Raw genomic sequence first — 115,343 nt, 5'->3', positions numbered from 1 at the left:
TTGCAGAGAAAGCAGAACTGTCCAAAACCCAGGCTAAAGCTGCTCTGGAGTCCACTCTGGCTGCAATTACTGAGTCTCTGAAAGAAGGCGATGCTGTACAACTGGTTGGTTTCGGTACCTTCAAAGTGAACCACCGCGCTGAGCGTACTGGCCGCAACCCGCAGACCGGTAAAGAAATCAAAATTGCCGCAGCTAACGTACCGGCATTTGTTTCTGGCAAGGCACTGAAAGACGCAGTTAAGTAAGATTGCGTGGCAGTGAACAGTTTTAACGAAGGGGTGGTTTCACCCCTTTTGTCTTTCTGGCGTCGATCATTGATGCTGGCAGGCGCTCTGTTTCTCACTGCCTGTAGTCACAACTCTTCACTTCCTCCCTTTACCGCCAGTGGATTTGCTGAAGACCAGGGCGCGGTACGCATCTGGCGAAAAGACAGCGGCGATAATGTGCATCTGCTTGCCGTGTTTAGCCCGTGGCGCAGTGGCGATACCACGACGCGAGAGTATCGCTGGCAGGGCGATAACCTCACGCTCATCAATATCAATGTTTACAGCAAACCGCCGGTGAACATTCGCGCGCGTTTTGACGATCGCGGTGATCTGAGCTTTATGCAACGTGAATCCGATGGGGAAAAGCAGCAGCTTTCTAACGACCAAATCGATTTATACCGTTATCGTGCTGATCAGATCCGCCAGATTAGCGATGCCTTACGTCAGGGGAGAGTCGTGCTGCGCCAGGGGCGCTGGCATGCGATGGAACAGACCGTGACCACCTGCGAAGGGCAAACCATTAAACCTGATTTAGATTCGCAGGCGATAGCGCATATCGAGCGCCGCCAGAGCCGCTCTTCTGTTGATGTCAGCGTGGCATGGCTGGAAGCGCCCGAAGGTTCGCAATTACTGTTAGTGGCAAACTCTGATTTCTGTCGCTGGCAACCCAACGAGAAAACGTTCTGATTTACCAGTGGCCCATACCCATATGACCGCCACCACCGCAGCCGCCGTAGCCCATGCCCATTCCGGCTCCGCGCGGAATACCCGCTTCAGCCATCGCAATATCTCGTTTCACCCGTAACTCATCTAACGACTGACGCAAATTCTCCATCTCTTTGGCGACCGCGTTAATTTTGCTGCTATCCGGTGGGTTCGCGGCTAACAGGGCATTGTATTCATAACGCTTCGTCACCAGTTGCTGTTGCAGTGCGCTGCTTTGAGCGTAAAAGTCATTATGGATTTTCTGCCACGCTGTCTGTTGTTCGCTGGTCAAAGGCGCGGCATTTTGCTGCCACATACCGTGTCCGCCGTGAGCAAATGCAGATGTCGATCCCATCGCCATTGCTGAAAGCGCCATCATTACCAGGGCAATTTTCGTGTTCCGTTTCATGGTTAATCCTCCAGTGGTTGTCTTACTTCGGGTATTGCATCTTCCGTGCCAACGATGAAACGCTGATATGACGGGTAATCTGGCATGATAAACGAGTAAAAATGACTCGCCTGCTGCGGGTAGCGAGTCATTTTTACTCATTGAAACTTAAGCCTTTGTGTTACAGCGCAGGGTAAGCGCTGATAAAAGATGGCATGATTTCTGCTGTCAGAAAGGGATGAGCAGGCAAAGAAGAAGATGCGTTTTATGCAACGTTCTAAAGACTCCTTAGCTAAATGGTTAAGCGCGATCCTCCCCGTGGTCATTGTTGGGCTGGTAGGGTTGTTTGCGGTGACGGTGATTCGCGATTATGGGCGCGAGACTGCCGCCGCCAGACAAACGCTGCTGGAAAAAGGCAGTGTACTTATTCGCGCTCTTGAATCCGGCTCGCGCGTCGGCATGGGGATGCGCATGCATCATGCGCAGCAGCAGGCCTTACTGGAAGAAATGGCCGGGCAGCCTGGAGTACGTTGGTTTGCGGTCACGGATGAACAAGGAACAATCGTGATGCATAGCAACTCCGGCATGGTGGGAAAACAGCTTTATTCCCCGCAGGAAATGCAGCAGTTACATCCTGGAGATGAAGAAGCGTGGCGGCGGATCGATAGCGCAGACGGCGAGCCTGTTCTGGAAATTTATCGCCAGTTTCAACCGATGTTTGCTGCTGGAATGCACCGGATGCGCCATATGCAGCAGTATGCCGCAACACCACAAGCAATTTTCATCGCTTTCGACGCCAGTAATATTGTGAGTGCCGAAGATCGTGAGCAGAGAAACACCCTGATTATCCTCTTCGCCCTGGCGACGGTCTTGCTGGCAAGCGTATTGTCATTCTTCTGGTATCGCCGCTATCTGCGCTCGCGCCAGCTTCTACAAGATGAAATGAAGCGCAAAGAGAAGCTGGTGGCGCTGGGGCATCTTGCGGCAGGCGTTGCCCACGAAATCCGTAATCCACTTTCCTCAATTAAAGGGCTGGCGAAATACTTTGCCGAACGCGCGCCAGCAGGGGGAGAAGCGCATCAATTGGCGCAGGTGATGGCGAAAGAAGCCGACCGTTTAAACCGCGTGGTAAGCGAGTTGCTGGAACTGGTTAAGCCAACGCATCTGGCTTTGCAGGCGGTGGATCTCAACACGCTGATTAACCACTCATTACAGCTGGTAAGCCAGGATGCAAACAGCCGGGAGATCCAGTTACGCTTTACCGCCAACGACACATTACCGGAAATTCAGGCCGATCCGGACAGGCTGACTCAGGTCCTGTTGAATCTCTATCTCAATGCTATTCAGGCGATTGGTCAGCATGGCGTGATTAGCGTGACGGTCAGCGAAAGCGGCGCGGGCGTGAAAATCAGCGTTACCGACAGCGGTAAGGGAATTGCGGCAGATCAGCTTGAAGCCATCTTCACTCCGTACTTCACCACCAAAGCCGAAGGCACCGGATTGGGGCTGGCGGTCGTGCATAATATTGTTGAACAACACGGTGGTACAATTCAGGTCGCAAGCCAGGAGGGAAAAGGCTCAACGTTCACCCTCTGGCTTCCGGTCAATATTACGCGTAAGGACCCACAAGGATGACGCACGATAATATCGATATTCTGGTGGTGGATGATGACATTAGCCACTGCACTATTTTGCAGGCTTTACTGCGCGGCTGGGGCTATAACGTCGCGCTGGCGAACAGCGGGCGACAGGCGCTGGAGCAGGTGCGGGAACAGGTTTTTGATCTTGTGCTTTGCGATGTGCGAATGGCGGAGATGGACGGCATCGCCACGCTGAAAGAGATCAAAGCGTTAAACCCGGCAATTCCGGTGCTGATTATGACTGCGTACTCCAGCGTCGAGACGGCGGTAGAGGCACTGAAAACTGGGGCGCTGGATTATCTCATCAAGCCGCTGGATTTCGATAACCTACAGGCGACGCTGGAAAAGGCGCTCGCGCATACGCACAGTATTGATGCTGAAACACCTGCGGTGACTGCCAGCCAGTTCGGTATGGTCGGTAAAAGCTCGGCGATGCAACACCTGCTCAGTGAAATCGCCCTCGTCGCGCCATCGGAAGCCACGGTACTGATCCACGGCGATTCCGGCACCGGTAAAGAGCTGGTCGCCAGGGCGATTCACGCCAGTAGCGCACGTAGCGAAAAACCGCTGGTAACGCTCAACTGTGCGGCACTCAACGAATCCTTGCTGGAATCTGAATTGTTCGGTCACGAAAAAGGGGCGTTTACTGGAGCCGATAAACGCCGGGAAGGGCGCTTTGTTGAGGCGGACGGCGGCACGCTGTTTCTCGATGAAATTGGCGATATCTCGCCGATGATGCAGGTGCGTCTGCTGCGTGCGATTCAGGAGCGCGAAGTTCAGCGTGTCGGTAGCAACCAGACTATCTCGGTTGATGTCCGGCTGATTGCGGCGACCCATCGCGATCTTGCCGCAGAGGTGAATGCCGGGCGTTTTCGCCAGGATCTCTACTATCGCCTGAATGTGGTGGCGATTGAAGTACCATCGCTGCGGCAACGGCGGGAAGATATCCCTCTGCTGGCTGGCCATTTTCTGCAGCGCTTTGCCGAGCGTAATCGCAAGGCGGTAAAAGGTTTTACGCCCCAGGCGATGGATCTGTTGATTCATTACGACTGGCCGGGAAATATTCGTGAGCTGGAAAACGCGGTGGAACGGGCAGTGGTGCTGCTGACCGGGGAATATATTTCCGAACGCGAGCTGCCGCTGGCGATTGCCAGTACGCCGATCCCGCTGGGGCAAAGTCAGGATATTCAGCCGCTGGTGGAAGTGGAAAAAGAGGTGATTCTGGCGGCACTGGAGAAAACGGGCGGCAACAAAACTGAAGCCGCCCGTCAGTTAGGGATCACGCGTAAAACGTTATTGGCAAAACTGTCGCGTTAGTTCTGCTCGCGTTCGATAGCACGCCAGCCGATATCTTTCCGGCAGAAGCAGTCGTCCCAGTGGATATCGGTCATTAAGGCATAGGCGCGTTTCTGCGCTTCTGCCACGGTATGACCCAGCGCGGTGACGCACAGTACGCGCCCGCCGCTGGTCACTACCTGCTCGTTATCCGCCAGTTTCGTGCCCGCGTGGAACACTTTGCCGCCTGCCACTTCTTCCAGCGGCAGGCCGTGGATCACGTCACCGGTGCGGTAATCACCCGGATATCCACCCGCAGCCATCACCACGCCGAGAGAAGCGCGTTCATCCCACTCTGACGTTTTCTCGTCCAGTTTGCCTTCACAGGCCGCCAGGCAGAGCTCAACCAGATCGGACTTCATGCGCAGCATAATCGGCTGGGTTTCTGGATCGCCAAAGCGGCAGTTAAATTCGATAACCTTCGGATTGCCCTGTTTGTCGATCATCAGGCCCGCGTAGAGAAAACCGGTGTAGGTGTTGCCTTCCGCCGCCATGCCTTTCACGGTTGGCCAGATGATACGTTCCATGGTGCGCTGATGAACTTCATCGGTTACTACCGGCGCGGGGGAGTAAGCGCCCATCCCGCCCGTGTTTGGTCCGGTATCTTTATCGCCTACGCGTTTGTGATCCTGGCTGGTGGCCATCGGCAGCACATGCTCGCCGTCTACCATCACGATAAAGCTCGCTTCTTCGCCATCGAGGAACTCTTCGATAACGATGCGATGACCCGCGTCGCCAAAAGCGTTGCCCGCCAGCATATCGTGAACAGCCGCTTCCGCTTCTTCCAGCGTCATCGCCACGATAACGCCTTTCCCGGCAGCCAGACCGTCCGCTTTAATGACGATTGGCGCGCCTTTCTCACGCAGATACGCCAGCGCAGGTTCTACCTCGGTGAAGTTCTGGTATTCCGCCGTAGGGATCTTATGGCGGGCCAGGAAATCTTTGGTAAACGCTTTTGAGCCTTCCAGTTGGGCCGCACCTGCGGTTGGGCCGAAGATTTTCAGCCCGGCGGCGCGGAAGGTATCGACCACGCCTTTCACCAGCGGCGCTTCCGGGCCGACGATGGTCAGATCAATCTTTTCGTTTTGTGCGAAATCCAACAGCGCCGGGATATCGGTCACGCCAATAGCAACGTTTTGCAGCGCGGGTTCCAGTGCAGTGCCTGCATTACCCGGAGCAACAAAAACAGTCTCAACCAGCGGCGACTGGGCCGCTTTCCAGGCCAGCGCGTGCTCGCGCCCGCCGTTACCAATCACTAATACTTTCATCTATTGCTCCATTAATGGCGGAAGTGGCGCATGTCGGTGAAGAGCATCGCAATACCGTGCTCGTCGGCGGCGGCAATCACTTCGTCATCACGGATGGAACCGCCAGGCTGGATTACGCAGGTCACGCCCGCAGCGGCGGCGGCATCAATACCGTCGCGGAACGGGAAGAACGCGTCAGAAGCCATCGAGGAACCTTTCACTTCCAGGCCTTCATCGGCAGCTTTAATACCGGCGATTTTCGCGGAGTACACGCGGCTCATCTGGCCCGCGCCAATACCGATGGTCATATTGTTTTTGGCATAGACGATAGCATTGGATTTCACGAACTTCGCCACTTTCCAGCAGAACAGCGCATCGCGCAGTTCCTGTTCGGTCGGCTGACGTTGGGTGACGACGCGCAGTTCTTCCGCACCGACCATCCCCAGGTCACGATCCTGAACCAGCAGACCGCCGTTCACGCGTTTGAAATCAAGACCCGGAACACGCTCGCCCCACTGACCGCAGGTCAGAACGCGTACGTTCTGCTTGGCGGCGGTGATTTTCAGGGCTTCTTCGCTGGCGGAAGGCGCAATAATCACTTCGACAAACTGACGAGAAATGATGGCCTGTGCGGTTTCCGCATCTAGCTCGCGGTTAAAGGCAATGATGCCGCCGAATGCGGAGGTTGGGTCGGTTTTGTACGCGCGATCGTAAGCATCAAGAATGGAATTGCCGATAGCTACACCGCAAGGGTTGGCGTGCTTCACAATCACACATGCCGGCTCGGCGAACTCTTTCACGCACTCCAGCGCCGCATCGGTATCGGCGATGTTGTTATAAGAGAGGGCTTTACCCTGAACCTGGGTTGCGGTAGCAACGGAGGCTTCTTTCACATTCTCTTCTATATAGAAGGCAGCCTGCTGGTGGCTGTTCTCGCCGTAACGCATATCCTGCTTCTTAATGAAGTTCAGGTTCAGCGTGCGTGGGAAGCGACCAGCGGCTTCTTTGCTTTCACCGTGGTACGCCGGAACCATGCTGCCGAAGTAGTTGGCAATCATGCTGTCGTAGGCGGCAGTGTGTTCGAAGGCTTTGATGGCGAGGTCGAAACGGGTTGCAAGCGTCAGCGATCCTTCGTTGTCATCCATCTCTTTAATAATGGCGTCGTAGTCGCTGCTCTTCACCACGATTGCGACATCTTTATGGTTCTTAGCGGCGGAGCGCACCATGGTCGGGCCGCCGATATCGATGTTCTCAACCGCATCTTCCAGCGAGCAACCTTCACGGGCCACGGTCTGGGCGAACGGATACAGGTTAACAACCACCATATCGATAGGCTGGATCTGATGTTCTTCCATAATGGCATCGTCCTGGCCGCGACGGCCCAGAATGCCACCATGTACTTTCGGATGCAGGGTCTTCACGCGTCCATCCATCATCTCCGGGAAACCGGTGTAATCGGAAACTTCGGTTACCGGCAGACCTTTTTCTGCTAACAGACGGGCAGTGCCCCCTGTAGACAGCAGCTCCACACCGCGTGCGGAAAGTGCCTGGGCGAATTCGACGATACCGGCTTTGTCAGAAACACTGAGCAGAGCGCGGCGGACTGGACGACGTTGTTGCATGGTAAATCCCCTGGATTTGACTATTACAGAGAGCGTTAGCTGAATTTTTCGCGAAAAACTCAGCTAACGCCCCTAACGGGGCATCCTTATTTTTCGCCCGCATTGTAACGAAAACGTTTGCGCAACGCTCGCGAATTTTTCTCTTTCAATGGTGATCACAATTTTGACAGTGGTTACCGTGGGAAAAATACAGAAATTACATTGATGATTGTGGATAACTCTGTGCGTAAAAAGGTATAAAGCGGGGTTTTGCTGGGGAATGCAGCAGTCAGTCATTTTTCTGCAATTTTTCTATTGCGGCCTGCGGAGAACTCCCTATAATGCGCCTCCATCGACACGGCGGATGTGAATCACTTCACACAAACAGCCGGTTCGGTTGAAGAGAAAAATCCTGAAATTCAGGGTTGACTCTGAAAGAGGAAAGCGTAATATACGCCACCTCGCGACAGTGCGCTAAAGCGCGTCGCAACTGCTCTTTAACAATTTATCAGACAATCTGTGTGGGCACTCGAAGATACGGATTCTTAACGTCGCAAGACGAAAAATGAATACCAAGTCTCAAGAGTGAACACGTAATTCATTACGAAGTTTAATTCTTTGAGCATCAAACTTTTAAATTGAAGAGTTTGATCATGGCTCAGATTGAACGCTGGCGGCAGGCCTAACACATGCAAGTCGAACGGTAACAGGAAGCAGCTTGCTGCTTCGCTGACGAGTGGCGGACGGGTGAGTAATGTCTGGGAAACTGCCTGATGGAGGGGGATAACTACTGGAAACGGTAGCTAATACCGCATAACGTCGCAAGACCAAAGAGGGGGACCTTCGGGCCTCTTGCCATCGGATGTGCCCAGATGGGATTAGCTTGTTGGTGGGGTAACGGCTCACCAAGGCGACGATCCCTAGCTGGTCTGAGAGGATGACCAGCCACACTGGAACTGAGACACGGTCCAGACTCCTACGGGAGGCAGCAGTGGGGAATATTGCACAATGGGCGCAAGCCTGATGCAGCCATGCCGCGTGTATGAAGAAGGCCTTCGGGTTGTAAAGTACTTTCAGCGGGGAGGAAGGGAGTAAAGTTAATACCTTTGCTCATTGACGTTACCCGCAGAAGAAGCACCGGCTAACTCCGTGCCAGCAGCCGCGGTAATACGGAGGGTGCAAGCGTTAATCGGAATTACTGGGCGTAAAGCGCACGCAGGCGGTTTGTTAAGTCAGATGTGAAATCCCCGGGCTCAACCTGGGAACTGCATCTGATACTGGCAAGCTTGAGTCTCGTAGAGGGGGGTAGAATTCCAGGTGTAGCGGTGAAATGCGTAGAGATCTGGAGGAATACCGGTGGCGAAGGCGGCCCCCTGGACGAAGACTGACGCTCAGGTGCGAAAGCGTGGGGAGCAAACAGGATTAGATACCCTGGTAGTCCACGCCGTAAACGATGTCGACTTGGAGGTTGTGCCCTTGAGGCGTGGCTTCCGGAGCTAACGCGTTAAGTCGACCGCCTGGGGAGTACGGCCGCAAGGTTAAAACTCAAATGAATTGACGGGGGCCCGCACAAGCGGTGGAGCATGTGGTTTAATTCGATGCAACGCGAAGAACCTTACCTGGTCTTGACATCCACGGAAGTTTTCAGAGATGAGAATGTGCCTTCGGGAACCGTGAGACAGGTGCTGCATGGCTGTCGTCAGCTCGTGTTGTGAAATGTTGGGTTAAGTCCCGCAACGAGCGCAACCCTTATCCTTTGTTGCCAGCGGTCCGGCCGGGAACTCAAAGGAGACTGCCAGTGATAAACTGGAGGAAGGTGGGGATGACGTCAAGTCATCATGGCCCTTACGACCAGGGCTACACACGTGCTACAATGGCGCATACAAAGAGAAGCGACCTCGCGAGAGCAAGCGGACCTCATAAAGTGCGTCGTAGTCCGGATTGGAGTCTGCAACTCGACTCCATGAAGTCGGAATCGCTAGTAATCGTGGATCAGAATGCCACGGTGAATACGTTCCCGGGCCTTGTACACACCGCCCGTCACACCATGGGAGTGGGTTGCAAAAGAAGTAGGTAGCTTAACCTTCGGGAGGGCGCTTACCACTTTGTGATTCATGACTGGGGTGAAGTCGTAACAAGGTAACCGTAGGGGAACCTGCGGTTGGATCACCTCCTTACCTTAAAGAAGCGTTCTTTGAAGTGCTCACACAGATTGTCTGATAGAAAGTGAAAAGCAAGGCGTCTTGCGAAGCAGACTGATACGTCCCCTTCGTCTAGAGGCCCAGGACACCGCCCTTTCACGGCGGTAACAGGGGTTCGAATCCCCTAGGGGACGCCACTTGCTGGTTTGTGAGTGAAAGTCACCTGCCTTAATATCTCAAAACTCATCTTCGGGTGATGTTTGAGATATTTGCTCTTTAAAAATCTGGATCAAGCTGAAAATTGAAACACTGAACAACGAAAGTTGTTCGTGAGTCTCTCAAATTTTCGCAACACGATGATGAATCGCAAGAAACATCTTCGGGTTGTGAGGTTAAGCGACTAAGCGTACACGGTGGATGCCCTGGCAGTCAGAGGCGATGAAGGACGTGCTAATCTGCGATAAGCGTCGGTAAGGTGATATGAACCGTTATAACCGGCGATTTCCGAATGGGGAAACCCAGTGTGATTCGTCACACTATCATTAACTGAATCCATAGGTTAATGAGGCGAACCGGGGGAACTGAAACATCTAAGTACCCCGAGGAAAAGAAATCAACCGAGATTCCCCCAGTAGCGGCGAGCGAACGGGGAGCAGCCCAGAGCCTGAATCAGTGTGTGTGTTAGTGGAAGCGTCTGGAAAGGCGCGCGATACAGGGTGACAGCCCCGTACACAAAAATGCACATGCTGTGAGCTCGATGAGTAGGGCGGGACACGTGGTATCCTGTCTGAATATGGGGGGACCATCCTCCAAGGCTAAATACTCCTGACTGACCGATAGTGAACCAGTACCGTGAGGGAAAGGCGAAAAGAACCCCGGCGAGGGGAGTGAAAAAGAACCTGAAACCGTGTACGTACAAGCAGTGGGAGCACAGAGCAATCTGTGTGACTGCGTACCTTTTGTATAATGGGTCAGCGACTTATATTCTGTAGCAAGGTTAACCGAATAGGGGAGCCGAAGGGAAACCGAGTCTTAACTGGGCGTTAAGTTGCAGGGTATAGACCCGAAACCCGGTGATCTAGCCATGGGCAGGTTGAAGGTTGGGTAACACTAACTGGAGGACCGAACCGACTAATGTTGAAAAATTAGCGGATGACTTGTGGCTGGGGGTGAAAGGCCAATCAAACCGGGAGATAGCTGGTTCTCCCCGAAAGCTATTTAGGTAGCGCCTCGTGAATTCATCTCCGGGGGTAGAGCACTGTTTCGGCAAGGGGGTCATCCCGACTTACCAACCCGATGCAAACTGCGAATACCGGAGAATGTTATCACGGGAGACACACGGCGGGTGCTAACGTCCGTCGTGAAGAGGGAAACAACCCAGACCGCCAGCTAAGGTCCCAAAGTCATGGTTAAGTGGGAAACGATGTGGGAAGGCCCAGACAGCCAGGATGTTGGCTTAGAAGCAGCCATCATTTAAAGAAAGCGTAATAGCTCACTGGTCGAGTCGGCCTGCGCGGAAGATGTAACGGGGCTAAACCATGCACCGAAGCTGCGGCAGCGACGCTTATGCGTTGTTGGGTAGGGGAGCGTTCTGTAAGCCTGTGAAGGTGTACTGTGAGGTATGCTGGAGGTATCAGAAGTGCGAATGCTGACATAAGTAACGATAAAGCGGGTGAAAAGCCCGCTCGCCGGAAGACCAAGGGTTCCTGTCCAACGTTAATCGGGGCAGGGTGAGTCGACCCCTAAGGCGAGGCCGAAAGGCGTAGTCGATGGGAAACAGGTTAATATTCCTGTACTTGGTGTTACTGCGAAGGGGGGACGGAGAAGGCTATGTTGGCCGGGCGACGGTTGTCCCGGTTTAAGCGTGTAGGCTGGTTTTCCAGGCAAATCCGGAAAATCAAGGCTGAGGCGTGATGACGAGGCACTACGGTGCTGAAGCAACAAATGCCCTGCTTCCAGGAAAAGCCTCTAAGCATCAGGTAACATCAAATCGTACCCCAAACCGACACAGGTGGTCAGGTAGAGAATACCAAGGCGCTTGAGAGAACTCGGGTGAAGGAACTAGGCAAAATGGTGCCGTAACTTCGGGAGAAGGCACGCTGATATGTAGGTGAAGTCCCTCGCGGATGGAGCTGAAATCAGTCGAAGATACCAGCTGGCTGCAACTGTTTATTAAAAACACAGCACTGTGCAAACACGAAAGTGGACGTATACGGTGTGACGCCTGCCCGGTGCCGGAAGGTTAATTGATGGGGTCAGCGCAAGCGAAGCTCTTGATCGAAGCCCCGGTAAACGGCGGCCGTAACTATAACGGTCCTAAGGTAGCGAAATTCCTTGTCGGGTAAGTTCCGACCTGCACGAATGGCGTAATGATGGCCAGGCTGTCTCCACCCGAGACTCAGTGAAATTGAACTCGCTGTGAAGATGCAGTGTACCCGCGGCAAGACGGAAAGACCCCGTGAACCTTTACTATAGCTTGACACTGAACATTGAGCCTTGATGTGTAGGATAGGTGGGAGGCTTTGAAGTGTGGACGCCAGTCTGCATGGAGCCGACCTTGAAATACCACCCTTTAATGTTTGATGTTCTAACGTGGACCCGTGATCCGGGTTGCGGACAGTGTCTGGTGGGTAGTTTGACTGGGGCGGTCTCCTCCTAAAGAGTAACGGAGGAGCACGAAGGTTGGCTAATCCTGGTCGGACATCAGGAGGTTAGTGCAATGGCATAAGCCAGCTTGACTGCGAGCGTGACGGCGCGAGCAGGTGCGAAAGCAGGTCATAGTGATCCGGTGGTTCTGAATGGAAGGGCCATCGCTCAACGGATAAAAGGTACTCCGGGGATAACAGGCTGATACCGCCCAAGAGTTCATATCGACGGCGGTGTTTGGCACCTCGATGTCGGCTCATCACATCCTGGGGCTGAAGTAGGTCCCAAGGGTATGGCTGTTCGCCATTTAAAGTGGTACGCGAGCTGGGTTTAGAACGTCGTGAGACAGTTCGGTCCCTATCTGCCGTGGGCGCTGGAGAACTGAGGGGGGCTGCTCCTAGTACGAGAGGACCGGAGTGGACGCATCACTGGTGTTCGGGTTGTCATGCCAATGGCACTGCCCGGTAGCTAAATGCGGAAGAGATAAGTGCTGAAAGCATCTAAGCACGAAACTTGCCCCGAGATGAGTTCTCCCTGACTCCTTGAGAGTCCTGAAGGAACGTTGAAGACGACGACGTTGATAGGCCGGGTGTGTAAGCGCAGCGATGCGTTGAGCTAACCGGTACTAATGAACCGTGAGGCTTAACCTTACAACGCCGAAGGTGTTTTGGCGGATGAGAGAAGATTTTCAGCCTGATACAGATTAAATCAGAACGCAGAAGCGGTCTGATAAAACAGAATTTGCCTGGCGGCCGTAGCGCGGTGGTCCCACCTGACCCCATGCCGAACTCAGAAGTGAAACGCCGTAGCGCCGATGGTAGTGTGGGGTCTCCCCATGCGAGAGTAGGGAACTGCCAGGCATCAAATTAAGCAGAAGGCCCAGTCGGAAGACTGGGCCTTTTTGCGCTGGTGCAGAAAAAGGTCGGATGCGACGCTGGCGCGTCTTCTCCAGCCTGGGCAGGCACGGCAGGGGCGGCTTATTCCCCCACATACGCCAGATTCAGCAACGGATACGGTTTCCCCAAATCGTCCACCTCAGAGCGTCCCGTAACCTTAAAACCCACCTTCTTATAGAACCCAACCGCCTGCTCATTTTGCTCATTAACGTTGGTTGTCAGTTCCGGTGCCATCGAGAGCGCATGCTCCACCAGCATCCGACCCACGCCGCAGCCGCGCACATCAGGATCGATAAACAGCGCATCCATATGCTGCCCACTTAACAACATAAACCCAACCGGCTGATCCCGTTCATTAACCGCGACCCACAACGGTGCTTCCGGCAGAAAGGAACGAACCAGCTCTTCCAGCTCGGCCCGATACTCTGCTGATAAAAAATCGTGGGTGGCATCGACAGATCGACACCAAATCGCAACGAGTTCCTCCCCTTCCTCATGCTGTGAGCGGCGAATACTAATAACCATTTTCTCTCCTTTTCGTCATTCTTATATTCTAACGTAGCCTTTTCCTTGAAACTTTCTCACCTTCAACATGCAGGCTCGACATTGGCAAATTTTCTGGTTATCTTCAGCTATCTGGATGTCTAAACGTATAAGCGTATGTAGTGAGGTAATCAGGTTATGCCTATTCGTGTGCCGGACGAGCTACCCGCCGTCAATTTCTTGCGTGAAGAAAACGTCTTTGTGATGACAACTTCTCGTGCGTCTGGTCAGGAAATTCGTCCACTTAAGGTTCTGATCCTTAACCTGATGCCGAAGAAGATTGAAACTGAAAATCAGTTTCTGCGCCTGCTTTCAAACTCACCTTTGCAGGTCGATATTCAGCTGTTGCGCATCGATTCCCGTGAATCGCGCAACACGCCCGCAGAGCATCTGAACAACTTCTACTGTAACTTTGAAGATATTCAGGAACAGAACTTTGACGGTCTGATTGTAACCGGTGCGCCGCTGGGCCTGGTGGAGTTTAATGATGTCGCTTACTGGCCGCAGATCAAACAGGTGCTGGAGTGGTCGAAAGATCACGTCACCTCGACGCTGTTTGTCTGCTGGGCGGTACAGGCCGCGCTCAATATCCTCTACGGCATTCCTAAGCAAACTCGCACCGACAAACTCTCTGGCGTTTACGAGCATCATATTCTCCATCCTCATGCGCTTCTGACGCGTGGCTTTGATGATTCATTCCTGGCACCACATTCGCGCTATGCTGACTTTCCGGCAGCGTTGATTCGTGATTACACCGATCTGGAAATTCTGGCAGAGACGGAAGAAGGGGATGCATATCTGTTTGCCAGCAAAGATAAGCGCATTGCCTTTGTGACGGGCCATCCCGAATATGATGCGCAAACGCTGGCGCAGGAATATTTCCGCGATGTGGAAGCCGGACTAGGCCCGGAAGTACCGTATAACTATTTCCCGCACAATGATCCGCAAAATACACCGCGAGCGAGCTGGCGTAGTCACGGTAATTTGCTGTTTACCAACTGGCTCAACTATTACGTCTATCAGATCACGCCATACGATCTACGGCACATGAATCCAACGCTGGATTAATCTTCTGTGATAGTCGATCGTTAAGCGATTCAGCACCTTACCTCAGGCACCTTCGGGTGCTTTTTTATTTCCGAAACGCACCTCAGGAGGTGAATAAATTTTATTCATATTGTTATCAATAAGTTATCAAGTATTTTTAATTAAAATGGAAATTGTTTTTGATTTTGCATTTTAAATGAGTAGTCTTAGTTGTGCTGAACGAAAAGCGCACAACGATCCTTCGTTCACAGTGGGGAAGTTTTCGGATCCATGACGAGGAGCTGCACGATGACTGAACAGGCAACAACAACCGATGAACTGGCTTTCATAAGGCCGTATGGCGAGCAGGAGAAGCAAATTCTTACTGCCGAAGCGGTAGAATTTCTGACTGAGCTGGTGACGCATTTTACGCCACAACGCAATAAACTTCTGGCAGCGCGCATTCAGCAGCAGCAAGATATTGATAACGGAACTTTGCCTGATTTTATTTCGGAAACAGCTTCCATTCGCGATACGGACTGGAAAATTCGTGGTATTCCCGCGGACTTACAAGATCGTCGAGTCGAGATAACTGGCCCGGTTGAGCGCAAGATGGTGATCAACGCACTGAACGCCAATGTGAAAGTCTTTATGGCCGATTTCGAAGATTCACTGGCACCAGACTGGAACAAAGTGATCGACGGGCAAATTAACCTGCGCGATGCGGTTAACGGCACCATCAGCTATACCAATGAAGCAGGCAAAATTTATCAGCTCAAGCCCAATCCAGCGGTTTTGATTTGTCGGGTACGCGGTCTGCACTTGCCGGAAAAACATGTCACCTGGCGTGGTGAGGCAATCCCCGGTAGCCTGTTTGATTTTGCGCTCTATTTCTTCCACAACTATCAGGCACTGTTGGCAAAGGGCAGCGGTCCCTATTTCTATCTGCCGAAAACCCAGTCCTGGCAGGAAGCGGCCTGGTGGAGCGAAGTCTTCAGCTATGCAGAAGATCGCTTTAATCTGCCGCGCGGCACCATCAAGGCGACGTTGCTGATTGAAACGCTGCCCGCCGTGTTCCAGATGGATGAAATCCTTCACGCGCTGCGTGACCATATTGTTGGTCTGAACTGCGGTCGTTGGGATTACATCTTCAGCTATATCAAAACGTTGAAAAACTATCCCGATCGCGTCCTGCCAGACAGACAGGCAGTGACGATGGATAAACCATTCCTGAATGCTTACTCACGCCTGTTGATTAAAACCTGCCATAAACGCGGTGCTTTTGCGATGGGCGGCATGGCAGCGTTTATTCCGAGCAAAGATGAAGAGCGCAATAACCAGGTGCTCAACAAAGTAAAAGCGGATAAAGCGTTGGAAGCCAATAACGGTCACGATGGCACATGGATTGCTCACCCAGGCCTTGCGGATACGGCAATGGCGGTATTCAACGACATTCTCGGCTCCCGTAAAAATCAGCTTGAAGTGATGCGCGAACAAGACGCGCCGATTACTGCCGATCAGCTGCTGACACCTTGTGATGGTGAACGCACCGAAGAAGGTATGCGCGCCAACATTCGCGTGGCAGTGCAGTACATCGAAGCATGGATCTCCGGCAACGGCTGCGTGCCGATTTATGGCCTGATAGAAGATGCGGCGACGGCTGAAATTTCCCGTACCTCAATCTGGCAGTGGATCCATCATCAAAAAACGTTGAGCAATGGCAAACCGGTGACCAAAGCCTTGTTCCGCCAGATGCTGGGTGAAGAGATGAAAGTCATTGCCAGCGAACTGGGCGAAGAACGTTTCTCCCAGGGGCGTTTTGACGATGCCGCACGCTTGATGGAACAGATCACCACTTCCGATGAGTTAATTGATTTCCTGACCCTGCCAGGCTACCGCCTGTTAGCGTAAACCACCACATAACTATGGAGCATCTGCACATGAAAACCCGTACACAACAAATTGAAGAATTACAGAAAGAGTGGACTCAACCGCGTTGGGAAGGCATTACTCGCCCATACAGCGCGGAAGATGTGGTGAAATTACGCGGTTCAGTCAATCCTGAATGCACCCTGGCGCAACTGGGCGCGGCGAAAATGTGGCGTCTGCTGCATGGCGAGTCGAAAAAAGGCTACATCAACAGCCTCGGTGCACTGACTGGCGGTCAGGCGCTGCAACAGGCGAAAGCGGGTATTGAAGCAGTCTATCTGTCGGGATGGCAGGTAGCGGCGGACGCTAACCTGGCGGCCAGCATGTATCCGGATCAGTCGCTCTATCCGGCAAACTCGGTGCCAGCTGTGGTGGAGCGGATCAACAACACCTTCCGTCGTGCCGATCAGATCCAATGGTCCGCAGGCATTGAGCCGGGCGATCCGCGCTATGTCGATTACTTCCTGCCGATCGTTGCCGATGCGGAAGCCGGTTTTGGCGGTGTCCTGAATGCCTTTGAACTGATGAAAGCGATGATTGAAGCCGGTGCAGCGGCAGTTCACTTCGAAGATCAGCTGGCGTCAGTGAAGAAATGCGGTCACATGGGCGGCAAAGTTTTGGTGCCAACTCAGGAAGCTATTCAGAAACTGGTCGCGGCGCGTCTTGCAGCTGACGTGACGGGCGTTCCAACCCTGCTGGTTGCTCGTACCGATGCCGATGCGGCGGATCTGATTACCTCCGATTGCGACCCGTATGACAGTGAATTTATTACTGGCGAGCGTACCAGTGAAGGCTTCTTCCGTACTCATGCGGGCATTGAGCAAGCGATCAGCCGTGGCCTGGCGTATGCGCCATATGCTGACCTGGTCTGGTGTGAAACCTCCACGCCGGATCTGGAACTGGCGCGTCGCTTTGCACAAGCTATCCACGCGAAATATCCGGGCAAACTGCTGGCTTATAACTGCTCGCCGTCGTTCAACTGGCAGAAAAACCTCGACGACAAAACTATTGCCAGCTTCCAGCAGCAGCTGTCGGATATGGGCTACAAGTTCCAGTTCATCACCCTGGCAGGTATCCACAGCATGTGGTTCAACATGTTTGACCTGGCAAACGCCTATGCCCAGGGCGAGGGTATGAAGCACTACGTTGAGAAAGTGCAGCAGCCGGAATTTGCCGCCGCGAAAGATGGCTATACCTTCGTATCTCACCAGCAGGAAGTGGGTACAGGTTACTTCGATAAAGTGACGACTATTATTCAGGGCGGCACGTCTTCAGTCACCGCGCTGACCGGCTCCACTGAAGAATCGCAGTTCTAAGCAACAACAACCGTTGCTGACTGTAGGCCGGATAAGGCGTTCACGCCGCATCCGGCAATCGGTGCACGATGCCTGATGCGACGCTTGCGCGTCTTATCATGCCTACAGCCGTTGCCGAACGTAGGCCGGATAAGGCATTTACGCCGCATCCGGCAATCGGTGCACGATGCCTGATGCGACGCTTGCGCGTCTTATCATGCCTACAACCGTTGCCGAACGTAGGCTGGATAAGGCGTTTACGCCGCATCCGGCAATTCTCTGCTCCTGATGAGGGCGCTAAATGCCGCGTGGCCTGGAATTACTGATTGCTCAAACCATTTTGCAAGGCTTCGACGCTCAGTATGGTCGATTCCTCGAAGTGACTTCCGGGGCGCAGCAGCGTTTCGAACAGGCCGACTGGCATGCTGTCCAGCAGGCGATGAAAAACCGTATCCATCTTTACGATCATCACGTTGGTCTGGTCGTGGAGCAACTGCGCTGCATTACTAACGGCCAAAGTACGGACGCGGCATTTTTACTGCGCGTTAAAGAGCATTACACGCGGCTGTTGCCGGATTACCCGCGCTTCGAGATTGCGGAGAGCTTTTTTAACTCCGTGTACTGTCGGTTATTTGACCACCGCTCGCTTACTCCCGAGCGGCTTTTTATCTTTAGCTCTCAGCCAGAGCGCCGCTTTCGTACCATTCCCCGCCCGCTGGCGAAAGACTTTCACCCCGATCACGGCTGGGAATCTCTACTGATGCGCGTTATCAGCGACCTGCCGCTGCGCCTGCGCTGGCAGAATAAAAGCCGTGACATTCATTACATCATTCGCCATCTGACGGAAACGCTGGGGACAGACAACCTCGCGGAAAGTCATTTACAGGTGGCGAACGAACTGTTTTACCGCAATAAAGCCGCCTGGCTGGTGGGCAAACTGATCACGCCTTCCGGCACGTTGCCCTTCTTACTGCCGATCCACCAGACGGACGACGGCGAGTTATTTATTGATACCTGCCTGACGACGACCGCCGAAGCGAGCATTGTTTTTGGCTTTGCGCGTTCTTATTTTATGGTTTATGCACCGCTGCCCGCAGCGCTGGTCGAGTGGCTACGGGAAATTCTGCCAGGTAAAACCACTGCTGAATTGTATATGGCTATCGGCTGCCAGAAGCACGCCAAAACCGAAAGCTACCGCGAATATCTCGTTTATCTACAGGGCTGTAATGAGCAGTTCATTGAAGCGCCGGGTATTCGTGGAATGGTGATGTTGGTGTTTACGCTGCCGGGCTTTGATCGGGTATTCAAAGTCATCAAAGACAAGTTCGCGCCGCAGAAAGAGATGTCTGCCGCTCACGTTCGTGCCTGCTATCAACTGGTGAAAGAGCACGATCGCGTGGGCCGAATGGCGGACACCCAGGAGTTTGAAAACTTTGTGCTGGAGAAGCGGCATATTTCCCCGGCATTAATGGAATTACTGCTCCAGGAAGCAGCGGAAAAAATCACCGATCTTGGTGAGCAGATTGTAATTCGCCATCTCTATATCGAGCGGCGGATGGTGCCGCTCAATATCTGGCTGGAACAAGTGGAAGGTCAGCAGTTGCGCGACGCCATTGAAGAATACGGTAACGCTATTCGCCAGCTTGCCGCTGCTAACATTTTTCCTGGCGACATGCTGTTTAAAAACTTCGGTGTCACCCGTCACGGGCGTGTGGTTTTTTATGATTACGATGAAATTTGCTACATGACGGAAGTGAATTTCCGCGACATCCCGCCGCCGCGCTATCCGGAAGACGAACTTGCCAGCGAACCGTGGTACAGCGTCTCGCCGGGCGATGTTTTCCCGGAAGAGTTTCGCCACTGGCTATGCGCCGACCCGCGTATTGGTCCGCTGTTTGAAGAGATGCACGCCGACCTGTTCCGCGCTGATTACTGGCGCGCACTACAAAACCGCATACGTGAAGGGCATGTGGAAGATGTTTATGCGTATCGGCGCAGGCAAAGATTTAGCGTACGGTATGGGGAGATGCTTTTTTGAGTAAAGCTTCCATATAATTTTTCTCCGCAATGTATCGAGGGTTATCCGTAAAGCCAAAGCTTTCAGCCATCTTATTTAATGTATTAAGGATTAATTCAGCAATAACCCGGTGACCAAATTCAAAAGCCAACTCAAAGGCAGAGTATTTTTGTGGCGCTTTGTGTTGCCAAAAATCCATAATATCTTCAGCGGTAAATCCAAACAGGCGTGCATGGTCAGATAAAGCAAGATAAACCGTCTCTACAACGTTTTGTTGTTTATGCTGTATCGCTGAAAACAAACCGGGATATTCATTAGAATTATTTGCCAGGAGGAGGGGCTTCATATTTTTTTATCGAATTTAAACGTATTAAAAAGAGTGGGTAATGCGTTAAAAATAGTATTAATAACGTTCATATGTCCACTATTATAGGCAGTCAACATTTCTGTTCTATGTAGTTCTGGCATTTTCTGGAGCTGAATCATCAGTTGCGTAAGTTGGTGATTCTGACCAATTGCCATTAGCAAATTCATCGTTGCTGGTGATAATGGAGGGGTTATTTCATCCACAGATCCTTTTAACATCAATAGCTGTTCTTTCGGAAGTGCTGGAATTATTGCAACAGATTGGTTAATAACATGATCATTTGACCATTTCAGGAGGCTATAATCTACATTCATAAAATCCATCAGAGAATAGTGTTTAATATCCTCTTTGCTTTCGCTCATAATTCTTATTTTATCGTTAGTTACATTAGGATCATAAACCGAAACCACGTAATGGGTACATCCTTCAGTTGTGTTCTTTATTCTTAGCCGGACCGTCAAAGCATGGTTATCCACCAGTAATATGGCTGCCATAACACTGATGCCATTTGATTCCATCTTGTCAAAATATGCTTTCATAACTAGCCCGAAATCACCGCAGGCAGCAACGCAACGCCCCTCAGGACGGCTGGAAACCAACGCCAAAGTCTGGTTTTTGCATTTTTTGTTGAAGTGCGTGAGAAATTTTTCAGCTGAAGAGTAATCATCTTGATGGGGTTTGTAATCAACATTCTGATAAATATCATTAATATATTGTGCAGCAATGTGTCGGCATACTATACGGTTTTGGGGTCGCCCCGGAAAATAACATTGACCATTAAGTTTAATTCTTGGGAATTCTTTTTCTTTTCTATCTGATTTTAGGTTTAATTCTTGTTTATCAAGAGTGTCTGAGCGTTGAGGTAAAATTTCCATTAGGTATTCTTCAAATATTGGGGCAATGGTTTGAGTAAGTGTCGTGTTTTCGTTTTTATTAATTATCGTAATTTCTTTCTTATCAGCTTGTAAGACGGACGTGGAAAATTTAATGACAAAATCCTTGTTACTAAAGATATGACGACCATTTTGTCTACAGTTCTCTGAGAAGCTTTTTAATAGAGGCGTCGCCAGCTCTTTGCCAGAAAATTTATCCTCGAGTTCTTTATAAAACAATTCACTCAGGGTTTGGTGTTCATTTGTCTGGGCTGTATTATTAATATTTGCAGAGAAAGAACTACGAGGGATACGAGTAATCATTTAAATATCTCATTGTTTATTGATGTCTTGAATTTTAACTATCAGAACAGTGAAAAAATTTAATATGATTACAACTAAAGAAATATCATAAATCGCTCAATCTCATAATGCAGCCGTAAAAGTTTCGGTGGAATGAGATCTTGCGATTTTGTTAATGATTAAGTGGTTTGATGTTTAAAAATAATGCTGAGTTAATAAAAGTGTGTGAAGTGTATGACATTAAGTTATTTTGGCGTCAATGCGATTAACAGACACCCTTATTCTATTGCCACTCAGGTATGATGGGCAGAATATTGCCTCTGCCCGCCAGAAAAAGTCAGCGCATTCCACCGTACGCCAGCGTCACTTCCTTCGCCGCTTTAATCACCATCGCGCCAAACTCGGTCACGCTGTCATCGGTAATGCGTGAAATCGGTCCGGAAATTGAAATTGCGGCAAACGGTTCGCGGTGCTCATCGAAAATACACGCTGCAAGGCAACGTAGCCCCAGTGCATGTTCCTCATCGTCAAATGAATAACCCCGTTTGCGCGTTTGGGCGAGATCTTCTTTTAAATGTACAGGAGACACCAGCGTTGCGTGGGTATAGGCATGTAACCCTTTGCGGTGCAGCAGCTTCGTCACCTGTTCTTCGCTCAGTTGGGCTAAAAAGGCTTTACCCGCACCGGAAGCGTGCATCGGCAATTTACCGCCGATAGGCGCGGACATTCGCATCAGATGCGTACACTGTACCTGGTCGATAATAATCGCTTCGTGATCGCTTTGATCAAGCACCGCCATATTGACCGTTTCGCCAGACTCTTCCATTAAATTGCGCAGGATAGGGTGAACAATCGCTAACAAATTACGGCTCTGGAGAAAGCTGCTGCCGACCATAAAGGCATGTGCGCCGATTGCCCAATGTCCCAGTTCGCCGACCTGACGCACGAAACCCTGCTGTTGCATCGTGGTTAGCAGGCGGTGGGTCGTGGAATTGGGTAACCCGGCTTGTTGCGCCAGCTCTGTGAGTGCCACACTGCCATTGGATTCGGCAATCCACTCCAGTAATTTCAGGCCACGCGTTAAAGACTGAACCTGTCCAGTCGCTGGTGCGGTGGCAACGGCGGGTTTTCTGCCGCGTTTCGCGGGAATGGGTGCGACCATGACAGCCTCCTTTTTCTGTATCGTGGAAATCATTTTCATTTTTATTGTTAGCTAATGCAATAGTTGCTGAACTGATCCGATGAGTTAATGTTGAACAAATCTCATGTTGCGTGGTGGTCGCTTTTACCACAGATGCGTTTATGCCAGTATGGTTTGTTGAATTTTTATTAAATCTGGGTTGAGCGTGTCGGGAGCAAGTGTGAGCAGCAAAGTGGAACAACTGCGTGCGCAGTTAAATGAACGTATTCTGGTGCTGGACGGCGGTATGGGCACCATGATCCAGAGCTATCGACTGAACGAAGCCGATTTTCGTGGTGAACGCTTTGCCGACTGGCCATGCGATCTCAAAGGCAACAACGACCTGCTGGTGCTCAGCAAACCGGAAGTGATCGCCGCTATCCACAACGCCTACTTTGAAGCGGGCGCGGATATCATCGAAACCAACACCTTCAACTCCACGACCATTGCGATGGCGGATTACCAGATGGAATCCCTGTCGGCGGAAATCAACTTTGCGGCGGCGAAACTGGCGCGAGCTTGTGCTGATGAGTGGACCGCGCGCACGCCGGAGAAACCGCGCTACGTTGCCGGTGTTCTCGGCCCGACCAACCGCACGGCGTCTATTTCTCCGGACGTAAATGATCCGGCATTTCGTAATATCACTTTTGACGGGCTGGTGGCGGCTTATCGAGAGTCCACCAAAGCGCTGGTGGAAGGTGGCGCGGATCTGATCCTGATTGAAACCGTTTTCGACACCCTTAACGCCAAAGCGGCGGTTTTTGCGGTGAAAACGGAGTTTGAAGCGCTGGGCGTTGAGCTGCCGATTATGATCTCCGGCACCATCACCGACGCCTCCGGGCGCACGCTCTCCGGGCAGACCACCGAAGCATTTTACAACTCATTGCGCCACGCCGAAGCTCTGACCTTTGGCCTGAACTGTGCGCTGGGGCCCGATGAACTGCGCCAGTACGTGCAGGAGCTGTCACGGATTGCGGAATGCTACGTCACCGCGCACCCGAACGCCGGGCTACCCAACGCCTTTGGTGAGTACGATCTCGACGCCGACACGATGGCAAAACAGATACGTGAATGGGCGCAAGCGGGTTTTCTCAATATCGTCGGCGGCTGCTGTGGCACCACGCCACAACATATTGCAGCGATGAGTCGTGCAGTAGAAGGATTAGCGCCGCGCAAACTGCCGGAAATCCCCGTAGCCTGCCGTTTGTCCGGCCTGGAGCCGCTGAACATTGGCGAAGATAGCCTGTTTGTGAACGTGGGTGAACGCACCAACGTCACCGGTTCCGCTAAGTTCAAGCGCCTGATCAAAGAAGAGAAATACAGCGAGGCACTGGATGTGGCCCGCCAGCAGGTGGAAAACGGTGCGCAGATTATCGATATCAACATGGATGAAGGGATGCTCGACGCCGAAGCGGCGATGGTGCGTTTTCTCAATCTGATTGCCGGTGAACCGGATATCGCTCGCGTGCCGATTATGATCGACTCCTCAAAATGGGATGTCATTGAAAAAGGTCTGAAGTGTATCCAGGGCAAAGGCATTGTTAACTCTATCTCGATGAAAGAGGGCGTCGACGCCTTTATCCATCACGCGAAGCTCTTGCGTCGTTACGGTGCGGCAGTGGTGGTAATGGCCTTTGACGAACAGGGACAGGCCGATACCCGCGCACGGAAAATCGAGATTTGCCGTCGGGCGTACAAAATCCTCACCGAAGAGGTTGGCTTCCCGCCAGAAGATATCATCTTCGACCCGAACATCTTCGCGGTCGCAACCGGCATTGAAGAGCACAACAACTACGCGCAGGACTTTATCGGCGCGTGTGAAGATATCAAACGCGAACTGCCGCACGCGCTGATTTCCGGCGGTGTATCTAACGTTTCTTTCTCATTCCGTGGCAACGATCCGGTGCGCGAAGCCATTCACGCGGTGTTCCTCTACTACGCTATTCGCAATGGCATGGATATGGGGATCGTCAACGCCGGGCAACTGGCGATTTACGACGACCTACCCGCTGAACTGCGCGACGCGGTGGAAGATGTGATTCTTAACCGTCGCGACGATGGCACTGAGCGTTTACTGGAGCTTGCCGAGAAATATCGCGGCAGCAAAACCGACGACACCGCTAACGCCCAGCAGGCGGAGTGGCGCTCGTGGGAAGTGAATAAACGTCTGGAATACTCGCTGGTTAAAGGCATTACCGAGTTTATCGAGCAGGATACCGAAGAAGCCCGCCAGCAGGCTACGCGCCCGATTGAAGTGATTGAAGGCCCGCTGATGGACGGTATGAACGTGGTCGGCGATCTGTTTGGCGAAGGGAAAATGTTCCTGCCACAGGTGGTCAAATCGGCGCGCGTCATGAAACAGGCAGTGGCGTATCTCGAACCGTTTATTGAAGCCAGCAAAGAGCAGGGTAAAACCAACGGCAAGATGGTGATCGCCACCGTGAAAGGCGATGTCCACGACATCGGTAAAAATATCGTTGGCGTGGTGCTGCAATGTAACAACTACGAAATTGTCGATCTCGGCGTTATGGTGCCTGCGGAAAAAATTCTCCGTACCGCTAAAGAAGTGAATGCTGATCTGATTGGACTTTCGGGGCTTATCACGCCGTCGCTGGACGAGATGGTTAACGTGGCGAAAGAGATGGAGCGTCAGGGCTTCACCATCCCGCTATTGATTGGCGGCGCGACGACCTCAAAAGCGCACACGGCGGTGAAAATTGAGCAGAACTACAGCGGCCCGACGGTGTATGTACAGAACGCATCGCGCACCGTTGGTGTGGTGGCGGCGCTGCTTTCCGATACTCAGCGTGATGATTTTGTCGCTCGTACCCGCAAGGAGTACGAAACCGTACGTATTCAGCACGGGCGTAAGAAACCGCGCACACCACCGGTCACGCTGGAAGCGGCGCGCGATAACGATTTCGCTTTTGACTGGCAGGCTTACACGCCGCCGGTGGCGCACCGTCTCGGCGTGCAGGAAGTTGAAGCCAGCATCGAAACTCTGCGTAATTACATCGACTGGACACCGTTCTTTATGACCTGGTCGCTGGCCGGGAAGTATCCGCGCATTCTGGAAGATGAAGTGGTGGGCGTTGAGGCGCAGCGGCTGTTTAAAGACGCCAACGACATGCTGGATAAATTAAGCGCCGAGAAAACGCTGAATCCGCGTGGCGTGGTGGGCCTGTTCCCGGCAAACCGTGTGGGCGATGACATTGAAATCTACCGTGACGAAACGCGCACCCATGTGATCAACGTCAGCCACCATCTGCGTCAACAGACCGAAAAAACGGGATTCGCTAACTACTGTCTCGCTGACTTCGTTGCGCCGAAGCTTTCTGGTAAAGCAGATTACATCGGCGCATTTGCCGTGACTGGCGGGCTGGAAGAGGACGCACTGGCTGATGCCTTTGAAGCGCAGCACGATGATTACAACAAAATCATGGTGAAAGCGCTTGCCGACCGTTTAGCCGAAGCCTTTGCGGAGTATCTCCATGAGCGTGTGCGTAAAGTCTACTGGGGCTATGCGCCGAACGAGAACCTCAGCAACGAAGAACTGATCCGCGAAAACTACCAGGGCATCCGTCCGGCACCGGGCTATCCGGCCTGCCCGGAACATACGGAAAAAGCCACCATCTGGGAGCTGCTGGAAGTGGAAAAACACACTGGCATGAAACTCACAGAATCTTTCGCCATGTGGCCCGGTGCATCGGTTTCGGGTTGGTACTTCAGCCACCCGGACAGCAAGTACTACGCTGTAGCACAAATTCAGCGCGATCAGGTTGAAGATTATGCCCGCCGTAAAGGTATGAGCGTTACCGAAGTTGAGCGCTGGCTGGCACCGAATCTGGGGTATGACGCGGACTGATTCACAAATCTGTCACTTTTCCTTACAACAAACAGGGCGCTCAATGAGTGCCCTGTCTCTTTATTAATATGAAACACTTATACTGGAATCAGGCTGGAATAATCTTAGCCGGAAAAACGAAGGTCAAAAGGCACAGTAAAGATGCCAGTCAGCGTGTTTCCGGTCCTTTGGTCATTCAATTGCTTCAGGAACATATAACGATAAGGAGAACCTGAACTCGTGTTAACGCTGCTTCACCTGCTTTCTGCCGTCGCCCTGCTGGTCTGGGGGACTCATATTGTTCGAACCGGCGTAATGCGCGTCTTCGGCGCGCGTTTGCGTACTGTCCTTAGCCGGAGCGTCGAAAAAAAGCCGCTCGCCTTTTGCGCGGGGATCGGCGTTACCGCACTGGTACAGAGCAGTAATGCCACCACCATGCTGGTGACCTCGTTTGTCGCTCAGGATCTGGTAGCCCTCGCACCGGCTCTGGTCATTGTGCTGGGTGCAGATGTCGGGACGGCGCTAATGGCGCGTATTCTCACCTTCGACTTATCCTGGCTGTCACCGTTACTTATTTTTATCGGCGTGATTTTTTTCCTCGGACGCAAACAGTCACGCGCCGGGCAACTGGGCCGCGTCGGTATTGGTCTTGGGCTGATTTTGCTGGCGCTGGAGTTGATTGTGCAGGCCGTAACGCCGATCACCCAGGCAAACGGCGTTCAGGTGATCTTTGCCTCGCTGACCGGCGATATTCTGCTGGATGCGCTGATTGGCGCGATGTTCGCCATTATCAGCTACTCCAGCCTTGCTGCTGTACTGCTGACCGCGACTCTGACCGCCGCAGGCATTATCTCCTTCCCCGTGGCGCTCTGTCTGGTGATTGGTGCTAACCTCGGTTCCGGTCTGCTGGCGATGCTCAACAACAGTGCCGCCAATGCCGCAGCCCGCCGTGTCGCGCTGGGTAGTCTGCTGTTTAAGCTGGTGGGTAGCCTGATTATCCTGCCGTTTGTCCATTTGCTGGCAGAGACAATGGGGAAGTTGTCATTGCCAAAAGCGGAACTGGTGATCTATTTCCACGTCTTCTACAACCTTGTACGTTGCCTGGTCATGCTGCCATTTGTTGACCCGATGGCACGGTTTTGCAAAACGATTATTCGCGATGAACCGGAACTGGATACCCAGCTACGGCCCAAACATCTGGATGTCAGCGCGCTGGATACGCCCACGCTTGCTCTGGCGAACGCCGCGCGCGAAACCCTGCGCATTGGCGACGCCATGGAACAGATGATGGAAGGGCTAAATAAAGTGATGCACGGCGAGCCACGGCAGGAGAAAGAGCTGCGTAAGCTGGCAGATGATATCAACGTTCTCTACACCGCCATTAAGCTGTATCTGGCGCGGATGCCAAAAGAAGAGTTGGCGGAGGAAGAGTCGCGCCGCTGGGCGGAGATCATCGAAATGTCGCTCAACCTTGAACAGGCCTCCGATATCGTCGAGCGCATGGGCAGCGAAATTGCCGATAAATCGCTGGCAGCACGGCGGGCATTTTCGCTTGATGGCTTGAAGGAACTGGATGCGCTCTATGAGCAATTGCTCAGTAATTTAAAACTGGCAATGTCGGTGTTCTTCTCTGGCGATGTCACCAGCGCTCGTCGTTTGCGCCGTAGTAAGCATCGCTTTCGCATTCTTAATCGCCGCTATTCCCACGCCCACGTCGATCGCCTGCATCAGCAAAACGTGCAGAGCATTGAAACCAGTTCGCTACATTTAGGCTTACTGGGAGATATGCAGCGCCTGAACTCGCTGTTTTGTTCGGTGGCTTACAGTGTGCTGGAACAGCCGGATGAAGATGAAGGACGGGACGAGTATTAATATTGTGAATCCTGTAGGCCTGATAAGACGCGTCAAGCGTCGCATCAGGCACTATGAACAAGATGCCGGATCATGCATCCGGCAATTTACTTAAAAACGGTGACCAGCTTCTAGCGGCACCGCTTCTTCACCAGCCTTAAACACATAAGTGGTGTTCGGGCCACCCAGCGTAGCGTGACCTTTACTCACTGTGATCCAGTTACCTTCCGGTAGACCAATAATCGTCAGTTCTGGCGCGACGACCAGCAGTTCGCGAATACGCTGCTCACGGGTTTCACCTTTATGGCCTTCCGGCAGCGCGTTGGTGAAGTGCGGGTTGATTTGCAACGGGAACAGATTTAGCGCATCGAAACCTTGCGGATCGACAATCGGCATATCGTTGGTGGTACGAATGGTTGGGCAAGCAAGGTTAGCGCCTGCGCTCCAGCCAATATACAGAGCGCCACGTTTAACCACGTCAGTAATTGGTGCCAGCAGCCCGCGCTCGCGGCACTGTTTCAGCAACTGGAAAGTATTCCCGCCGCCGACAATCACGATCTCAGCATTTTCAATCGCGGCAACGGGATCGACAACGCTATGAATACCGGTGACAGAAACACCCAGCGGAGCGAGAACCGCAGCCGTTTTCGCTGTGTAATCATCCCAGGTCTGCGTTACGCCAGCGAAAGGGATAAACACCGCTGAGCGGCGACCCTGCAACTGTTCAGCAATTAGCGGCAGTGCATGTTCCAGCCAGGCTTTACCCGGCAGCGTCGAGTTACTCAATAAAAGCAGTTCCATTACTTCTCCGGTTAGTAAGAAATCACGGGAGGCATGCTACCACTGCGAATTTAACCACTTACTGACATGGCTCACGATGTCGCACATTGCTTCTGGAAAGTGATTTGAGCAGGTAACGAATTCAAGCCAATGGAAATAACAAATAGTTCGCTCATGACTATTTTTTATCAACCCAAAGGTACGGTATATTCCGTTTTTTACAGGAGAATTTATGCTGCCCGACTCATCAGTCCGTTTAAATAAATACATCAGCGAAAGCGGAATTTGCTCACGCCGCGAAGCGGATCGCTATATCGAGCAAGGCAATGTGTTCCTTAATGGCAAGCGAGCCACCATTGGCGATCAGGTGAAACCCGGCGACGTTGTGAAAGTAAACGGTCAGTTGATTGAGCCTCGGGAAGCCGAAGATTTGGTACTTATCGCCCTGAACAAGCCCGTCGGTATTGTCAGCACCACCGAAGATGGCGAGCGCGATAACATTGTCGATTTCGTTAACCACAGCAAACGCGTGTTCCCGATTGGCCGCCTGGATAAAGACTCCCAGGGGCTGATTTTCCTCACCAATCACGGCGATCTGGTGAATAAGATCCTCCGTGCGGGTAACGATCATGAGAAAGAGTATCTGGTGACGGTCGATAAACCGATTACCGATGAATTTATTCGTGGTATGGGGGCGGGGGTGCCGATCCTCGGGACGGTGACGAAAAAGTGCAAAGTCAAAAAAGAAGCGCCGTTTGTCTTCCGCATTACCCTGGTGCAGGGGCTGAACCGTCAGATCCGGCGCATGTGCGAGCATTTCGGCTATGAAGTGAAAAAGCTGGAACGTACGCGCATTATGAACGTCAGCTTAAGCGGCATTCCGCTGGGTGAGTGGCGCGATTTAACTGACGATGAGTTAATCGACCTGTTTAAGCTCATCGAAAATTCCTCTTCCGAGGCAAAACCTAAAGTGAAGGCCAAACCGAAAACGGCGGGCATCAAACGCCCGTTGGTGAAGATGGAAAAAACATCAGAAAAAGGTGGCCGCCCGGCGTCAAATGGTAAACGTTTCACATCGCCGGGGCGTAAAAAGAAGGGGCGTTAATCAGCGCCTGCCGTGCGTTGGTGTATTAGCCGACCAGTTAAACGATGCTTCAGTATCTGGTTTATAAGCCTGCTTTTTCTTCAACTGGCGGGCTTTTTTTGCAGCTGCTTCACGCTCAACCATCAGCTTATCGATGTACTCTTTTTTAATGCTGTTGGTTTCGGAGTTGGTCAGTACGCGACCATGCGCAATCCGCGCGTGGTCCAGCAGCGTTTTTAGCTCGCGTTGCTCGCGCTCTGTCATCTCTTTTTGGGTAATACGCGGGAGTGCCATGATGTTGCCCTCAGTTAGCCGATGGATTCAGTGTACGGGAATTCATTTGCAAGCAGAACTGATAATATTCCTTTGTTCTCTTCTTAAATATTTATCTTTCTTGATAATTGACGATAAATACAGATACACATTTAGCGAAAAGTTTTCCCCCTACAAACAAAAGTAATTCACTAACTCTTTATTTTTCATTTGGTTAAGAATTTTTCTCAATTCTGGCACGCTTCTCGCAATAACACTTTTGCGTTGATACTGAATTTCAAAGGGGGTTAAACCCCGTCGGCACACCAGGAACGGTCAGGCTGTTTTCCGGGCGTGTTCCGTCAGCCTTTGACGCCAATTATGGGTTCGATTCCCACATTCATTCCTGAAATGAATACTGGTTGTAACTTATTAAATAAAAAATGAGGGATTGCGCAGTCAGCGATCCCCGATAACGTCGCCGATAAAGACGCCGGGTAACAGGCAAAAGGGAATTCCCCTGTCGCTTCGTGTCCGCTTCCGCGACGGCTGTTAAGCAAGGAATAGATAATGATTAAGAAAATAAGCGTAAGAAAAGATCAGCTGGCATTACTCTCCAGAAACGGCGATTACTACAAAGTGCTACATGCAGGCGAGCATATTTTACCCTGGTTTACTACCCCGGAAGTGTTGCTGATTACGCTGGATGGTAGCGAAGTGCCCGACGTGCTGGCGGATTATTTGCGCCGCTTTCAGCCTGATTGGGTGGAAAGATATTGCGTGGTGGCCGACTTGTCGGAGACTGAAGCCGGGGCGTTGTATATGGACGGTATTTTGCAGGAGATCCTGCCGCCATCAACGCGCCGTTTGTACTGGCGTGTAGAGGATGATTTGACACTGGTGCGGATGAATACGCAGCAAGTCCAGGTACAAACGGAGGTGATGAATGCGGTATTGCAACCACGGCGCAAAGGGGCAGTTAAAGGCCGCGATGCAATACTAACGGTGCAGGTTCCGGCCTGGCATGTAGGCGTGCTGAAAATCGATGGTGAAACGCAGGCGCTGTTACCGCCGGGGCTGACCGCATACTGGAAAATTAACCATCTGGTTGACGCTGAAGTGGTTGACACCCGCTTGCAGGTACTGGAAGTCAGCGGGCAAGAAATCTTAACGAAAGATAAGGTCAATCTGCGGATTAACCTCGCCGCTAACTGGCGCTACAGCGACGTGTTATTGGCATTTAGCCAGTTAACGAAGCCGATTGATCATTTGTATCGGGAATTACAATTTGCCCTGCGTGAAGCGGTAGGTACGCGTACGTTGGATGAATTGCTGGAAGATAAACAGGTCATTGATGACGTTGTCAGCGAACAGGTGAAATCGCGCATGTTGCCATTTGGTATGGAGATTGCCTCGTTAGGGGTGAAAGATATCGTCCTGCCTGGCGATATGAAAAATATCCTTGCGCAGCTGGTTGAGGCGGAGAAATCCGCGCAGGCCAATGTGATTCGCCGACGTGAAGAAACGGCAGCGACGCGTTCGTTACTCAATACCGCTAAAGTCATGGAAAACAACCCGGTAGCGTTACGCTTAAAAGAACTGGAAACGCTGGAGAGAGTGGCTGAACGGATCGATAACATCTCTGTATTTGGCGGTCTGGATCAGGTTCTGCATGGGTTGGTTAATATCAAAGGGTGAGTAACATGCCATTAAATGGAGTCAGTGCTGCGATGCGAGAAAGGGTATCGCAGCAGTTAAGAGAAATTGAACGGCGGTATGATGTGAAAGTACTGTACGCCTGTGAATCAGGGAGCCGCGGCTGGGGATTTGCCTCGCCCGACAGCGACTACGATGTACGGTTTTTGTATGTTCACCCGCTGGAATGGTATCTGCGAGTAGAGGCGCCGCGCGATGTTATTGAGTTGCCTATTGACGACGAGTTAGATGTTTCAGGCTGGGAGTGGCGCAAGGCGCTGGGATTATTGAAAGGTGCGAATCCGACGCTGATAGAATGGCTGGATTCTCCTGTGGTCTATCAACAAGATGAAGAAACGATAACGGCGCTTAAGGCAATGGTGCCGAAGTGGTTTTCTCCGCTGCGTGCGCGTTGGCATTATTATTCGATGGCGCGGAAAAACTTTCGCGGTTATTTACAAGGCGACGAAGTGCGGCTGAAAAAATACTTTTACGTGCTGCGTCCGCTGCTGGCCGTGCGTTGGGTTGAAGCGGGAAAAGGCGTACCGCCAATGCGCTTTGCTGAGCTACTGGCGGGAAGCGAACTTGATGCGCCGTTACGTGCAGAAATAGACGAATTACTGGAACGTAAACAGCGCGCAGGAGAAGCGGAATATGGTCCGCGCCGTCCATTGTTACATGCGTTTATTCGTGCGGAACTGGCGCGTGGGGAAATTCCACCGCTGTTACCGGATAGCAGAGAAGGGGACGTTAAGGAACTGGATAGCTTAATGTACCAGACGGTAATGCGCCGGGCGTGATGCCCGGCGTTATTTCACGCCATCAGCTCTTATTATTATTGTGTATTCCCGCTGATTTCATTCTGTATAAGCGTTGCAATATCGTCATTCGTTGCCGCTTGTGAACTAAATATCATCTTCTCACGCGAATACACCGCAAACTTATCTGCCAGGTTTGAAGCAAACACCTTGCGGGCATTTTCTGCCAGCAAACCGGTGACGATATCATGGTGGTTTTTATCCACTTTTCGGGCAATATTTCCCGCCTCTTTGTCCTTATTATACCGTTCATTGGTGCTTTCCCAGCTTAATGCCGCTGAGGTTGTTTTTATCATGACTTCTGTTTGGTAGCCTGCATCTTTGAGTTTTTTTAATGTTTGTAACGGCGTAGCGGCATTACGAAATGTTCCTTCGACAACAATGTTGAGTTTACTGACTATCGCTCTCTCAATTGCACGTTCGACCGTTTCGCCGGAAAATTTCGCTGTATGGGTAACAAAATCATCCCCATAATTTTGGTAGATATGATTAAAATCAGGGTGTAGAAATCGAAAATCATCACCGTTAATAATCATTATATTATCTTTTGTCTCTCTTTTGGCTAATTCAATCAGAGATGATTTACCTGCTCCGGGTTGCCCACCTAAAACAAAACCAATGGGATGCTGTTGCGGTGTGACTTCATGATTTGTCAGACGCTGCCAAATAGAATCAAAAGATGCTTTATTTTCTGAATGCGTAGTATTGTTGAATTCATGCTGATATTGAGTTCTTACCTGCTGAAGGAGAATCTTACCTTGTGTAAAATCAACAAGTTCAGCGGGGGTAGAATAAAGATAATCGCGATAGCTGACTAATCGCTTGAGAGCATCGCCTGAATCCTGATGCGACGAAACTGAGCAATTATCAATGATATTTGATAAAAACGCGATGCACTGACTGGCTCCGTTTAAAAGTGCATCTTTTTCCATTAAAGTAGCCATTAACACTCCTGTTAAATGATATTTTTCGGTGATTATAATACTGTTCTACAGGAGTGATTTTGCTTTTCAGATATTATTTAATCTATGTTTTCAGTGAGGATGGCGTATAACAATCGGTGAGCGTTATACGCCAGTAGGGAAATATTACTCAAACAAATTAAAATGCAGCTTCTGCACCACCTGCTCGGCATCTTCGCCGGGCACCAGGAAGCACAGGTTATGGCTGGATGCGCCGTAACAAATCATGCGAATGTTGAACGGTTCCAGTACGCCGAATACCTCTTTGCCAACGCCGCAGGCTTTTGACAGGTCATTGCCAATCAACGCGACCAGCGCCAGACCTTCTTCCACCTCCACCCGGCACAGTGCGGAAAGCTCCATCAGCAGAGATTGCGTCAGCAACGTATCGCCAGTGGAGGTTGAACCGGTGGTATCAAGGGTTAATGCCACGCTCACTTCTGACGTGGTGATTAAGTCTACCGAAATATTATGCCGCGCGAGGATGCCGAAAACTTCCGCGAGGAAGCCGCGAGAATGCAGCATATTCAGGCTGTGCAAAGTGAGCAGAGTCTGATTGCGACGAAGCGCCAGCGCGCGGAACAGCGGCGGATTTTCAGTTTTATTGCACACCAGCGTACCACCTGCGCGTGGGTCTTTGCTGGAGCCGACAAAGACCGGGATATCGCTGCGTACTGCGGGTAGCAACGTTGCCGGATGCAGTACTTTTGCACCAAAAGTTGCCATCTCTGCCGCTTCGGCAAACGCGATTTCATCAATGCGTTTTGCTGCGGAAACTACGCGTGGATCGGTGGTGTAGATGCCCGGGACGTCGGTCCAGATATCAACACGAGATGCGTGTAAAGCCTCCGCCAGCAAGGCTGCCGTATAATCGCTGCCTCCACGGCCAAGCGTCGTTGTACGACCTTTATTTTCGCTACCGATAAATCCCTGGGTGATCACTAAGCCGTCATTGAGGCGTGGGAGCAGCTGCAGCGCGGCCAGTTCCGCCAGCGCGGCTACATCTGGCTCTGCACGACCAAATCGGTCGTTGGTACGCATCACTTTACGTACATCAAACCACTGTGCCTGAACATCGCGTTCGCGCAGGATTTCGACAAACAGCAGGGTCGACATCAGCTCGCCGTGGCTGACCAGCTCATCTGTCAGCGCCGGAGACGTTGCCAGCGCCGCCGCTTCTGCCAGAACAGTAATGTTCTCCAGCAGACGTTCAATCTCTTCACGGATAACGTTCGGGTAACGCAGACGTTCCAGAATGGCAAACTGGATGTTGCGAATAGCGTCGAGTTTTTCGAATCGCTCGCCAGGTTCCAGCCCTTCCGCTAAAGCGACCAGCAGATTAGTGATACCAGCAGAAGCCGAGAGGACTACTAAACGCACGTTGGCATCAGAAAGCACAATATCAGCGCTGCGGTTCATGGCGTCAAAATCAGCTACGCTGGTACCGCCAAATTTGGAGACAACAATTTCAGACATAACTACCTCGTGTCAGGGGATCCATTTTCAGCCTTGGCACAAGGGAAGAGCGGAAGACGGGTGGGCGCAGAGCGATACTTCGCTACTATTTTCACCCAGAAGTGCTCCACCACTTGCGAAACGCCCGACTGCGAACGCTTCTGGTGACAACCCAGGGGATTCAGCCCCTGTAGCCGATGATGAACGTGGCCAGCCGTTCAATCACCTCGGCGATGCACCCCCTCAGGTGTTATCACAGGACTGGCTCCTCCAACACCGTTACTTGGGCAACGCGCCTCTTCTGGCCTGCGCTAGCGCAGGTAGTACATTTATAAATAAAGGGTGAGCGGGGCGGTTGTCAACGACGGGGTCATGCGGATTTTTCATCCACTCCTGGCGGTCAGTAGTTCAGCTAATAAATGCTTCACTGCGCTAAGGGTTTACACTCAACATTACGCTAACGGCACTAAAACCATCACATTTTTCTGTGACTGGCGCTACAATCTTCCAAAGTCACAATTCTCAAAATCAGAAGAGTATTGCTAATGAAAAACATCAATCCAACGCAGACCGCTGCCTGGCAGGCACTACAGAAACACTTCGATGAAATGAAAGACGTTACGATCGCCGATCTTTTTGCTAAAGACGGCGATCGTTTTTCTAAGTTCTCCGCAACATTCGACGATCAGATGCTGGTGGATTACTCCAAAAACCGCATCACTGAAGAGACGCTGGCGAAATTACAGGATCTGGCGAAAGAGTGCGATCTGGCGGGCGCGATTAAGTCGATGTTCTCTGGCGAGAAGATCAACCGCACTGAAAACCGCGCCGTGCTGCACGTAGCGCTGCGTAACCGTAGCAATACCCCGATTCTGGTTGATGGCAAAGACGTAATGCCGGAAGTCAACGCGGTGCTGGAGAAGATGAAAACCTTCTCGGAAGCGATTATCTCCGGTGAGTGGAAGGGGTATACCGGCAAAGCAATCACTGACGTAGTGAACATCGGGATCGGCGGTTCTGACCTCGGCCCGTACATGGTGACCGAAGCACTGCGTCCGTACAAAAACCACCTGAACATGCACTTTGTTTCTAACGTCGATGGGACTCACATCGCGGAAGTGCTGAAAAAAGTAAACCCGGAAACCACGCTGTTCCTGGTAGCATCTAAAACCTTCACCACTCAGGAAACCATGACCAACGCCCATAGCGCGCGTGACTGGTTCCTGAAAGCGGCAGGTGATGAAAAACACGTTGCGAAACACTTTGCGGCGCTCTCAACCAATGCCAAAGCCGTTGGCGAGTTTGGTATTGATACTGCCAACATGTTCGAGTTCTGGGACTGGGTCGGCGGCCGTTACTCTTTGTGGTCAGCGATTGGCCTGTCGATTGTTCTCTCCATCGGCTTTGATAACTTCGTTGAACTGCTTTCTGGCGCACACGCGATGGACAAGCATTTCTCCACCACGCCTGCCGAGAAAAACCTGCCTGTACTGCTGGCGCTGATTGGCATCTGGTACAACAATTTCTTTGGTGCGGAAACTGAGGCGATTCTGCCGTATGACCAGTATATGCACCGTTTCGCGGCGTACTTCCAGCAGGGCAATATGGAGTCCAACGGTAAGTATGTTGACCGTAACGGTAACGTTGTGGATTACCAGACTGGCCCGATTATCTGGGGTGAACCAGGCACTAACGGTCAGCACGCGTTCTACCAGCTGATCCACCAGGGAACCAAAATGGTACCGTGCGATTTCATCGCTCCGGCTATCACCCATAACCCGCTCTCTGATCATCACCAGAAACTGCTGTCTAACTTCTTCGCCCAGACCGAAGCGCTGGCGTTTGGTAAATCCCGCGAAGTGGTTGAGCAGGAATATCGCGATCAGGGTAAAGATCCGGCAACGCTTGACTACGTGGTGCCGTTCAAAGTGTTCGAAGGTAACCGCCCGACCAACTCCATCCTGCTGCGCGAAATCACTCCGTTCAGCCTGGGGGCGTTGATTGCGCTGTATGAGCACAAAATCTTTACTCAGGGCGTGATTCTGAACATCTTCACCTTCGACCAGTGGGGCGTGGAGCTGGGTAAACAGCTGGCGAACCGTATTCTGCCAGAGCTGAAAGATGGCAAAGAAATCAGCAGCCACGATAGCTCGACCAATGGTCTGATTAACCGCTATAAAGCGTGGCGCGGTTAATTTAAAAACCTTAATAACAATGCCGACGTTATGTCGGCATTGTTTTATCAGATAAATCCCCTTGTCTGTGATTTAACGGAAATCATACCGTGAGGTTAATCCTAAAATAGATTTTTAATCGTGATTGATTTCGGAAAATACTCAGATTAATTACTTTTACTTTTATTTTAACATTATGATTTTTAATGTTATTTATATATAAGTTGTAGCTTATATTTGATATTCATTCCAATTATCCTAAAACCCCATCTCTAATTCCCCGCGCCGTAATTCGCATGCTTTAGTTGTGTATACTCGATCCCGCCCGAAATGTTTTTGGGTAAATCTCCATTCATTCAATGAAGGGAAATTGTTATGAAAAAAGTTCTGTATGGCATTTTTGCCATATCTGCGCTTGCGGCGACTTCTGCGGGGGCTGCACCTGTACAGGTGGGCGAAGCGGCAGGGTCGGCAGCAACGTCGGTTTCGGCGGGGAGTTCCTCCGCGACCAGCGTCAGCACCGTAAGCTCGGCGGTGGGTGTCGCGCTCGCGGCAACCGGTGGCGGTGATGGTTCTAATACCGGGACCACCACAACCACGACCACCAGTACCCAGTAATAAAGTATGTATCCCCAAAATAATTTGAGTCATTGCATCTGTGGCTTGAAGTATGAAGGGATTTACCATAACCACACTCCGGTGTGGTTATTCTGCCCCTCTGGAGAAGAGTCGTGAAGCGACCTGCACTCATTCTTATCTGCCTGCTATTACAGGCCTGTTCAGCCACGACTAAAGAGCTGGGCAATTCACTGTGGGACAGTCTGTTCGGCACGCCAGGCGTACAGCTGACGGACGATGATATTCAAAATATGCCCTACGCCAGCCAGTACATGCAGCTTAATGGCGGGCCGCAATTGTTTGTGGTGCTGGCCTTCGCTGAAGACGGACAACAAAAATGGGTCACTCAGGATCAAGCCACTCTTGTCACACAACATGGTCGTCTGGTGAAGACTTTGCTTGGCGGCGACAACCTGATTGAAGTGAATAACCTTGCCGCCGACCCGCTGATTAAACCCGCACAAATTGTTGATGGTGCAACATGGACGCGCACGATGGGCTGGACCGAGTACCAGCAGGTACGCTACGCCACCGCACGCTCAGTCTTCAAATGGGATGGCACCGATACCGTCAAGGTCGGCAGCGATGAAACCCCGGTTCGCGTGCTGGACGAAGAAGTCTCCACCGACCAGGCGCGCTGGCATAACCGCTACTGGATCGACAGCGAAGGGCAAATTCGCCAGTCGGAACAGTATCTCGGCGCGGATTATTTCCCGGTGAAAACCACTCTCATCAAGGCGGCAAAACAATGATTAAACAAACTATTGTCGCATTGATTTTGAGTGTGGGGGCGTCATCGGTCTTCGCGGCGGGAACCGTCAAGGTATTCAGCAATGGCAGCAGTGAGGCCAAAACGCTGACGGGCGCAGAGTATTTAATCGATCTGGTAGGCCAGCCGCGGCTGGCAAACAGTTGGTGGCCTGGTGCGGTGATTAGCGAAGAGCTGGCAACGGCGGCAGCATCGCGGCAGCAGCAGGCGTTGCTGACACGGCTGGCAGAACTGGCTGCAGATTCCAGCGCCGACGATGCCGCCGCGATTAACGCCTTACGCCAGCAAATTCAGGCGTTGAAAGTGACGGGCAGGCAAAAAATCAATCTTGATCCTGATATCGTCCGCGTTGCCGAACGCGGTAACCCACCGTTGCAGGGCAACTACACGCTGTGGGTCGGGCCACCACCGTCCACGGTCACGCTGTTCGGGCTTATCAGCCGTCCTGGCAAGCAGCCATTCACTCCAGGTCGCGACGTGGCGAGCTATCTCTCCGGGCAGAACCTGCTTAGCGGTGCGGATCGCAGCTACGCGTGGGTGGTTTACCCGGACGGACGCACGCAAAAAGCGCCGGTGGCTTACTGGAACAAGCGTCACGTAGAGCCGATGCCCGGCAGCATTATTTATGTTGGCCTCGCGGACTCCGTCTGGAGTGAGACGCCTGATGCCCTTAACGCCGACATTCTTCAGACTCTGACGCAGCGGATACCCCAATAATGAAAAAAAGACATCTGCTTAGCTTACTGGCGCTGGGCATTAGCACAGCTTGCTACGGCGAAACATATCCTGCGCCCATTGGTCCGTCGCAGTCGGATTTCGGTGGCGTAGGATTATTACAAACGCCCACCGCGCGCATGGCGCGGGAAGGGGAGTTGAGCCTGAACTATCGAGATAACGATCAGTACCGTTATTACTCAGCTTCAGTGCAACTCTTCCCGTGGCTGGAAACAACGCTGCGCTACACCGACGTGCGCACCCGGCAGTACAGCAGCGTCGAAGCGTTCTCTGGCGATCAAACGTATAAAGATAAAGCCTTCGATCTCAAACTGCGTTTGTGGGAAGAGAGTTACTGGCTGCCGCAAGTGGCGGTTGGTGCGCGGGATATCGGCGGTACGGGGCTGTTTGATGCGGAATATCTTGTTGCCAGCAAAGCCTGGGGGCCGTTCGATTTTACGCTCGGCCTGGGCTGGGGATATCTGGGCACCAGCGGTAATGTGAAAAATCCGCTCTGTTCAGCCAGTGATAAATATTGCTATCGCGATAACAGCTACAAACAGGCGGGATCTATCGACGGTAGCCAGATGTTCCACGGTCCTGCCTCACTGTTTGGCGGCGTGGAATACCAGACGCCCTGGCAACCGCTGCGCCTGAAACTGGAGTATGAAGGCAATAATTATCAGCAGGATTTTGCCGGGAAGCTGGAGCAAAAAAGTAAGTTTAACGTCGGTGCGATTTATCGCGTTACCGATTGGGCCGACGTTAACCTTAGCTATGAACGTGGCAACACCTTTATGTTTGGCGTCACGCTGCGCACCAACTTTAACGATCTGCGCCCGTCCTACATCGATAACGCCCGCCCGCAATATCAACCGCAGCCGCAGGATGCCATTTTGCAGCATTCGGTGGTGGCGAATCAGTTAACGCTGTTGAAATACAATGCCGGACTTGCCGATCCGCAGATCCAGGCGAAAGGCGATACGCTGTATGTTACCGGCGAGCAGGTGAAATATCGTGATTCGCGCGAAGGGATCATCCGTGCTAATCGGATCGTGATGAATGATCTGCCGGATGGGATCAAAACGATCCGCGTTACGGAAAATCGCCTTAACATGCCGCAGGTGACGACGGAAACCGATGTCGCCAGCCTGAAAAATCATCTCGCCGGAGAGCCGTTGGGCCACGAAACGACGCTGGCGCAAAAACGCGTCGAGCCAGTGGTTCCGCAGTCCACCGAGCAGGGCTGGTATATCGACAAATCACGCTTTGATTTCCATATCGATCCGGTGCTGAACCAGTCGGTCGGTGGCCCGGAAAACTTTTACATGTATCAGCTGGGCGTGATGGGAACGGCAGATTTGTGGCTGACGGACCATCTACTGACCACCGGCAGCCTGTTTGCAAATCTTGCCAACAACTACGACAAGTTTAACTACACCAATCCACCGCAGGACTCGCACTTACCGCGCGTTCGTACCCATGTGCGCGAGTATGTGCAGAACGATGTCTATGTGAATAACCTGCAAGCCAACTACTTCCAGCATCTGGGCAACGGCTTCTACGGTCAGGTCTACGGTGGTTATCTCGAAACCATGTTTGGCGGTGCGGGGGCAGAAGTGTTGTATCGCCCGCTGGACAGCAACTGGGCGTTTGGTCTGGATGCCAACTACGTTAAACAGCGCGACTGGCGTAGTGCAAAAGATATGATGAAATTCACCGACTACAGCGTGAAAACCGGACATCTGACCGCCTACTGGACGCCATCTTTCGCTCAGGATGTGTTAGTTAAAGCCAGCGTCGGGCAGTATCTGGCAGGGGATAAAGGCGGCACGCTGGAGATCGCCAAACGCTTTGATAGCGGCGTGGTGGTGGGTGGCTATGCCACGATCACTAATGTTTCAAAAGAGGAGTACGGCGAAGGGGACTTCACCAAAGGCGTGTATGTCTCGGTACCGTTGGATCTCTTCTCGTCTGGCCCGACACGCAGCCGTGCGGCGATTGGCTGGACGCCGCTGACGCGTGACGGTGGTCAGCAACTTGGGCGTAAGTTCCAGTTGTATGACATGACCAGCGACCGTAGCGTCAATTTCCGCTAAGTCATGGGAAAGGTGCCAGTTTTCGCAATCACTGGCACCCTCATTCTTAATGGCCTGTTGAGCCATCAGGAACGCAGTTCACCCCCGGTTTGCGATCTGGTGTGTAAAGGCGAAAACATTCTGTCTTCCTGTCCGTCGATATCGGTTGCAGATCTGGTTGCCTGAGCGACTGGGCCATCATTGGGCTGGAGACATTGCTTTGCGGTAGGTCGGCTTTATCAGCAGTACCGAGCGGACCAGCATAAGCAGGAAGAACAGAGACTGATAACATCAAAGCAGCAAAATAAGGCTTCATTTTTACCACCTTTATCAGGTTACGTTTCATTTGTTCCAGAGGAACATGGTCGATTTTTCGCGCATTGCTGGTGGCTGGGAATCACCTGAATGGGTGATTTTTGAATTACCGGCTTTGGTGCGGTTTGTCTTGCCGGATGCGCCGCCAGGCGCGGCTTATCCGGCCTACGGGTAGGTATATCCGGCTTTGGTGGAGGCGCGCTCCAAATCCAGGTTGAACAAAACATACACAAAAAATATAGATCTCCGTCACATTTTTGCGTTATACAGGAAGCTCGCCACTGTGAAGGAGGTACTGCTATGACGTCACTCTCTCGTCCGCGCGTGGAGTTTATCTCCACCATTTTGCAGACCGTACTCAATCTTGGCCTGTTGTGCCTCGGCCTGATTTTGGTTGTCTTCCTCGGCAAAGAAACGGTGCATCTGGCAGATGTGCTGTTCGCGCCAGAACAAACCAGCAAATATGAGCTGGTAGAAGGACTGGTGGTTTACTTTCTCTATTTCGAATTTATCGCGCTGATTGTGAAATACTTTCAGTCCGGTTTTCACTTCCCGCTACGTTACTTTGTCTATATTGGGATCACCGCCATTGTGCGCTTGATCATCGTCGATCATAAATCGCCACTGGATGTGTTGATCTACTCGGCTGCGATCCTGTTACTGGTGATCACTCTGTGGTTGTGTAATTCGAAACGGCTGAAGCGGGAGTAAAAAGACAGCACGCCGAACTGGCGCGGCGTGCTGGACAGGAAGATTACAGCGTAGCAGTTTGTTGTGTTTTCTTCGTTTCCGGTTCCCAGAGGGCTTCCAGCTCCTCAAGGGTTTTACCTTTGGTTTCCGGGACAAATTTCCACATAAATAGTGCTGCCAGAACGCCCATACACCCGTAAATCCAGTAGGAGAAACCGTTGTGGAAATGGGCCACCAGCCAGGAGTTTTTGTCCATCATCGGGAAGGTCCAGGAGACGAAGTAGTTCGCCAGCCACTGGGCCGCCACCGCGATTGCCAGCGCTTTACCACGAATGGCATTCGGGAAGATTTCCGACAGCAGAACCCAGCATACCGGACCCCAGGACATGGCAAAGGCGGCAACATAGAACAGCATCGACAGTAGCGCCACAATACCCGGTGCCTGAGTGTAAAACGCGGTACCGAGGCTAAACATACCGATTGCCATTCCGAGCGCGCCGATAATTTGCAGTGGCTTACGACCAAATTTATCCACCGTCATAATTGCCAGAACGGTGAAGGTGAGGTTGATAACTCCGACAATAATGGTCTGCAACAGCGCGATATCCGTGCTGGCCCCCAGCGTTTTGAACACTTCCGGCGCGTAGTACAACACCACATTGATGCCGACAAATTGCTGGAAGATGGAGAGCATAACGCCGATTACAATCACGCCCACGCCAAACATCAGCAGACGACCACCGGTTTTGCGGCCATGATCCAGGGAGTGTTTAATTTCCTGTACTGCCTGAGTTGCAAGCGTGTTGCCCATAATTTTGCGCAGGATACTTTCCGCCTGTTCTTGCTTGCCGCGTGACATCAGCCAGCGAGGACTTTCTGGCACGGTATACAGCAGCATTAAGAACAGCAGTGCAGGGATACATTCCGAGGCAAACATATAACGCCAGCCGTCAGTATTCAGCCAGCTGGCATCACCGGAACGGGCAATAAAATAGTTTACGCAGTAAACTAAAAGTTGCCCGAAAATAATCGCAAACTGGTTAAATGAAACCAGTTTCCCGCGAATATGAGCTGGAGCCAGTTCCGCAATATACATTGGTGAAAGCATTGAGGCTAAACCAACGCCAATACCGCCAATAATGCGATAAATAACAAATTCCGGGACATAACCTGCCAGATAAACAGGCACTGTGTTGTCCGGGTTTATAGAGGTAAAACCAAGTTCTGGCCAGGCAGAACCTACACCAGAAATAAAAAACAGGACAGCAGCAATCTTAAGTGAATCACGACGACCGAAGCGGTTACTGCAATAACCACCGAGGGCACCGCCGATGATGCAACCAATCAGAGCGCTGGCTACGCAAAACCCTAACAGGGAGTTGGCAGCGGATTCATTTAAGTTTTGTGGAGCAACAAAGACGGTATTGAGTGACTCAACAGTACCGGAAATAACGGCGGTGTCGTAGCCAAATAATAAACCACCTAATGTAGCGACTAAGGTAATCGAAAATATATAACTGGAATTATACTGGGTATTCATTCAGACCTGCCTTAGATCATTCTGATCTTTTATCAGTGCATTGATGTTGGAATTGTCAGGCAGTTAAGGCAATTATCATTTTTTACAATGCGTTTACGTAATGTCTTTTCTGTGATCTTAATTGTGATAATTATCCAAAATTGATAAAAACAATACTATTGCCGTGATTCAGAGCACGAAAGAGAATTATCGTAAGTGGGAAAACAAATAACGTAAAAATAATAAGTTCTATGATGGGAATATTAACCGGCGAACGATTCAGATTGCAGACGAAAGAAAAAAAGGCGCTCCGTGGAGCGCCGAATAATAGTCACAAGTTGGGATAACGTAAGTTGAGGGTGCAGCGGCATAACATTGGCAGAACAACATCTTTAACCTTTCACACCACCTGCCGTCAGGCCGTTGACCAGCCAGCGTTGAGCCAGCAAGAAGACGATGGTGATCGGTAATGCAGACATCACGGCAGCGGCGGCAAAGTCACCCCACAGGTAGTTTTGCGGGTTGAGGTATTGCTGCATCCCCACGGCCAGGGTGTAGCTATTTACGTCACGCAGTAACAGCGACGCGACCGGAACTTCAGTAATGGCAGCGATAAACGACAGGATGAACACCACCGCCAGAATCGGTACTGACAGCGGCAACAGGACAAGGCGGAAGGCCTGCCACGGTGTCGCACCATCCAGCGCCGCCGCTTCTTCCAGCGAACTGTCGATGGTTTCGAAATAGCCTTTGATGGTCCAGACATGCAGCGCAATCCCACCCAGATACGCGAAAATTACGCCGCCATGAGTATTCAGACCAATGAATGGAATGTACTCACCCAGACGATCAAACAACGCATACAACGCGACCAGTGAAAGTACTGCCGGGAACATCTGGAAAATCAGCATTCCTTTCAGCAGCGTCGCTTTGCCTGGAAAGCGCATACGGGCGAAAGCGTAGGCGCAGGTGGTGGAGAGCGCCACAATGCCAATCGCGGAAATCCCGGCGACCTTTACCGAGTTCCACAGCCACAGCAGTACCGGGAATGGCGGTGGCGTAATGCGACCATCAGCCTGTTCAACGCTAAAACCTAACGCCAGTTTCCAGTGATCCCAGGAGATTTGCTCCGGGATCAGGCTACCGGTCGCGAAGTTTCCCTGACGCAGCGAGATAGCGACGACCATCAGCAGCGGGAACATAATCGCCGCGATAAAAAGTAGCAGTAGCAGGTGAGTAATAAACAAACGTGCTTTTTGCGATTTCGGTTGGACCATTGCCATTTTTGTTATCTCCCTTAATCAAACTTCATTCGCGTGGCTTTCAGGTTCACTATCGCCAGCGCACCCACCAGCAGGAAGATCAGCGTGGCAATTGCTGCCGCCAGACCGAAGTCCTGACCCCCGCCGCCTTCAAAAGCGATACGGTAGGTGTAGTTAACAAGCAGGTCGGTATAACCGGCTGGCGTGGTCGTGCCAAGACGATCCGGGCCGCCGTTGGTTAACAGCTGAATCAGCACGAAGTTGTTAAAGTTAAAGGCGAAGCTGGCGATCATCAGCGGCGTCAGCGGTTTAATCAGCAGCGGCAGCGTAATCTTAAAGAAGTTCTGGAACGGACCTGCGCCATCCATTGCTGAGGCTTCATACAAATCGTCCGGAATCGCTTTCAGCAAGCCCATGCAGAGGATCATCATGTACGGATAACCCAGCCAGGTATTGACGATAATCAGCATCGTGCGGGCGGTGGTCGGATCGCTGAACCAGGCGGGCTTCACGCCAAACAGCGCGCTCAACATCATGTTGATTTCACCGAAGCTCTGGTTAAACAATCCTTTGAAAATCAAGATTGAAATGAACGATGGCACCGCGTAGGGCAGAATCAGCAGGACGCGATAGACCGCTTTGCCGCGCAACGCTTCCCACTGCACCAGACATGCCAGAACCATGCCGACCGCCACCGTTAAAAAGACAGTGATCAGCGAGAACACCACGGTCCAGACGAAAATGGCGAGGAACGGTTTCTGAATGCCTTCGTCGGTAAAGACGCGGGTAAAGTTTTTCCAGCCGGTGGTCACGGTGTAACCGGGGCTTAGCTTTTCATCACCCCAGTTGCCGTCGGCGGTAATGGACTGGTAAAAGCCAATTTGGTTATTCGGACGATATTTCACGCCGCTCTGATTATTCGTCAACGTGCCGTCACCGTCGAGTGTGTAGAGCGGCTGCGTGCCAGAAAACTGGCGCAGGGAGCTCATCATCACTTTGTTGCCATCCGGCAGAATGGCGGTAATGTCACTCAGCGCCTGACGATTCTGGGTAATCACGCGCAGATTCGCGCGTTCGCCTTCGGGCTGGGCGGTCGTTTCTTTCAGTTGCAGTTTTTGCTCGCCGCCAAATTTAAACGCGTCGGAGAGGTAATTTTTGCCGGTTTCGCCGTCGCTGAGCGCCAGTTGCCACTCATCGCCCGCCGGGTAAAGACCAAAGTTATAGGTTTTGCCTGCTTGCCAGGAGCGATCTAACAACACTTCCTGCGCACGTTCAAAAGTCAGCTGGTTAGTGCTGCTGTAGTTGGTGAAGGCAATGGCGATGGTGCAGACCAGAGGGAAGAGGACGAATAATCCCATTCCAGCCATTCCCGGGTAAACATAGCGCCAGGCGTAGGCTTTACGATTGGCGAAAATATACAGCCCCGCTGAACTCAATATCAGCGTGGTAATGGCGAACAGGTATTCCCCTTGTGCGTACATTAAAACAACAAGGTAACCCACCAGCAGGCCGAGCAGACCTAGCACTGACCATTTCAGCGCGTCGCTTTGCCACCAATGTTTCTTTTTAATGACATCCATGGGGTTCTTCCTCATTCCAGGACGGATAAGGCTTTCACGCCTTATCCGACAACAACTGCCTGATGCGACACTGATGCGTCTTATCAGGCCTACATGCGTTTCAGTTTTGTAGGCCGGACAAGGCGTTCACGCCGCATCCGGCATTTCACAGCATTACTTGGTGATACGAGTCTGCGCGTCTTTCAGGGCTTCATCGACAGTCTGACGACCGCTGGCGGCGTTGATCACCGCAGTACGCACGGCATACCAGAAAGCGGACATCTGCGGGATGTTCGGCATGATTTCACCTTTCTGGGCGTTTTCCATGGTGGCGGCAATACGTGGATCTTTCGCCAACTCTTCCTCGTAAGACTTCAGCGCCACTGCACCCAGCGGTTTGTCTTTATTGACCGCTTCCAGACCTTCGTCAGTCAGCAGATAGTTTTCGAGGAACTCTTTCGCCAGCTCTTTGTTCGGACTGGCGGCGTTAATACCGGCGCTCAGCACGCCAACGAACGGTTTAGATGGTTGACCCTTGAAGGTCGGCAGTACCGTTACACCATAATTCACTTTGCTGGTGTCGATGTTGGACCATGCCCACGGGCCGTTGATGGTCATCGCTGTTTCGCCTTTATTAAAGGCAGCTTCTGCGATGGAGTAATCGGTGTCTGCATTCATGTGTTTGTTTTTAATAAGGTCAACCAGGAAGGTCAGACCCGCTTTCGCGCCAGCGTTATCCACGCCCACGTCTTTAATATCGTACTTGCCGTTTTCATACTTGAACGCATAACCCCCGTCAGCAGCAATCAGCGGCCAGGTGAAGTACGGTTCTTGCAGGTTGAACATCAGCGCGCTCTTACCTTTCGCTTTCAGTTCTTTATCCAGCGCCGGGATCTCTTCCCAGGTTTTTGGTGGGTTCGGCAGCAGATCTTTGTTATAAATCAGCGATAACGCTTCAACAGCGATCGGGTAAGCAATCAGCTTGCCGTTGTAACGTACGGCATCCCAGGTAAACGGATACAGCTTGTCCTGGAACGCTTTGTCCGGGGTGATTTCAGCCAACAGGCCAGATTGAGCGTAGCCACCAAAGCGGTCGTGTGCCCAGAAGATAATGTCAGGGCCATCGCCAGTTGCCGCAACCTGAGGGAATTTCTCTTCCAGTTTATCCGGATGCTCAACGGTGACTTTAATTCCGGTATCTTTCTCGAATTTCTTACCGACTTCAGCGAGACCGTTATAGCCTTTATCGCCGTTAATCCAGATTACCAGTTTACCTTCTTCGATTTTGGCGAGAGCCGAGGCGGAAAACATCATCGTCGTTAATGCGGATAATGCGAGGATGCGTGCACCTGTTTTTATTTTCATAATCTATGGTCCTTGTTGGTGAAGTGCTCGTGAAAACACCTAAACGGACTCTAGTTTCTTTATACGGCAACCTCTTTCCATCCTCCTTGCCCCTACGCCCCACCGTTGCTTTGTGTGATCTCTGTTACAGAATTGGCGGTAATGTGGAGATGCGCACATAAAATCGCCACGATTTTTGCAAGCAACATCACGAAATTCCTTACATGACCTCGGTTCAGTTCACAGAAGCCGTGTTCTCATCCTCCCGCCTCCTCCCCCATAAAAAAGCCAGGGGGTGGAGGATTTAAGCCATCTCCTGATGACGCATAGTCAGCCCATCATGAATGTTGCTGTCGATGACAGGTTGTTACAAAGGGAGAAGGGCATGGCGAGCGTACAGCTGCAAAATGTAACGAAAGCCTGGGGCGAGGTCGTGGTATCGAAAGATATCAATCTCGATATCCATGAAGGTGAATTCGTGGTGTTTGTCGGACCGTCTGGCTGCGGTAAATCGACTTTACTGCGCATGATTGCCGGGCTTGAGACGATCACCAGCGGCGACCTGTTCATCGGTGAGAAACGGATGAATGACACTCCGCCAGCAGAACGCGGCGTTGGTATGGTGTTTCAGTCTTACGCGCTCTATCCCCACCTGTCAGTAGCAGAAAACATGTCATTTGGCCTGAAACTGGCTGGCGCAAAAAAAGAGGTGATTAACCAACGCGTTAACCAGGTGGCGGAAGTGCTGCAACTGGCGCATTTGCTGGATCGCAAACCGAAAGCGCTCTCTGGCGGTCAGCGTCAGCGTGTGGCGATTGGCCGTACGCTGGTGGCCGAGCCAAGCGTATTTTTGCTCGATGAACCGCTCTCCAACCTCGATGCTGCACTGCGTGTGCAAATGCGTATCGAAATCTCCCGTCTGCATAAACGCCTGGGCCGCACAATGATTTACGTCACCCACGATCAGGTCGAAGCGATGACGCTGGCCGACAAAATCGTGGTGCTGGACGCCGGTCGCGTGGCGCAGGTTGGGAAACCGCTGGAGCTGTACCACTATCCGGCAGACCGTTTTGTCGCCGGATTTATCGGTTCGCCAAAGATGAACTTCCTGCCGGTAAAAGTGACCGCCACCGCAATCGATCAAGTGCAGGTGGAGCTGCCGATGCCAAATCGTCAGCAAGTCTGGCTGCCAGTTGAAAGCCGTGATGTCCAGGTTGGAGCCAATATGTCGCTGGGTATTCGCCCGGAACATCTACTGCCGAGTGATATCGCTGACGTCATCCTTGAGGGTGAAGTTCAGGTCGTCGAGCAACTCGGCAACGAAACCCAAATCCATATCCAGATCCCTTCCATTCGTCAAAACCTGGTGTACCGCCAGAACGACGTGGTGTTGGTAGAAGAAGGTGCCACATTCGCTATCGGCCTGCCGCCAGAGCGTTGCCATCTGTTCCGTGAGGATGGCACTGCATGTCGTCGACTGCATAAGGAGCCGGGCGTTTAAGCACCCCACAAAACACACAAAGCCTGTCACAGGTGATGTGAAAAAAGAAAAGCAATGACTCAGGAGATAGAATGATGATTACTCTGCGCAAACTTCCTCTGGCGGTTGCCGTCGCAGCGGGCGTAATGTCTGCTCAGGCAATGGCTGTTGATTTCCACGGCTATGCACGTTCCGGTATTGGCTGGACAGGTAGCGGCGGTGAACAACAGTGTTTCCAGACTACCGGTGCTCAAAGTAAATACCGTCTTGGCAACGAATGTGAAACTTATGCTGAATTAAAATTGGGTCAGGAAGTGTGGAAAGAGGGCGATAAGAGCTTCTATTTCGACACTAACGTGGCCTATTCCGTCGCGCAACAGAATGACTGGGAAGCTACCGATCCGGCCTTCCGTGAAGCAAACGTGCAGGGTAAAAACCTGATCGAATGGCTGCCAGGTTCCACCATCTGGGCAGGTAAGCGCTTCTACCAACGTCATGACGTTCATATGATCGACTTCTACTACTGGGATATTTCTGGTCCTGGTGCCGGTCTGGAAAACATCGATGTTGGCTTCGGTAAACTCTCTCTGGCAGCAACCCGCTCCTCTGAAGCTGGTGGTTCTTCCTCTTTTGCCAGCAACAATATTTATGACTATACCAACGAAACCGCGAACGACGTTTTCGATGTGCGTTTAGCGCAGATGGAAATCAACCCGGGCGGCACATTAGAACTGGGTGTCGACTACGGTCGTGCCAACCTGCGTGATAACTATCGTCTGGTTGATGGCGCATCGAAAGACGGCTGGTTATTCACTGCTGAACATACTCAGAGTGTCCTGAAGGGCTTTAACAAGTTTGTTGTTCAGTACGCTACTGACTCGATGACCTCGCAGGGTAAAGGTCTGTCGCAGGGTTCTGGCGTCGCGTTTGATAACGAAAAATTTGCCTACAATATCAACAACAACGGTCACATGCTGCGTATCCTCGACCACGGTGCGATCTCCATGGGCGACAACTGGGACATGATGTACGTGGGTATGTACCAGGATATCAACTGGGATAACGACAACGGCACCAAGTGGTGGACCGTTGGTATTCGCCCGATGTACAAGTGGACGCCAATCATGAGCACCGTGATGGAAATCGGCTACGACAACGTCGAATCCCAGCGCACCGGCGACAAGAACAATCAGTACAAAATTACCCTCGCACAACAATGGCAGGCTGGCGACAGCATCTGGTCACGCCCGGCTATTCGTGTCTTCGCAACCTACGCCAAGTGGGATGAGAAATGGGGTTATGACTACAACGGCGATAGCAAGGTTAACCCGAACTACGGCAAAGCCGTTCCTGCTGATTTCAACGGCGGCAGCTTCGGTCGTGGCGACAGCGACGAGTGGACCTTCGGTGCCCAGATGGAAATCTGGTGGTAATAGCAAAACCTGGGCCGGATAAGGCGTTTACGCCGCATTCGGCAACCAACGCCTGATGCGACGCTTGCGCGTCTTATCAGGCCTACAACGGCTGTCAAATGTAGGCCGGATAAGGCGTTTACGCCGCATCCGGCATAAAAACAGGTTGTCATTATCTGAAAGGGGCGAAAGCCCCTCTGATTATCGGGTTTAGCGCGCTATTGCCTGGCTACCGCTGAGCTCCAGATTTTGAGGTGAAAACAATGAAAATGAATAAAAGTCTCATCGCCCTCTGTTTATCAGCAGGGTTACTGGCAAGCGCGCCTGGAATCAGCCTTGCCGATGTTAACTACGTACCGCAAAACACCAGCGACGCGCCAGCCATTCCATCTGCTGCGCTGCAACAACTCACCTGGACACCGGTCGATCAATCTAAAACCCAGACCACCCAACTGGCGACCGGCGGCCAACAACTGAACGTTCCCGGCATCAGTGGTCCGGTTGCTGCGTACAGCGTCCCGGCAAACATTGGCGAACTGACCCTGACGCTGACCAGCGAAGTGAACAAACAAACCAGCGTTTTTGCGCCGAACGTGCTGATTCTTGATCAGAACATGACCCCATCAGCCTTCTTCCCCAGCAGTTATTTCACCTACCAGGAACCAGGCGTGATGAGTGCAGATCGGCTGGAAGGCGTTATGCGCCTGACACCGGCGTTGGGGCAGCAAAAACTTTATGTTCTGGTCTTTACCACGGAAAAAGATCTCCAGCAGACGACCCAACTGCTCGACCCGGCTAAAGCCTATGCCAAGGGCGTCGGTAACTCGATCCCGGATATCCCCGATCCGGTTGCTCGTCATACCACCGATGGCTTACTGAAACTGAAAGTGAAAACGAACTCCAGCTCCAGCGTGTTGGTAGGACCTTTATTTGGTTCTTCCGCTCCAGCTCCGGTTACGGTAGGTAACACGGCGGCACCAGCTGTGGCTGCACCCGCTCCGGCACCGGTGAAGAAAAGCGAGCCGATGCTCAACGACACGGAAAGTTATTTTAATACCGCGATCAAAAACGCTGTCGCGAAAGGTGATGTTGATAAGGCGTTAAAACTGCTTGATGAAGCTGAACGCCTGGGATCGACATCTGCCCGTTCCACCTTTATCAGCAGTGTAAAAGGCAAGGGGTAATTACGCCCCACAGTGCTGATTTTGCAACAACTGGTGCGTCTCCTGGCGCACCTTTTTTTATGCTTCCTTCCTGGGATATGAGCGATTTTTTATAGTAACTCACTTCTTCTTCACTAAGAATATCCATTATCTCAATGCCTTATCAGAGATTCTTTTCCTTTCGCCGGTAGTGTCTGGACATTCAGGCTACTTTTCCAGGTTATTTTATTTCTGTTATGCAGAGGTTTTATGATAAGTCATATCCTAAATTCTGGCGGCAATAACTCTTTGATGAAACATGATGTGGTGCAAGGAAATAATATAGTAGATCTTGATTTACTACGTAATTTCAATGGGGTGCCAGGTTTAAACAGAGATAACTTTATTTATATCAGCAATATTTTTTCAAATATAAAACAACGGAACGAAAAAATCATGCAATAAATATGTTTCGTGAAGTCTCAATCAGTAATGATACTATAAGTGTAAAATTCTACAGAAATGAAAAAAATTGAATGCGCTTGCAATTTTCTGATGGATAAAGATGCGCAGGGGTATATCGACCTGTCTGATTTGGATTTAACAAGTTGTCATTTTAAAGGTGACGTTATATCGAAGGTGTCTTTTTTATCATCAAATCTACAACATGTAACATTCGAATGTAAAGAAATTGGGGATTGCAATTTTACTACTGCAATAGTTGATAATGTCATATTTAGATGTCGACGTTTACACAATGTGATTTTTATCAAAGCGAGTGGTGAATGTGTCGATTTCAGCAAAAATATTCTTGATACAGTTGACTTCTCGCAGAGTCAACTTACTCAGAGTAATTTTCGCGAATATCAGATTAGAAATTCAAACTTCGATAATTGTTATCTTTACGCTTCGCACTTCACCAGAGCAGAGTTTCTGTCTGCCAAAGAAATATCATTTATTAAATCGAATATGACAGCTGTTATGTTTGATCATGTGCGAATATCGACAGGGAATTTTAAAGATTGCATTACAGAACAATTGGAATTAACTATTGATTATTCAGATATATTTGGGAATGAAGATCTCGATGGTTATATCAATAACATTATAAAAATGATTGATACATTGCCAGATAATGCAATGATATTGAAATCCGTTCTGGCAGTAAAACTGGTTATGCAATTAAAAATTCTTAATATTGTTAATAAAAACTTTATTGAGAATATGAAGAAAACATTTAGCCATTGTCCTTATATAAAAGATCCAATTATACGCAGTTATATCCATTCTGGTGAAGATAACAAGTTCGATGATTTTATGCGTCAACATCGATTCAGCAAGGTGGATTTCGATACCCAACAGATGATCCATTTTATTAACAGGTTTAATATGAATAAAGGGCTGATTGATAAAAATAACAATTTTTTTATCCAACTTATCGATCAGGCCTTACGATCAACGGATGATATGATCAAAGCAAATGCCTGGTATCTTTATAAAGAGTGGATTCGTAGTGATGATGTTTCACCTATATTTATAGAAACTGAAGAAAAGTTAAGAACCTTTAACACTAATAAATTAACACGAAACGATAATATATTTATCCTGTTCTCCTCTGTCGATGATGGGCCTGTTATGGTGGTAAGCTCCCAGCGCTTACATGATATGTTGAATCCTACAAAAGATACCAATTGGAATTCCACGTATATCTACAAATCCAGACATGAGATGTTGCCTGTTAATCTTACTCAGGAAACACTTTTCAGCTCCAAATCTCAGGATAAACATGCGCTTTTCCCCATTTTTACTGCGAGTTGGCGAGCTCATCGTATAATGAATAAGGGTGTTTAAGTAAAGGAAAACATCACCGTTCCTGGCATCCTGGGCGGTGATGCCCCTATGGTTGCCCTCTCCAGCGCGGGCATCGGCAAAGCGTAAGGTTCAACAGCGTTTTACCACTTCATGCGATTGTTGCGTTTTTGTTGCGTATTAGATCACTTAATTTGCTTTACATCTCCCGTAAACACTTTTCTGCGATACAATGCCTTTACGTTATGTAACGGAGAGTTCGGCATGTCACACCCCGCGTTAACGCAACTGCGTGCGCTGCGCTATTTTAAAGAGATCCCTGCCCTGGAACCGCAACTGCTCGACTGGCTGTTGCTGGAGGATTCCATGACAAAACGTTTTGAACAGCAGGGAAAAACGGTAAGCATGACGATGATCCGCGAAGGGTTTGTCGAGCAGAATGAAATCCCCGAAGAACTGCCGCTGCTGCCGAAAGAGTCTCGTTACTGGTTACGTGAAATTTTGTTATGTGCCGATGGTGAACCGTGGCTTGCCGGTCGTACCGTCGTTCCTGTGTCAACGTTAAGCGGGCCGGAGCTGGCGTTACAAAAATTGGGTAAAACGCCGTTAGGACGCTATCTGTTCACATCATCGACATTAACCCGGGACTTTATTGAGATAGGCCGTGATGCCGGACTGTGGGGGCGACGTTCCCGCCTGCGATTAAGCGGTAAACCGCTGTTGCTAACAGAACTGTTTTTACCGGCGTCACCGTTGTACTAAGAGGAAAAAAATATGGAGTGGAGTCTGACGCAGAATAAGCTGCTGGCGTTTCATCGCTTAATGCGTACGGATAAGCCAATTGGCGCGTTACTGCTGCTCTGGCCAACATTATGGGCGTTGTGGGTGGCGACACCGGGCGTTCCTCAGCTCTGGATCCTGGCGGTATTTGTCGCGGGTGTCTGGCTGATGCGCGCTGCTGGATGTGTGGTGAATGATTATGCTGACCGAAAGTTTGATGGTCATGTTAAGCGCACGGCGAACCGACCACTTCCCAGCGGCGCGGTAACAGAGAAAGAGGCGCGCGCGCTGTTTGTAGTGCTGGTACTGATTTCGTTTTTACTGGTACTGACGCTGAATACGATGACCATTCTGTTGTCGATTGCCGCTCTGGCGTTGGCGTGGGTGTACCCGTTTATGAAGCGGTATACCCATCTCCCGCAAGTGGTGCTGGGCGCGGCGTTTGGCTGGTCGATTCCAATGGCTTTTGCCGCTGTGAGTGAGTCGGTGCCATTGAGTTGCTGGTTAATGTTCCTCGCCAATATTCTCTGGGCGGTGGCTTACGACACGCAGTATGCGATGGTTGACCGCGATGATGATGTGAAGATTGGCATTAAATCCACGGCAATCCTGTTCGGCCAATACGATAAATTGATTATTGGTATTTTGCAGATTGGCGTACTGGCACTGATGGCGATCATCGGTGAGTTAAATGGCTTAGGCTGGGGATATTACTGGTCAATTGTGGTGGCTGGCGCGCTGTTTGTTTATCAACAAAAACTGATTGCCAACCGCGAGCGTGAAGCCTGCTTTAAAGCATTTATGAATAATAACTATGTTGGTCTGGTACTGTTTTTAGGACTGGCAATGAGTTACTGGCATTTCTGATGATGTAAAAAAGCCGGATGATCATCCGGCTTTCTTCTGGGTTGCCTTATGCGCGGCGCTTCTCAGGCCTACACAACACATCGCAATTTATTGAATTTGCAGATTATGGAAGGCCGGATAAGGCGTTTTCGCCGCATCCGGCAATTCTCTCTGATTACCCTTCGCCCTGCGTCGCACTCTCAATCGTCAAACGCACGTCTGATGTAATCAACTCCGCCAGCAACTGATAAACCTTCATCGTTTCTGCCGGTTCGGCGTCGCCGCTATCGCTGATATACCCTTCATCACGCAGCGTCAGCACCAGAGAACTGAACACCGCCTTGTCGAAGAACTCCGGCGCGTTGATGCCGTGCAGCACGGAGAGACGTTGCGCGACGGTGCGGCTCTCTTTCTCCAGCGTACCGCGGTTGATCGACGGGTTGGCACTCAACAACCAGAAGGTGATGGCATAACGTTGCAGCGTTTCGCGCGCGCCTGCGGCCAGCAGCTGTAGGGTGCGAGAATGCGCCGGGTTGATATGCAACTCATCATCTTGCAGGGTAATCAGCCCCTGACGTTGCATCTCATTTGCCAGCGCATCAATAACGTCCGGCAACTCGTCGCGATCCCAGCGCAGGAACAGCTCCGCTTTCAGCATTGGGTAAAGCACATTGACGTGCTCCATCAATACGTCGCGGGAGATGTGGCGATGCTGGGTGACAATTGCCGCCATCAGCGAAGGCAGCACCAACATATGCGCAATGTTGTTGCGATAGTAGGTCATCAGCACCGCTTGCTCGCGTGGCAGAATGATGATGTCGCCGATAGTGTCTTTCTCGACTTCAAACTTGTTCATTTGCAGCGCGTGATCGATAAGCTCGCTGGCGCTGGCTGAAGGAACGGTAGAGTCCGTGGAGTAAGGTACGTTGCGCATCAGATCCAGGTAGCAGTTGAGTTGCTCGGTTAACTGCTCGCGGGTGAGTGAGCGCTGACGTGATGCCAGAAGCGCAGTACAACACAGGTTCATGGCGTTTGCCGCGCCTGCGTTGTTAATGCGTACCATCAGATCGGCAGCAATATTATTGACCGTCGGCGTTAACCAGGCCGGACGCACCGCTTCGATGGGATCGATAGATTCACGCCAGTCTGGTACGTGCTGGTTAAGGTAGGTCATCAACGGCATTGGTTCACCGAAGTTGACGTAACCCTGACCGAGATTACGCAGCTTGCTTAAACCGCGCAGCATCTGCGGCAGGCTCTCTTTCTCTTTCGTCGCGCCGCGCAGTTCTTTGGCGTAAGTACCCACTTCCATGACGTGCTCATAACCGATATAGATCGGAATCAGCGTAATCGGACGCGTGCCGCCACGCAGCATCGCCTGAATGGTCATCGACAGCGTACCGGTTTTCGGATCCAGCAAACGCCCCGTGCGGGAACGACCGCCTTCCACGAAGTACTCGACGGAATAACCACGGCTGAACAGTTCGCCGAGATACTCACGGAAAACGGTGGAATAAAGTTTATTGCCTTTAAAAGTACGGCGAATAAAGAACGCCCCCAGACGGCGGAAAATCGGCCCGGCCGGCCAGAAGTTCAGGTTGATCCCGGCGGCGATATGCGGCGGCACCAGCCCCTGGTGGTACAGCACGTAAGAAAGTAGCAGGTAGTCCATGTGACTGCGGTGGCAAGGCACATACACCAGCTCATGACCGTCGTGGGCCAGCTGGCGAACGCGCTCGGCGTTATGGACGTTGATGCCCTGATAAAGTCGGTTCCAGGTGAAGCCCAGAATGCGGTCAGTCAGGCGGATCATCTCGTAAGAGAAATTCGCCGCAATCTCTTCCATCAGCGCAATCGCGTTCTGCTGCGCTTTTTCATGGGAGATTTTTTTGCTGCGCGCTTCATCTTCTACCGCTTTGGCAATGGCGCGGGAGGCGAGCAGCTTATTAAACAGATCCTGACGAGCAGGCAGACGTGGGCCCACAGCAGCCAGACGTTGACGGGCAAAGTGCATACGCGCCACGCGCGCCAGTTTCTGTGCGATAGTTTTATCCGTGCCGTGTTCATCCGCCATACGGCGCAGCGAAACTGACGGCGAGAAACGCACAAAACTGTCGCGACCGAGCCACAGTACGGCGAAAAATTTCTGTACGCCGTTAAGCATACGCAGCGGCGGGTTTACTTCGCCTTTTTCACGCCCCGGCGCGCGACCAAACATCACCGATACTGGCACCATCTGCACATCCAGATTTGGGTTGCTGCGGTGCAAATCAAGATAGTCGTGGAACAGCTTAATAGACTCTTCTTTCGGCGTGTAATAGGTGAACACACGCGGCCCGCCGTGAATGAACACATAGCGCGGCAGTAGCGTGCCGTCGATTTCCAGCGGCTCTAACGGGTCAGGCAAGTCATGAGCCAGACACTGGGCGCGCAACGTCAGCAAATCTGCTTTCGAGTTGTACGGTAAAACGTACATAATTGGACGAGAGGTATCCAGCCCCAGTTCCGGGGCAGGATCTGCCGGAATAGACTTGCTTTTTACCAGGATGCTTAATGGTAAATTCAGTAATTTGTAGTAAATTCGTGGCCAGCCGGACATAAACGATGTAAAGCCTCTGGTTAATAATGCAAATGCGCGGCAAGGATAGCAGAAAGTCATGGGAAATTCTGTGGTATCCGCTCATGTTTCGCGCGGCGTTACGCAAACCCGAATCATCGGATTTAACGGTACACTGATATTGACGCTCATAATGTAAAAAGGTTCTTTCAATGGCCAATAATACCACTGGATTCACCCGAATTATCAAAGCTGCTGGCTATTCCTGGAAAGGTTTACGCGCTGCATGGATCAACGAAGCGGCATTCCGTCAGGAAGGCGTAGCGGTATTGTTGGCGGTGGTCATCGCCTGCTGGCTGGATGTGGACGCAATTACCCGCGTGCTGCTTATCAGCTCCGTGATGCTGGTGATGATTGTGGAAATCCTCAATAGCGCCATCGAAGCAGTGGTTGACCGAATTGGCTCTGAATACCATGAGCTTTCCGGACGCGCAAAAGATATGGGATCCGCCGCGGTGCTGATTGCCATTATCGTCGCCGTGATTACCTGGTGCATCCTGTTATGGTCGCATTTTGGATAACCCTTCCAGATTTCGATAAATCTCTGGTTTATTGTGCAGTTTATGGTTCCAAAATCGCCTTTTGCTGTATATACTCACAGCATAACTGTATATACACCCAGGGGGCGGAATGAAAGCGTTAACGGCCAGGCAACAAGAGGTGTTTGATCTCATCCGTGATCACATCAGCCAGACAGGTATGCCGCCGACGCGTGCGGAAATCGCGCAGCGTTTGGGGTTCCGTTCCCCAAACGCGGCTGAAGAACATCTGAAGGCGCTGGCACGCAAAGGCGTTATTGAAATTGTTTCCGGCGCATCACGCGGGATTCGTCTGTTGCAGGAAGAGGAAGAAGGGTTGCCGCTGGTAGGTCGTGTGGCTGCCGGTGAACCGCTTCTGGCGCAACAGCATATTGAAGGTCATTATCAGGTCGATCCTTCCTTGTTCAAGCCGAATGCTGATTTCCTGCTGCGCGTCAGCGGGATGTCGATGAAAGATATCGGCATTATGGATGGTGACTTGCTGGCAGTGCATAAAACTCAGGATGTACGTAACGGTCAGGTCGTTGTCGCACGTATTGATGACGAAGTTACCGTTAAGCGCCTGAAAAAACAGGGCAATAAAGTCGAACTGTTGCCAGAAAATAGCGAGTTTAAACCAATTGTCGTTGACCTTCGTCAGCAGAGCTTCACCATTGAAGGGCTGGCGGTTGGGGTTATTCGCAACGGCGACTGGCTGTAACATATCTCTGAGACCGCGATGCCGCCAGGCGTCGCGGTTTGTTTTTCATCTCTCTTCATCAGGCTTGTCTGCATGGCATTCCTCACTTCATCTGATAAAGCACTCTGGCATCTCGCCTTACCCATGATTTTCTCCAATATCACCGTTCCGTTGCTGGGACTGGTCGATACGGCGGTAATTGGTCATCTTGATAGCCCGGTTTATTTGGGCGGCGTGGCGGTTGGTGCAACGGCGACCAGCTTTCTCTTTATGCTGTTGCTGTTTTTACGCATGAGCACCACCGGGCTGACTGCGCAGGCTTATGGTGCCAAAAATCCTCAGGCATTAGCCCGTGCGCTGGTGCAACCGTTGCTGTTGGCGTTGGGGGCTGGGGCGTTAATTGCGCTGCTGCGTACACCGATTATCGATCTGGCGCTGCATATTGTTGGCGGTAGTGAAGCGGTCCTGGAACAGGCGCGGCGCTTTCTTGAAATCCGCTGGTTAAGCGCTCCGGCGTCGCTGGCGAATCTGGTATTACTCGGTTGGTTACTCGGCGTGCAATATGCCCGTGCGCCAGTAATTTTGTTAGTGGTCGGCAATATCCTCAACATTGTGCTGGATGTCTGGCTGGTGATGGGGCTGCATATGAACGTGCAGGGCGCGGCGCTGGCGACGGTTATTGCGGAATATGCAACATTGCTGATTGGTCTGCTAATGGTGCGTAAAATCCTCAAACTACGCGGAATTTCCGGCGAAATGCTGAAAACTGCCTGGCGAGGAAACTTCCGTCGCTTGCTGGCGCTTAACCGCGATATCATGCTGCGTTCGCTGTTGTTGCAACTCTGTTTCGGCGCGATCACCGTACTTGGTGCGCGACTGGGGAGTGACATTATCGCTGTTAACGCGGTTCTGATGACGCTACTCACCTTTACCGCCTATGCGCTGGATGGTTTTGCCTACGCGGTTGAAGCACATTCCGGTCAGGCATACGGTGCGCGCGACGGTAGCCAGTTGCTGGATGTCTGGCGGGCAGCGTGCCGCCAGTCGGGGATCGTAGCGCTACTGTTTTCGGTGGTTTATTTGCTGGCAGGGGAACACATCATTGCGTTACTGACGTCGTTAACCCAGATTCAGGAGCTGGCCGACCGCTATCTTATCTGGCAGGTGATTTTGCCGTTGGTTGGCGTCTGGTGTTATCTGCTGGACGGCATGTTTATAGGCGCAACGCGTGCCGCCGAAATGCGTAACAGTATGGCGGTGGCCGCCGCAGGTTTTGCGCTGACGCTCCTTACGCTGCCGTGGCTGGGTAATCATGGTTTGTGGCTGGCATTAACCGTCTTTCTGGCGTTGCGCGGGCTTTCTCTGGCGGCTATCTGGCGGCGTCACTGGCGCAACGGTACCTGGTTTGCCGCAACGTGACGGTTAAAAATTCTGAATAAATAATCCTAAGCCAAATTGCTGACTACACTTAATCTCACGTTCAGAAGAAAAGTGAACGTACTCTCATTCACAACCTAACGATGAGGTCTTGATTATGAATAAAGATGAAGCCGGCGGTAACTGGAAACAGTTTAAAGGTAAAGTGAAAGAGCAATGGGGCAAACTGACCGATGATGATATGACGATCATTGAAGGTAAACGTGATCAACTGGTCGGTAAAATCCAGGAACGTTATGGTTATCAGAAAGATCAGGCAGAAAAAGAGGTCGTGGATTGGGAAACCCGCAATGAATATCGCTGGTAATTAATCCCTCCTGCCCGACGTGTACAAGGATGTACGCCCTCTTAACGCGGTTTCTTTTTCACCTGCACAGAGTGATCATGCTGGCACTGTTCAGGATGACGACACGCTTCCACTTCCACGCATGCCGCACAGAGCCCATGTGCTTCAATCACATTATGCCGCAGGGCAAACCCCATTTTTGCCGCCAGCGTATGCATAATGTCTTCCACGCCTTCTGCACACTCTTCTTTCACCGCGCCGCAGCGATCGCAAATAAACATGGCTGACGTATGCGTGGGCTGGTCGAACAGATGACAGAGCACATAACTGTTGGTGGATTCCACCTTATGCACAAAACCTTGCTCAAGCAGAAAATCCAGCGCGCGATAAACCGTTGGCGGCTTGGCTTGCGGTTCAGCTTCGCGCAGCAAATCAAGCAGATCATAAGCGCTGATAGCGCCATCCTGCAGACTCATCAGGCGCAACACTTCCAGGCGCTGTGGGGTCAGGCGCACATTACGCTGCGCGCAGATTTTTTCAGCCTGCGCTAATAACTCCTGCGTTGTGGTCTTTTCCATCGGGCACCTCAAAGTGGGGGTTAAGAATGTCCTTACTTTACCATGTTCCAGGAAAAACACCGAGAACCCTTATTGTTGCCGTAATGTTGATTTTCTGTTTTGTACGTAAGGTGTTGTGTTGCTTGGTCGTACCATTATCAACACGATAATAATTAATAATTCATTTTTAAATAAATTGCTTCAAGTTAACTCGCTATTTATTTAACTGGGTTTGATCGCATACCTGTAGTTCAGAAATTATGAGCGATTTTTGATAGTGACCAGATGGCAAAACACTTATAAGGAGGACACGGTACGACAAAAAAGGTAGATGAATCATGTTGAAGATAATACCCGGTGCAACTGGATACTTTAATAAAACACTCAATTCAAATCAATTCGATAATAAAGATGCAAACAAAGATAAATTAGATAATATAGATGCAACCAAAGATAAATTAGATAATAGAGGTACAATCAAAGGTAAATTAAATAATATATATGGTAAGTCTATTGATTATTCAGCGCTGCGTCATCGGGATATAATTATTGCAAAAATAGATTTGTTTATTCAAAGAATCACTCATAATTTATGGCATGCACGTAAAAAAATGTGTTTTTAATTGAGCAAATAACTAATCTCAAAGTGTGGGTCAATAAGTATATTGACGATTGCACTGATGAGGATTTAAACGATCGTGACTTTATTGCATCAGTTGTTGACCGGGCTATTTTTCATTTCGCGATTAATAGTATATGTAATCCTGGGGATAATAAAGATGCGACTCCCATTGAACGATGTACTTTTGATGTAGAAACTAAGAATGGCCTTCCCTCCACGGTTCAGCTATTTTATGAGGAATCTAAGGATAATGAACCTTTAGCGAATATACATTTTCAAGCAATAGGTTCTGGTTTTTTAACGTTTGTTAATGCCTGCCAGGAACATGATGACAACAGCTTAAAATTATTTGCTTCGCTGTTAATTTCACTTTCATATTCTAGTGCCTACACAGATTTAGCCGGAGCAGAAAAAGTGAATATTAATGAATATAATGAGAACTATCTGACAGCTCAGTTTGAAGAATTATCTCAACGTGATATGAAGAAGTACCTGGGAGAGATGAAGCATCTGGCGGACCGGGGGGGGGATGAAATTTGATGACTATCTGGATAAAATGTCACTTCTGGTGAATGAAGGAAAGCTCGAACCTGATATTTTAAGCAAAATGCGAGATTCTGCACCGAAATTAATTGACTTTGCTAAGTCGTTTGACCCAAACTCAAAGGAAAAGATTAAAATACTTACAGATACTTCTAATTTAATTTATGATTTATTCGGGGTTAAATCGGCGAAATAATATGTGAAGTTCTTCGATGGTATGGAAGGCATTACATAAAAGAACCTAATACTTATTGGGTTCTTTTTTCTTCTATCAGTGCCATTAGCAGGAAGAGATATCACCGGAGTTTAATGTGTGATTTTTTATTTATCGTCGAACCTGGATTGTTTATCATTGTCCTTAACAAGGCTAACGGCTAATAAGATTATTTCCATCACTTCGTGAGAGCTTCATGCCTTGATTTGATCTCAATTTTCTTTTGCAATGAGACAGGCGCTTCCTGTTGTTATGGTATAGTACCCCGCTATTGAGCCTCCTGAACAGTGATGCTGAATAACATAACCCAATGATATATCGATAAAATAATCTCTACATTTGAAAATGCACGGTAATTCTGAAATGCAAAAAATCAACCAAACCAGCGCAATGCCTGAAAAAACTGACGTTCACTGGAGTGGTCGGTTTAGCGTTGCACCAATGCTCGATAGGATGTACCGTTGTTGAAAAACAAGTAGTTATACACTCTGTGGGAGCCTATTGGGAACCTGTTATTTTTAGAAAGCATCATTTGCTCATCACTTCAATTGACCATGGTTAAAGCCAGCTATAAACTTGACAAACGAGGTAACTGGTTGCTTAGGCCCAAGTGGGCACACCATAAGAAGCTCGTGTTGGTGATGAAGCAACCCATGAAGTATCGAGAATAATTATAAAGTTCACTATCTTTGAGGTTTCTTATATGTTTTGCGAAGAAAAAGTAGCTCAAATGGCTGCATACCTACTTCTTAAGCGAGGTGGGCGCATGGCATATCTGAAATTGATGAAGTTGCTCTATCTGTCTAACCGCCAGTCGATTTTGAAGCATGGCAGGATGATCGGCGAAGATAGCCTTTACTCTATGAAATTTGGACCAGTCATGTCGAATACGCTGAACTTGATTCGCGGTAAGGCTGAAGGCATTGGTGACTACTGGTACAACTTGATAGAGACGAACGGGCATAATGTATCGTTGCGTTCAGATCCGAGGGAAATGGATGCAGACGAGGTCTTTGATGAATTGAGTCGTGCAGATATCCGGATTTTAGATGAAATCTATTCTCGGTATGGGCATATGAACCGATTTGATCTCGCAAATATGACGCATTTAGAAAGCGTTTGTCCAGAGTGGCACGATCCTGGCAATTCTCGTAAGCCTATAGACCTGAAAGAAATGCTGATCAGTGAGGGTAAAAGCGAGGATGAGGCTAATCGCATAATTGGCAAAATGGAAGAATCTCAGAAACTTAAGGAATTTTCTTTGCAATTATCATGACGGATTATCAGCCATACAGGAAAGGAACTGTGCTTGCCCCAACTGGGCCATGCAATCATCTTCATGTGATTTGTAATGATCCTGTTTATTACCCCGTTAACGATTGTTATTGTGTTTTAGTTGTTAATATTTCTAGTATCAAGGATGGTGTCCCCCACGATCCGTCTTGCGTCTTGAATTCTGGTGATCATCGCTTTATCAAGCATCCAAGTTATGTTGTTTACGCTGAAGCTATAATTTGGCGAGTGGATAACATGGTTAGAAAGCAGCGATCGGGTGAGATTTCTGTTCATGATGATATGCCAGAAGCTACATTCAATAGAATTCTGGACGGTTTTGATATCTCTGATGAAGTTACGCCAAAGAACCTTAAATTTAAAAATAAATATTGCGTATCATCTATTGATGATGAGTAAACAACAGGAATTGTTTCGGTATAACTTCAGGAGTTTTCTATGGAAGATCAAAAAGCAACCAAGCCACAGGTTAAGTTCGACACAATGAAAGCATTCGCAGGTATGGGTGCTGCTGTTGAAGTTCTGATGAAGGCTGCTCCTAATGCGTTCACTCACGCTACTGTCTCTGGTAAAGAGCAGCAGGGTAAGCTTCGTCGTCGCAAAGCAGCATGATCATAGCTGGTGCTTTTTGAAAACCCGCCTTTAGGCGGGTTTTTTATTTAGTGATGTTCTTTGCCCTTCTGTTTGCTTGTTCTGACCTGTTCCCACTCGATACGTCCTTCTTCTCGTCTTTTGTCTATGTATTCCGCAAGATCCTGAATATTGATGCAACGTTTTGCTTTTTGTGATGTGCCGATGCGATATGTTGGAACGGGCAACTTACAAGCGTTTGCTTTTGCTTCTGCCGTGGCTGGACTCATGCCAAAGTACTTTTGGCTAACTGCTGAGAGTTCAATGTTAGGGGTATTGAATTCAGCCATCAGTAAAAACAAGGTGTTCATAATTTTCTCCATCAAAACCGGCTGCACCCGGGAAAATCATAATTCTGTGCTGGTGGCAGGAATTAATTTCTGCCAGATAGCGGAAACATATTTTGCCTGATGACGGGCATCAGCCATGGCGTTGTGCCGTTCGCCATCGAAAGGCATGTCCATTTTGGGGTCGAATCCGATGGAACGCCCAAGCGTAACGATCGTGCGTACATCGTGGTCATTCCAGTATGCCCACGGACAGATTTGTCCTGCTCGCTCATAAGCTCCACGTAAAATTACGTTGTCGAAGGTGGCTCCGTTACCCCAGACTTTTAAATATTTCGTATTGTCTGCGTGCCGGTTAATGAAATGATTTAGTTCTGAGAGAGCATCGCTGATCGACAAAGTATCATCAATACAGATTGCAGCTCGTGCTTCAGGGCTTTGTTTCAACCACCACAGGATGGTATCGCCGTCAGGTGTAGCTCCTTGCCCCATAGCACTTTCCAGGCTAACAACCGTATAGAATTCTTGTCCGATGTCTCCGGTTTCTGGAGTGAAGAACACCGCGCCAATGGAAACGATCGGTGCATCCTTATTTTTCCCCATCGTCTCAAGGTCGATCATTAAGTTGTTCATCACTTCACCTCCTGCGGCGGTTCTGGTAGCGGAATCCAGTGGGTTACCTCTTTGAGATACAGGTCTTCGCCATCACCGTCAACCCAAGTGGGATCGCCATCATTAAACCAGTCGCCATATACGCCGACCTGAGTGTTGGGGATGTGTGGCGGGTAGTTGTTTTTAAAGTCAGCCGCTAACGCATAGCATTGTCGCTCTCCCATTTCTGGCATTCGATCACTACAGCTTATCCAACTATCCGGAGTTACCGGATAGTTGCGCATTGCGACCTTTAATGCCTCATAGAAGCAACCTTTCAGATTGTTGAACTGACGCCCATTAAGAGGACCGTGTTCAGTAAGCATGTTGCGTAATTTCCATGCCGCGTCGTTTACTTCGTTGGATGACAGGGGAGGCAACTTGTAAGTTTGGCTTACAGGTTCGGCACCATGAAGCATGGCGCCGCTCCGCTCTATGCCATCCAGCGCGATTCGCAGTGCCTGAATTGTGGTAGAGCTATCGTTTGGGGCTATTCCATATCGCTCGAATACAGCTAAATGGTTGCGCATAATCTCAGGCGTAAGCTCTTTGTAAGCATAAGCAAGAGGCTCTGATGCATTATCCGGCACAACCGACGCAGGCGCGGCAGCATAAACAGGAATAACGTCAGCTTGCTCTTTATTGCTTTCATCAGTTAAAGCCCAGAATAATTTCCCGGCCGGATGTTTGAAAATATAAGCAACTGGATCTGCTTCCAGCGATGCCAGTGCAATTTTAAATGCGGTAAGTATGTTGTTAACCACACCTATTTCGAATGCTATTTCACTACATACAAACGATTTATCGTCTATTATCGACTCAATTCCGGTAATCGTGTTCTGTAACCATTCTTTGGTAAGAGTATTCATAACTATTTCACTTTAATCTCAATATTTCGCAGCTTTAGCTCTACTGGCAGGTCTGACTTTCCTGTTAACGCTAATGCGAGATTTTCAGGAGTAATGAGAGCAGTTATTGTTTTCCCTATTGCCAGACGAATAATCATTCGTATCTCGCGATCGTCACATGCTCCCGGTCGAACAATTGATATTTGTCCGATCATCTCACTCTCCTTTGATGCGAATGCCAGCAAGCCAGTTTCTTATGCCGATATATTCAGCGTTCCTGAAACCGCTTTTTACATATATAAATGGCAAGCGAAGATTGTGACCATTGGCTGCCAGGTAGTCTTTACAACCCTGTTCGGTGAAACAGCAGGTAACGAATTCATCAATATCTTTCACAGCAACGCGCCGCCATTTTTCTGGTGGTTCCCGAAAGTTTTCATGAAGTAGTTCGAGACGACGACTTTGGAGTTTATTGGCTTCATTGCTATCTTCATCAACCCAGACAATCCGGTCATAGTCATAATCAGCATCAACAACAATTTCGCGCTTTTGATACACACAAAACATAGGGTCTGACGTTATTCGATTATCCTGTGTTCGAATGTTTTCACCGATGATGCCAAACGAATCTGGCGTAGGTTTTGTCTGTAACTCTTCGATACGTTCAGCCAGCGCCGCGCACTTGGCCTCAGCTTCAGCAAATTTACGCACCAGGTACTCAGCGTTTGTTTCGTTCACTTTCAGATCTCGCGGTACACATTTCCCGCGAAGAAACCCTTCCATTTCGAAAACATTCATGCGCATTTGCGTAACCCCGATAACTCGTTAAAACGTTCCATAAACATCCCGTAGGCATGGCCTGGTGACAGTGGAATAACTTTGAACATCTCTGTCGCCGGGATACCTTCCAGTACAGGCCAGAAAGAACCATCATCAAGCCCGAGATCGCGGCGTTCGGTTGCCAGCATAATGAGATCGGCATATTTCACTGGCGTGCTCATAACAGGAGGTAACCCGTATTTCTCACGGATTACGGCGTCTATTTTTTCTTCCATCCGTTTATAGTCAGGAAGAAGGCGTTTCAGTGGTGCGGGGATGTCCTGACAATATGCTTCTGTTGCATCATGCATTAACGCTTCAAAAGCAAATTCCTGCGGTACCAGCTGGCTGCAAAGCACCGCATGTTGGGCGACGCTGTAGAAGTGTGAAAGATGTCCTGCAAAGCGACAGATATTTGAAAGGGAAACCGCGATATCGTTAATAACGATGTCGTCTTTATTTATCTTGTCATAATAAAAATGCTTCCCGGAAAAAGTTTTAATAAATGACATTTTGTTCTCCACGTATATGCACTGCACCGCGCTGAATTCTGGTAAAAGGAAGCCCTCACCATTCGGTGATTATTGAGTTAATTACGTTTCCATAAATGCCCCCGCAGGGGCATTTGCAGTAATGAAATCAGGCGGTGAAAGTACCAATAAAGGTTTCTACTTTGCTGTCTTTGAATTTCTCAACAAGCAGATCACGAAATTCGTTAGCCATTTCTTCCTGCACCGCTTCCAGCTGAATAATGCGCAGAACCAGTACAGGACGATCGCCAGTGATAATGCTGAGGCGTAATTTAAATGGACGTTCTTTCAGGCCTTCAAACGGAACGCATTTAAATTCAAATGCCACTGGCATAATGTCTTTGGTCTTCGCTTCGACAGACTCCATCAGGGAGCGTTTGCCGCTGAAGTCATTATCTTCAAAATCAGCGGTCTGGTTTGCTTCAATCGTGATTTTACGGACCGCCGCAGCCGCTTTTGTTGCCTGAATGGTGTCACCATTAGCATCAAAGCCCACAAGGTAGTCGGCCCAGTCTTCAATCCATTCTGCCAGTGACTTCTGGGAGTTACGCTCGCCGTTAACAGACAACAGAGCAGAGAACGGTGCTGTCTTTTTCAGTTTGAGTGTGGCGGTGTTATCTGCGTGACCTGGTTCATCAATAGTACCCAGGTTAAGCACACTGACGGCACGCATATTATCAGCATCGATAAAGCAGCGGGTGCCTTCATCTGCAAGATCTTTAGAATAACGGGTAAAGTCATCGATGCTGGCAGTGGAAAGCGCACCACGGAAACGGAAGCGATTTAAATTAAATTTTTCCAGATCATGAATGCGGAAATTTTCAGGTAATGCCACTGCGTCGGCACCAATCTTACTGATAATTTCATTAACACCCTGAGCGGAAATAAGGGCATGGATTTGATTAATTGCGGTTGCGTCTAAGTTCTGAGACATAATAAGTCCTCACTATATAAAGATATTCAGTGATGAGATAAATAATCAGTTAATTAAGAACGATATTAATGACCTGCTGCGCGGAGTTTTCCGTCAGGTTCACCGGCAAGAGTCAGTAATTGTCCCTGGTCTTCCTGCAGAATAGTCAGGCGACCACCGCGATTGACATACATCGGCGTTTCGGTGGTGTCTTCTTCGGAAATTTTCCCGCGGTTAGTCGGGCGAACATATAAGAGTTTGTGTTTGATTTTCACACGGTTCTCATCAAATGGTTCGATTTCCAGGTTGAGTGAGACCTTACCTTTGGTTTTCGTGTTCATCACACCGGAAGCGACTTCACTGAGAACTGCGCCGATTTTGGTTCAAATACGCCGCCGTCCAGCTCCCCGATAAATGCCTGTACATCAGTACTGCGTTCGCTAGCCATTTTGCTGCTCCTCATCATATCGACCCTGCAAGGTCGGTTGGTTTCTCCACAAAACAGAGAAGAACACCTGCGGTGGCAGCCGCCCGGATGGATTGGGTTATGGGCCCGTCGTCCGGTGATGCTCTTCTCTGTTTTGTAAAAAGAGCGGTACCAGCCGGAAGCAAGTGTACAAACTGGTACCGCCAAAGCAGTGGCTGTTGTGGTGACCGGTGCTGATCTCCGGTTTGCGGTTATTTCAGACTCTCACGGGCGTTTAATTGCCCCGCCGAACAGCTCTTTTCCGCAATAGCTGCAATGTCTTTCGCGCATCAGCCTGCGCATTCACCACAACTCTAAAAACAAATGTAGGATATCCAACATGTAAGTGTCAAGAGTTTATGTTGGTTATCCTACATAAAAAGATAGGCTCATAAAAAAACCGGGGATACCCCGGTTTTGCGATAGTGAGGAAGATGTGTCAAAAATCCATTATTACTTGTTTGACAAGACCAACTATTCTGCAGTTTTCACCGCATTCAATAGTTTTATAGTTAGGATTTAGTGGGACGAGATACCTGTTCGGCCAGTCCTCAACAAATTTTTTGAGTGTCGCTTCTTGCCCACCATTGATATGGGCAACAACGATTTTTCCGTTAATACACTCTGTATCAATAATATCTGGCTCTACGATAACGATAGAACCTTCTGGTATCGATGGTGAGCCGAGGGGATTGGTCATTGAATCACTACGGACCCGTAGTGCAAATGCCATTTCTGATACAAGGGCGGTAGTATAAACCCACTCTTCAGCATCTTCTTTCCTGACACCAGGCTCCGTCATTGTCCATGAACCCGCCTGAACCCACGAGATGAGGGGGACTTTTTTAACTGCGAATATTTCAGGTTTTAGATTTATCTTTGGTTCAGGCGAGCCTTTTCCGCTAACAAGCCACAGAGGATCGCATTTAAGTGCGTTGGCTAGGGCTTGAAGGTTGGCTCCATTTGGTTGGTAGTCGTCCTTTTCCCATCCAGTAACCGTGACACGGTTCACACCAGTCAAATCAGCCAGTGCTTGTTGTGTCAGGTTCAGTTCTTTTCGCCTTTGGCGAATACGATCACTCATGTTCATCATGTAGGCAATCCTACCACATGCCCATGTAGGATTCTTGACATTGGCATGTTTGATATCCTACATTTCTGCTTAACGTAATTTAACGGGAGACAGAAATGCGGAAATCCGACGTGATTAATTATTTCGGCGGAGTTTGTAAAACCGCCGAAGCCCTAGGTATTAAGCATCCGTCTGTTTCAGAGTGGCCTGAGATTATTCCTGAAGGCCGAGCGTACCAGTTAGAAAAAATTACTAACGGGAAACTGAAAGTTGACGTGTCTTTATATCAAAAGACTAACAGTGCTGCGGCATAAAAACACCACAGAAATGAGGAATTAACCGTGGGTAAAGAACCTGAATGGAAAGTTGATAAACAACCAGCATGGCTGGTGGCAGCAATACGAAGAACGATTGCTGATTTACCTCATGGCTATGAGGAAGCAGCAGAAATTCTTGGTTTGTATAAATCTGATGATATCACCCCAGCAAAAGATCAATTGCATAACAGACTGCGTAGCGGTGGGGATCAAATTTTTCCACTTGAGTGGGCCATGGTTTTACAGGATGCCAGTGGTACCAGGCATGTAACAGATGCAATAGCCCGTCGTAGTAATGGGGTGTTTGTGCCGCTGGTGGTCATTGATGACATTGACAATGGTGACATTAATCAGCGGCTGATGGAGTCAATAGAATGGATTGGCAAGCATTCCCAGTACTTACGCAAGGCAACTGCTGATGGAGTTATTGACCAGGCTGAGCGTGAGCAAATCGAAGAGAACAGCTACCAAGTAATGGCGAAGTGGCAGGAGCATTTAACACTGTTATTTCGTGTTTTTTGTGCGCCGGAAAAGAGTAACGCCCGCGAGTGTGCAGCTCCGGGCGTCGTGGCGTCGATTGCTTCTGGTTGTGGAGAAACTAACGCATGAACAGTTTAACAACACACTACCGTCGCTCGCAACTGATTGCGCTTCCTGTACCGGGTGGAAAAGCGAAGGTGGAGTATTGCTATGCAGTGAATGTACCAGGTGACAGGGAAATTGTAACCCACAGATTTGCAGAGTGGGCTGTGGGTGATTTCAACCGGCAGAAGGAGACAGTCCTTTGCAACAAGTTAACCGCTGGTTCAAAGATCACTACGGAGTGCCCGTCAGAGTCATTCGTTGGGAACCGGAAACACAACGGGTTATCTACCTCCGCGAAGGCTATGAGCATGAGTGCTTCAGCCCGCTCGAACAGTTTCGTCGTAAATTCAGGGAAATAGAGGTCGGTCATGAGCACTAAATTAACCGGCTATGTATGGGATGGTTGCGCTGCGTCAGGCATGAAGTTATCCAGCGTGGCAATTATGGCCCGCCTGGCTGATTTCAGTAATGACGAAGGTGTGTGCTGGCCATCAATTGAAACCATTGCCCGCCAGATTGGCGCGGGGATGAGTACCGTCAGAACGGCTATCGCACGGCTGGAAGCAGAAGGCTGGTTAACGCGTAAGGCGCGTCGCCAGGGTAACCGCAATGCGTCGAATGTTTATCAGCTTAACGTTGCGAAGCTTCAGGCAGCGGCATTTTCTCAACTGTCAGATTCTGACCCGTCAAAATCTGACGCATCAAAATCTGACCCGTCAAAATTTGATGCGTCGAAATCTGGCAAAAAAGCGGGTTTTCACCCGTCAGAATCTGGCGGGGATCCGTCAGTAAAATCAAAACATGATCCGTCAGATAAAAAACCTTCTCGTCCGGACGCTTCGCAACCGGACACGCAGACGGATGAACAGGATTTTTTAACTCGCCATCCTGATGCGGTTGTATTCAGCCCTAAAAAGCGCCAGTGGGGAACGCAGGATGATTTGACCTGCGCACAGTGGCTCTGGAAAAAAATCATCGCCCTGTACGAGCAGGCCGCCGAATGTGACGGCGAGGTGGTTCGTCCCAAAGAACCGAACTGGACAGCCTGGGCAAATGAAATTCGCCTGATGTGTGTGCAGGATGGTCGTACTCACAAACAAATCTGCGAGATGTACAGCCGCGTCAGCCGCGATCCGTTCTGGTGCCGTAACGTGCTCAGCCCGTCGAAGTTGCGGGAAAAATGGGATGAGCTTTCCCTGCGCTTATCGCCGTCCGTCAGCACGCACACAGAAAAACGCGAAGACCCGTACTTCAAAGCCAGTTACGACAATGTGGACTACAGCCAGATCCCGGCAGGATTCAGGGGGTGATCATGAGTCTTTTGAATGAAGTTCAGAAATTCATTGAAGCCCATCCGGGGTGTACTTCCGGAGACATTGCGGATGCTTTTGCAGGTTACTCACGGCAGCGCGTTCTGCAGTCAGCAAGCAAGTTACGTCAGGGTGGGCGTGTGGCTCACCGTTGTGAAGGAGATACACGCAGACATTTCCCGCGCCTGACTGAGAGAGCACAGGAGCCGGAACCACAACCAGTTCGTGAAACCAGACCTGTGCGCAATTTCTATGTTGGCACTAACGACCCGCAGGTGATTTTGTGCCTGACTCGCCAGGCGGAAGAACTGGAGTCCAGGGGCTTATACCGTCGAGCTGCAACGGTGTGGATGGAGGCATTCCGTGAAAGCCACTCCCAGCCAGAACGAAACAATTTTCTGGCGCATCGTGAGCGGTGCTTACGGAAAAGCAGCAAGCGCGCTGCATCGGGTGAAGAGTGGTATCTGTCAGGGAATTACGTGGGGGCTTAATGAGTAATAAATATTGCCAGGCGCTGGTGGAGCTGCGGAACAAACCAGCCCATGAACTGAAGGAAGTGGGCGATCAGTGGCGCACGCCGGACAACATTTTCTGGGGAATTAACACCCTGTTTGGCCCGTTTGTTCTGGATCTGTTTACTGATGGTGATAACGCCAAATGTGCCGCTTATTACACTGCGGAAGACAACGCGCTGGCGCATGACTGGTCAGAACGTCTTGCGGAGCTTAAAGGTGCTGCCTTTGGTAATCCCCCGTACAGCCGCGCCAGTCAGCATGAGGGGCAATACATCACCGGCATGCGTTACATCATGAAACATGCCAGTGCTATGCGTGATAAAGGCGGGCGCTATGTTTTCCTGATCAAAGCTGCCACCAGCGAAGTGTGGTGGCCGGAAGATGCAGACCATATTGCTTTTATTCGCGGGCGTATTGGTTTTGAACTGCCTGCCTGGTTTATCCCGAAGGATGAGAAGCAGGTGCCGACAGGCGCTTTCTTCGCTGGTGCTATTGCTGTTTTCGACAAGACCTGGAAGGGACCAGCAATCAGCTACATCGGGCGCGATGAACTTGAGGCATGTGGTGAGGCGTTTTTGGCGCAGGTTCGCCAGCAGGCAGAAAAACTTGTCAGGGAGATGGCGGCATGACGACGTTAACTCAATGCCAGCAGCAGGTGCTGGATATGCTGATTTCTTACCAGCAAGAGCGTGGCTTTCCGCCAACCAATCAGGAGGTGGCAACCATGCTGGGATACCGTTCAGTGAATGCAGCGGTGGAGCATCTTCGCGCACTGGAGAAAAAAGGCGTCATCACGATAAAGCGTGGCGTGGCCCGGGGGATCACGCTTCATACCGCAGTGAAGGACGACGACAGCGAAGCGGTCGGTATCATCCGCGCACTGCTTGCCGGTGAGGAGAACGCTAGGTTGCGTGCAGCCCACTGGTTACATGAGAGGGGCCTGAAAGTATGAAGTTGATCCTTCCTTTCCCGCCCAGTGTGAACACGTACTGGCGACACCCCAACAAAGGGGCATTTGCTGGTAAGAGCCTGATAAGCGAGGCGGGGCGAAAATTTCAGAGCGCGGCGTGCGCAGCAATAGTTGAGCAGTTACGTTGTCTGCCGAAACCAACGTCGGCACCTGCTTCAGTGGAGATCGTGTTGTTTCCTCCGGATAACCGGATCCGCGATCTGGACAACTATAACAAGGCTCTGTTTGACGCCCTGACCCACGCGGGTGTGTGGGAAGACGACAGACAGGTGAAAAGAATGCTGGTGGAGTGGGGACCGGTTATCCCGAAAGGGAAGGTCGAGATCACTATCAGTAAGTATGAGAAACCGGCGGGTGCAGCCGCCTGATTAAGAGGAGAAACGAAGTATGAATAATCTGATGGTCATTGATGGTATTGAAGTTCGTCGTGATGCTTATGGGCGTTACAGCCTGAACGATCTGCATCGCGCAGCAGTAGCATATGGTGCAAATGCCAGAACCAAGGAGCCAGGAAAGTTTCTTTCCAGCCAACAAACTGTTGAGCTTGTTCATGAATTGACCAACACCCAGAATTTGGGTGTTGACCCGGTGAGTGTGATTCATGGGGGAAATGAACGGGGAACGTATGTCTGCAAGGAACTGGTGTATGCCTATGCAATGTGGATCAGCCCGTCATTCCATCTGAAGGTGATCCGTACTTTCGACATGGTAACCAGCGCACCGGAAAAATTATCCGGACAGGCTGCTGACAAGATGCAGGCTGGCGTGATCCTGCTGGACTTTATGCGCCGGGAGTTAAACCTGTCTAACTCTTCAGTGCTTGGTGCCTGTCAGAAACTCCAGGAGGCTGTTGGCTTACCGAATCTGGCACCGCGCTATGCCATTGATGCTCCTGCTGATGCACACGATGGCTCAAGTCGCCCGACACTGTCACTGAGTGCACTGCTGAAACAGTATGGTATACGCCTGACGGCTAATCAGGCATATCACCAGATGGTGAAACTGGGGATCGTCGAGCAGCGCGAACGATACAGCCGTACCGCGATTAACAACATCAAAAAATTCTGGTCGCTGACAGCGAAAGGTTGCATGTTCGGCAAGAACATCACCAGTCCCGCAAATCCGCGCGAGACGCAGCCGCATTTCTTCGAATCCCGATTCCCTGAGCTGTTAAAGCTGCTCGATACCGTTCATTGAGGTGACCGTGAGAGCACTACTGACCCCTGAAATTGCCCCGCGTATGGGGATCGTATTGTTCAGGCCAGGTTCAGAGCTGATGCCCCTGTTTATGCAGGGGCGTGTCCTGCTGGAGCCTGAGCCGGAACGTTATTCATCTTTCGCCAGTGGTGCCGTTCCGGCGGCATCACAACCGCTGGCGGATGATCCTGCCGTTCGGGCCGTGTTCCGCAATGAGGCAGTGATCCGTCGTGCTGGTGGCGTGGAATGTCTTGAAAGCTGGTTACTTCGTGAAAAAGGCTGCCAGTGGCCTCATTCCGACTGGCACAGCGAGAACATGACCACAATGCGACACGCGCCGGGCGCAATCCGTCTGTGCTGGCACTGCGATAACCAGCTGCGCGATCAGTTCACGGAACGGCTGGAATCAATGGCAACGGATAACTGTGCCCGCTGGGTGTTGTCTGTTGTGCGTCGGGATCTCGGTTTTGATGATAGTCACGTTGTGACAATGCCGGAACTGTGCTGGTGGCTGATTCGTAATGACCTGGCGGATGTCTTACCGGAAAGTGCAGCCCGTAAGGCACTGAGATTACCAAAGCCTGTTGTGCCGTCTGTCACCCGGGAAAGTGACCTTGTGCCTTCGGTTCCTGCCACCAGCATCATCCAGGATAAGGCAAAAAAGGTGCTGGCGCTGAAAGTGGATCCGGAGTCGCCGGAGTCTTTTATGTTACGCCCAAAACGTCGCCGCTGGGTTAATGAAAAGTACACGCGCTGGGTTAAGACGCAGCCGTGCGCATGTTGTGGAAAGCCTGCTGATGATCCCCACCACCTGATAGGTCACGGTCAGGGTGGAATGGCTACAAAAGCGCATGACCTCTTTGTGTTGCCTTTGTGCAGAAAGCATCACGACGAGCTGCATGCGGATACCGTGGCATTTGAAGAGAAGTATGGCTCCCAGCTGGAGCTGATATTTCGTTTTATCGATCGTGCGCTGGCAATAGGCGTGCTGGCCTGATTTTGTGGAGAAAGTTGATGCGTGATATTCAAATGGTTCTTGAACGTTGGGGGGCATGGGTGGCAAATAATCACGAGGATGTGGAATGGTCATCTGTTGCTGCAGGTTTTAAGGGATTAATTCCTTCGAAAGTAAAATCCCGCCCGCAATGTAGCGATGACGATGGCCTGATCATTAGCTCTGCGATGACAGTTCTTAAGAAAAAGGAACCGTATCAATACGAATTACTGGAAATGTATTATGTGTATGGGGTTACATTACGGGCGTTGGGGGTAAAACTGGGGATATCACTTAATCAGGTTGTTATCAGACTGCAGAAAGCTGAAGGGTTTATTGACGGTTGTCTGGCAATGTTGGGGGTATCTTTAGAAATTGATTGTTACATATAGTAATAAATTCAATCAAAGTAAATAATCATATTTTATTATAACCTCCTGATGATACCTGTTCATCGGGAGGTTATTATGGATAAAAATGTAGAGCATGTATTAGTTGATGCAATTGAAAATAAGCAATCTTTAACAGTCGTTTACTTAGGAGGGAGCCAGCCCGGAACATTAAGGAATATTTCTCCGATTAGTATAAATGGGGATAAATTGCGGGCAAGATGCCATAGTTCTGGAGCAGTAAAGGTTTTCAATCTTGGGAAAATACAGTTACCCAGTGACTCCTGCGCGGTATCTATGCACTATGGAGATTTAGAAGTTAAAGCTTATGAGACGATGCAGAGCGTAAATGACAACTTTCATGCCCTTTATCCTGAAGGACGATGGGGTGTTGATTTTAATGAGCATCGCTTTGCTTTATTTGATTTTTTTAAAAACGGGAAACGAAAAAAAACGGCATTTATGGCAATTGAGTTCAGGGAAAGAGATGAAGAGAAAATAATAACAGGTGTAACAATTGATATTGGTATATCTGGAACAGTGATTTCTGAGAAGTCCCGAATCCCAAAAAGACGACCATGGGTAGTGGTTGGTCCCGAACACGGAGAATACAGTACTTATTCAACTTTGGACAAGGCTGCTACAGCGTTTTTTGAGAGGCTTTCGTTGATAGCATCCGGCCTGGAAGATAATTGATTTTATGTTTGGTATTCAGAGTTCGCCGTGCTTAAGAAAGTCAAGATTCTAAAAATACTGAATGAGCTACTTGTGTTATAACAAAAATGCTATTAGTGTGTTAAGAGTGGTTACTTCGCCACACAACTTAAACCCGCCACTGAGCGGGTTTTTTGTACCTGTAAACTTGGTGCAGTACAGTAAACACGCTGGTGGTCGTGAATACTGACTTTTTATCTTGCTGGCTTTTTAGACAAGAGTTATTGGTATGTCATGTTAACCAGAAGGGAAAAAGACATGCTAAAACAGCAAGATATGACAGAAACCGCCGCCGCAGTCCTTCATTTCTTACCTGCTGACAAGTGGGTAACGCCACGCATGATGACGAGAACTACCGGAGTAAGCGAAGCCCGGTGCCAGTTAATACTGACTCAGTTAGTTCTGGCGGGTCTGGCGAAGGATAACGGCGGGTACGGGAATAAATTCAGACGCTGCCAGTAATGGCGGTTTCCTGCTGTGAAAATGGGCGGCTGGTGGGTGTTGGTAGCACCTGCCAGCCATTCGCTCATGCTTACTGGTCACAAGCGAACCTCGGCCCACTGCTTTAGCGCAAAAGCAGAGTGAGCCTACCAGAGTTACGCTTACTGATCCATGAAAAATACTGTAAAAATAAACAGTGCTGATTTAATCAACGCTGATTGCCTGCATTTTATTCAGTCCCTGCCTGATGATTCCATTGACCTGATTGTTACCGATCCGCCGTACTTCAAGGTGAAACCCAACGGCTGGGACAATCAGTGGAAAGGGGACGAAGATTACCTTAAGTGGCTGGACCACTGTCTGGCCCAGTTCTGGCGGGTGTTAAAACCTGCCGGAAGCCTTTACCTGTTCTGTGGGCATCGCCTGGCATCTGATATTGAGATCATGATGCGTGAACGTTTCAACGTGCTTAACCATATCATCTGGGCGAAGCCGTCCGGACGTTGGAATGGGTGTAATAAAGAAAGTTTGCGCGCATATTTTCCTGCCACAGAGCGCGTTCTGTTTGCTGAACATTACCAGGGGCCATATCGCGGCAAAAGTGACGGCTATGCAGCAAAAGAAAGGGAACTCAAACAGCACATAATGGCACCGCTGATATCGTATTTCAGGGATGCTCGTGCCGAACTGGGTATAACGGCAAAACAAATTGCCGAAGCCACAGGTAAGAAAAATATGGTTTCCCACTGGTTTGGTGCCAGTCAGTGGCAGTTGCCGAATGAGGCTGACTATCGGAAGTTACAGGCACTGTTTTCCCGTATAGCGGCAGAGAAGTTTCAGGAACAACAACTGGAACAACCACACCACCAGCTGGTGGCATCTTATGATTCACTGAATCGCAAATATTCTGAATTGCTGGATGAGTTTAAATCTCTCCGGCGCTATTTCTCCGTATCAGTCTCCGTGCCTTATACCGATGTCTGGATGCATAAACCCGTTCAGTTCTACCCGGGGAAACATCCGTGTGAGAAACCGGCGGATATGCTCAGGCAAATAATCAATGCCAGTAGTCGACCAGGTGATCTGGTTGCTGATTTTTTTATGGGATCCGGTTCCACAATAAAAGCAGCAATGGCGCTGGGGCGTCGGGCCTTAGGTGTTGAGCTTGAGTCAGAGCGGTTTAACCAGACAGTGAAAGAGATAAACGAGCTGGTGGGGAAATAATCTGGTGGCCACGTCAGGTGGCCTTTTTATTTCCATTACACAGCACCCGCATCTGCGAGGTGGGGTTATGAAATCCATGGATAAGTTAACAACGGGTGTCGCCTATGGCACCTCAGCAGGTAGTGCCGGGTACTGGTTTTTACAGTTGCTCGATAAAGTCACGCCCTCACAGTGGGCGGCAATAGGTGTGCTGGGTAGTCTGGTATTTGGCCTGCTGACGTACCTGACAAACCTTTATTTCAAGATTAAAGAAGATAAGCGCAAGGCTGCGAGAGGTGAATAATGCCTCCATCATTACGAAAAGCAGTTGCTGCTGCTATTGGTGGCGGAGCAATTGCTATAGCATCAGTGTTAATCACTGGCCCAAGTGGTGACGATGGCCTGGAAGGTGTCAGCTACATACCATACAAAGATATCGTTGGCGTATGGACTGTATGTCACGGACACACCGGAAAAGACATCATGCTCGGTAAAACGTATACCGAAGCAGAATGCAAAGCCCTCCTGAATAAAGACCTTGCCACGGTTGCCAGACAAATTAACCCGTACATCAAAGTCGATATACCGGAAACAACGCGCGGCGCTCTGTACTCGTTCGTCTACAACGTGGGTGCTGGCAATTTCAGAACATCGACGCTTCTTCGCAAAATAAACCAGGGCGATATCAAAGGCGCATGTGACCAGCTACGTCGCTGGATATACGCTGGCGGTAAGCAATGGAAAGGCCTGATGACTCGTCGTGAGATTGAGCGTGAAGTCTGTTTGTGGGGGCAACAATGAGCAGAGTAACCGCGATTATCTCCGCTCTGGTTATCTGCATCATCGTCTGCCTGTCGTGGGCGGTCAATCATTACCGTGATAACGCCATCGCCTACAAAGAACAGCGAGATAAAAAAGTCAGTGAGCTGAAGCAGGCGACCGCCACCATTACTGACATGCAGCAGCGCCAGCGTTCTGCTGATGCACTCGATGCTAAATACACGAAGGAGTTAGCTGATGCGAAAGCTGAAAATGATGCTCTTCGGCGCAAGCTTGATAATGGTGGTCGGGTGTTCGTCAAAGGAAAATGCCCTGTGCCATCCTCAGCCGAAACCTCCAGCGCCTCCGGCATGGGCAATGATGCCACCGTCGAACTCTCTCCAGTTGCTGGACGAAACGTTCTCGGTATCCGGGACGGAATTATCCGCGACCAAACAGCACTGAGAACGCTTCAGGAATACATCAGGACGCAATGCCTTCGATGATAGCGATAATTTTACTCATCATCCTTCACATCTGGCTCTGTAGACAGGATGGTGATCACTTCTGGAGTGAATCCAGATTAAACATCTCATTGCTGATGCTTGATATTGAGCATCTTGCGCGCGGTAAGGGGCTGCGTTGAGATAAGAGCCAGTCATTACAAATACCAGGATTTAGCCTCGCATTCGCGGGGCTTTTTATTGCCATTACAAAAGCCACTCCCTACAGAGTGGCTTTGATAATGGCTTATACCCTACACGGGATAGCTTAACTGATATCCCTTTTAACGGATAAAGGTATTCAAGCCTGACACATCATGCGCTGTATCGTCGCCGTATTCCCGTATTAACAGAGACCGTAGCCCGACGGGGAACTCCTTCTGCGCGAGTGTGCGGGAATAATCAAAAACGATGCACACCGGGTTTTTACCGCGTTTATGGTTCGCGGGTTTGTCCCTCATGCTCGCCAGTCCTGTGCGGGGGTGGAAGAAACAGGACACTTACACAGATTCTTGTGGGCACGATGCTATGCCTTTCTGGATTATCCCGATGCCATTCATGCAAGGCGTTGTATCAGACATTCGTCAGAGCTGTCAGGCTGACGGGTCCTCCCGGTGGGGGGGCCTGCCACGGGGCGGGAGCGTCGCGGAAAAAGGCTAGTTTTTGCATTTCCATGGCGGCGGCAGCATGTTTGGTAATTTATTGATAATTAAAAGTTATTTCTCTTTTCACCTGTACAATATTTTTTTCTCCCTGTCATTAGACCAGTTTGCAATTAATTGAAATATATAAATAAACCTGATTTTCACCTGCCAGATGGAGTTGCTTATGTCAAATGTGAGCGGGATCGGTGATGCTTATTACTGGAGTGTTTTTAAAATCGCCGAGGCCTTTGGGCTTCACCGGGACACAGTAAAAAAACGGCTCCTCGCGGCCAACACTCCTGTGGCTGCGACTGTCAGGGGGAACCCCGTTTACGCCCTGCAGCATGTCGGGCCTGCCCTGTTTAGTGTGAAGCATGAGGCAGCAGACTCTGTTCATGATCCATCCCGTATGGAGCCGAAAGAGAGAAAGGACTGGTACCAGTCTGAAAATGAAAGGATCAAGCTGGAAAAGGAGCAGCGAAAACTCATCCCCGTTGATGAAGTAGTCATCGTCTATTCGTCCATGAGAAAGGCTGTCGTCCAGGTTCTGGAGACAATTCCGGATGTTCTTGAACGCGATTGCGCCCTGACTCCTCAGGCCGTCGGCGTTGTACAGCAGGCCATTGATGACCTGCGATACACTCTTCAGGAAAAATCCTACGAGGCTTGTGCTGCTGAAATAATTCTTGATGAGGAAGGAGAGAGTCTCTAGGAGGAATAATGGGTTTTTCATCAGCCCGAAATTTGGGAAGGGACATATCGGCAGGATTTTCCCCACCACGTCGCATGCCGATTTCGGAGGCTGTTAAAAAATTCATGCGTGTTCCCAAGGGGGCTGGTAACTCGGTGCCATGGGATCCTGAACTGACACCCTACATCATTGAGCCCATGAACTGCCTGGCATCGCGTGAATACGATGCGGTGATTTTTGTTGGTCCTGCGCGAACAGGGAAGACCATTGGTCTGATCGATGGATGGATTGTCTATACCATCGTTTGCGATCCTTCGGACATGCTCGTTGTGCAGATGACCGAAGATAAGGCCCGCGAGCATTCTAAAAAGCGCCTCGACAGAACGTTCAGAAGCAGTGCGGCGGTAAAGAAAAGAATGAGTCCACGTCGTAACGACAATAATGTCCATGATAAGACGTTCAGGGATGGCTCGTTCCTTAAAATTGGTTGGCCCTCGGTCAACATTATGTCGTCGTCGGATTACCGGTTTGTCGCCTTAACCGATTACGACCGTTTTCCGGAGAATATCGACAGCGAGGGTGATGGTTTCTCCCTGGCCTCAAAACGTACCACCACATTTATGTCCGCCGGGATGACTCTGGTGGAGAGCTCGCCGGGACGTGACATCTGCGACAGCAAATGGCGACGTAAGTCGCCTCATGAAGCGCCACCGACGACTGGTATTCTTTCCCTTTACAATCGTGGTGACCGCCGCCGCTGGTACTGGCCATGTCCGCACTGCGGTGAATATTTTCAGCCAGCTATGGATGCCATGACCGGCTACCGTAATGAACCGGATCCCTTTAAAGCCAGTGAGGCGGCGTATCTACTTTGCCCGCACTGCAGCGGCATTATCACTGCGGAGAAAAAGCGTGAGCTCAATAGTGCAGGAGTCTGGTTGCGTGAAGGTCAGGTCATTGATCGTAACGGCAACGTTTCCGGTGAACCGCGCCGCTCCCGTATCGCCAGTTTCTGGATGGAAGGGCCAGCTGCTGCGTATCAGACCTGGGCGCAACTGGTTTACAAATTACTGACTGCAGAACAGGAGTATGAAGCGACAGGAAGCGAAGAAACACTCAGGGCGGTTATCAACACCGACTGGGGATTGCCTTATCTTCCTCGTGCCAGCATGGAGCAACGAAAAAGTGAATTGCTTGAGCAGCGGGCAGAGCCAGTTCCTTCCCGCAGTGTGCCGGATGGCGTTAATTTCCTTGTGGCGACAGTGGATGTGCAGGCGGGACGTCATCGCCGTTTTGTGGTTCAGGTAACGGGCTATGGCAGCCGTGGCGAACGCTGGATTATTGATCGTTACAACATCACGCAGTCATTGCGCGGTGACAGCGACGGGGAGAGCCAGCGAATTGATCCAGCCAGCTATCCGGAAGACTGGGATGTCCTGCTGACGGATGTTTTTCATAAAAGCTGGCCGCTGGCCTCCGACCCTTCTCAACAAATGCGACTGATGGCAATGGCGGTGGACTCCGGCGGTGAAGACGGGGTCACTGATAATGCCTATAAATTCTGGCGTCGTTGCCGTCGTGATGGCCTTGGTAAACGTATTTACCTGTTTAAGGGCGACAGCATCCGGCGCGCAAAACTGATCACCCGTACATTCCCTGATAACACCGGACGAACGGGCCGACGGGCGCAGGCCGCAGGTGATGTGCCGCTCTGGCTTCTTCAGACGGATGCCCTGAAAGACCGGGTGAATAACGCGTTATGGCGTGACTCGCCAGGTCCCGGCTATGTGCATTTCCCTGACTGGCTGGGGAGCTGGTTTTACGACGAACTGACGTATGAAGAGCGGAGCAGTGACGGGAAATGGAGTAAGCCGGGTCGCGGTGCCAACGAAGCTTTTGACCTGATGGTGTATGCCGAGGCTCTGGTCATTCTGCATGGATACGAAAAGATCCGCTGGCCGGATGCACCGGAGTGGGCGAGCCGGGAAACCTGGCTGGAGTGTGTCCCGGACAGTACCGAACCGTCACCCACACCGGAACCGGTATCCACGCCTGTTAAAAAACAAAAACGGAAGAAAACAGTAACTGACGATGTTAACCCCTGGCTGACTTCCGGAGGATGGTTATGAATCAGAATGATATTGAAGCCATGATTCAGCGTTATACGGAAGCTGAAATGGCGGTGCTGGACGGAAAATCCGTCACTTTTAATGGTCAGCAGATGACCATGGAAAACTTATCTGAGATCCGGCAGGGGCGGCAGGAGTGGGAGCGCCGCCTTGCGGCTCTGATTACACGACGACGTGGGCATCCCGGGTACCGGCTGGCGAGGTTCTGATGGCAATTCTTGATGATGTGATTGGCGTTTTTTCACCAGGATGGAAAGCGGCAAGGCTGCGTTCCCGTGCGGTGATCCAGGCTTATGAGGCCGTAAAAACGACGCGGACACACAAAGCCCGACGGGAGAACCGAACTGCCGACCAGTTAAGCCAGTACGGGGCCGTGTCGTTACGTGAGCAGGCCCGTTACCTTGATAACAACCACGATCTGGTCATTGGTGTATTTGACAAGCTGGAAGAACGGGTGGTGGGGAAAAACGGGATTATTGTCGAGCCACATCCGGTATTACGCAATGGGGCCATTGCCCGTGATCTGGCAGCGGAGATACGTACCCGATGGAGTGAATGGTCTGTCAGTCCGGAGGTCACCGGGCAGTTTACCCGTCCGATGCTGGAACGTCTGATGCTGCGTACCTGGCTGCGCGATGGTGAGGTGTTTGCCCAGATGGTTTCCGGGCGCATAAACAGCCTGACGCCTTCTGCCGGTGTTCATTTCTGGCTGGAGGCGCTCGAGCCGGACTTTATTCCCATGACCAGTGATGAGAGCAACAGGCTGAATCAGGGCGTGTTTGTTGATGACTGGGGGCGTCCCGAAAAATATCTGGTGTATAAAAGCCGTCCCGTATCCGGGCGGCAGATGGAAACCAAAGAAGTGGATGCAGAGCGAATGCTGCATCTTAAATTTGTTCGCCGTCTGCACCAGATGCGCGGGACGTCTTTGTTGTCCGGTGTGCTGATCCGCCTCAGTGCCCTGAAAGAGTATGAAGATTCTGAGCTGACTGCAGCAAGGATCGCCGCTGCTCTGGGGATGTACATCCGGAAAGGCGACGGGCAGAGCTATGAACCGGATGGTAATGGCAGCAAGGAGAATGAACGCGAGCTTACCATTCAGCCAGGCATTATTTACGACGATCTGAAACCCGGCGAAGAAATCGGAATGGTGAAGTCGGATCGTCCCAATCCTAACCTTGAAACTTTTCGTAATGGTCAGTTGCGTGCCGTGGCGGCGGGCAGTCGTCTGAGTTTTTCCAGTACGGCACGCAACTATAACGGCACTTACAGCGCCCAGCGTCAGGAACTGGTTGAGTCTACTGATGGCTACCTGATCCTGCAGGACTGGTTTATTGGTGCCGTCACCCGCCCGATGTATCGTGCCTGGCTGAAACAGGCTGTGGCATCCGGTGTTATCAGGCTACCCCGCGATCTTGACCGTTCTTCACTGTATACCGCGGTGTATTCCGGACCAGTGATGCCGTGGATTGACCCTGTTAAGGAGGCTGAGGCCTGGAAAATCCAGATTCGTGGTGGAGCGGCGACAGAATCAGACTGGGTACGTGCTGGTGGTCGTAATCCGGATGATGTCAAACGTCGGCGCAAGGCCGAAATTGATGAAAACCGCAAGCTGGATCTGGTATTTGATACCGATCCGGCCAGTGATAAAGGAGGCAGCAGTGCCGCAACGAAACGACAGGAGCCGCAGCACACCGACGACCAGTCCGAAGAATAATTCCTGGTTCAGGATGCAGGCTGGTCACCAGAGTGACGCGGATATTTATATTTATGACGAGATTGGTTTCTGGGGTGTTACAGCGAAGCAGTTTATCAGTGATCTGAATGCACTGGGCGATATCACCCACATTAATCTCCATATTAATTCACCGGGTGGCGATGTCTTTGAAGGCATCGCCATTTTTAATGCGCTGAAAACACATGGTGCGTCCATTACCGTTTATGTCGACGGTGTGGCGGCGTCAATGGCGTCGGTCATTGCGATGGTGGGAAACCCGGTCATTATGCCGGAAAACACCTTCATGATGATTCATAAACCATTTGGCTTTACGGGCGGTGATGCGGAGGACATGCGCACCTATGCCGACCTGCTCGATAAGGTTGAGGCGGTTCTGTTACCCGCTTATGCACAGAAAACCGGGAAAACCACCGATGAAATTGCTGCCATGCTGGCGGATGAGACCTGGATGTCCGGTGCCGAATGTCTGGCACATGGATTTGCTGATCAGGTAACGCCAGCCGTTAAGGCAATGGCATGTATTCAGTCAAAACGTACAGAGGAATTTAAAAAGATGCCGGAATCCATTCGAAACATGATTACTCCGCCACGCAACAGTGCTCCACGCGTACAGGATGATGAACCTGCAGCCTCCCGGACGCCAGTGCAGGCAGCAGCACCCGTGGTGGATGAAAACAGTATCCGTGCGCAGGTACTGGCAGAGCAAAAAGCGCGTGTAAACGGTATTAATGATCTGTTTGCCATGTTTGGCGGGCGTTATCAGACGCTGCAGGCTCAGTGTCTTGCCGATCCTGAATGTTCGCTGGAGCAGGCCCGCGAAAAGTTGTTGAACGAGATGGGGCGCGAGTCCACGCCATCCAATAAAAATACCCCGGCTCATATTTATGCCGGTAACGGTAATTTTGTGGGGGACGGGATCCGCCAGGCGCTGATGGCGCGTGCCGGATTTGAAAAAACCGAACGTGATAATGTCTACAACGGGATGACCCTGCGTGAATATGCCCGTATGTCACTGACTGAACGGGGTATTGGGGTTTCCAGTTATAACCCGATGCAGATGGTCGGTGCGGCGTTCACACACAGTACGTCTGACTTCGGTAATATTCTGCTGGATGTTGCGAACAAAGCCATTCTGCAGGGCTGGGAAGATGCCCCTGAAACCTATGAACAGTGGACGCGGAAAGGTCAGTTGTCTGATTTTAAAATTGCCCATCGTGTGGGTATGGGGGGCTTCAGTGCTCTGCGTCAGGTGCGTGAAGGGGCGGAATATAAATACGTCACCACCGGAGATAAACAGGCCACTATTGCACTGGCGACCTATGGCGAGCTGTTCAGTATCACCCGTCAGGCCATTATCAATGATGATCTGAATATGCTGACCGATGTCCCGATGAAACTGGGCCGTGCGGCGAAATCCACTATTGCCGATCTGGTTTATGCCATTCTGACGTCTAACCCGAAAATCTCCACAGATAATGTAAGTCTGTTCGATAAAGCAAAACATGCAAACGTACTGGAGAGCGCTGCAATGGACGTGGCATCGCTGGATAAAGCCCGCCAGTTGATGCGCGTTCAGAAAGAGGGGGAGCGTCATCTGAATATTCGTCCTGCGTTCGTACTGGTACCGACGGCGATGGAGTCTGTTGCTAACCAGGTCATTCGCTCCTCAAGTGTCAAGGGGGCTGACATTAACGCCGGTATTATTAACCCGGTGAAAGATTTTGCGACCGTTATTGCAGAGCCTCGTCTTGATGATAACAGCCAGACCACCTTCTACCTGGCTGCGTCAAAAGGCTCCGATACGATTGAAGTGGCTTATCTCAACGGTGTGGATACGCCATATATTGATCAGATGGAGGGCTTCAGTGTGGATGGCGTGACAACGAAAGTGCGTATTGACGCCGGTGTCGCGCCAGTTGATCACCGCGGTCTGGTGAAATGTACGGCGTAAACGTCGCAGACAACAACTCTGATGGCCCGTAAGGGCTTTTTTTGTACCTGAAATCAGCCCCTGAATGGGGCTGTGCGGAGACAGTTATGGCAAAGAATTTTGTAGAAGAAGGAAAAACGGTGGCGATTGTTGCCAGTGCAGCCATCAGCAGCGGAGATCTGGTGCAGGTGGGTGATGTTTTTGCGGTGGCACTGACCGATATTCCACAGGGTGAAACAGGCGACGGCCTGACCGAAGGTGTGTTTATGCTGCCTAAGCTGAAAACGGATGACATGAAAACGGGTAAGAAGGTTTATCTGAAGTCCGGAAAAGTTCAGCTGACTAACAGCGGCTCTGATCCGCTGGTCGGGGTTGTCTGGGCAGATGCCGGAACCAGTGCAGAAGAAGTGCCGGTAAAACTCAATGTCTGATCCCTTTTCCCGGCTGGCAGCGCGTATGGATGCGATCACGGTCAGAAAGATGGGAAAGACAGCCTCGATTAATGATGTCGATATGACTGTGATCCCGGGAGAAACACTGGCAGAGCTGAATGCTCTGTCCGGACCTGCGGTATCTCTGGTGGTGTTTTCTTCGGGATACCGCCCACGGCGCGGGGATCGCGTTGTTTATGACGGACAACAATGGACGGTCACACGGCATGAACGCTTTAACGGTAAGCCAATGATCTTTATTGAGTAAAGAGGTGTGGGATGAAGGGGCTTGAGAATGCCATCCGCAATCTGAACAGCCTTGATACCCGTATGGTGCCACAGGCCAGCGCATGGGCGATAAACCGTGTGGCACAGAAAGCGGTCTCGGTTGCCACCCGGCAGGTTGCCGGGAATACCGTTGCGGGAGATAACCAGGTGAAAGGGATCCCCCTGAAACTGGTACGTCAGCGTGTCCGGGTGTTTAAAGCCAGTCCGTCAGGAAAAATGACGGCCAGGATCCGCGTTAACCGGGGCAATCTGCCCGCCATTAAGCTGGGGACAGCCCGGGTCAGACTGGCCCGGCGTGGTGGAAAACTGCAGTACCGTGGCAGTGTGCTGAAGGTGGGTAAATATCTTTTCCGGGATGCGTTTATTCAGCAACTGGCGAATGGTCGCTGGCATGTGATGCGGCGTATTGATGGCAAAAATCGTTACCCCATTGATGTGGTGAAAATCCCGCTGTCCGGACCGCTGACACAGGCATTTGAAGATGCCCGCGACCGCATCATTGCTGCGGAAATGCCGAAACAGCTGGGGTATGCACTGAAACAACAACTGAGGTTATGGCTGACCCGATGAACCGACATACACAAATCCGCCAGGCCGTACTGGCACGCCTTCGGGAACAGTGTGGAGACAGCGCCACGTTTTTTGACGGGCTTCCGGCATTTGTTGATGCGCAGGAACTGCCTGCCGTGGCGGTGTGGCTGAGTGATGCTCAGTACACCGGAAAAATGACGGATGAAGATGACTGGCAGGCTGTTCTGCATATTGCTGTCTTCATCCGGGCACAGGCACCGGATTCAGAGCTGGATATGTGGATGGAGAGCACCATTTTCCCGGCCCTGAATGATGTACCGGCACTTTCCGGACTCATCGACACCCTGATCCCACTCGGTTTTAACTATCAACGTGATAATGAGATGGCCACCTGGGCGATGGCGGAAATCACGTACCAGATCACGTACACGAATTAAGGAGGTGGCAATGACCACACCAAATCCACTGGCAAAGACGAAAGGTGCGGGGACGACGTTCTGGATGTATACCGGCAACGGCGACGCATTTGCGAACCCTTTGTCGGACACTGACTGGCTGCGTCTTGCGATGGTGAAGGATCTGCAACCTGGCGAAATGACCGCTGATGCAGAAGATGACACTTATCTCGATGATGAAGATGCAGACTGGAAAACGACAACCCAGGGGCAGAAATCCGTTGGTGATACTTCGGCGACGCTGGCCTGGCGTCCGGGTGACAGCGGGCAGAAAAAACTGGTTCAGTTGTTCGACTCCGGTGAAGTCTGCGCGTTTCGTATCAAATATCCCAACGGCACTGTTGATGTTTTCCGTGGCTGGCTGAGCTCACTGGGTAAAACCATTGCCTCAAAAGACGTGATGACCCGCACTGTGAAAATCAGCGGTGTGGGGCGTCCGTATCTGGCAGAGGAAGGCACTGAAACCGTGAGCGTTACCGGGCTGACAGTATCACCGGCATCTGCCAGTGTAAAAGTGGGAGCAACCACCACGCTGACCTTTACAGTAAAACCTGACGGAGCCAGTGACAAAGCGATCAGTGTGCATTCGTCAGATCCACAGACTGCCACGGTTACCCTGAACGGACTTGTGGCCACGGTAAAAGGCGTGAAGCAGGGCAGTGTCAGCATTGTGGGCATGACCGCTGACGGGAATTTTGTGGCTGTGGCTGCGGTGACTGTCAGCGCAGCAGGTTAACAGGACGATACTCATCATTTGCCCCGGTTATTCGGGGCTTTTTTGCAGGTGGAGAACATGATGTTTCTGAAACAGGACACGTTTAATTATGAAAAACAGTCCGTGGTGCTCAGTGAGCTGTCCGGGCTGCAGAGAATTGAATATCTGACGTTTGTTCAGCAGCGAACGGCAAAGTTTGATGCCGGGGAGGGAGAACTGCCGGAGGCTGAACGACAGATTGCTTTTCTGCGGATGGGGATGGATATCAATGCCTGGCTGGTTTCCCGCTCACTGTGGAATGCGGAACAGTCTCAGGATGTTGAGACGCTTTACGCATCCGTTATTACAACATGGTCGTATGATGCCCTGGGTGCGGGGGCGGAGATGGTTCTGTCGCTGAGCGGTATGGGGGCCATTGATAATGCCGGGGATTTGGAGCATGAGGTGCTGACGCCGGAAAAGTCCTGACGCGGGAAATGCAGTTTGTCATGCGGCTTGCCCGGGAGTTCCGGCGGGCAGACTGGCGGCGGATGCTGTCGGAAATGTCGGCCACTGAGCTTGGTGAGTGGGGCGATTATTTCCGGATGCAGAGCTTCAGTGATGTGTGGATGGATGCGCAGTTTGCCTCGCTGAAGGCATTGATCGTGAGAATGGTGTCCGGCAGCAGTGATGCTGCGGTGGCTGATTTCAGCCTTTTACCGGAAGAGAACGGGATACCGGAGCGAACGGACGAAGAACTGATGCATCTTGGGGAAGGTATTTCCGGAGGTGTGCGTTATGGACCAGATAGCCAACCTGGTCATTGATTTGGGGATTGATGCGGCAGAGTTTAAAAATGAAATTCCCCGTATCAAAAACCTTCTGAATGGTGCAGCCAGCGATGCAGAACGGTCTTCTGCCCGTATGCAGCGTTTTATGGAGCGTCAGACTCAGGCCGCCCGGCAGACAACGCAGGCAGCTTCTTCGGCTGCAACAGCCGCATCCGTCCATGCGCAGACGGTGGAGAAGAACGCACAGGCTCATGAACGCATGGCCCGCGAGGTGGAGAAAACCCGCCAGCGCATGGAGGCACTGAGCCAGAAAATGCGCGAGGAACAGGCGCAGGCCATGGCTCTGGCGGAGGCTCAGGATAAAGCGGCTGCTGCGTTTTATCGTCAGATTGACAGTGTGAAACAGGCCAGTGCGGGGCTGCAGGAATTACAGCGTATTCAGCAGCAGATCCGACAGGCCAGAAACAGTGGCGGGATTGGTCAGCAGGATTATCTGGCGCTGATTTCTGAGGTTACTGCGAAAACCCGTGTTCTTACACAGGCTGAGGAAGAGGCTACCCGACAGAAAGTGGCGTTTATCCGTCAGCTTAAAGAGCAGGCAACCCGCCTGAATCTTTCATCTTCTGAGTTGCTTCGTGCTAAGGCAGCCCAGCTGGGGGTAAGCAGTGCTGCAGAAGTGTATATCCGCAAAATGGAGCAGGCAGGAAAAGCCACGCATTCGCTGGGTCTGAAAAGTGCAGCAGCCCGCCAGGAGATAGGCGTTCTGATAGGTGAACTGGCCCGCGGCAATTTAGGGGCGCTGAGGGGATCCGGGATAACGCTGGCTAACCGTGCCGGATGGATAGACACACTGATGTCACCGAAAGGCATGATGCTTGGCGGGGTTATTGGCGGTATTGCCGCGGCCGTCTATGGTCTGGGTAAAGCCTGGTATGACGGTCAGAAGGAGGGAGAAGAATTTAACCGCCAGTTGTCGCTGACGGGGCATTATGCCGGAGTCACTGCCGGGCAGCTGTGGACGCTCAGTCGTGCTATTTCCGGGAATGGTATCACGCAACATACTGCAGCCGGTGCGCTGGCTCAGGTGGTGGGGAGTGGTGCATTTCGTGGAAACGATATCGGTATGGTGGCGAGAGCTGCCGCACAGATGGAGCGATCGGTTGGCCAGTCGGTCAGCGATACCATAAATCAGTTTAAGCGGCTGAAGGATGATCCTGTAAATGCCGCGAAGGCTCTGGACAATGAGCTGCATTTTCTTACTGCCACTCAGCTTGAGCAGATACGCGTCCTTGGGGAGCAGGGGCGGTCCAGTGATGCTGCACGGATAGCCATGTCTGCACTGGCAGAGGAAACCGGTCGGCGTACTGCGGATATTGATAATAACCTCAATGCGCTTGGCAGTACGCTGAAGTATCTGTCTGATTTGTGGAGTCGTTTCTGGGATGCGGCCATGAATATTGGTCGTGAAGACTCGCTGGATGAACAGATTGCCGCTTTACAGGAGAAAGTGTCGCGGGCGAAAAGACTCCCCTGGACGGCATCATCTTCTCAGGTTGAATACGATCAGCAGCGTCTTAACGATCTTCAGGAGAAAAAACGCCAGAAGGATTTGCAGGATGCAAAAGAGCAGGCAGAGCGGAATTATCAGGAGCAACAGAAACGCCGTAATGCTGAAAATGCTGCACTGAACCGGATGAATGAAACGGAAGCAGCACGACATCAGCGTGAAATTGCGCGTATTAATGCCATGCAGTACGCCGATCAGGCTGTCAGGGATGCGGCGATACAACGTGAAAATGAACGTTACGAGAAAGCCCTGGCATCCGGTAAGAAAAAAACACGCGAAACCCGTAATGATGAGGCCACCCGGTTATTGCTGCAGTACAGTCAGCAACAGGCACAGGTGGAAGGACAGATTGCTGCTGCCAGACAGTCAGCAGGCATTGCCACGGAAAGGATGACAGAAGCGCATAAACAGCTTCTGGCTCTGCAGCAGCGCATCAGCGACCTGGACGGGAAAAAACTTACGGCAGATGAAAAGAGTGTGCTGGCCCGTAAAGATGAACTGATTCAGGCACTGACGCTGCTGGATGTAAAACAGCAGGAGCTTCAGAAACAGACGGCACTCAACGAGCTGAAGAAAAAAACAATTCAGCTGACCAGTCAACTGGCTGAAGAAGAGCGCGCTCAGCGTCAGCAACATGACCTGGATATCGCCACGGTGGGTATGGGTGATCAGCAGCGACAGCGATATCAGGTACAACTGAGTCTTCGCCAGAAATACCAGCAACAGCTGGAGCAGTTGAGGCGGGATAGTGAGCAGAAAGGGACATATAACACGGATGACTACAGAAAGGCCGAGCAGGCGCTGACGGAGAGCCTGAACCGACAACTGAATGAGAATCGCCGTTACTGGCAACAGCTTGAAGTTGTGCAGGGTAACTGGAAAAACGGAGTCCTGCGTGCATTTCAGGATTTTACCGTGGATGCAGATAATACGGCAGAAACAGCAGAACAGGTGTTCTCGTCAGCCTTCAGCAACATGGGAAATGGCCTGGCAACTTTTGTCACTACCGGCAAACTCAATTTCAAATCCTTCACCTCTTCTGTGCTGTCAGATATGGCGAAAATCCTGGCGCAGGCAACCATGATGAAATCGATAAAAGGGATTGGCAGTGTACTGGGATTTGATCTCAGCAGCCTTTCCCTGAATGCCAATGGGGGGATTTATCAGTCTGCTGATTTGAGTCGTTACAGTGGCACGGTGGTTAACCGTCCGACGTTTTTTGCTTTTGCAAAAGGCGCGGGTGTGATGGGGGAAGCTGGACCTGAAGCCATTCTGCCACTGCGTCGTGGTGCTGACGGTAAGCTGGGGGTTGTGGCGGATATTGGTGGTTCAGGTATGGCGATGTTTGCCCCGCAGTACAACATCGAGATCAATAACGATGGCACGAACGGGCAGATAGGTCCGGCTGCCCTGAAGGTGGTTTATGACCTTGGGAAAAAAGCAGCAGCGGACTTTATGCAACAGCAGGCCCGTGATGGTGGTCGGTTAAGTGGAGCATATCGGTAATGGAGACGTTTCACTGGAAAGTGCGCCCGGATATGAATGTGGTATCAGAGCCGAAAGTGGTGACAGTGAAGCTGGGCGATGGTTATGAACAGCGTCGTGCGGCGGGACTGAATAACCAGTTGTCGACTTACAGCGTGACGATACGTGTTCGTAAATGTGAACACCCATCTTTAAAAGCCTTTCTGGAACGGCACGGTGGCGTCCGCGCATTTCAGTGGACGCCACCTTATGACTGGAAGCCGATCAGGGTGGTTTGTCGTAAATGGTCGGCAAGCGTGGGGGCGTTGTGGGTAACCATAACGGCAGATTTTGAACAGGTCGTGGCATAGGAGTCTCTGATGCAGGATATTCCACAGGAAACACATCATGAGACGACACGCCTCACTCAGTCAGCCCAGGTGGTGCTCTGGGAAATCGATCTGACAGTGGTCGGTGGAGAACGTTATTTTTTCTGTAATGAGCAGAACGAAAAAGGTGAGCCGGTCACCTGGCAGGGGCGACAGTATCAGGCGTATCCCATTCAGGGGACGGGATTTGAACTGAACGGCAAGGGCAGTGCTGCCCGTCCGACACTGACGGTTTCTAACCTGCACGGCATGGTCACCGGGATGGCGGAAGACCTGCAGAGTCTGGTCGGAGGAACGGTGGTCCGGCGTAAGGTTTACGCCCGTTTTCTGGATGCGGTGAACTTCGTCAACGGAAACAGTGACGCCGATCCGGAGCAGGAGGTGATCAGCCGCTGGCGCATCGAGCAGTGCAGTGAACTGAGCGCGGTGAGTGCCTCTTTTGTACTGTCCACGCCGACGGAAACGGACGGTGCCGTTTTTCCGGGACGTATCATGCTGGCCAACACCTGCACCTGGACCTATCGCGGTGATGAGTGCGGTTATCACGGTCCGGCGGTCGCGGATGAATATGACCAGCCAACGTCCGATATCACGAAGGATAAATGCAGCAAATGCCTGAGCGGTTGTAAGTTCCGCAATAACGTCGGCAACTTTGGCGGCTTCCTTTCCATTAACAAACTTTCGCAGTAAATCCCATGACACAGACAGAATCAGCGATTCTGGCGCACGCCCGGCGATGTGCGCCAGCGGAGTCGTGCGGCTTCGTGGTAAGCACGCCGGAGGGGGAAAGATATTTCCCCTGCGTGAATATCTCCGGTGAGCCGGAGGAGTATTTCCGGATGTCGCCGGAGGACTGGCTGCAGGCAGAAATGCAGGGTGAGATTGTGGCGCTGGTCCACAGTCACCCCGGTGGTCTGCCCTGGCTGAGTGAGGCCGATCGGCGGCTGCAGGTGCAGAGTGATTTGTCGTGGTGGCTGGTCTGCCGGGGGGCGATTTACAAGTTCCGCTGTGTGCCACATCTTACCGGGCGGCGCTTTGAGCACGGGGTGACGGACTGTTACACGCTGTTCCGGGATGCTTACCATCTGGCGGGGATTGAGATGCCGGATTTTCATCGCGAGGATGACTGGTGGCGTAACGGTCAGAATCTCTATCTGGATAATCTGGAGGCCACAGGGCTGTATCAGGTGCCGTTGTCAGCGGCGCAGCCGGGCGATGTGCTGCTGTGCTGTTTTGGTTCATCGGTGCCGAATCATGCCGCCATTTACTGTGGTGACGGCGAGCTGCTGCACCATATTCCTGAACAACTGAGCAAACGAGAGAGGTATACCGACAAATGGCAGCGACGCACACACTCCCTCTGGCGTCACCGGGCATGGCACGCATCTGCCTTTACGGGGATTTACAACGATTTGGTCGCCGCATCGACCTTCGTGTGAAAACGGGGGCTGAAGCCATCCGGGCGCTGGCCACGCAGCTTCCGGCGTTTCGCCAGAAACTGAATGAGGGCTGGTATCAGGTGCGCATTTCCGGGCGTGATGCAGGCGAAAACGAATTATCTGCCCGTCTTAATGAGCCGCTGGCAAATGGTGCCGTGATCCACATCGTGCCGCGTCTGGCGGGAGCTAAAAGTGGCGGTGTGTTTCAGGTGGTGCTTGGGGCGGCGCTGATTGCGGTGGCATGGTGGAACCCTGTGGGCTGGCTGGGGGCCGCGGCTGTATCGGGCATGTATGCGGCAGGGGCCAGTATGATCCTGGGCGGAGTGGCGCAGATGCTGGCACCGAAAGCCAGGACGCCCACGGCAGCCAGTACAGATAACGGCAAACAGAACACCTATTTCTCCTCACTGGATAACATGGTTGCCCAGGGCAATGTTCTGCCTGTTCTGTACGGTGAAATGCGCGTGGGGTCACGTGTGGTTTCTCAGGAGATCAGCACGGCAGACGAAGGGGATGGTGGTCAGGTTGTGGTGATTGGTCGCTGATGCAAAATGTTTTATGTGAAACCGCCTCCGGGCGGTTTTGTCGTTTATGGAGCGTGAGGAATGGGTAAAGGCAGCAGTAAGGGGCATACCCCGCGCGAAGCAAAGGACAACCTGAAGTCCACGCAGTTGCTGAGTGTGATCGATGCCATCAGCGAAGGGCCGATTGAAGGTCCGGTGGATGGATTAAAAAGCGTGCTGCTGAACAGTACACCGGTGCTGGACAGTGAGGGGAATACTAACATCTCCGGTGTCACGGTGGTGTTCCGGGCCGGTGAGCAGGAACAGACACCGCCGGAGGGATTTGAATCATCAGGTTCCGAGACGGTACTGGGTACGGAAGTGAAATACGACACGCCGATCACCCGGACCATCACGTCGGCAAACATTGACCGTCTGCGCTTTACCTTCGGTGTGCAGGCACTGGTGGAAACCACCTCAAAGGGGGACAGGAATCCGTCGGAAGTTCGCCTGCTGGTTCAGATACAACGTAACGGTGGCTGGGTGACGGAAAAAGACATCACCATTAAGGGCAAAACCACCTCGCAGTATCTGGCCTCGGTAGTGGTGGATAATCTGCCGCCGCGCCCGTTCAACATCCGGATGCGCAGGATGACGCCGGACAGCACCACAGACCAGCTGCAGAACAAAACGCTCTGGTCGTCATACACCGAAATCATCGATGTGAAACAGTGCTACCCGAACACGGCACTGGTCGGCGTACAGGTGGATTCGGAGCAGTTCGGCAGCCAGCAGGTGAGCCGTAATTATCATCTTCGCGGGCGTATTCTGCAGGTGCCGTCGAACTATAACCCGCAGACGCGGCAATACAGCGGTATCTGGGACGGAACGTTTAAGCCAGCATACAGCAACAACATGGCCTGGTGTCTGTGGGATATGCTGACCCACCCGCGCTACGGCATGGGGAAACGTCTTGGTGCGGCGGATGTGGATAAATGGGCGCTGTATGTCATCGGCCAGTGTTGCGACCAGTCGGTACCGGACGGTTTTGGCGGCACGGAGCCGCGCATCACCTGTAATGCCTGGCTGACCACACAGCGTAAGGCGTGGGATGTTCTCAGTGATTTCTGCTCGGCGATGCGCTGTATGCCGGTATGGAACGGGCAGACGCTGACGTTCGTGCAGGACCGACCATCAGATAAGGTGTGGACCTATAACCGCAGTAATGTGGTGATGCCGGATGATGGCGCGCCGTTCCGCTACAGCTTCAGCGCCCTGAAGGACCGCCATAATGCCGTTGAGGTGAACTGGATTGACCCGGATAACGGCTGGGAGACGGCGACAGAGCTTGTGGAGGACACGCAGGCCATTGCCCGTTACGGTCGTAACGTCACGAAGATGGATGCCTTTGGCTGTACCAGCCGGGGGCAGGCGCACCGCGCCGGGCTGTGGCTGATTAAAACGGAACTGCTGGAAACGCAGACCGTGGACTTCAGCGTGGGTGCGGAAGGGCTTCGCTATGTACCGGGGGATGTCATTGAAATCTGCGATGATGACTATGCGGGTATCAGCATCGGCGGGCGCGTGCTGGCGGTGAACAGCCAGACCCGGACGCTGACGCTCGACCGTGAAATCACGCTGCCATCCTCCGGTACCACGCTGATAAGCCTGGTTGACGGAAGTGGCAATCCGGTCAGCGTGGAGGTCCAGTCCGTCACCGACGGCGTGAAGGTGAAAGTGAGCCGGGTTCCTGACGGCGTTGCCGGATACAGCGTGTGGGGGCTGAAGCTGCCGACGCTGCGCCAGCGCCTGTTCCGCTGTGTGAGTATCCGTGAGAACGACGACGGCACGTATGCCATCACTGCCGTGCAGCATGTACCGGAGAAAGAAGCCATCGTGGATAACGGGGCGCACTTTGACGGTGACCAGAGCGGCACGGTGAATGGTGTCACGCCGCCAGCAGTGCAGCATCTGACCGCCGAAGTCACCGCAGACAGCGGGGAATATCAGGTGCTGGCGCGATGGGACACGCCGAAGGTGGTGAAGGGCGTGAGCTTTATGCTTCGCCTGACCGTGGCAGCGGATGACGGCAGTGAGCGGCTGGTCAGCACGGCCAGGACGACGGAAACCACATACCGCTTCACGCAACTGGCGCTGGGGAACTACAGGCTGACGGTCCGGGCGGTAAATGCGTGGGGACAGCAGGGCGATCCGGCGTCGGTATCGTTCCGGATCGCCGCACCGGCAGCACCGTCGCGGATTGAGCTGACGCCGGGCTATTTTCAGATAACCGCAACGCCGCATCTTGCGGTTTATGATCCGACGGTACAGTTTGAGTTCTGGTTCTCGGAAAAGCGGATTACCGATATCAGGCAGGTTGAAACCACAGCCCGCTATCTTGGCACGGGGCTGTACTGGATAGCCGCCAGTATCAATATCAAACCGGGCCATGATTATTATTTTTACGTTCGCAGTGTGAACACCGTTGGCAAATCGGCATTTGTGGAGGCCGTCGGTCGGGCGAGCGATGATGCGGAAGGTTACCTGGATTTTTTCAAAGGCAAGATAACCGAATCCCATCTCGGCAAGGAGTTGCTGGAAAAAGTCGAGCTGACGGAGGATAACGCCAGCAGACTGGAGGAGTTTTCGAAAGAGTGGAAGGACGCTAACGATAAATGGAACGCCATGTGGGGCGTCAAAATTGAGCAGACCGAAGACGGTAAGCATTATGTCGCGGGGCTTGGCCTCAGCATGGAGGATACAGAGGAAGGCAAACTGAGCCAGTTTCTGGTTGCCGCCAATCGTATCGCGTTTATTGACCCGGCAAACGGGAATGAAACGCCGATGTTTGTGGCGCAGGGTAACCAGATATTCATGAACGACGTGTTCCTCAAACGCCTGACGGCCCCCACCATTACCAGTGGTGGAAATCCACCGGTATTTTCCCTGACACCGGACGGAAAGCTGACCGCTAAAAATGCGGATATCAGTGGCAGTGTGAATGCGAACGCCGGGACGCTCAACAATGTCACGATTAACGAGAACTGTCGGGTTCTGGGAAAACTGTCCGCGAACCAGATTGAAGGCGATCTCGTTAAAACAGTGGGCAAAGCTTTCCCCCGGGACTCCCGTGCACCGGAGCGGTGGCCATCAGGGACCATTACCGTCAGGGTTTATGACGATCAGCCGTTTGACCGGCAGATTGTTATTCCCGCGGTGGCGTTTCGTGGCGCTAAACATGAGCGGGAGAATAACGATATTTATTCGTCATGCCGCCTGATAGTGAAGAAAAACGGTGCTGAAATTTATAACCGTACCGCGCTGGATAATACGCTGGTTTATACAGGTGTTATTGATATGCCTGCTGGTCGCGGTCACATGACGCTGGAGTTTTCGGTATCAGCGTGGCTGGTAAATGACTGGTATCCCACAGCCAGTATCAGCGATTTGCTGGTTGTGGTGATGAAGAAATCCACAGCAGGTATCACGATTAGCTGAATTTTCATAACCCCAATACGGGCGCCAGAAATGGCGCCTTTTTTATTGCAGAAAAGCGAGAGGTAATTATGCGTAAAGTTTATGCAGCCATTTTGTCCGCAGCCATCTGTCTGGCCGTATCCGGTGCGCCTGCATGGGCGTCTGAACATCAGTCCACACTGAGCGCGGGGTATCTTCATGCCTCGACGAACGTTCCCGGTAGTGATGATCTGAACGGGATTAACGTGAAATACCGTTATGAGTTTACGGACACGCTGGGGCTGATTACGTCATTCAGTTATGCCAACGCTGAAGATGAGCAAAAAACGCATTACAGCGATACCCGCTGGCATGAGGATTCCGTGCGTAACCGCTGGTTCAGCGTGATGGCGGGGCCGTCTGTACGCGTGAATGAATGGTTCAGCGCGTATGCGATGGCGGGTGTGGCTTACAGCCGTGTGTCGACTTTCTCCGGGGATTATCTCCGCGTAACTGACAACAAGGGGAAAACGCACGATGTGCTGACCGGAAGTGATGACGGTCGCCACAGCAACACGTCTCTGGCGTGGGGGGCTGGCGTGCAGTTTAACCCGACCGAATCCGTGGCCATTGATATTGCTTATGAAGGCTCCGGCAGTGGCGACTGGCGCACTGACGGTTTCATCGTGGGTGTCGGTTATAAATTCTGATTAGCCAGGTAACACAGTGTTATGACAGCCCGCCGGTTCAGGCGGGCTTTTTTGTGGGGTGAATATGGCAGTAAAGATTTCAGGTGTACTGAAAGACGGTGCAGGTAAACCGGTACAGAACTGCACAATCCAGCTGAAAGCAAAACGTAACAGCACCACGGTGGTGGTGAACACGGTGGCATCTGAAAATCCGGATGAAGCAGGGCGTTACAGCATGGACGTTGAGTACGGTCAGTACAGCGTTATTCTGTTGGTGGAAGGCTTCCCGCCATCGCATGCCGGGATCATCACCGTGTATGAAGACTCACAACCGGGTACGCTGAATGATTTTCTCGGTGCCATGACGGAGGATGATGCCCGTCCGGAGGCACTGCGCCGCTTTGAACTGATGGTGGAAGAGGTGGCGCGTAACGCGTCCGCAGTGGAACAGAACACGGCAGCCGCGAAGAAGTCAGCCAGCGATGCCGGCACATCAGCCCGTGAGGCGGCAACCCATGCGACTGATGCTGCAGGCTCAGCACGTGCAGCCAGCACATCAGCCGGACAGGCCGCGTCGTCGGCTCAGTCAGCTTCTTCCAGCGCAGGAACGGCATCAACAAAGGCTACTGAAGCATCAAAAAGTGCTGCCGCTGCAGAGTCCTCAAAAAGCGCGGCGGCTACCAGTGCCGGTGCGGCGAAAACGTCAGAAACGAATGCTGCAGCGTCACAAAAATCAGCAGCCACTTCTGCATCCACCGCGACCACGAAAGCGTCAGAAGCTGCCACCTCAGCCCGGGATGCGGCGGCCTCAAAAGAGGCAGCGAAATCATCAGAAACGAACGCATCATCAAGTGCCAGTAGTGCAGCTTCCTCGGCAACGGCGGCAGGAAATTCCGCGAAGGCCGCAAAAACGTCTGAGACGAGTGCGGATAACAGCGCACAGGCGGCAGCAGACTCACAAACTGCATCAGCAAACTCCGCGACAGCAGCCAAAAAATCAGAAACCAACGCGAAAAATAGCGAGGCAGCAGCAAAGAGCAGCGAAACCAACGCTAAAGCCAGCGAAACTAATGCTAAATCCAGTGAAACCAATGCGGCAAAATCAGCAGCAGATGCGCTTAACTATCGCAACCAGGCGCAAGTAATTGTTGGCGATAATATCGGTCTTGGCTCAGCCCCGCGTGATTGTCCTGATATTTCCGGCAACCCATCAGGGTATATCGGATTTATGCGCATTATGAGTAATGCAAAAGGCTTTCCATCGATTGCATCCGGTGAAAGCAGTCTTACGGGGTTTATTAGTCAGGTAGATGGAACACCAGCGTATACAGGTGTATTTCAGGGATGGACTACGCGCTCGCTTTATACTTATCGCTGGAATCCGACAATAGGCCCGCAATGGACACGCCACGCAAGAAAAGATGAGGTTATCCGATTTCAGCGTTCAAGCGACACAAGAACCATCATTTTATCTACTGACGTTCAGGCGGACGGCTGTTACTTACAGGTTGATGCTGACGGTCAGTGGGGCGCATTTAACCCTAAAGCTGGTAGATAGCAACCGCTCGCAGTTGCGCAAGGTGGCACTGGGGCGAATGATGCAAGTACAGCGCGCTCTAAACTTGAAGTCATGTTTGAAGCAAAAACTGGCCTTGATGCGAATACGAACTTAAACGATATAAAAGGTACTACAGCCGGTTTTTATTACCAACCAATGTCTGCCAACGCAAAGCCAGAACTAAATTACCCGATACAGCTTGCTGGTGCATTGTTAGTGCAAAGAACTGGTGCTAATGGTAGTGATGGTTGTATCCAGAGCTATTTTGTATATAACAATTCATCAATTCTTTATAGAAGGATATATACCAGCACACAAGGTTGGAGTGTATGGAAAAAAATAGTATTAACAGAAAGAATTGAAGAAGGCGAATCGACAACTTACGTTTATTCGAATTACTCACCATCAGCGCCACGACTTCAGGTGTCAACATCTGGATTGTGGGGTTGCCATAACGGATCGTCATGGGTTCCATTACCTATTGGACAAGGAGGCACTAATGCGGCAACTGTTGATGGTGCCAGAACGAATCTTGGCTTAGGTAGGAACAACAGCCCTCAACTTAACAGTCTATTTCTTGATAGATATAGTGATTCGACCAATACATACACATCTAGTGGAATTCTCCATACAAGACTGTTAGCAACTGACAGCACTGTGCGTCTTGGTGCTGATATGTATGTTGAAACTTTATCAAATGAGCCAGGTCAATTAACAATAAGGTTTACATACGATGGTTCAACTGGTGCTTCAAAATATCTAAACCTTAACTCAGAAGGTAATTTAATTGTAGATAGTGCGATACTGAAATCAACGGTTGAAAAACCTTTACAAATAAGGAGCGCTAACCCAGCAATAAGATTTAATGAAACAGATCGCCCGGCTAACACGCCTACTTATACTCTCATTGCTAATGCTGGCGACTGGTTTATTCAGAAACGCGATTATGATGATGCCGGAAGCGTTAGTAACGCAATTGCATATAATTTCGCAAACGACAGAATTGATGTGCAGAATCTTAAAGCGTCTGGGTTAATTACAGCTAACTCAGTAACAACATCATCACCAGTTAAATCCGGTGGAGGTAGGGTAGAGATACTTGGTAGCGTTGCAGATTTTTCTACAATGTCATGCTATGTTCGCGGCCTTAACAGTACAGGTAGTTCCGCTGCGTGGGTGTTAGGTATGCACTCAGGCGAAAGCAAAATGGTGTCACTTAAGAACTACCATAGTAATGCAGAGATTCTACTTAATGGCAGTGATGGAGCAGTTCAACTCAAAACAGGTGCTGTTAACGGTGCTAAAGCGCAGGCGCTCACTATCAACAAGGATGAGGTTAACTCAACTGTTGATTTAACCCTTACAAAACAATCAGGGACTGGCAATCGTTTTGTTTTACAGAACTTAGGTAATACAGAACTATCATTTGCCGCAAAAGTATGGGGATCAAGTGATCGACAAAACGTTTTTGAGGTTGGAACGTCTGCTGCATATCTGTTTTATGCGCAAAAAACATCAGCAGGCCAGTTGTTTGATGTAAATGGCGCTATTAATTGCACAACGCTGAATCAGTCATCAGACCGCGACCTTAAAGACGATATTCGCGTTATCAGCGACGCGACGAAAGCAATCCGTAAAATGAACGGGTACACCTACACGCTCAAGGAAAACGGAATGCCTTATGCTGGCGTTATTGCACAGGAAGTAATGGAGGCGATACCTGAAGCTGTGGGATCGTTTACTCATTATGGTGAAGAGTTGCAAGGTCCGACCGTTGACGGCAACGAGCTACGCGAAGAAACTCGCTATCTTAATGTTGACTACTCCGCCGTGACGGGGTTACTTGTTCAGGTCGCCCGTGAAACAGATGATCGCGTTACTGCGCTGGAAGAGGAAAACACAACGCTACGTGAAAATCTGGCAACAGCAGACACCCGGATCACCACTCTGGAAAATCAGGTAAGCGAACTGGTTGCACTTGTCCGGCAGTTAACAGTAAGCGAACATTGATATCCTTCAAGCCCTGAAGGAGGCTGTTCCTGGTACGTTCAGACTGTTGTTGAGCTGGAGATCGCAACGGAGGAAGAGAAAGCGTTACTGGCCGCATGGAAAACATATCGGGTGTTGCTGAACCGTGTTGATACATCAACTGTACCTGATATTGAGTGGCCGGAAGAACCAGACACAATGTAAGCGAAAAAGAAAAACCGCAGACACGACGTATGCAGGACGTGCTGCGGTTGGCTGGTGAACTTTCGATAGTGCGAGTATTGAATGATTTCCAGCCGTTACCGATTTTACGTGTTAATTAGTGAACAAACCACTCGTCAGCAGATTCCCAGGTATCTTTCAGAGTCTCCTGAACAAAAGTTTTTGCAGAATCCTTATCTGCGGTGCGTGTAACAGAAAGGCCATCGTTGCTGGTGGCTTTTACGATCACCTCTACATCGTCATAACGTTTACTGATGCGTCGGGTTAATTCTTCCTTTAACGCATCCACAGCACCGGTTGGCATTTTAGTCATTTTTTCTTTGGCTATGCAGATTTCAATACGCATAAAAGTCCCTCTATACTGTGTTTGTATACAGTATTATTTTTAACTGTATGGATAAACAGTGTCAAGAGGTCTTATTTCTGCTCCTTTGGAGCTCTTCAAAACGATTATGTAAAGATTTCGGATACAGTTCGGTATATACCTGCCATAGCACGTTTAATGAACGATGTCCTGTAACCTGGGCGACTTCCTCAATACTAAAACCAGCCTCAAATAAGCGACTTGCCCCTTCTCTACGTAAATCATGGTATCGCAGATCTTTAATACCTAATTTGCTTCTTACCCTCTGGAATCCCGCAGTAACAGAAGTGCTGTTATATGGAAAAATGAATTCCGATTTTTGGGGCTGTCGTTGGACGATATCCCAGGCTTCCCCAAGCAAGGCTACTTTCATGTGGTTGCCTTCCTTTTTGCGTGGATCTTTCCTGTCTCTTACGAGTATAGATTTTTGTTCCTGGTCGAGATCTTCCCATCGTAACCGGCATACTTCTCCGATTCGCATACAGGACCACACAGAAAATTTGAGGATATCAACGAACGGAATTTTTGAGCATTTATGAGTAGATCGTTGTTGAAGGCCTTCAATGAGCATGTCCAGTTCATCAGATGCTGGTCTACGATTACGACGGTTTGATTTACCAATCAAACCAAGTTTAAGTAGATATGGACGAGCACTTTTCGCCGGGTTTGATGTGTAATTAATGCCGTATACAGGTTTGGCCGCATCCAGAACACTGCCAAGATAACTAACATCGTGGCTGACTGTTGCTGGACCTGCACCAGCGTTGTTTCTTAGCCTGCAATGTTCAATTACGTCATTTTCTGTCAGTTCGGATAGTTTGATCGCGGAGATGTCACTATCCATAAGCAGTTCCAGCACATATCTTTTAGTACGGCCTGCTTTACCTCCGGCATTTGGGTCATTTAAATATTTGTGTAGTAAGTCACGGACTGTAAGTCCGTCAACTGCATTTGATGATGGAATGCCATATAGATCTAATTCCATCACTTTCTGTGTGCCCCATGTTTTGGCATGAGCATGTTTAGGGAATGTTTTGCTTTCCCTGTAAGTGATAACACCTTTTTCTTTGATAATCACATTACAGCGATAGCGTGGTGTGCCATCGGATTTTAGTCGTTTCTCTATGTTATAGTACGCCATTACACGACCTCGTTATTTCGGGTTCCCATAAAACGTGGGAACCTGTGCGGGAACCTAACGCGAGAAAAATAGCCTGAAATGTTCAAAAATGCACGATAATCATGAAACACAAAAAATTAATCAAACCAGCGTGATGCCTGAAAAAACTGGTGTTTACTGGAATTCTCGGTTTAGCATTGCTCCTATGCTCGACTGGACGGACAGACATTGCCGCTATTTCTTGCGTCTGCTTTCCCGCAATACGTTGCTGTATACCGAAATGGTGACCACAGGGGCGATTATTCACGGTAAAGGTGATTACCTGGCGTACAGTGAAGAAGAACATCCGGTAGCGTTGCAACTCGGCGGTAGCGATCCGGCGGCGCTGGCACAGTGTGCGAAGCTGGCAGAAGCGCGTGGATATGATGAGATCAACCTGAATGTCGGCTGCCCGTCTGACCGGGTGCAGAACGGCATGTTTGGTGCGTGTCTGATGGGTAATGCGCAGCTGGTTGCCGACTGTGTGAAAGCGATGCGCGATGTGGTGTCGATTCCAGTGACGGTGAAAACGCGTATTGGCATCGATGACCAGGACAGCTATGAATTTCTCTGCGATTTCATCAACACTGTTTCCGGCAAAGGCGAGTGTGAGATGTTTATCATCCACGCACGTAAAGCCTGGCTTTCGGGGTTAAGCCCGAAAGAAAACCGTGAAATCCCGCCGCTCGATTATCCGCGTGTGTATCAACTGAAGCGTGACTTTCCGCATCTGACAATGTCGATTAACGGTGGTATCAAGTCGCTGGAAGAGGCCAAAGCACACCTGCAACATATGGATGGCGTGATGGTCGGGCGCGAGGCGTATCAGAATCCGGGTATTCTGGCGGCAGTAGACCGGGAGATCTTTGGTTCCTCGGATACCGATGCCGATCCGGTGGCGGTAGTGCGCGCCATGTATCCGTACATTGAGCGTGAACTCAGCCAGGGGACGTATCTCGGCCATATTACCCGGCATATGTTGGGCTTGTTCCAGGGTATTCCTGGCGCGCGGCAGTGGCGGCGTTATTTAAGTGAAAATGCCCATAAAGCGGGTGCAGACATTAATGTGCTGGAACACGCGCTCAAACTGGTGGCGGATAAGCGTTAACTTTTCACCAAAAAGTAGTCAAATTCACCACGCCCTGCGCACCGTCGCGGGGCGTTTTGCTGTTAAATCAATAGATTATTTTTGGCATGATTCTTGTAATGCCAGCAAGAGATTTCATATTTGGGAGAGCATCATGCTGGAACTACTTTTTGTGATTGGCTTTTTTGTCATGCTGATGGTCACCGGCGTTTCGTTGCTGGGCATTATCGCCGCGCTGGTTGTGGCGACGGCCATTATGTTCCTCGGCGGTATGCTGGCATTGATGATTAAGTTGCTGCCGTGGTTACTACTGGCGATTGCGGTGGTGTGGGTTATTAAGGCGATTAAAGCACCAAAAGTGCCGAAATATCAGCGTTATGACCGCTGGCGTTACTAAGGGATTGTGCGGATGATCACAACCTAAGGTTTTATCCTTAGAACAAAATAGGAATTGATAATCAAATCTGTCACTATTGCGCCTCTAACAGATTCATCGTGCTGTACCCTACATACAGCCGAACTATAAAAAGAAAGGGCTTCCCAGGTGGAAGCCCTATTTCTTTTATGGAATCAACAGGCTGGAACCTTGCGTCGCCCGGCTTTCCAGAATCTCATGCGCACGCTGCGCATCCTTCAGCGGATATTTCTGCTGCTCGGCGACATCGACCTTAATCACACCGCTGGCAATTAAAGAGAACAGTTCATTACTGGCCTCGGTTAATTCCTCCCGCGTGGTGATATAGCCTTGCAGGGAAGGGCGTGTCACATACAACGAGCCTTTTTGATTGAGAATGCCTAAGTTCACACCGGTAACCGCACCTGATGAGTTGCCAAAACTGACCATTAAGCCGCGGCGTTGCAGGCAATCCAGCGACCGTTCCCAGGTGTCTCTGCCCACGGAATCGTACACCACGCGCACTTTCTTACCGCCGGTGATCTCTTTTAACCGCTCGACCAGATCCTCTTCACGATAGTTAATAACCTGCCACGCGCCCGCTTTTAGCGCGCTCTGCGCTTTTTGCGCGGTTCCTACGGTGCCGATAAGTTTCGCGCCCAGGGCTTTTGCCCACTGGCAGGCAATCAAGCCAACGCCGCCAGCTGCTGCGTGGAACAGGAACTGCTCATCGGGTTTAATTTCATAGGTTTTGCGCAGCAGATAATAAACCGTTAAGCCTTTCAGGAAAGATGCTGCAGCTTGCTCAAAAGAAATTGCCGCAGGCAGAATCGCCGCTTTATCCGCATTAATGTTATGCACAGAGCTGTAAGCGCCTAACGCCGACTGCGCATAGACTACACGATCGCCTGCCTTAATATGCTTTACACCACTGCCGACTTTACTCACGATGCCTGCCGCTTCGGTACCTAATCCGCTGGGTAGTGATGGCGGCGGGTAAAGGCCGCTGCGGATATACGTGTCGATAAAATTGATGCCGATGGCTTTATTTTCGACCTGGATTTCATTCTCTGCCGGATCGGCAGGAGTGAACTCTACGGCTTGAAGTACTTCCGGGCCACCGTGCTTGTGAAATTCAATTCGTGTTGCCATGTGTCCTCCAGAACGTATCGTCAGGGTCTGCTTCATATGGTAAAGTTTCGACCCATTCTTTATCTCGGTAACTCCATTCACTATGGCAGGAAATAAACCCTTCAACAAACAGCAGGCTGAACCCCGCGAACGCGATCCACAAGTTGCCGGGCTGAAAGTGCCTCCGCACTCGATCGAAGCGGAGCAGTCGGTGTTGGGCGGTTTAATGCTGGATAACGAACGCTGGGACGATGTAGCCGAGCGTGTGGTGGCAGACGATTTTTACACCCGCCCACACCGCCATATCTTTACTGAAATGGCGCGTTTGCAGGAAAGCGGTAGTCCTATCGATCTGATTACCCTTGCGGAATCGCTGGAACGCCAGGGGCAACTCGATAGCGTCGGTGGTTTTGCTTATCTGGCAGAGCTGTCAAAAAATACGCCAAGTGCGGCGAACATCAGTGCTTATGCTGACATCGTGCGTGAACGTGCCGTTGTCCGTGAGATGATCTCGGTTGCGAATGAGATTGCTGAAGCCGGTTTTGATCCGCAGGGGCGTACCAGCGAAGATCTGCTGGACCTTGCTGAATCCCGCGTCTTTAAAATTGCCGAAAGTCGTGCAAACAAAGACGAAGGGCCGAAGAACATCGCCGATGTGCTCGACGCAACCGTGGCGCGTATTGAGCAGTTGTTTCAGCAGCCACACGATGGCGTTACCGGAGTAAACACCGGTTATGACGATCTCAACAAAAAAACCGCTGGCTTGCAGCCGTCGGATTTGATCATCGTCGCCGCGCGTCCGTCGATGGGTAAAACAACATTTGCGATGAACCTCGTCGAAAACGCGGCGATGTTGCAGGATAAACCAGTACTTATCTTCTCGCTGGAGATGCCATCAGAACAGATCATGATGCGTTCTCTGGCGTCGCTGTCGCGCGTTGACCAGACTAAAATCCGTACCGGGCAGCTCGATGATGAAGACTGGGCGCGCATTTCCGGCACCATGGGTATTTTGCTCGAAAAACGCAATATTTATATCGATGACTCCTCCGGCCTGACGCCAACGGAAGTGCGTTCCCGCGCACGCCGTATTGCCCGTGAACACGGCGGCATCGGGCTTATCATGATCGACTACCTGCAACTGATGCGCGTACCGGCGCTTTCCGATAACCGTACGCTGGAAATTGCAGAAATCTCTCGCTCGCTGAAAGCACTGGCGAAAGAACTGAACGTGCCGGTGGTGGCGCTGTCCCAGTTGAACCGTTCTCTGGAACAACGTGCCGACAAACGCCCGGTCAACTCCGACCTGCGTGAATCTGGCTCTATCGAGCAGGATGCGGACTTGATCATGTTTATCTATCGTGATGAGGTGTATCACGAAAACAGTGATTTAAAAGGCATCGCGGAAATTATTATCGGTAAACAACGTAACGGCCCAATCGGGACGGTACGCCTGACCTTTAACGGTCAATGGTCGCGCTTCGACAACTATGCGGGGCCGCAGTACGACGACGAATAATAATTATTTTATGAATTAGGTAATTAAAGCAAACACTTATCAAGGAACACAAATGCAAGCGGCAACTGTTGTGATTAACCGCCGCGCTCTGCGACACAACCTGCAACGTCTTCGTGAACTGGCCCCTGCCAGTAAAATGGTTGCGGTGGTGAAAGCGAACGCTTATGGTCACGGTCTTCTTGAGACCGCGCGAACGCTCCCCGATGCTGACGCCTTTGGCGTAGCCCGTCTCGAAGAAGCTCTGCGACTGCGTGCGGGGGGAATCACCAAACCTGTACTGTTACTCGAAGGCTTTTTTGATGCCAGAGATCTGCCGACGATTTCTGCGCAACATTTTCATACCGCCGTGCATAACGAAGAACAGCTGGCTGCGCTGGAAGAGGCTAGCCTGGACGAGCCGGTTACCGTCTGGATGAAACTCGATACCGGTATGCACCGTCTGGGCGTAAGGCCGGAACAGGCTGAGGCGTTTTATCATCGCCTGACCCAGTGCAAAAACGTTCGTCAGCCGGTGAATATCGTCAGCCATTTTGCGCGCGCGGATGAACCAAAATGTGGCGCAACCGAGAAACAACTCGCTATCTTTAATACCTTTTGCGAAGGCAAACCTGGTCAACGTTCCATTGCCGCATCGGGTGGCATTCTGCTGTGGCCACAGTCGCATTTTGACTGGGTGCGCCCGGGCATCATTCTTTATGGCGTCTCGCCGCTGGAAGATCGCTCCACCGGTGCCGATTTTGGCTGTCAGCCAGTGATGTCACTAACCTCCAGCCTGATTGCCGTGCGTGAGCATAAAGCCGGAGAACCTGTTGGTTATGGTGGAACCTGGGTAAGCGAACGTGATACCCGTCTTGGCGTAGTCGCGATGGGCTATGGCGATGGTTATCCGCGCGCCGCGCCGTCCGGTACGCCAGTGCTGGTGAACGGTCGCGAAGTACCGATTGTCGGGCGCGTGGCGATGGATATGATCTGCGTAGACTTAGGTCCACAAGCGCAGGACAAAGCCGGGGATCCGGTCATTTTATGGGGCGAAGGTTTGCCCGTAGAACGTATCGCTGAAATGACAAAAGTGAGCGCTTACGAACTTATCACTCGCCTGACTTCAAGGGTCGCGATGAAATACGTGGATTAATCGTTCTGTAATATTTGATTGTCTGTGCCGGATGCGGCGTGAATGCCTTATCCGGCCAATAAAATCCTAAAAATTCAATAAGTTGATGTTCTTTCATGCTCTTATAAAGGTCGTGCCTCTGGCGGATGTACGTTTGTCATGAGTCTCACTCTGTTGCTAATTGCCGTTCGCTCCTGAACATCCACTCGATCTTCGCCTTCTTCCGGTTTATTGTGTTTTAACCACCTGCCCGTAAACCTGGAGAACCATCGCGTGTTTCAAAAAGTTGACGCCTACGCTGGCGACCCGATTCTTACGCTTATGGAGCGTTTTAAAGAAGACCCTCGCAGCGACAAAGTGAATTTAAGTATCGGTCTGTACTACAACGAAGACGGAATTATTCCACAACTGAAAGCCGTGGCGGAGGCGGAAGCGCGCCTGAATGCGCAGCCTCATGGCGCTTCGCTTTATTTACCGATGGAAGGGCTTAACAGCTATCGCCATGCCATTGCGCCGCTGCTGTTTGGTGCGGACCATCCGGTACTGAAACAACAGCGCGTAGCAACCATTCAAACCCTTGGCGGCTCCGGGGCATTGAAAGTGGGCGCGGATTTCCTGAAACGCTACTTCCCGGAATCAGGCGTCTGGGTCAGCGATCCTACCTGGGAAAACCACGTAGCAATATTCGCCGGGGCTGGATTCGAAGTGAGTACTTACCCCTGGTATGACGAAGCGACTAACGGCGTGCGCTTTAATGACCTGTTGGCGACGCTGAAAACATTACCTGCCCGCAGTATTGTGTTGCTGCATCCATGTTGCCACAACCCAACGGGTGCCGATCTCACTAATGACCAGTGGGATGCGGTGATTGAAATTCTCAAAGCCCGCGAGCTTATTCCATTCCTCGATATTGCCTATCAAGGATTTGGTGCCGGTATGGAAGAGGATGCCTACGCTATTCGCGCCATTGCCAGCGCTGGATTACCCGCTCTGGTGAGCAATTCGTTCTCGAAAATTTTCTCCCTTTACGGCGAGCGCGTCGGCGGACTTTCTGTTATGTGTGAAGATGCCGAAGCCGCTGGCCGCGTACTGGGGCAATTGAAAGCAACAGTTCGCCGCAACTACTCCAGCCCGCCGAATTTTGGTGCGCAGGTGGTGGCTGCAGTGCTGAATGACGAGGCATTGAAAGCCAGCTGGCTGGCGGAAGTAGAAGAGATGCGTACTCGCATTCTGGCAATGCGTCAGGAACTGGTGAAGGTATTAAGCACAGAGATGCCAGAACGCAATTTCGATTATCTGCTTAATCAGCGCGGCATGTTCAGTTATACCGGTTTAAGTGCCGCTCAGGTTGACCGACTACGTGAAGAATTTGGTGTCTATCTCATCGCCAGCGGTCGCATGTGTGTCGCCGGGTTAAATACGGCAAATGTACAACGTGTGGCAAAGGCGTTTGCTGCGGTGATGTAATGCAGGAAAGCAGGCTGGAGCTACCCAGCCTGCAGTGAAATTAAACTGTCGTCGCTTTCACTCTTTCTTTATAGATGATTTTTTTGATGCCATCGTTCTACGTGAGAGATAATAAACGTTGTTAGTTCTTTTATTGTTAAGCTTATCCCAATTATCTGGAATTCCTTATCCTGTTTTTTTGGGTGGAGTAATAATTTCTGCACATCTAACCATTATTAAATTTAATAATAAGTATCGGGTTTGTTACGATAGAATATTTCTATATCCTCAAGAATATGCTTTGCCTTATTGCCTGTGACTTTCTGAGATTCAATTATAGTATCGTTAAATTCTAATGTTAAAGAGACTCTTTTTTCCGCTTTGTGTAAGTTTAACCTTATATTGATTACCAATATCAAATAAAAAGGTCCTGTAATGAGAATAATCACCTTTAACCTCCTCGGCAAAACAGCAAAGCGTGCAAATATACATAAAGTCTTTCTTACCCCTGATTTTGTTAACTAAATCAATAAATGCGTGAAAAACTTTACTTGCAATAGAACTTGATACTTCTTCTCCAGGTCTACAAAAATCTTTTGCAATTTTTAACTGTGTTTCTATGTATAAAAAGAAATCTTTGGCATAAGAGATATCTTTATTATTTAGTGCATCTAGCTCAACAGGTAAAGATGTCGTTTTGTTGCTATTCACATATGATATATTCATATCATCATCTCCATCGCGAGTAATAAAATTAGTCACCATTGTAGGGTAGGGGGGCTGGTCAATCAGAAATCATCTTTATAAACTTCGATTGTTTTTGTAATGCTGTATCATTAAGTTCATTAAATCGTACAGCAGATAAATGTTCTATCAAATTTCGCTCATTTGCCGAGGATTCATCATAATAAACGTAAAATTAATGTATCCTTACATCGAGTAATAAACATTTTTTATACAAAAAAAGACAGGAACGTATTTACTGGGTTAAATATAATCATCCTGCTTTTCATCACAAAAACCGCAGATAATCCTTCCTTTCCCCGGCAGCTGGCGTTATGGTCAGATGGTTTTTGCAACAAATCTCACAATAAAAAGTTTCAACATACTGACTATTTAGGGAAAAATATGCGCAAGATCACACAGGCAATCAGTGCCGTTTGCTTATTGTTCGCTCTAAACAGTTCCGCTGTTGCCCTGGCCTCATCTCCTTCACCGCTTAACCCTGGGACTAACGTTGCCAGGCTTGCTGAACAGGCACCAATTCATTGGGTTTCGGTCGCACAAATTGAAAATAGCCTCGCAGGGCGTCCGCCAATGGCGGTGGGGTTTGATATCGATGACACGGTACTTTTTTCCAGCCCGGGCTTCTGGCGCGGCAAAAAAACCTTCTCACCAGAAAGCGAAGATTATCTGAAAAATCCTGTGTTCTGGGAAAAAATGAACAATGGCTGGGATGAATTCAGCATTCCAAAAGAGGTCGCTCGCCAGCTGATTGATATGCATGTACGCCGCGGTGACGCGATCTTCTTTGTGACTGGTCGTAGCCCGACGAAAACAGAAACGGTTTCAAAAACGCTGGCGGATAATTTTCATATTCCTGTCACCAACATGAATCCGGTGATCTTTGCGGGCGATAAACCAGGGCAAAATACAAAATCGCAATGGCTGCAGGATAAAAATATCCGAATTTTTTATGGCGATTCCGATAACGATATTACCGCTGCACGCGATGTCGGCGCTCGTGGTATCCGCATTCTGCGCGCCTCCAACTCTACCTACAAACCCTTGCCACAAGCGGGTGCGTTTGGTGAAGAGGTGATCGTCAATTCAGAATACTGACAGAGCGGGAGAGCGTGACACTCTCCCGAATGCTGTTTTTTTAATCACACCTTTATCCTTTCGCTGTCTTGCTGCAAACTGATTAAGAGAGTTTTATCAAGGAGCAGCACATGTGGTATCAAAAGACGCTCACGCTTAGCGCCAAATCTCGTGGGTTTCATCTGGTAACGGATGAAATTCTGAATCAGCTGGCTGATATGCCGCGCGTTAACATCGGCTTACTGCATCTGTTGCTGCAACATACCTCCGCCTCTCTGACACTTAATGAGAACTGCGATCCCACCGTACGCCACGACATGGAGCGTTTTTTCCTCCGCACCGTTCCCGACAACGGAAATTATGAGCATGACTATGAGGGAGCAGACGATATGCCTTCTCATATCAAATCCTCAATGCTGGGAACATCGCTTGTATTGCCGGTACATAAAGGGCGTATTCAGACCGGCACCTGGCAAGGCATCTGGCTGGGGGAACATCGCATCCACGGCGGATCGCGTCGCATCATCGCGACACTACAAGGGGAGTAAAAAATGACCATTTCGGAGTTGCTACAATATTGCATGGCAAAACCAGGCGCAGAACAGAGCGTGCATAACGACTGGAAAGCGACGCAGATCAAAGTGGAAGATGTACTGTTTGCGATGGTGAAAGAAGTAGAAAATCGCCCAGCTGTTTCGCTGAAAACCAGCCCGGAGCTGGCGGAGCTGCTACGTCAGCAGCACAGCGATGTGCGTCCTAGCCGCCATCTGAATAAAGCGCACTGGAGCACCGTGTATCTCGACGGTTCGCTGCCGGATTCGCAAATCTATTATCTGGTGGATGCGTCTTATCAGCAGGCAGTGAATTTACTACCGGAAGAAAAGCGTAAATTGCTGGTACAACTCTGAAAGGAAAAGGCCGCTCAGAAAGCGGCCTTAACGATTACAGCATCGGCTTGAGGAAGCGTGCCGTATGCGAAGCTTCGCACTCCGCGACGGTTTCTGGCGTACCGGAGACGAGGATTTCGCCGCCGCCACTGCCGCCTTCTGGTCCCAGGTCGACAATCCAGTCAGCGGTTTTGATCACGTCGAGATTGTGCTCAATCACCACAATGGTATTGCCCTGATCGCGCAGTTTATGCAGCACGTCGAGGAGTTGCTGAAT

The 115,343-nt window shown here is 50.8% G+C and carries 108 protein-coding genes, 1 tRNA gene, 3 rRNA genes, 8 pseudogenes and 1 riboswitch (2 of these 121 running past the window's edge); of the genes and pseudogenes, 88 read left to right on the top strand and 32 right to left on the bottom strand.

All coding sequences use genetic code 11. From position 1 onward, the window contains the following. A protein-coding gene (gene hupA / locus HGD79_RS14330) for a nucleoid-associated protein HU-alpha (RefSeq protein WP_001044513.1) crosses the window boundary here: on the top strand, nt 1–245 show its 3' portion. 28 nt of this gene lie to the left of the window's left edge; the window shows 245 of its 273 coding nt (coding positions 29–273); its start codon lies off the left edge, out of view; the stop codon is at nt 243–245. Between the two features lie 12 nt (nt 246–257). After that, complete coding sequence (locus HGD79_RS14325) at nt 258–953, top strand: DUF1481 domain-containing protein (protein WP_001300651.1); 696 nt, start codon at nt 258–260, stop codon at nt 951–953. Nucleotide 954: 1 nt separating this feature from the next. Here the strand turns inward: HGD79_RS14325 and zraP are convergent, their stop codons facing one another. Further along, nucleotides 955–1,380 carry a zinc resistance sensor/chaperone ZraP gene (gene zraP / locus HGD79_RS14320; RefSeq protein ID WP_000828222.1) on the bottom strand — a complete coding sequence of 142 codons (426 nt, stop codon included), beginning with the start codon at nt 1,378–1,380 and terminating at the stop codon, nt 955–957. 237 nt (nt 1,381–1,617) lie between these two features. Between zraP and zraS the strand changes: the two genes are divergently transcribed. Next, a complete protein-coding gene (gene zraS, locus HGD79_RS14315; RefSeq protein ID WP_001211921.1) occupies nt 1,618–2,994 on the top strand; it encodes a two-component system sensor histidine kinase ZraS in 1,377 nt (458 codons plus the stop codon). Then, on the top strand, nt 2,991–4,316 hold the full coding sequence (gene zraR, locus HGD79_RS14310) for a sigma-54-dependent response regulator transcription factor ZraR (RefSeq protein ID WP_000148518.1): 1,326 nt from the start codon (nt 2,991–2,993) through the stop codon (nt 4,314–4,316). Before zraS ends, zraR begins: the two co-directional genes overlap by 4 nt. On the opposite strand, the gene purD is transcribed toward zraR, so the two are convergent. Both purD and purH read right to left on the bottom strand, forming a co-directional pair. Continuing rightward, nucleotides 4,313–5,602 carry a phosphoribosylamine--glycine ligase gene (purD, locus tag HGD79_RS14305; protein ID WP_000866809.1) on the bottom strand — a complete coding sequence of 430 codons (1,290 nt, stop codon included), beginning with the start codon at nt 5,600–5,602 and terminating at the stop codon, nt 4,313–4,315. The genes zraR and purD overlap by 4 nt on opposite strands. Nucleotides 5,603–5,613: 11 nt before the next feature. Continuing rightward, complete coding sequence (gene purH / locus HGD79_RS14300) at nt 5,614–7,203, bottom strand: bifunctional phosphoribosylaminoimidazolecarboxamide formyltransferase/IMP cyclohydrolase (protein WP_001187566.1); 1,590 nt, start codon at nt 7,201–7,203, stop codon at nt 5,614–5,616. A 614-nt stretch (nt 7,204–7,817) separates the two neighbouring features. Here purH and HGD79_RS14295 point away from each other — a divergent pair. From HGD79_RS14295 to rrf, 4 genes are all read left to right on the top strand, one after another. Further along, nucleotides 7,818–9,359 (top strand): 16S ribosomal RNA (locus HGD79_RS14295). 85 nt (nt 9,360–9,444) lie between these two features. After that, a tRNA-Glu gene (locus HGD79_RS14290) sits at nt 9,445–9,520 on the top strand. A 193-nt stretch (nt 9,521–9,713) separates the two neighbouring features. Continuing rightward, a 23S ribosomal RNA gene (locus tag HGD79_RS14285) occupies nt 9,714–12,619 on the top strand. Between the two features lie 94 nt (nt 12,620–12,713). Continuing rightward, a 5S ribosomal RNA gene (gene rrf / locus HGD79_RS14280) occupies nt 12,714–12,829 on the top strand. Together the 16S, 23S and 5S rRNA genes with 1 tRNA gene alongside form the textbook arrangement of a ribosomal RNA operon. A 117-nt stretch (nt 12,830–12,946) precedes the next feature. On the opposite strand, the gene HGD79_RS14275 is transcribed toward rrf, so the two are convergent. Next, a complete protein-coding gene (locus HGD79_RS14275; protein ID WP_000236960.1) occupies nt 12,947–13,390 on the bottom strand; it encodes an acetyltransferase in 444 nt (147 codons plus the stop codon). Nucleotides 13,391–13,546: 156 nt separating this feature from the next. Here HGD79_RS14275 and metA point away from each other — a divergent pair, with 156 nt between their 5' ends. The 4 genes from metA (at nt 13,547) to aceK (ending at nt 19,696) form a co-directional block, all read left to right on the top strand. Then, nucleotides 13,547–14,476 carry a homoserine O-succinyltransferase gene (gene metA, locus HGD79_RS14270; protein WP_001122789.1) on the top strand — a complete coding sequence of 310 codons (930 nt, stop codon included), beginning with the start codon at nt 13,547–13,549 and terminating at the stop codon, nt 14,474–14,476. A gap of 267 nt (nt 14,477–14,743) precedes the next feature. Further along, entirely contained in the window at nt 14,744–16,345 is a 1,602-nt protein-coding gene (gene aceB, locus HGD79_RS14265) for a malate synthase A (RefSeq protein ID WP_168848429.1), read from the top strand. Nucleotides 16,346–16,374: 29 nt separating this feature from the next. Beyond that, nucleotides 16,375–17,679, top strand: a complete 1,305-nt coding sequence (gene aceA, locus HGD79_RS14260; protein WP_000857856.1) for an isocitrate lyase — start codon at nt 16,375–16,377, stop codon at nt 17,677–17,679. Nucleotides 17,680–17,959: 280 nt separating this feature from the next. Further along, the gene (gene aceK / locus HGD79_RS14255) at nt 17,960–19,696 is read left to right on the top strand and encodes a bifunctional isocitrate dehydrogenase kinase/phosphatase (RefSeq protein ID WP_001137214.1); all 1,737 of its coding nucleotides are present in this window, start codon (nt 17,960–17,962) and stop codon (nt 19,694–19,696) included. Here the strand turns inward: aceK and HGD79_RS14250 are convergent. Together HGD79_RS14250 and iclR are read right to left on the bottom strand one after the other, a co-directional pair. Next, a pseudogene (locus tag HGD79_RS14250) lies at nt 19,665–21,238 on the bottom strand (ShET2/EspL2 family type III secretion system effector toxin). The gene aceK and the pseudogene HGD79_RS14250 sit on opposite strands and share 32 nt — an antisense overlap. A gap of 316 nt (nt 21,239–21,554) precedes the next feature. Further along, entirely contained in the window at nt 21,555–22,379 is an 825-nt protein-coding gene (gene iclR / locus HGD79_RS14245; RefSeq protein ID WP_000226406.1) for a glyoxylate bypass operon transcriptional repressor IclR, read from the bottom strand. A 199-nt stretch (nt 22,380–22,578) separates the two neighbouring features. On the opposite strand from iclR, the gene metH reads away from it, so the two are divergent. Both metH and HGD79_RS14235 read left to right on the top strand, forming a co-directional pair. Further along, nucleotides 22,579–26,262 (top strand): methionine synthase, encoded by a 3,684-nt coding sequence (gene metH / locus HGD79_RS14240; protein WP_000096011.1) that lies wholly within the window; start codon nt 22,579–22,581, stop codon nt 26,260–26,262. A 219-nt stretch (nt 26,263–26,481) separates the two neighbouring features. Beyond that, nucleotides 26,482–28,113, top strand: coding sequence for a Na/Pi cotransporter family protein (locus HGD79_RS14235; RefSeq protein WP_000956830.1), 1,632 nt, complete (start codon nt 26,482–26,484; stop codon nt 28,111–28,113). A gap of 90 nt (nt 28,114–28,203) precedes the next feature. On the opposite strand, the gene pepE is transcribed toward HGD79_RS14235, so the two are convergent. Beyond that, nucleotides 28,204–28,893, bottom strand: coding sequence for a dipeptidase PepE (gene pepE / locus HGD79_RS14230; protein WP_000421763.1), 690 nt, complete (start codon nt 28,891–28,893; stop codon nt 28,204–28,206). Nucleotides 28,894–29,104: 211 nt separating this feature from the next. Here pepE and rluF point away from each other — a divergent pair, with 211 nt between their 5' ends. Beyond that, a complete protein-coding gene (gene rluF, locus HGD79_RS14225) occupies nt 29,105–29,977 on the top strand; it encodes a 23S rRNA pseudouridine(2604) synthase RluF (protein WP_000936369.1) in 873 nt (290 codons plus the stop codon). Here rluF and HGD79_RS14220 read toward each other — a convergent pair whose 3' ends face one another. Continuing rightward, nucleotides 29,978–30,250: a DUF3811 domain-containing protein gene (locus HGD79_RS14220; RefSeq protein WP_001207625.1), complete on the bottom strand. Its 273-nt coding sequence runs from the start codon at nt 30,248–30,250 to the stop codon at nt 29,978–29,980. It lies immediately after the preceding gene. A 528-nt stretch (nt 30,251–30,778) separates the two neighbouring features. On the opposite strand from HGD79_RS14220, the gene HGD79_RS14215 reads away from it, so the two are divergent. Both HGD79_RS14215 and HGD79_RS14210 read left to right on the top strand, forming a co-directional pair. Further along, nucleotides 30,779–31,906, top strand: a complete 1,128-nt coding sequence (locus HGD79_RS14215) for a slipin family protein (RefSeq protein WP_000592024.1) — start codon at nt 30,779–30,781, stop codon at nt 31,904–31,906. A gap of 5 nt (nt 31,907–31,911) precedes the next feature. Further along, a complete protein-coding gene (locus tag HGD79_RS14210; RefSeq protein ID WP_001130548.1) occupies nt 31,912–32,703 on the top strand; it encodes a nucleotidyltransferase domain-containing protein in 792 nt (263 codons plus the stop codon). A 35-nt stretch (nt 32,704–32,738) separates the two neighbouring features. On the opposite strand, the gene HGD79_RS14205 is transcribed toward HGD79_RS14210, so the two are convergent. Both HGD79_RS14205 and lysC read right to left on the bottom strand, forming a co-directional pair. Further along, nucleotides 32,739–33,665 carry a zeta toxin family protein gene (locus tag HGD79_RS14205; RefSeq protein WP_000212687.1) on the bottom strand — a complete coding sequence of 309 codons (927 nt, stop codon included), beginning with the start codon at nt 33,663–33,665 and terminating at the stop codon, nt 32,739–32,741. 144 nt (nt 33,666–33,809) lie between these two features. Beyond that, nucleotides 33,810–35,159: a lysine-sensitive aspartokinase 3 gene (lysC, locus tag HGD79_RS14200; RefSeq protein ID WP_001290316.1), complete on the bottom strand. Its 1,350-nt coding sequence runs from the start codon at nt 35,157–35,159 to the stop codon at nt 33,810–33,812. 91 nt (nt 35,160–35,250) lie between these two features. Continuing rightward, nucleotides 35,251–35,447, bottom strand: a riboswitch (Lysine riboswitch). A 236-nt stretch (nt 35,448–35,683) separates the two neighbouring features. Here lysC and pgi point away from each other — a divergent pair. From pgi to HGD79_RS14175, 5 genes are all read left to right on the top strand, one after another. Continuing rightward, a complete protein-coding gene (gene pgi / locus HGD79_RS14195) occupies nt 35,684–37,333 on the top strand; it encodes a glucose-6-phosphate isomerase (protein ID WP_000789987.1) in 1,650 nt (549 codons plus the stop codon). A gap of 354 nt (nt 37,334–37,687) precedes the next feature. After that, nucleotides 37,688–37,930, top strand: a complete 243-nt coding sequence (yjbE, locus tag HGD79_RS14190; RefSeq protein WP_000757323.1) for an exopolysaccharide production protein YjbE — start codon at nt 37,688–37,690, stop codon at nt 37,928–37,930. A 113-nt stretch (nt 37,931–38,043) separates the two neighbouring features. Next, a complete protein-coding gene (locus HGD79_RS14185; protein WP_001296632.1) occupies nt 38,044–38,682 on the top strand; it encodes a YjbF family lipoprotein in 639 nt (212 codons plus the stop codon). Then, on the top strand, nt 38,679–39,416 hold the full coding sequence (locus tag HGD79_RS14180; protein ID WP_000595541.1) for a capsule biosynthesis GfcC family protein: 738 nt from the start codon (nt 38,679–38,681) through the stop codon (nt 39,414–39,416). Before HGD79_RS14185 ends, HGD79_RS14180 begins: the two co-directional genes overlap by 4 nt. Beyond that, nucleotides 39,416–41,512 carry a YjbH domain-containing protein gene (locus tag HGD79_RS14175; protein ID WP_000745749.1) on the top strand — a complete coding sequence of 699 codons (2,097 nt, stop codon included), beginning with the start codon at nt 39,416–39,418 and terminating at the stop codon, nt 41,510–41,512. The genes HGD79_RS14180 and HGD79_RS14175 overlap by 1 nt, the downstream gene beginning before the upstream one ends. 46 nt (nt 41,513–41,558) lie before the next feature. Here the strand turns inward: HGD79_RS14175 and HGD79_RS14170 are convergent, their stop codons facing one another. Next, nucleotides 41,559–41,837, bottom strand: coding sequence for a periplasmic protein (locus HGD79_RS14170; RefSeq protein WP_001295279.1), 279 nt, complete (start codon nt 41,835–41,837; stop codon nt 41,559–41,561). A gap of 15 nt (nt 41,838–41,852) precedes the next feature. Here HGD79_RS14170 and HGD79_RS26885 point away from each other — a divergent pair, with 15 nt between their 5' ends. Further along, nucleotides 41,853–41,981, top strand: coding sequence for a hypothetical protein (locus HGD79_RS26885; RefSeq protein WP_001298876.1), 129 nt, complete (start codon nt 41,853–41,855; stop codon nt 41,979–41,981). 125 nt (nt 41,982–42,106) lie between these two features. Then, entirely contained in the window at nt 42,107–42,517 is a 411-nt protein-coding gene (psiE, locus tag HGD79_RS14165) for a phosphate-starvation-inducible protein PsiE (protein WP_000202902.1), read from the top strand. Nucleotides 42,518–42,560: 43 nt separating this feature from the next. Here the strand turns inward: psiE and xylE are convergent, their stop codons facing one another. From xylE to malE, 4 genes are all read right to left on the bottom strand, one after another. After that, nucleotides 42,561–44,036, bottom strand: coding sequence for a D-xylose transporter XylE (gene xylE, locus HGD79_RS14160; protein ID WP_001097253.1), 1,476 nt, complete (start codon nt 44,034–44,036; stop codon nt 42,561–42,563). A 371-nt stretch (nt 44,037–44,407) separates the two neighbouring features. Next, nucleotides 44,408–45,298 carry a maltose ABC transporter permease MalG gene (gene malG, locus HGD79_RS14155; RefSeq protein ID WP_001252058.1) on the bottom strand — a complete coding sequence of 297 codons (891 nt, stop codon included), beginning with the start codon at nt 45,296–45,298 and terminating at the stop codon, nt 44,408–44,410. A 14-nt stretch (nt 45,299–45,312) separates the two neighbouring features. Further along, nucleotides 45,313–46,857: a maltose ABC transporter permease MalF gene (gene malF, locus HGD79_RS14150; RefSeq protein ID WP_001297290.1), complete on the bottom strand. Its 1,545-nt coding sequence runs from the start codon at nt 46,855–46,857 to the stop codon at nt 45,313–45,315. 153 nt (nt 46,858–47,010) lie between these two features. Beyond that, nucleotides 47,011–48,201 (bottom strand): maltose/maltodextrin ABC transporter substrate-binding protein MalE, encoded by a 1,191-nt coding sequence (malE, locus tag HGD79_RS14145; RefSeq protein ID WP_000695387.1) that lies wholly within the window; start codon nt 48,199–48,201, stop codon nt 47,011–47,013. 364 nt (nt 48,202–48,565) lie between these two features. Between malE and malK the strand changes: the two genes are divergently transcribed. The 6 genes and pseudogenes from malK (at nt 48,566) to ubiA (ending at nt 55,670) form a co-directional block, all read left to right on the top strand. Continuing rightward, nucleotides 48,566–49,681 (top strand): maltose/maltodextrin ABC transporter ATP-binding protein MalK, encoded by a 1,116-nt coding sequence (malK, locus tag HGD79_RS14140; protein ID WP_000179165.1) that lies wholly within the window; start codon nt 48,566–48,568, stop codon nt 49,679–49,681. Between the two features lie 71 nt (nt 49,682–49,752). Next, nucleotides 49,753–51,093, top strand: coding sequence for a maltoporin LamB (gene lamB / locus HGD79_RS14135; RefSeq protein ID WP_000973658.1), 1,341 nt, complete (start codon nt 49,753–49,755; stop codon nt 51,091–51,093). 242 nt (nt 51,094–51,335) lie between these two features. Next, nucleotides 51,336–52,256 (top strand): maltose operon protein MalM, encoded by a 921-nt coding sequence (gene malM / locus HGD79_RS14130; RefSeq protein ID WP_000783444.1) that lies wholly within the window; start codon nt 51,336–51,338, stop codon nt 52,254–52,256. Nucleotides 52,257–52,484: 228 nt separating this feature from the next. Next, nucleotides 52,485–54,065, top strand: a pseudogene (locus HGD79_RS14125) (SopA family protein). A gap of 222 nt (nt 54,066–54,287) precedes the next feature. Next, on the top strand, nt 54,288–54,785 hold the full coding sequence (gene ubiC / locus HGD79_RS14120) for a chorismate lyase (RefSeq protein WP_168848428.1): 498 nt from the start codon (nt 54,288–54,290) through the stop codon (nt 54,783–54,785). A gap of 12 nt (nt 54,786–54,797) precedes the next feature. Beyond that, nucleotides 54,798–55,670, top strand: a complete 873-nt coding sequence (gene ubiA, locus HGD79_RS14115) for a 4-hydroxybenzoate octaprenyltransferase (protein ID WP_000455228.1) — start codon at nt 54,798–54,800, stop codon at nt 55,668–55,670. Between the two features lie 154 nt (nt 55,671–55,824). Here ubiA and plsB read toward each other — a convergent pair whose 3' ends face one another. Then, on the bottom strand, nt 55,825–58,248 hold the full coding sequence (plsB, locus tag HGD79_RS14110; RefSeq protein WP_000017354.1) for a glycerol-3-phosphate 1-O-acyltransferase PlsB: 2,424 nt from the start codon (nt 58,246–58,248) through the stop codon (nt 55,825–55,827). A 170-nt stretch (nt 58,249–58,418) separates the two neighbouring features. Here plsB and dgkA point away from each other — a divergent pair, with 170 nt between their 5' ends. The 4 genes from dgkA to HGD79_RS14090 all read left to right on the top strand — a co-directional run bounded on the left by dgkA (nt 58,419) and on the right by HGD79_RS14090 (nt 61,228). Beyond that, nucleotides 58,419–58,787, top strand: a complete 369-nt coding sequence (dgkA, locus tag HGD79_RS14105; RefSeq protein WP_000002907.1) for a diacylglycerol kinase — start codon at nt 58,419–58,421, stop codon at nt 58,785–58,787. Between the two features lie 109 nt (nt 58,788–58,896). Then, nucleotides 58,897–59,505, top strand: a complete 609-nt coding sequence (gene lexA, locus HGD79_RS14100) for a transcriptional repressor LexA (protein WP_000646078.1) — start codon at nt 58,897–58,899, stop codon at nt 59,503–59,505. Nucleotides 59,506–59,577: 72 nt separating this feature from the next. Next, on the top strand, nt 59,578–60,903 hold the full coding sequence (gene dinF, locus HGD79_RS14095; protein WP_001295692.1) for an MATE family efflux transporter DinF: 1,326 nt from the start codon (nt 59,578–59,580) through the stop codon (nt 60,901–60,903). Between the two features lie 115 nt (nt 60,904–61,018). Then, complete coding sequence (locus HGD79_RS14090; protein ID WP_001030593.1) at nt 61,019–61,228, top strand: CsbD family protein; 210 nt, start codon at nt 61,019–61,021, stop codon at nt 61,226–61,228. Between the two features lie 41 nt (nt 61,229–61,269). On the opposite strand, the gene zur is transcribed toward HGD79_RS14090, so the two are convergent. After that, nucleotides 61,270–61,785: a zinc uptake transcriptional repressor Zur gene (zur, locus tag HGD79_RS14085; RefSeq protein WP_001295691.1), complete on the bottom strand. Its 516-nt coding sequence runs from the start codon at nt 61,783–61,785 to the stop codon at nt 61,270–61,272. A gap of 317 nt (nt 61,786–62,102) precedes the next feature. Between zur and HGD79_RS26880 the strand changes: the two genes are divergently transcribed. From HGD79_RS26880 to HGD79_RS14060, 7 genes and pseudogenes are all read left to right on the top strand, one after another. After that, on the top strand, nt 62,103–62,387 hold the full coding sequence (locus tag HGD79_RS26880; protein WP_001324388.1) for a hypothetical protein: 285 nt from the start codon (nt 62,103–62,105) through the stop codon (nt 62,385–62,387). Continuing rightward, nucleotides 62,378–62,926: a DUF2713 family protein gene (locus HGD79_RS26875; protein WP_021514481.1), complete on the top strand. Its 549-nt coding sequence runs from the start codon at nt 62,378–62,380 to the stop codon at nt 62,924–62,926. The genes HGD79_RS26880 and HGD79_RS26875 overlap by 10 nt, the downstream gene beginning before the upstream one ends. Then, entirely contained in the window at nt 62,916–63,125 is a 210-nt protein-coding gene (locus HGD79_RS26870; protein WP_282100478.1) for a DUF2713 family protein, read from the top strand. The genes HGD79_RS26875 and HGD79_RS26870 overlap by 11 nt, the downstream gene beginning before the upstream one ends. Before the next feature lie 363 nt (nt 63,126–63,488). Then, nucleotides 63,489–63,593: pseudogene (locus tag HGD79_RS14075) on the top strand (tRNA-dihydrouridine synthase); the annotation flags it as partial. Between the two features lie 316 nt (nt 63,594–63,909). Further along, complete coding sequence (locus HGD79_RS14070) at nt 63,910–64,419, top strand: Panacea domain-containing protein (RefSeq protein WP_001339382.1); 510 nt, start codon at nt 63,910–63,912, stop codon at nt 64,417–64,419. 29 nt (nt 64,420–64,448) lie between these two features. Beyond that, complete coding sequence (locus tag HGD79_RS14065) at nt 64,449–64,835, top strand: hypothetical protein (protein ID WP_014640052.1); 387 nt, start codon at nt 64,449–64,451, stop codon at nt 64,833–64,835. A gap of 39 nt (nt 64,836–64,874) precedes the next feature. Continuing rightward, on the top strand, nt 64,875–65,048 hold the full coding sequence (locus HGD79_RS14060; protein WP_000390072.1) for a hypothetical protein: 174 nt from the start codon (nt 64,875–64,877) through the stop codon (nt 65,046–65,048). A gap of 47 nt (nt 65,049–65,095) precedes the next feature. On the opposite strand, the gene HGD79_RS14055 is transcribed toward HGD79_RS14060, so the two are convergent. The 10 genes and pseudogenes from HGD79_RS14055 to HGD79_RS14015 form a co-directional block, all read right to left on the bottom strand. Further along, on the bottom strand, nt 65,096–65,377 hold the full coding sequence (locus HGD79_RS14055) for a pyocin activator PrtN family protein (RefSeq protein ID WP_001093917.1): 282 nt from the start codon (nt 65,375–65,377) through the stop codon (nt 65,096–65,098). Between the two features lie 36 nt (nt 65,378–65,413). Then, complete coding sequence (locus HGD79_RS14050; protein WP_057688084.1) at nt 65,414–65,986, bottom strand: 3'-5' exonuclease; 573 nt, start codon at nt 65,984–65,986, stop codon at nt 65,414–65,416. Continuing rightward, nucleotides 65,986–66,873, bottom strand: a complete 888-nt coding sequence (locus tag HGD79_RS14045; RefSeq protein WP_039022220.1) for a DUF551 domain-containing protein — start codon at nt 66,871–66,873, stop codon at nt 65,986–65,988. The genes HGD79_RS14050 and HGD79_RS14045 overlap by 1 nt, the downstream gene beginning before the upstream one ends. Before the next feature lie 2 nt (nt 66,874–66,875). Further along, nucleotides 66,876–67,067 (bottom strand): hypothetical protein, encoded by a 192-nt coding sequence (locus tag HGD79_RS14040; protein WP_001743084.1) that lies wholly within the window; start codon nt 67,065–67,067, stop codon nt 66,876–66,878. Nucleotide 67,068: 1 nt separating this feature from the next. Beyond that, a pseudogene (locus tag HGD79_RS14035) lies at nt 67,069–67,533 on the bottom strand (hypothetical protein); the annotation flags it as partial. Beyond that, a pseudogene (locus HGD79_RS26655) lies at nt 67,510–67,656 on the bottom strand (hypothetical protein); the annotation flags it as partial. The pseudogenes HGD79_RS14035 and HGD79_RS26655, both read right to left, overlap by 24 nt. Next, nucleotides 67,647–68,183: a 5'-deoxynucleotidase gene (gene yfdR, locus HGD79_RS14030; protein ID WP_000008180.1), complete on the bottom strand. Its 537-nt coding sequence runs from the start codon at nt 68,181–68,183 to the stop codon at nt 67,647–67,649. The gene yfdR and the pseudogene HGD79_RS26655, both read right to left, overlap by 10 nt. Before the next feature lie 127 nt (nt 68,184–68,310). Further along, on the bottom strand, nt 68,311–69,135 hold the full coding sequence (locus HGD79_RS14025; protein WP_000081297.1) for a YfdQ family protein: 825 nt from the start codon (nt 69,133–69,135) through the stop codon (nt 68,311–68,313). Nucleotides 69,136–69,200: 65 nt separating this feature from the next. Continuing rightward, nucleotides 69,201–69,562, bottom strand: a pseudogene (gene yfdP, locus HGD79_RS14020) (protein YfdP). 457 nt (nt 69,563–70,019) lie between these two features. Continuing rightward, the gene (locus HGD79_RS14015; protein ID WP_168848427.1) at nt 70,020–70,673 is read right to left on the bottom strand and encodes a S24 family peptidase; all 654 of its coding nucleotides are present in this window, start codon (nt 70,671–70,673) and stop codon (nt 70,020–70,022) included. A 95-nt stretch (nt 70,674–70,768) separates the two neighbouring features. On the opposite strand from HGD79_RS14015, the gene HGD79_RS14010 reads away from it, so the two are divergent. The 39 genes and pseudogenes from HGD79_RS14010 to HGD79_RS13820 form a co-directional block, all read left to right on the top strand. Continuing rightward, the gene (locus tag HGD79_RS14010; RefSeq protein ID WP_001231956.1) at nt 70,769–70,966 is read left to right on the top strand and encodes a Cro/CI family transcriptional regulator; all 198 of its coding nucleotides are present in this window, start codon (nt 70,769–70,771) and stop codon (nt 70,964–70,966) included. A 27-nt stretch (nt 70,967–70,993) separates the two neighbouring features. Then, nucleotides 70,994–71,578 carry a YmfL family putative regulatory protein gene (locus HGD79_RS14005; RefSeq protein ID WP_000514174.1) on the top strand — a complete coding sequence of 195 codons (585 nt, stop codon included), beginning with the start codon at nt 70,994–70,996 and terminating at the stop codon, nt 71,576–71,578. Between the two features lie 175 nt (nt 71,579–71,753). Then, a complete protein-coding gene (locus HGD79_RS14000) occupies nt 71,754–71,933 on the top strand; it encodes a DUF4222 domain-containing protein (protein WP_001188051.1) in 180 nt (59 codons plus the stop codon). Further along, nucleotides 71,923–72,864, top strand: a complete 942-nt coding sequence (locus tag HGD79_RS13995) for a helix-turn-helix domain-containing protein (RefSeq protein ID WP_000104953.1) — start codon at nt 71,923–71,925, stop codon at nt 72,862–72,864. The genes HGD79_RS14000 and HGD79_RS13995 overlap by 11 nt, the downstream gene beginning before the upstream one ends. Beyond that, nucleotides 72,861–73,355 (top strand): PerC family transcriptional regulator, encoded by a 495-nt coding sequence (locus HGD79_RS13990; protein ID WP_119188319.1) that lies wholly within the window; start codon nt 72,861–72,863, stop codon nt 73,353–73,355. The genes HGD79_RS13995 and HGD79_RS13990 overlap by 4 nt, the downstream gene beginning before the upstream one ends. After that, nucleotides 73,355–74,008 (top strand): phage N-6-adenine-methyltransferase, encoded by a 654-nt coding sequence (locus HGD79_RS13985; protein ID WP_000066917.1) that lies wholly within the window; start codon nt 73,355–73,357, stop codon nt 74,006–74,008. Before HGD79_RS13990 ends, HGD79_RS13985 begins: the two co-directional genes overlap by 1 nt. Then, nucleotides 74,005–74,331: a LexA family transcriptional regulator gene (locus HGD79_RS13980; RefSeq protein WP_000210187.1), complete on the top strand. Its 327-nt coding sequence runs from the start codon at nt 74,005–74,007 to the stop codon at nt 74,329–74,331. Before HGD79_RS13985 ends, HGD79_RS13980 begins: the two co-directional genes overlap by 4 nt. Then, nucleotides 74,328–74,717, top strand: a complete 390-nt coding sequence (locus HGD79_RS13975) for a RusA family crossover junction endodeoxyribonuclease (protein WP_112875663.1) — start codon at nt 74,328–74,330, stop codon at nt 74,715–74,717. Before HGD79_RS13980 ends, HGD79_RS13975 begins: the two co-directional genes overlap by 4 nt. A 19-nt stretch (nt 74,718–74,736) precedes the next feature. After that, nucleotides 74,737–75,546 (top strand): KilA-N domain-containing protein, encoded by an 810-nt coding sequence (locus HGD79_RS13970; RefSeq protein ID WP_119188321.1) that lies wholly within the window; start codon nt 74,737–74,739, stop codon nt 75,544–75,546. Nucleotides 75,547–75,553: 7 nt separating this feature from the next. Further along, the gene (locus tag HGD79_RS13965) at nt 75,554–76,543 is read left to right on the top strand and encodes a DUF968 domain-containing protein (RefSeq protein ID WP_016241035.1); all 990 of its coding nucleotides are present in this window, start codon (nt 75,554–75,556) and stop codon (nt 76,541–76,543) included. A 17-nt stretch (nt 76,544–76,560) separates the two neighbouring features. After that, nucleotides 76,561–76,932 carry an antiterminator Q family protein gene (locus HGD79_RS13960; RefSeq protein WP_001204813.1) on the top strand — a complete coding sequence of 124 codons (372 nt, stop codon included), beginning with the start codon at nt 76,561–76,563 and terminating at the stop codon, nt 76,930–76,932. 75 nt (nt 76,933–77,007) lie between these two features. Then, nucleotides 77,008–77,625 carry a hypothetical protein gene (locus HGD79_RS13955; RefSeq protein WP_000360285.1) on the top strand — a complete coding sequence of 206 codons (618 nt, stop codon included), beginning with the start codon at nt 77,008–77,010 and terminating at the stop codon, nt 77,623–77,625. 276 nt (nt 77,626–77,901) lie between these two features. Continuing rightward, nucleotides 77,902–78,105, top strand: coding sequence for a hypothetical protein (locus HGD79_RS13950; RefSeq protein WP_000917724.1), 204 nt, complete (start codon nt 77,902–77,904; stop codon nt 78,103–78,105). 150 nt (nt 78,106–78,255) lie between these two features. Next, on the top strand, nt 78,256–79,308 hold the full coding sequence (locus tag HGD79_RS13945) for a site-specific DNA-methyltransferase (protein WP_001610363.1): 1,053 nt from the start codon (nt 78,256–78,258) through the stop codon (nt 79,306–79,308). A 67-nt stretch (nt 79,309–79,375) separates the two neighbouring features. Continuing rightward, entirely contained in the window at nt 79,376–79,591 is a 216-nt protein-coding gene (essD, locus tag HGD79_RS13940) for a phage lysis protein EssD (protein ID WP_000839596.1), read from the top strand. After that, on the top strand, nt 79,591–80,088 hold the full coding sequence (gene rrrD / locus HGD79_RS13935; RefSeq protein WP_001135250.1) for a lysozyme RrrD: 498 nt from the start codon (nt 79,591–79,593) through the stop codon (nt 80,086–80,088). Before essD ends, rrrD begins: the two co-directional genes overlap by 1 nt. After that, nucleotides 80,085–80,552, top strand: a complete 468-nt coding sequence (locus HGD79_RS13930) for a lysis system i-spanin subunit Rz (RefSeq protein WP_001341210.1) — start codon at nt 80,085–80,087, stop codon at nt 80,550–80,552. Before rrrD ends, HGD79_RS13930 begins: the two co-directional genes overlap by 4 nt. After that, complete coding sequence (locus tag HGD79_RS13925; protein WP_001139675.1) at nt 80,540–80,692, top strand: hypothetical protein; 153 nt, start codon at nt 80,540–80,542, stop codon at nt 80,690–80,692. The genes HGD79_RS13930 and HGD79_RS13925 overlap by 13 nt, the downstream gene beginning before the upstream one ends. 685 nt (nt 80,693–81,377) lie before the next feature. Then, nucleotides 81,378–81,905: a DUF1441 family protein gene (locus HGD79_RS13920; RefSeq protein ID WP_063268625.1), complete on the top strand. Its 528-nt coding sequence runs from the start codon at nt 81,378–81,380 to the stop codon at nt 81,903–81,905. A gap of 8 nt (nt 81,906–81,913) precedes the next feature. Continuing rightward, entirely contained in the window at nt 81,914–84,013 is a 2,100-nt protein-coding gene (locus HGD79_RS13915) for a phage terminase large subunit family protein (RefSeq protein WP_097448893.1), read from the top strand. After that, complete coding sequence (locus tag HGD79_RS13910; protein ID WP_001072975.1) at nt 84,010–84,222, top strand: hypothetical protein; 213 nt, start codon at nt 84,010–84,012, stop codon at nt 84,220–84,222. Before HGD79_RS13915 ends, HGD79_RS13910 begins: the two co-directional genes overlap by 4 nt. Then, nucleotides 84,150–85,730: a phage portal protein gene (locus HGD79_RS13905; protein ID WP_077821076.1), complete on the top strand. Its 1,581-nt coding sequence runs from the start codon at nt 84,150–84,152 to the stop codon at nt 85,728–85,730. The genes HGD79_RS13910 and HGD79_RS13905 overlap by 73 nt, the downstream gene beginning before the upstream one ends. After that, a complete protein-coding gene (locus tag HGD79_RS13900; RefSeq protein WP_001360054.1) occupies nt 85,675–87,702 on the top strand; it encodes a ClpP-like prohead protease/major capsid protein fusion protein in 2,028 nt (675 codons plus the stop codon). The genes HGD79_RS13905 and HGD79_RS13900 overlap by 56 nt, the downstream gene beginning before the upstream one ends. 86 nt (nt 87,703–87,788) lie before the next feature. Beyond that, nucleotides 87,789–88,112, top strand: coding sequence for a DUF2190 family protein (locus HGD79_RS13895; protein WP_001097045.1), 324 nt, complete (start codon nt 87,789–87,791; stop codon nt 88,110–88,112). Further along, nucleotides 88,105–88,380, top strand: coding sequence for a DNA breaking-rejoining protein (locus HGD79_RS13890; RefSeq protein ID WP_001283153.1), 276 nt, complete (start codon nt 88,105–88,107; stop codon nt 88,378–88,380). The genes HGD79_RS13895 and HGD79_RS13890 overlap by 8 nt, the downstream gene beginning before the upstream one ends. An 11-nt stretch (nt 88,381–88,391) precedes the next feature. Next, complete coding sequence (locus HGD79_RS13885) at nt 88,392–88,970, top strand: phage tail protein (RefSeq protein WP_000677106.1); 579 nt, start codon at nt 88,392–88,394, stop codon at nt 88,968–88,970. After that, the gene (locus HGD79_RS13880; protein WP_023148639.1) at nt 88,967–89,368 is read left to right on the top strand and encodes a phage minor tail U family protein; all 402 of its coding nucleotides are present in this window, start codon (nt 88,967–88,969) and stop codon (nt 89,366–89,368) included. The genes HGD79_RS13885 and HGD79_RS13880 overlap by 4 nt, the downstream gene beginning before the upstream one ends. Before the next feature lie 10 nt (nt 89,369–89,378). After that, nucleotides 89,379–90,122, top strand: coding sequence for a phage tail protein (locus HGD79_RS13875; RefSeq protein ID WP_000211131.1), 744 nt, complete (start codon nt 89,379–89,381; stop codon nt 90,120–90,122). 60 nt (nt 90,123–90,182) lie between these two features. Then, nucleotides 90,183–90,569 (top strand): phage minor tail protein G, encoded by a 387-nt coding sequence (locus HGD79_RS13870; protein WP_001370402.1) that lies wholly within the window; start codon nt 90,183–90,185, stop codon nt 90,567–90,569. An 8-nt stretch (nt 90,570–90,577) separates the two neighbouring features. After that, nucleotides 90,578–90,907, top strand: a complete 330-nt coding sequence (locus HGD79_RS13865) for a phage tail assembly protein T (RefSeq protein ID WP_001161009.1) — start codon at nt 90,578–90,580, stop codon at nt 90,905–90,907. Continuing rightward, nucleotides 90,879–93,944, top strand: a complete 3,066-nt coding sequence (locus tag HGD79_RS13860; protein ID WP_168848426.1) for a phage tail tape measure protein — start codon at nt 90,879–90,881, stop codon at nt 93,942–93,944. The genes HGD79_RS13865 and HGD79_RS13860 overlap by 29 nt, the downstream gene beginning before the upstream one ends. After that, entirely contained in the window at nt 93,944–94,273 is a 330-nt protein-coding gene (locus tag HGD79_RS13855; RefSeq protein WP_000447253.1) for a phage tail protein, read from the top strand. Before HGD79_RS13860 ends, HGD79_RS13855 begins: the two co-directional genes overlap by 1 nt. Before the next feature lie 9 nt (nt 94,274–94,282). After that, complete coding sequence (locus tag HGD79_RS13850) at nt 94,283–94,981, top strand: phage minor tail protein L (protein ID WP_001152409.1); 699 nt, start codon at nt 94,283–94,285, stop codon at nt 94,979–94,981. Between the two features lie 5 nt (nt 94,982–94,986). Then, a complete protein-coding gene (locus HGD79_RS13845) occupies nt 94,987–95,730 on the top strand; it encodes a C40 family peptidase (protein WP_124064715.1) in 744 nt (247 codons plus the stop codon). Beyond that, nucleotides 95,628–96,275, top strand: a complete 648-nt coding sequence (locus tag HGD79_RS13840) for a tail assembly protein (protein ID WP_168848425.1) — start codon at nt 95,628–95,630, stop codon at nt 96,273–96,275. The genes HGD79_RS13845 and HGD79_RS13840 overlap by 103 nt, the downstream gene beginning before the upstream one ends. 60 nt (nt 96,276–96,335) lie before the next feature. After that, nucleotides 96,336–99,731 (top strand): host specificity protein J, encoded by a 3,396-nt coding sequence (locus tag HGD79_RS13835; protein WP_168848424.1) that lies wholly within the window; start codon nt 96,336–96,338, stop codon nt 99,729–99,731. A 68-nt stretch (nt 99,732–99,799) separates the two neighbouring features. Continuing rightward, entirely contained in the window at nt 99,800–100,399 is a 600-nt protein-coding gene (locus HGD79_RS13830; protein WP_069354224.1) for an Ail/Lom family outer membrane beta-barrel protein, read from the top strand. Nucleotides 100,400–100,463: 64 nt separating this feature from the next. Beyond that, nucleotides 100,464–103,946: pseudogene (locus HGD79_RS13825) on the top strand (prophage tail fiber N-terminal domain-containing protein). Between the two features lie 36 nt (nt 103,947–103,982). Beyond that, nucleotides 103,983–104,129: pseudogene (locus HGD79_RS13820) on the top strand (tail fiber assembly protein); the annotation flags it as partial. A 115-nt stretch (nt 104,130–104,244) separates the two neighbouring features. Here HGD79_RS13820 and HGD79_RS13815 read toward each other — a convergent pair. Together HGD79_RS13815 and HGD79_RS13810 are read right to left on the bottom strand one after the other, a co-directional pair. Further along, a complete protein-coding gene (locus tag HGD79_RS13815; protein WP_001217553.1) occupies nt 104,245–104,493 on the bottom strand; it encodes a DinI-like family protein in 249 nt (82 codons plus the stop codon). A 61-nt stretch (nt 104,494–104,554) separates the two neighbouring features. Then, nucleotides 104,555–105,652: a site-specific integrase gene (locus HGD79_RS13810; protein ID WP_000332276.1), complete on the bottom strand. Its 1,098-nt coding sequence runs from the start codon at nt 105,650–105,652 to the stop codon at nt 104,555–104,557. Between the two features lie 88 nt (nt 105,653–105,740). Between HGD79_RS13810 and dusA the strand changes: the two genes are divergently transcribed. Then, the gene (dusA, locus tag HGD79_RS13805; protein WP_000543828.1) at nt 105,741–106,778 is read left to right on the top strand and encodes a tRNA dihydrouridine(20/20a) synthase DusA; all 1,038 of its coding nucleotides are present in this window, start codon (nt 105,741–105,743) and stop codon (nt 106,776–106,778) included. Nucleotides 106,779–106,911: 133 nt separating this feature from the next. After that, nucleotides 106,912–107,154 carry an envelope stress response protein PspG gene (gene pspG / locus HGD79_RS13800; RefSeq protein ID WP_000891404.1) on the top strand — a complete coding sequence of 81 codons (243 nt, stop codon included), beginning with the start codon at nt 106,912–106,914 and terminating at the stop codon, nt 107,152–107,154. Between the two features lie 165 nt (nt 107,155–107,319). Here pspG and HGD79_RS13795 read toward each other — a convergent pair whose 3' ends face one another. After that, nucleotides 107,320–108,303 carry a quinone oxidoreductase gene (locus tag HGD79_RS13795; protein WP_000235516.1) on the bottom strand — a complete coding sequence of 328 codons (984 nt, stop codon included), beginning with the start codon at nt 108,301–108,303 and terminating at the stop codon, nt 107,320–107,322. 82 nt (nt 108,304–108,385) lie between these two features. On the opposite strand from HGD79_RS13795, the gene dnaB reads away from it, so the two are divergent. The 3 genes from dnaB to tyrB all read left to right on the top strand — a co-directional run bounded on the left by dnaB (nt 108,386) and on the right by tyrB (nt 112,379). Further along, nucleotides 108,386–109,801 (top strand): replicative DNA helicase, encoded by a 1,416-nt coding sequence (dnaB, locus tag HGD79_RS13790; RefSeq protein WP_000918363.1) that lies wholly within the window; start codon nt 108,386–108,388, stop codon nt 109,799–109,801. Nucleotides 109,802–109,853: 52 nt separating this feature from the next. Then, nucleotides 109,854–110,933 (top strand): alanine racemase, encoded by a 1,080-nt coding sequence (gene alr, locus HGD79_RS13785; RefSeq protein WP_001147328.1) that lies wholly within the window; start codon nt 109,854–109,856, stop codon nt 110,931–110,933. 252 nt (nt 110,934–111,185) lie between these two features. Continuing rightward, entirely contained in the window at nt 111,186–112,379 is a 1,194-nt protein-coding gene (gene tyrB, locus HGD79_RS13780) for an aromatic amino acid transaminase (protein WP_000486966.1), read from the top strand. Nucleotides 112,380–112,703: 324 nt separating this feature from the next. Here the strand turns inward: tyrB and HGD79_RS26650 are convergent, their stop codons facing one another. Beyond that, complete coding sequence (locus HGD79_RS26650) at nt 112,704–113,084, bottom strand: hypothetical protein (RefSeq protein WP_001472715.1); 381 nt, start codon at nt 113,082–113,084, stop codon at nt 112,704–112,706. Between the two features lie 402 nt (nt 113,085–113,486). Between HGD79_RS26650 and aphA the strand changes: the two genes are divergently transcribed. The 3 genes from aphA (at nt 113,487) to HGD79_RS13760 (ending at nt 115,087) form a co-directional block, all read left to right on the top strand. After that, entirely contained in the window at nt 113,487–114,200 is a 714-nt protein-coding gene (aphA, locus tag HGD79_RS13770; protein ID WP_001307512.1) for an acid phosphatase AphA, read from the top strand. A 110-nt stretch (nt 114,201–114,310) separates the two neighbouring features. After that, the gene (locus tag HGD79_RS13765; protein ID WP_000270375.1) at nt 114,311–114,727 is read left to right on the top strand and encodes a secondary thiamine-phosphate synthase enzyme YjbQ; all 417 of its coding nucleotides are present in this window, start codon (nt 114,311–114,313) and stop codon (nt 114,725–114,727) included. A gap of 3 nt (nt 114,728–114,730) precedes the next feature. Next, nucleotides 114,731–115,087: an MmcQ/YjbR family DNA-binding protein gene (locus tag HGD79_RS13760; protein WP_000155657.1), complete on the top strand. Its 357-nt coding sequence runs from the start codon at nt 114,731–114,733 to the stop codon at nt 115,085–115,087. A gap of 34 nt (nt 115,088–115,121) precedes the next feature. On the opposite strand, the gene uvrA is transcribed toward HGD79_RS13760, so the two are convergent. After that, on the bottom strand, nt 115,122–115,343 hold the end of the coding sequence (uvrA, locus tag HGD79_RS13755; protein WP_000357740.1) for an excinuclease ABC subunit UvrA. 2,601 nt of this gene lie beyond the right edge of the window; 222 of the gene's 2,823 nt are visible here — the last part of the coding sequence; its start codon lies off the right edge, out of view; it ends in the stop codon at nt 115,122–115,124.

The organism is Escherichia sp. SCLE84, assembly GCF_012584495.1.
Classification (GTDB): Bacteria; Pseudomonadota; Gammaproteobacteria; order Enterobacterales; family Enterobacteriaceae; genus ECMA0423.
Note: the sequence above shows the minus strand (reverse complement) of the source record. Positions and strands in the feature narration are given on the sequence as shown.

Coding starts and splice junctions, on each gene's coding strand:
- HGD79_RS13830 (WP_069354224.1), top strand. CDS start 99,800: ATGCGTAAAGTTTATGCAGCCATTTTGTCCGCAGCCATCTGTCTGGCC.
- purD (WP_000866809.1), bottom strand. CDS start 5,602: ATGAAAGTATTAGTGATTGGTAACGGCGGGCGCGAGCACGCGCTGGCC.
- HGD79_RS13850 (WP_001152409.1), top strand. CDS start 94,283: ATGCAGGATATTCCACAGGAAACACATCATGAGACGACACGCCTCACT.
- ubiC (WP_168848428.1), top strand. CDS start 54,288: ATGTCACACCCCGCGTTAACGCAACTGCGTGCGCTGCGCTATTTTAAA.
- aceK (WP_001137214.1), top strand. CDS start 17,960: ATGCCGCGTGGCCTGGAATTACTGATTGCTCAAACCATTTTGCAAGGC.
- HGD79_RS14045 (WP_039022220.1), bottom strand. CDS start 66,873: ATGAATACTCTTACCAAAGAATGGTTACAGAACACGATTACCGGAATT.
- HGD79_RS26880 (WP_001324388.1), top strand. CDS start 62,103: ATGTTGAAGATAATACCCGGTGCAACTGGATACTTTAATAAAACACTC.
- HGD79_RS13765 (WP_000270375.1), top strand. CDS start 114,311: ATGTGGTATCAAAAGACGCTCACGCTTAGCGCCAAATCTCGTGGGTTT.
- HGD79_RS13960 (WP_001204813.1), top strand. CDS start 76,561: ATGCGTGATATTCAAATGGTTCTTGAACGTTGGGGGGCATGGGTGGCA.
- HGD79_RS14055 (WP_001093917.1), bottom strand. CDS start 65,377: ATGAACACCTTGTTTTTACTGATGGCTGAATTCAATACCCCTAACATT.
- rrrD (WP_001135250.1), top strand. CDS start 79,591: ATGCCTCCATCATTACGAAAAGCAGTTGCTGCTGCTATTGGTGGCGGA.
- HGD79_RS13920 (WP_063268625.1), top strand. CDS start 81,378: ATGTCAAATGTGAGCGGGATCGGTGATGCTTATTACTGGAGTGTTTTT.
- HGD79_RS13855 (WP_000447253.1), top strand. CDS start 93,944: ATGGAGACGTTTCACTGGAAAGTGCGCCCGGATATGAATGTGGTATCA.
- HGD79_RS13860 (WP_168848426.1), top strand. CDS start 90,879: ATGGACCAGATAGCCAACCTGGTCATTGATTTGGGGATTGATGCGGCA.
- HGD79_RS13835 (WP_168848424.1), top strand. CDS start 96,336: ATGGGTAAAGGCAGCAGTAAGGGGCATACCCCGCGCGAAGCAAAGGAC.
- HGD79_RS13880 (WP_023148639.1), top strand. CDS start 88,967: ATGAACCGACATACACAAATCCGCCAGGCCGTACTGGCACGCCTTCGG.
- psiE (WP_000202902.1), top strand. CDS start 42,107: ATGACGTCACTCTCTCGTCCGCGCGTGGAGTTTATCTCCACCATTTTG.
- malE (WP_000695387.1), bottom strand. CDS start 48,201: ATGAAAATAAAAACAGGTGCACGCATCCTCGCATTATCCGCATTAACG.
- HGD79_RS13840 (WP_168848425.1), top strand. CDS start 95,628: ATGGCAGCGACGCACACACTCCCTCTGGCGTCACCGGGCATGGCACGC.
- HGD79_RS13890 (WP_001283153.1), top strand. CDS start 88,105: ATGTCTGATCCCTTTTCCCGGCTGGCAGCGCGTATGGATGCGATCACG.
- HGD79_RS13895 (WP_001097045.1), top strand. CDS start 87,789: ATGGCAAAGAATTTTGTAGAAGAAGGAAAAACGGTGGCGATTGTTGCC.
- essD (WP_000839596.1), top strand. CDS start 79,376: ATGAAATCCATGGATAAGTTAACAACGGGTGTCGCCTATGGCACCTCA.
- HGD79_RS14070 (WP_001339382.1), top strand. CDS start 63,910: ATGGCATATCTGAAATTGATGAAGTTGCTCTATCTGTCTAACCGCCAG.
- HGD79_RS13970 (WP_119188321.1), top strand. CDS start 74,737: ATGAATAATCTGATGGTCATTGATGGTATTGAAGTTCGTCGTGATGCT.
- zraP (WP_000828222.1), bottom strand. CDS start 1,380: ATGAAACGGAACACGAAAATTGCCCTGGTAATGATGGCGCTTTCAGCA.
- lamB (WP_000973658.1), top strand. CDS start 49,753: ATGATGATTACTCTGCGCAAACTTCCTCTGGCGGTTGCCGTCGCAGCG.
- HGD79_RS13945 (WP_001610363.1), top strand. CDS start 78,256: ATGAAAAATACTGTAAAAATAAACAGTGCTGATTTAATCAACGCTGAT.
- lysC (WP_001290316.1), bottom strand. CDS start 35,159: ATGTCTGAAATTGTTGTCTCCAAATTTGGCGGTACCAGCGTAGCTGAT.
- HGD79_RS14015 (WP_168848427.1), bottom strand. CDS start 70,673: ATGATGAACATGAGTGATCGTATTCGCCAAAGGCGAAAAGAACTGAAC.
- aceA (WP_000857856.1), top strand. CDS start 16,375: ATGAAAACCCGTACACAACAAATTGAAGAATTACAGAAAGAGTGGACT.
- malF (WP_001297290.1), bottom strand. CDS start 46,857: ATGGATGTCATTAAAAAGAAACATTGGTGGCAAAGCGACGCGCTGAAA.
- HGD79_RS13815 (WP_001217553.1), bottom strand. CDS start 104,493: ATGCGTATTGAAATCTGCATAGCCAAAGAAAAAATGACTAAAATGCCA.
- yfdR (WP_000008180.1), bottom strand. CDS start 68,183: ATGTCATTTATTAAAACTTTTTCCGGGAAGCATTTTTATTATGACAAG.
- pepE (WP_000421763.1), bottom strand. CDS start 28,893: ATGGAACTGCTTTTATTGAGTAACTCGACGCTGCCGGGTAAAGCCTGG.
- HGD79_RS26870 (WP_282100478.1), top strand. CDS start 62,916: ATGAAATTTGATGACTATCTGGATAAAATGTCACTTCTGGTGAATGAA.
- HGD79_RS13930 (WP_001341210.1), top strand. CDS start 80,085: ATGAGCAGAGTAACCGCGATTATCTCCGCTCTGGTTATCTGCATCATC.
- pgi (WP_000789987.1), top strand. CDS start 35,684: ATGAAAAACATCAATCCAACGCAGACCGCTGCCTGGCAGGCACTACAG.
- xylE (WP_001097253.1), bottom strand. CDS start 44,036: ATGAATACCCAGTATAATTCCAGTTATATATTTTCGATTACCTTAGTC.
- zraR (WP_000148518.1), top strand. CDS start 2,991: ATGACGCACGATAATATCGATATTCTGGTGGTGGATGATGACATTAGC.
- HGD79_RS13995 (WP_000104953.1), top strand. CDS start 71,923: ATGAGCACTAAATTAACCGGCTATGTATGGGATGGTTGCGCTGCGTCA.
- HGD79_RS14175 (WP_000745749.1), top strand. CDS start 39,416: ATGAAAAAAAGACATCTGCTTAGCTTACTGGCGCTGGGCATTAGCACA.
- rluF (WP_000936369.1), top strand. CDS start 29,105: ATGCTGCCCGACTCATCAGTCCGTTTAAATAAATACATCAGCGAAAGC.
- HGD79_RS13950 (WP_000917724.1), top strand. CDS start 77,902: ATGCTAAAACAGCAAGATATGACAGAAACCGCCGCCGCAGTCCTTCAT.
- HGD79_RS14205 (WP_000212687.1), bottom strand. CDS start 33,665: ATGGCTACTTTAATGGAAAAAGATGCACTTTTAAACGGAGCCAGTCAG.
- HGD79_RS13875 (WP_000211131.1), top strand. CDS start 89,379: ATGACCACACCAAATCCACTGGCAAAGACGAAAGGTGCGGGGACGACG.
- lexA (WP_000646078.1), top strand. CDS start 58,897: ATGAAAGCGTTAACGGCCAGGCAACAAGAGGTGTTTGATCTCATCCGT.
- HGD79_RS13985 (WP_000066917.1), top strand. CDS start 73,355: ATGAGTAATAAATATTGCCAGGCGCTGGTGGAGCTGCGGAACAAACCA.
- HGD79_RS13915 (WP_097448893.1), top strand. CDS start 81,914: ATGGGTTTTTCATCAGCCCGAAATTTGGGAAGGGACATATCGGCAGGA.
- HGD79_RS14170 (WP_001295279.1), bottom strand. CDS start 41,837: ATGAAACGTAACCTGATAAAGGTGGTAAAAATGAAGCCTTATTTTGCT.
- metA (WP_001122789.1), top strand. CDS start 13,547: ATGCCTATTCGTGTGCCGGACGAGCTACCCGCCGTCAATTTCTTGCGT.
- HGD79_RS14275 (WP_000236960.1), bottom strand. CDS start 13,390: ATGGTTATTAGTATTCGCCGCTCACAGCATGAGGAAGGGGAGGAACTC.
- HGD79_RS13865 (WP_001161009.1), top strand. CDS start 90,578: ATGCAGTTTGTCATGCGGCTTGCCCGGGAGTTCCGGCGGGCAGACTGG.
- aphA (WP_001307512.1), top strand. CDS start 113,487: ATGCGCAAGATCACACAGGCAATCAGTGCCGTTTGCTTATTGTTCGCT.
- HGD79_RS14220 (WP_001207625.1), bottom strand. CDS start 30,250: ATGGCACTCCCGCGTATTACCCAAAAAGAGATGACAGAGCGCGAGCAA.
- malM (WP_000783444.1), top strand. CDS start 51,336: ATGAAAATGAATAAAAGTCTCATCGCCCTCTGTTTATCAGCAGGGTTA.
- HGD79_RS13760 (WP_000155657.1), top strand. CDS start 114,731: ATGACCATTTCGGAGTTGCTACAATATTGCATGGCAAAACCAGGCGCA.
- alr (WP_001147328.1), top strand. CDS start 109,854: ATGCAAGCGGCAACTGTTGTGATTAACCGCCGCGCTCTGCGACACAAC.
- malK (WP_000179165.1), top strand. CDS start 48,566: ATGGCGAGCGTACAGCTGCAAAATGTAACGAAAGCCTGGGGCGAGGTC.
- HGD79_RS13845 (WP_124064715.1), top strand. CDS start 94,987: ATGACACAGACAGAATCAGCGATTCTGGCGCACGCCCGGCGATGTGCG.
- HGD79_RS13980 (WP_000210187.1), top strand. CDS start 74,005: ATGACGACGTTAACTCAATGCCAGCAGCAGGTGCTGGATATGCTGATT.
- aceB (WP_168848429.1), top strand. CDS start 14,744: ATGACTGAACAGGCAACAACAACCGATGAACTGGCTTTCATAAGGCCG.
- zur (WP_001295691.1), bottom strand. CDS start 61,785: ATGGAAAAGACCACAACGCAGGAGTTATTAGCGCAGGCTGAAAAAATC.
- HGD79_RS14090 (WP_001030593.1), top strand. CDS start 61,019: ATGAATAAAGATGAAGCCGGCGGTAACTGGAAACAGTTTAAAGGTAAA.
- dusA (WP_000543828.1), top strand. CDS start 105,741: ATGCACGATAATCATGAAACACAAAAAATTAATCAAACCAGCGTGATG.
- HGD79_RS14215 (WP_000592024.1), top strand. CDS start 30,779: ATGATTAAGAAAATAAGCGTAAGAAAAGATCAGCTGGCATTACTCTCC.
- malG (WP_001252058.1), bottom strand. CDS start 45,298: ATGGCAATGGTCCAACCGAAATCGCAAAAAGCACGTTTGTTTATTACT.
- HGD79_RS14180 (WP_000595541.1), top strand. CDS start 38,679: ATGATTAAACAAACTATTGTCGCATTGATTTTGAGTGTGGGGGCGTCA.
- HGD79_RS14025 (WP_000081297.1), bottom strand. CDS start 69,135: ATGTCTCAGAACTTAGACGCAACCGCAATTAATCAAATCCATGCCCTT.
- HGD79_RS14060 (WP_000390072.1), top strand. CDS start 64,875: ATGGAAGATCAAAAAGCAACCAAGCCACAGGTTAAGTTCGACACAATG.
- HGD79_RS13870 (WP_001370402.1), top strand. CDS start 90,183: ATGTTTCTGAAACAGGACACGTTTAATTATGAAAAACAGTCCGTGGTG.
- yjbE (WP_000757323.1), top strand. CDS start 37,688: ATGAAAAAAGTTCTGTATGGCATTTTTGCCATATCTGCGCTTGCGGCG.
- pspG (WP_000891404.1), top strand. CDS start 106,912: ATGCTGGAACTACTTTTTGTGATTGGCTTTTTTGTCATGCTGATGGTC.
- dinF (WP_001295692.1), top strand. CDS start 59,578: ATGGCATTCCTCACTTCATCTGATAAAGCACTCTGGCATCTCGCCTTA.
- HGD79_RS13955 (WP_000360285.1), top strand. CDS start 77,008: ATGGATAAAAATGTAGAGCATGTATTAGTTGATGCAATTGAAAATAAG.
- HGD79_RS14210 (WP_001130548.1), top strand. CDS start 31,912: ATGCCATTAAATGGAGTCAGTGCTGCGATGCGAGAAAGGGTATCGCAG.
- HGD79_RS13810 (WP_000332276.1), bottom strand. CDS start 105,652: ATGGCGTACTATAACATAGAGAAACGACTAAAATCCGATGGCACACCA.
- HGD79_RS14040 (WP_001743084.1), bottom strand. CDS start 67,067: ATGATCGGACAAATATCAATTGTTCGACCGGGAGCATGTGACGATCGC.
- HGD79_RS14050 (WP_057688084.1), bottom strand. CDS start 65,986: ATGAACAACTTAATGATCGACCTTGAGACGATGGGGAAAAATAAGGAT.
- HGD79_RS26650 (WP_001472715.1), bottom strand. CDS start 113,084: ATGAATATATCATATGTGAATAGCAACAAAACGACATCTTTACCTGTT.
- HGD79_RS13975 (WP_112875663.1), top strand. CDS start 74,328: ATGAAGTTGATCCTTCCTTTCCCGCCCAGTGTGAACACGTACTGGCGA.
- HGD79_RS26885 (WP_001298876.1), top strand. CDS start 41,853: ATGGTCGATTTTTCGCGCATTGCTGGTGGCTGGGAATCACCTGAATGG.
- purH (WP_001187566.1), bottom strand. CDS start 7,203: ATGCAACAACGTCGTCCAGTCCGCCGCGCTCTGCTCAGTGTTTCTGAC.
- ubiA (WP_000455228.1), top strand. CDS start 54,798: ATGGAGTGGAGTCTGACGCAGAATAAGCTGCTGGCGTTTCATCGCTTA.
- dgkA (WP_000002907.1), top strand. CDS start 58,419: ATGGCCAATAATACCACTGGATTCACCCGAATTATCAAAGCTGCTGGC.
- HGD79_RS13910 (WP_001072975.1), top strand. CDS start 84,010: ATGAATCAGAATGATATTGAAGCCATGATTCAGCGTTATACGGAAGCT.
- HGD79_RS13885 (WP_000677106.1), top strand. CDS start 88,392: ATGAAGGGGCTTGAGAATGCCATCCGCAATCTGAACAGCCTTGATACC.
- HGD79_RS14010 (WP_001231956.1), top strand. CDS start 70,769: ATGCGGAAATCCGACGTGATTAATTATTTCGGCGGAGTTTGTAAAACC.
- zraS (WP_001211921.1), top strand. CDS start 1,618: ATGCGTTTTATGCAACGTTCTAAAGACTCCTTAGCTAAATGGTTAAGC.
- dnaB (WP_000918363.1), top strand. CDS start 108,386: ATGGCAGGAAATAAACCCTTCAACAAACAGCAGGCTGAACCCCGCGAA.
- plsB (WP_000017354.1), bottom strand. CDS start 58,248: ATGTCCGGCTGGCCACGAATTTACTACAAATTACTGAATTTACCATTA.
- HGD79_RS13795 (WP_000235516.1), bottom strand. CDS start 108,303: ATGGCAACACGAATTGAATTTCACAAGCACGGTGGCCCGGAAGTACTT.
- HGD79_RS13925 (WP_001139675.1), top strand. CDS start 80,540: ATGCCTTCGATGATAGCGATAATTTTACTCATCATCCTTCACATCTGG.
- iclR (WP_000226406.1), bottom strand. CDS start 22,379: ATGGTCGCACCCATTCCCGCGAAACGCGGCAGAAAACCCGCCGTTGCC.